We start from the raw sequence: 115,343 nt of genomic DNA, 5'->3' as shown, positions 1-115,343 counted from the left end.
CCACCACCACTAGGACCGATCGATTGATGTCGATTGGTTCTGCCTCAGGAGTTGCAAAACCTTGAAAACAAGCTTGATGAACGCCCGCTGCCTTGGTGTAGCGTGATGGACCGCGACACCAGGAACGCCGTTATCGCCGCGGTGTGGATCATGCTTCTGTTCGGCATCGCGGCCTTTTATCTGCCAACCATCATGTTGGCCCTTGGCAGTTTCTCGACCGTGCTGGCAGGTGCCTTTGGCATCGTTTTCGTGCTGGCATTTTTCTCGGTGTTCTGGCTGCGGGCCCGCAACCAACGCAAAAACCAGGGTAAGTAGAGGTCTTTGATATGCGCATTCTGATCACTGGCGCCGCAGGCATGGTCGGCCGCAAGCTCATCGCCCGGCTGGCCAAGGACGGCACGCTGCGCGGCGGCAAGATCACCGCGCTCGACCTGCACGACATCGTGCCGCCGCAGGCACCTAGCATGGACGGAGTCAGCGTCACCCTGCACACCGGCGACCTCGCCGAGGCGGGGGCCACTGAGCGCCTGGTCGCATCGCGTCCCGATGCCGTCTTCCATCTCGCGGGCATCGTATCCGGCGAGGCTGAAGCCAATTTCGATCTCGGCTACCGTGTCAATCTTGACGGCACACGCGCGCTGTTCGATGCCATCCGGCTGGCGGGCTTTGCGCCGCGCGTCGTCTTCACCTCGTCGATCGCGGTGTTCGGCGCGCCGTTCCCGGATGTCATACCGGACGAATTCCATCCGACGCCGCTGACCTCCTACGGCACGCAGAAGCAGATGAGCGAAGCACTGCTGGCCGACTATTCCAGGCGCGGCTTTTTCGACGGCATCGGCATCAGGCTGCCGACCATCTGCGTGCGGCCGGGCAAGCCCAACAAGGCGGCCTCGGGCTTCTTCTCCGGCATCATCCGCGAGCCCTTGAGCGGCCACGAGGCGATCCTGCCGGTCCCACGCTCGGTCGTGCATACGCATGCCAGCCCGCGCTCGGCGGTCAATTTCCTGATCCACGCAGCGGAAATCGACAGCGCCGCCGTCGGGCCGCGCCGCAACCTGACGATGCCCGGCGTCGCCGTTACCGTCGGCGAGCAGATCGAGGCGCTGGAACGCATCGCCGGGCCAAAGGTGGTGAAACTGATCCGCGAGGAGCCGGACGCGACGATCTGGGCGATCGTCAAGGGCTGGCCGACGCGGTTCGAGGCGCGGCGGTCAAGGGAACTCGGCTTCAGCGCCGAAAAGAGTTTCGACGAGATCATTCGCGCCCATATCGAGGATGAACTCGGCGGCAAGATCGCGGGTTAAACCCCGAGCCTCGCGGCGTCGGGCATCATCCGCCTGCCGCCAGGCTCGCCGACAGCAGCAGCAGTCCGAACAGGAACACGAAGGCCGCGCCGCCGATCTCGACGATCGAGTGGATGCGGTTGCCCATGGGGCCGTCGCCGGCAAAATACACCGCCCAGTTCTTGGCGGTCACCGCGAGTGTGGCCAGCGCCGAGACGGTGATCGCGGTTCCCAGCGACATCGCCAGCACCGACAGAAGACCGCCCAGCCAAAGTCCGTTGAGCAGGGCGAAGCTGAGCACGATCAGCGCGCCTGAACACGGCCGGATGCCGACGGCGGCCACCGCCGACCAGGCCGTGCGCCAGTCGAAGCGATCGCCCGACAGCAGTGCCGGGTCGGGTGCGTGCGAGTGGCCGCAGGTGTCGCAGACCTCGCCCGCCGCATGATCGTGATGAGCGTGTGCGCCATGACCATGATCGTGCGCATCGTGATCGTGCGAATGGCCATGCGCATGGTCGTGATCGTCATGCGCGTGCAGGGCGTGCGCATGGGCATGCGCCGAATGGCCATGGGCTGCGTGCGAATGGCCAGCATGAGAATGGCCGGCATGAGCCGCCGACAGGCTGTAGGCGGGTCCTTTGCCAAACAGGCGCAGGACGGCGGGGCCGAGCTTGCGCCACAGCAGCCATGCGCCGAACAGGGTGACGAAGACAAAGCTCATGATCTCCATGAACCAGGCTGCGTCCGTCATCGAGACGGAGGTGCCGCGCAGGACGAAGTAGGCGACCCCCATCACCGCGATCGCGGTCAGGCCCTGCAGCAGCGCCGAGACGAAGGACAGCAGGATGCCGCGCCGCAGCGCCACCTCATTGGCAACCATGTAGGATGAGATCACCGCCTTGCCGTGGCCGGGGCCGGCGGCATGGAAGATGCCGTAGGCGAAGGACAGGCCGATGAGTATCCAGATCTTGCTGCCGTCCTGGCGCATCGCCTTCATCGCCGTTGCCAGCGCACGATAGAATTCCTGCTGCCTGAGATTGATCCACATCAGGATGTGGGCAAATGGGCCGGTGGTGGGCGCCATGCCGTCATTGACGCCGATGCCGAGCGAACTCTGGGCATGGGCGGCGTTGGCAAAATGCATCATGACAACGGTGACGGCCAACAGGCCGAATGCCAAACGCAGGGACGGTTTCGTCACCGGGTTCATCCTTCTGGCTGACAGGTCAGTTCGAGCTTGGTGGCGAAGATCTTGCTCATGTCGGTGCCTGTCGGATCGTTGAAGAAGGCATCGGTGAGCGTCTTCTGGTTTTCCTTGATCGCTTCGTCCGGGTCCGGACGGACCACCTTGCTGGTACAATTCGACGGCAGGCCATCAACCGTGATGTTGGAGTCCTCGGTGAAGTCGATTGCCGTGTAGAATGTCGGATCGTAGACGCCGATGTCGATCTTGCCGTTGAGCTTGATCGGCACCTTCGGCTCGGATTCGAACAGGATGATCAACTGGTCGTTGTCGAAATTGGCCATAAGATGCGGCGGCGGCGTCATCGCCACGTCCTTGCCGTCGACGGTGACGAGCTGGAAGTAATTGAACTCGGCCAGCGAGGCATGGACGGTGTCGGCGACGTCCTTCAACTCCTTGTCGTCGAGCTTCAGGTCGGAGTTCTTGTCAAACTCCATCATCACCGTGCTGGAAAACAGATCGTCGAAGCGCCAGAGATGACGCAGTGCCTTCACACTTTGGTGATCCGGGGAGAGGATCACATCGAGGCGGGCCTCGGCGAAGACGTGTGGATGCACCTCAGCCGGTCCGGTGGCGGCAAAGGTCGCCGCCAAGGCCGAAGCCAGCATGATTGCGTGCCGTTTCAGGTGCATTCTCGGTCGCGATTCCATTGGCCTCGGAGAGATGTCGAGAGTTACCAGAAAGGGGGCGAAATTGGGACCGCGAGAGGGCTAAAACCGATCAGGCAGCTTCACGCGTCCTGAACCACTGCACCAGGAAGTCGACAAAGACGCGGACTTTCGCAGGCAGATAGCGGCGGTGCGGGTAGACGGCAAAAATGCCGCCGCCGGACAGGATGCGGTCATCCATCACCGCCACCAGGCGGCCGCTCGCGAGGTCAGGCGCGGCGATGAAATCCGGCAGTACGGAAAATCCGAGCCCCGCCACGGCCGCGGCTCTCGCCGTCATCGGGCTGTTGACCTCGATCGGACCCGACACCGAAACGCTCACCGGATCGCCATTGTCGCCCTTGAACGGCCAATTGTTCAGTCCGCGGCCATTGGTGTCGACGATGCAAGGCATGCGGCTGAGATCCTGCGGCCTTGTCGGCATGCCATGCTTGGCGATCAGTTCGGGGGAGGCGCAGAGCTTTATCGAAAACGGCGCCAGCCGCCTGGCGATCAGCGACGAGTTCTCCAGCCGCGAGATGCGCACCGCAAGATCGAAGCCCTCCTCGACCAGATCGACGAAGCGGTCGTCGAGCTGGATGTCGAGGACGATGTCGGGATGCTGCTTGGCGAAGTCGATCAGGGACTGGCCGATCGGCGCATCGGCGAAGGTGCGCGGCGCCGACAGCTTGATCCGGCCGCGCACGTCACCGGAGGATTCACGCACCGCGTCGGCCAGGCTGTCGACCTCGCGCACGATCTCCGAGGCGCGCCGGTAATAGGTGTGGCCGGCCTCTGTCATCGAGAACTGGCGCGTGGTGCGGTTGAGCAGCAAAGCGCCGAGTTCGTCCTCCAACTCGCGCACATATTTCGACAGCAAGGCCTTGGAACGGCCGATCTTGCGCGCCGCCGCCGAAAAGCCCTCGGCCTCGACCACGTCGATGAAGGCACGCATGCGCGTCAGTGTGTCCATGGTCAGGCCTTTCGTGCCGCGTCGAGAAGTTTCCGGCCGAGCCGTATCAGGGCAATGTCGCTGCCGGAAGGGCCAAGCAGCGACAGGCCGAACGGGGCGCCGGCGACCGAGCCGACGGGCAGTGTGATCTGTGGAAAACCGGACAGGCCGGCCAGGCACAGAAGTTGGAGCGCCCGTTCGCGATAGGCCTGGAACTGCTCCGGCGTGCTGTCCACGTAAGGTGCCGGACCAGGCACCGTCGGCAGGACAAGGAAGCCGTTCTTGCCGAGCAGGGCGCTCAGTTCGCCGCGAAAGGTCAGACGTCGCACCTTCTCGGCCTGGGCTGTCTTGTCGTCGACGGCGCGGCCAAAGCCGAAACGCTCCTCGACGCCGGGGCCAAGGCCGCGCTCGCCGCTGGTGATCCATTCGCCATGCACCGCCCAGGCCTCCCTGGCCTGCAGCCGGCGAAAGCACCAGTAGAGTTCATCGGGAGATGAGGAGAAGCGCACTCCCGGCGTCATCGGCGCGCCGAAGACCTTGCCCGCCAGCCCCTTCATTTCACCATATTCGGCAAGCGCCGGGCGGGCGACCAATCCATCCAGCCAATCCAGTGCCAGCGGCCGGTCCAACACATGCTGGTGCGGATCGCGGCCGAGCAGCAGCTTGCCGACGGTTTCGTAGGTCTCGATGTCATCGGCGAACCAGCCGAACGTGTCGAGGCTCGGCGCCAGCTTCATCGTGCCGTCGAGCGGAATGCGGCCATGCGTGGTGCGCAGCCCGATCAGTCCGCAAAAGCTCGCCGGGGCGCGGATCGAGCCGCCGGTGTCGGAGCCGGTGGCGATATCGGCCAGCCTGCCCGCCACCGCCGCCGCCGATCCCGATGAGGAGCCGCCTGTGACGCGGTCGGGTGCCGCCGGGTTCACCGGAAACGAGAAATGCGCATTCTGGCCGAACAGCGCGAAGGCAAGCTCGTCGGTCTGCGTCTTGCCGACGAAGCGTGCGCCGGCATCGAGGATCATCTGCACGGCGGGTGCGGTGCGCGAGGCTGCGTGGCTTTCGGCGAATTTTTGCAAATTGCCGCAACCGGTGCGGTAGCCGGCGACGTCGTAGATGTCCTTGACGGCCAGCCGCAGGCCGGCCAGCGGGCCTAGCTGGGCATGTGCCACTGGCATCTGGCGAAGATCGAGAAAGGCGTTGAGAGGGCCGTGCGTGCCTGTCATCGTTCGATATCCGGATACGGTTGCCGCAACATTGTTCGACGCCAGAAATTTTACAACCTGCGATACGATTTTTATTGATTGTGAAAGTCTTCGCCCTTATATCGCGCTTGCCCAAAGTCGCACGTGCCTGTGGGTGTCCGCCGATCCTCGAATGGTGAGGGAAATCGGTAAGGTAACTGGAGCTAACCCCTCCAGTCGGTCTAGCGGCCAACCGCCAGCCCGAGGACACCTTGAAGCAACGACGGTGCGGGCCTTTCTGGTGTTCTGCCGGTTGTCCAAAAACCGGGGTTACTGAAGAGGCACACCTTCATTGCCGGCAGTGCGGACGGGTCTCCCATCCAAGCCAAGGCAGACAAAGCGAACCGAGGCCGGGCAAGGCCAAGGTTCACCGCCGCGAGACGGCGCTTCATGGTTCCGGGGTCTCCACCGGCTGGTTCCATGAATTTCCGTCCCGCCTTTGTCCACCGCGAGTTCGCGAGGCCGACAGCCCGCGTCCCGCAGCCTTATTGCGCGCCGAAAGGCGCTGATGGAGAGACCCCGATGGCCACCCAGCGCATTCTTGACTTTCTCGCCACCCGACGTCCGACCGGCCCCTGCCTCGTCGTCGACCTCGATGTCGTGCGCGACAATTTCCGCGCCTTCGAGAAGGCGCTGCCTGATTCCAAGATCTACTATGCTGTGAAAGCAAACCCGGCGCCGGAAATCCTGCGCCTGCTTGCTGCGATGGGCTCGTCCTTCGACACCGCTTCCGTTGCCGAAGTCGAGATGGCGATGGACGCTGGTGCGCCGGCGGACCGCATCTCCTTCGGCAACACCATCAAGAAGGAGCGTGACATCGCACGCGCCTACCAGCTCGGCATCCGCCTGTTCGCGGTCGACTGCGTCGAAGAGGTCGAGAAGATCGCCCGCGTCGCTCCAGGCGCGCGCGTGTTCTGCCGCGTGCTGACCGATGGCGAGGGCGCCGAATGGCCGCTGTCGCGCAAGTTCGGCTGCGTGCCGGCGATGGCCGTCGACGTGCTGCGCCATGCCAAGGGGCTCGGCCTCGACGCCTATGGCGTATCGTTCCATGTCGGCTCGCAGCAGACCGACCTGACCGCCTGGGACCGTGCGCTGGCCGACGCCAAGGTGGTGTTCGCGACGCTCGCCGAAGAAGGCATCGTCTTGAAGATGGTCAATATGGGTGGTGGTTTCCCGACGCGCTATCTGCGTGACGTGCCGGCCGCCCAGGCCTATGGCCAGGCGATCTTCTCGGCGCTGCGCAAGCATTTCGGCAACGCGCTTCCCGAGACCATCATCGAGCCGGGCCGTGGCATGGTCGGCAATGCCGGCGTCATCAAGTCGGAAGTCGTGCTGATCTCGAAGAAAGCGGCCAACGACAATGTGCGCTGGGTGTTCCTCGACATCGGCAAGTTCGGCGGCCTGGCCGAGACGATGGACGAGGCGATCCGCTACCCGATCGTCACCGCGCATGACGGCACGGAGACGGCACCTTGCGTGCTCGCCGGCCCGACCTGCGATTCGGCCGACGTGATGTACGAGAAGACGCCCTATCCGCTGCCTTTGTCGCTGACGATCGGCGACGAGGTGCTGATCGAAGGCACCGGCGCCTACACGACCACCTACTCGGCGGTCGCCTTCAACGGCTTCGAGCCTCTCCGATCCTACGTGATCTGACGGCGCTTCCTCAGCGCATTTTCGGACGGCGAACCGGACACAACTTCGCCTGAAAATGCGCTGAGAGAGCCGATCAGATCATCCCAGGTGGGCGCCTGTCGTCCACCCGGGCTCGCCTGTGGAACAGATCTCCGCTCGCCAGGGATTGCGGAAATGGAAATGTCATTTGAAATGGAAATGCCAGTTGAAATTGGGGGCCACGCACCGGCCTTTGGGATGGTCGCCGAAACCGCCGCCGATGTTGCGGCGCGCGAGGCGTTGCTCGATCGGGCCATGGGGCCGAAGCGCAGGAAAAAGTCGTCGGAGAAGTTGCGGCGTGGCCGGCGGCCCTCGGAAGGGCTGGCCTTCGTCGCCCGCGATGCTTCGGGCGGCGTGGCCGGCACCGTGCGGCTGTGGGATGTCAGGCTGGGCGAGGGCGGTGCGGCCGCGCTGCTGCTTGGCCCGCTTGCCGTCGACCCGTCGCTCAAGAATGCCGGCATCGGCTCGGCGCTGATGCGCCATGCCATCGCCGAAGCGGCGCGTCTCGGCCATGCCGCTATCCTTTTGGTCGGCGATGCGCCCTATTACGCGCGCTTCGGCTTCTCGGCCGAGAAGACCGGTTCACTTGCCATGCCAGGACCCTATGAGCGGCACCGCCTGCTGGCGCTGGAACTGGTGGAAGGCGCGCTTGACGGCGTGCACGGCACGCTGAAGGCGGCCGGCCGCAAGCTGAAGGCGCAGGAACTGATATCGGCGGCCTGAGACACGAAGCCGGCAGCATTTCATGCAAAAACGCCGCCCGAAAAGGCGGCGTTTTTGCGCTTGGTGGGTGCCGCCTGGGCGGCTGGATGCCTTCAGCCGATCAGCTGGCTGAGCGCCATGGCGACGGTCATGTCGCCTTCGACCTTTATCTTGCCGGTCATGAACGCCATTGTCGGGTTCAGGTCGCCAGCGATCAGCGAATCCAGGTCGTCGAGCGAGAGCTTGATGGTGCAGTCGGTGGGTGCATCGGTGTTCGAGATGGTCGCGCCGTCGATGACGATGACGCCGTCGCTGCCGGTGTCGAATTTCACGGAACGATCGAACCCGCTGCTGGCCACCCGCGACTTGATCTTCTCGGCAATCTCCTGAACGCTCACGCTGTTCTCCTTGTCTGGTTGCATCTGTCTCGCAACGGCGCTTCGATCCAGCCGAAGCCCATGCCGCGGTTTCGCAATCACGGTCGCTGCCGCATATAGCTTTGGGTTGACGTTTACGTCAACGCGGATTCGGGTGGCTGGTTCCTGCCCTTGCGGCAGGCGAGGCTCGATGTGACCGGGCCTGTGAGCAGGGCAACTCAGTGTTCCTTGAACGCCTTGGTCATTTCGGTCGCCGTCTCGCTTTTCTTGCGGCGCAGCCAGTTGTCGCGGATTTCGTCCTTCGACAGGAAATTGACCTGGTCGATCAGAACCTCATGCACCAAAGGCGCGCCGACACGCGCGTTGACGGTATCGCGGATGGCGGCGCGGAAAGCATCGAGATCGATGGTCGCCTTGTTGGTGAAGTCGATCTGCGGATTGGAATAGAGGTAGGAATAGACCTGGTCGGTGATCAGCGCTTCGGCCGGAATGGACAGCTTCTTTATCTGCTCGGGTTCGACGGTGTAGACGAGCTTGGTCAGGAAATAGCCGCCGATCTCAGAATCGCGGATCAGCGGCACCGAAATGATGTCGGTCTTGACGTAGTCGAGACCGCCCAGCATCGGCTTCGGCGTTTCGCCGACACCGCGCTCGCCGGCCGCCTGAAACGAATAGAACACGGCGCCGAGGGTTGCGGCGCAAATCCAGACGGCGATGGCGATGACCTTGATCATCGGCTCTTGTCAGTCCCTTGATCGGTCCCTTGGGATGGCAACGCGGCACTGCGCCGTTGCTTCGGCAGTATCTCCGATGTGTCGCTCGTGTTCGGCATCATGCCTTCATCCAGCCGAACTCGCCGGCGGAGTAGGTGCCGTCGGTCTCGGCGCGCTGGATGGCGTGCCGCAGCAGGCTGGCGACTTCGTTGACCGCGCTCAGATGCGCCAGGATCGCCGCTTCGTTCTTCGCCAGCTTCTGGCGCAGCCGGGTCAGGCCCTCGCGGTGCTGTTCGAGGAATTCGGCTTCGCTGCCGCCCTTCATGGCGCGGGTCAACTCGTAGAGGTAGCGGCTCTTGCGGGCGTTCGATGCCTTGAGATCATAGTTGGTCGCGTTGCGGATGCCGGCGGTCTCTTCCTCGACCACTTCCTCGATGCGACCGATGATGGCGGCGAGGTTGCCGGGCCGCGCGAACGGGATCGGCGCTTCCGACGCCGTCGTGCGTGCTGGCAGGTTGGGGGTGGATTCCGAAAAGTCGGCCATGGCGTTTCCCAGTTTAGATCTTGATGTTTGTTTTTATGGTCGTCTCGTCACCGGTCATCGACCCCGCAGCCTTGCGCTGCAATTGGTGGACCAGCGAGGTCGACAGGCTGTTTTGCTGGTCGATCTCGGTCTTTTCCAACCCGCCCGAAACCGGACCGACCGGAACCACGCGCTTGCCTTCGAGATAGTGGTCGGCAAGCATCGACTTGGCGATGCCGATGCCACCGCGTTCGGCCATCACGTCCGCGACCCGCTCGGCAAGCTGCGATTTCCACATGTCGCCGGCCAGGCCCTTGCCGTAGACGCCCTCGGTATCCTTTGGCAGCATGTTCTGGATGAAGGTCTGCAGCACCATCGCCTCGAACTTCTTGAATTTGTTGGCCGGGTCGGTTGCAGCGGCGGCCTTGTCGGCGGTGGCGCGCGACAGGATCGAGCCGGCATCGACCGAAGCGGCGGTGTCGAGTGAAAACGTGCCCGCAGCGCCGCCGGCCCGCTTTGCCAGCGCGGCGCGGGCGGTCTCGATATCCGCCGGGTCGGCGGCTCGGGCCACATCCATAACGATGTCGCTGGGTGGAGAAATCGCCAAGAAAGTCCGCCTTTTACCGGTTTTCCTTAGCCAGACCATGCCTCAACAAGCTTGTGGCAGGCTTGCGGGAAGGAGAGGGAGCGGAAGTGCGGGGATCGATCGAAGCTGCCGGCTTCGCGCCATGCGTTGTCGGGCAGTTTTTTCCATCGTCGATTTCCGCCTCAGCTTCACTCCTTGACCGCGCCCGTCATCGAGGAGACGTAGTGCTCGACAAAGAATGAATAGAGCACCACCACCGGCAGGGAGCCGATCAGCGCGCCTGCCATCAGGGCTCCCCATTCATAGACGTCCGAACGTACGAGCTCGGTAAGCACGCCGACCGGCACGGTCTTGTTTTCGGACGACTGGATAAAAGTCAAAGCGTAGATGAATTCGTTCCATGACAGGGTGAAAGCGAAGATGCCGGCGGAGATCAGGCCGGGCACCGACAGCGGCAGAACTATCTTGGTCAGGATTTGCCAGCGGCTGGCGCCGTCGATCAGCGCGCATTCTTCCAGTTCGAAAGGGATCGAGCGGAAGTAGCCCATCAAGAGCCACGTGCAGAATGGAATGAGGAACGTCGGATAGGTGAGGATCAGCGCGAACGGCGTATCGTAAAGGCCGAGGTTGAAAACCATCACCGACAGGGGAATGAACAGAATCGAGGGCGGCACGAGATAGGCCAGGAAGATCGCCAAGCCGACCTGCCGCGCCCCGGAAAACCTCAAGCGTTCGATGGCATAGGCAGCGAACACCGCCGCCAGCAGCGACAGGAAAGTTGCGGCGGTCGAGATGATGATCGTGTTGAGAAGCCAACCCGGATAGGACGTGTCGAAGAGCAGATATCGAATATGCTCGAGCGTCGGATGGACGACCCAGAACGGGTTGAAATTGGCATAATCCGTCATCTCGAGATTGGGTTTCACCGCCGTGATCGTCATCCAGTAGAACGGGAACAGCAGCACGATGACGAATATCAGGAGCGGCAGATAAACGGTCACCACGCGCCGGGGCAGGCTTTGAAGATAGCCCATGCCGCCTTCATCCGTATTCGGACGGTTGTTCGTTTCGATCGCGGCCATGTCAGTCTCCACCGCCCTGCTGCCATTTACGACGTTGCAGCCCAAAATAGCTGAAAAGGATCGCCGCAAGCAGGAACGGGATCATCGCCACCGCGATCGCGGCTCCCTCGCCAAGCTGGCCGCCGGAAATGCCGCGCTGGAACGAGAGCGTCGCCATCAGATGGGTGGCATTCACCGGCCCGCCGCGAGTCAGCACATAGATCAGCTGGAAATCGGTGAAGGTGAACAGGACCGAAAAGGTCATGGTGATGGCGATGATCGGCGTCAGCAGCGGCAGCGTCACATAGCGGAACAACTGCCAACGGCTGGCGCCGTCGAGCGTCGCGGCCTCGTAAAGCGATTGGGGAATCGTCTGCAGGCCGGCCAGCAGCGTGATGGCCACGAAAGGAATGCCGCGCCAGACATTGGCAGCGATCACCGAGGCGCGTGCGTTCTCCGGATCGCCAAGGAAATTGATGCGGTGATCGATCAGTCCCATTTCCATAAGCGCCCACGACAGGATGGAGAACTGCGAATCGTAGATCCACCAGAAGGCGATGGCCGAGAGCACCGTCGGCACCACCCACGGCAGCAGGACAATCGCGCGGAAGAACGATTTGAAGGGAAGGTTCTGGTTGAGGAGGAGCGCTAGCCAGAGGCCGAGCGCGAATTTCAGGATCGAAGCGCTGATCGTATAGAGCAAGGTGTTGAAGACGGAGAGCCAGAAGACGGCGTCGCTCCACAGATATTCATAGTTTTCGATACCGATGAAGATACCGGGGCGGCCGATGCGGGCATCGGTGAAGCCGAGCCAGACGCCGAGCCCCAGCGGATAGGTCAGGAAGACGAGCAGCAGTGCAGCCGCCGGAAGCATGAAGCCGAAGCCAAGTGCGTTCCGACTTTCGCTCCAGCGCGACAGAATCCGTGAGAAGATCGAAGATCGCGGCTGGATGGCAGCTGACGGCACGGCCATGGGTTGGCTCCTGCTGAGGTCTCATTGATAGGCCGGATCGGCCGCGACGCAATCCGAAGCCAGCCGGGCAGCCGCGCTGCCCGGCTGAGCAGGCTCAAACGCGATAATAGCGATTTGCCCGCTTCTCGGCCTCTTCCATTGCCTCTTGCGGCGTGGCCTGGCCGGTCACCGCTTTGGCGAACATGTCGACCAGCACGTAGTCGGCCATGGTTGCCGCCGAAGCATAGCCGAGCGGCCCGGCATAGCCGTTGGGCCGCAGAGTAGCCGAAGCCTTGGCGTAGGCGGCGTTGTTGGGATCGGCGGTCCACACTGGGTTGTTGTCGAATGCCTTCAGTGTCTGGCAGCAATATCCGGCCGAGGAGGTGATCCAGTCCTTCATTTGCGGTTCCTCGAACATGAACTGCAAATACGCCTTGGCCGCGTTGGGGTAGGGCGTGTAATTGAAGATGACAGCCGTGGTCACCTGGAACAATTCGACGGATTTGCCGACAGGACCGATGGGCAGGTTGGTCGTGCGTATGTCCTTGGCGATTTCAGCCAGCTTTGGATCTTTGTCCTTGTTGATCTTGGCGGTGTTGTAGGCGGAAATTCCATTGGCGATCACCCCCAGTTCGCCGGCCAGGAAGGCGCGGTTGTTGTTGACGTCGAGCCAGCTTTCGGTGCCTGGAATGAAGGTCTTGTAGAGCTCCTGCGCGTATTCGATCGCCTTGAGGGTCTCGGGGCTGTTGATCGTTACCTTGCCGCCCTCGTCGACCATCTGGCCGCCATGGCTCCACAGCAGCCAATGAGCATAGTTGTTGCCGTCGCCGACGCCGTGGCCATGCGTGAATCCGGCCGGATGTCCCTTCGCTTGCAAGGCCTTGCAAAGTTCCAGGAAGCCTTTCGTGTCCTTTGGAAACTCCGAAAAGCCGGCCTCTTTCACCCAGCTTTCGCGATAGACGATGGCATTTCCGATCGTGGCCAGTGGCAGGCCGATGAATTTGCCTTCCCGGGTCGCATATTGCTTTGGTCCATCATGCCAGCCGCCATATTTCGAGCCGAGATACTCGCCCAGTTCACTCACGTCGTGCAGCTTGTCGGGATATTGGTGCGGGTCGTCGAACCAGACGAACATCAGGTCGGGGCCGGATCCGACATTTGCCGCGACTGCCGCCTTGGGGCGAATGTCCTCCCAACTTTCCTTGTCGACACGGACCGCGACACCGGTCGCTTCGGTGAAGCGCTTGGTGTTGGCCAGCCATTGGTCCTCGTCGCCCTGGACGAAGGGCGACCAGCGCAGCAGTCTAAGCTTGGCGCCATCCTCGGGTTTGTATTTCGGTCCGTCCTGGGCAAGGGCCGGAGAGCTGATGAACCGACTTCCCAAGGCACCCGCCGCCGCGCCGGCGGTGGTGCGGATCACGTCGCGTCTGGTGAACTTCATGCTCGTTTCCTCCTGTTTGTTGTCCTTGCCTTGTGGTCCTACTGATCGGTACGTGTTTGGAACCTCTGTCCGGTTTCTGCGTGAAAGAGATGGATAAGGCTGGGCTCGGCCGTAAGCCGAATGGTTTCGCCCGGCGTAAAGGAATGTCGTTCCCGGAAATTGGCGACGATCTCTTCGCCGCCGGCTGTCCTGCCGATGAGCTGCACTTCGGACCCGGTTGGTTCAACCACCGCGACGGTGACCGGAATGCCCTGCTCGTCGGACAGCCGCAAATGCTCGGGCCTTATTCCCAGCACCACAGGCTCGCCATTGCGGATGGAAAGTGCCGAGGCCAACGGGACTGAAATCCCCCCGGCGCCGCGGAACGAGGGTGAGCCGTCGGAAGCGATCTCGCCCCTCAGCAAATTCATGGCCGGCGAGCCGATAAAGCTGGCGACAAAAAGATTGTTCGGCCGGTCATAAAGTTCCAGCGGCGGCCCTATCTGCTCGACGATGCCGTCATGCATGACCACGATCTTGTCAGCCATAGTCATGGCTTCGATCTGATCGTGAGTGACGTAGACTGTCGTGGTCTTGAGGCGCTGGTGCAGTTCCTTGATCTCGGCGCGCATCTGCACTCTGAGTTTGGCGTCGAGATTGGACAGCGGTTCGTCGAAGAGAAACACCGCCGGATCACGCACGATCGCGCGGCCCATCGCGACGCGCTGGCGCTGGCCGCCGGAAAGCTGCCGAGGATAGCGCGCCAGCAAAGGCACCAGCCCAAGGATTTCGGCTGCGCGGCGCACGCCGGCATCGCTCTCCGGCTTGGAAACTCCTTTGAGCATCAGCGAGAACGCCATGTTCTCGGCAACGGTCATGTGTGGATAAAGCGCATAGTTCTGGAAGACCATGGCGACGTCGCGCTCCTTGGGCGCAACGTTGTTGACGACACGTTCGCCAATCGCGATCTGGCCGCGTGAAATCTTTTCCAGGCCGGCGATCATTCTGAGAAGGGTTGATTTTCCGCAGCCCGACGGTCCGACCAGAGTGACGAACTCGCCGTCCTCGATGTTCACGCTGACCCCGTGCAGGATCTCGACAGCGCCGAATGATTTATAGACTTCGCCAATTGCGACAGACGCCATCGATCCTCCCAACAATTCCCGCGACGTCGTCGAAGGAACAACGCTTCCGCTAGCGACAGCCCTGGCTCCTCCCAGGCTCACGCTAGCCGAAACGGTAGCGCTACCAAACCGGGCTGTAAAGCGTTTACGGGAAAGCCGAACCTTGGAGGGTCCGCTTCGCGCCACACAATCTCCCAGCTACTCCTGCGTCCGCTTCTGGGCGATGATATCGAGCCGCTCGCGGTCGGAGCGTTCGCGTTCGTCGCGGTTGCGTACGTCCTTGTAGGCGCGCTCGACCATGTTGGTGCGGGCGGTCGCCGCGGCGATGAGGTTGGCTTCCTGCCTGGCGCTCGCCAGGTTCGCCTCCTGGCGCACCACCGCCTGGGCAATGCGGCGATGGTAGAGATCGGGAAACAGGGCGGAGAGCGAATCGGCCTGGTCGAAATGGCCGACCAGTTCCTTGGCCTCGGCCTCGGCGGCACTGGCCGCCGCAAGGAAGGTGGCGTGGCGGGTTTCGTGCAGCGCCTTCAGCTGTTCCTGCACCTTGACCAGCTTCTTGAGGCGGTCCTTGCGCGTGCTCATTTCTACCTCGCCAATGTCAGGTCGACGAAGCCGTCGACGAACAGCGACAGCATGGTGCCGACGGCGAAATAGAAGATGATCATGCCGCCGGCGATGATGAAGGGCTGGGAGATGAAATAGATGGGGATCTGCGGGGTCAGCTTGTTGACGAAGCCGATCGTCAGATTGACGAGAATGGCATAGGCGACGAACGGGCTGCCGAGGCGGATGACCAGGAAGAAGGTGTCCGACACCGTGTCGGTGACATCGACAAGGGCTGCCTGCGGGTTGAAGAAGATGTTGACCGGCGCGACCGTGTAGGAGGAAACCAGCGCGCGTATTATTTCGTGGTCGAAATCGAAGACGAACAGCATCAAAAGCGCCGAGAACGAGATGATGGCGGCAAGGGCTGCCTGGGGTTCGGGCTCCTCGATCGCCGGTCCGCCGCTGCCGCCATAGCCCACCAGCATGGCGATGGCCGAGCCCATGAAGCGCAGGGCTTCCATGTAGAGCCTGGTCATGGCGCCGATCAGGCCGCCGACCAGAAGTTCCGAGATGATCATCGGCACCAGGATCTGGGGGCGCGGGTCGACGAAAGGGAAGATCTTGTCCCACAGGAAGGCGAGCAGGCCGCCGGTGGCGGCGACCGCCACGAACAGCCTGACCTGGACCGGGACGCGGGCGCTGGACAGGCCCGGCATCAGCATGAAGCAGGCGCCAATGCGGCAGAAGGCGAGGAACGCCGCGATGACGACGCCTTGCGAAAGCACGCTCACGATATGGTTCCGAGCACCTTGATCTCGACGCCCTTGGCGATTTCGACGTGGCTGAGCACAGGCAGCGTGGTGAACAGCCGTTCGATGATCATGCGCACATAGGGGCGGGCGTCGGGCGCGGTGACGAGGACGAAACGTTCGCCGGCTTCCAGATATTTCTTGATCGCCTTGGTGGCGTCCTGGCCGAACTCCTCGAGCTGGCGCGGGTCGATGTCGAATTCGCGCACCTCGCCCTTGGCGTCGCGTTTGAGGCTCTGGTGGAAGGCGAGGTCCCAGCGGTTGCCGAGGCGAAGCACCTTCAGCACGCCGCCCTCGGAGAGGTCGCCGCAGATCTGCTGGGCCATGCGGATGCGGACATGCTCGACGATCTGCTCGGTGCGGCGCACATGTGGCGCGATCTCGGCGATCGCCTCGATGATCAGGTGCAGGTTGCGGATCGAGACGCGCTCGGCCAGCAGCAGCTTCAGCACCGCCTGCAGGCCGGGATAGGAGATGTGCGTGGTGCAGATCTCGTCGGCGAGCTTGCGGTACTCCTGGTCCTGGCGTTCGAGCAAGGCCTTCATGTCCTTGTAGGACAGAAGCTGCGGCAGGTTGTTGCGGATGACTTCGGAGAGGTGGGTGAGCAGCACCGACATGTTGTCGGCGAAGGTGTAGTTCTCGCGCTTCAGATCCTCGGCAAAGGCTTCGACGACGGAATAGGCGCGCATGCCGAAGGCCGGCTCACGGATTTCCTCGCCCGGTATCTCGGGGACGTCGCGATTGCCGAGCAGCACCATGATCTCGCCGACGCGCATCTGATACTCGGCCACCACGGTGCCGTGCACCTTGATCTGGTAGCTCTTCGGCGGGATGGCGAAATCGTCGGCGACGCGCACCTCCGGCACCACGAAGCCATATTGGGTGGCGAATTTCTTGCGCATCTTGCCCATGCGGAAAACCAGTTCCTGATGCGACGTCAGCAGCCTTGTCGACAGCTGCTTGCCTATCAAAAGCTCGATCTCGGCGGTGGCGAGCGAGGCCTTGACCGAGTTCTTCTCCTCCTCGACCTTAGTCGCCTTTTCCTGGTCCTTGATCGCCTCGGCTTCGGCGACGGCGCGGTTGGCGCGCATCGGGATGACGTAGCCGAGGCCGGCCATGCCGGCGGCCAGCGCAAAGAACGGGAACAGCGGCAGGCCGGGCATCAGGCCGAGCAGCACCAGCAGCGATGCCGCGACATAGAGGGCGCGCGGGTGGGCGCCGAGCTGGCCGAACACCGCCTGGTTGGTCGAGCCGCGCGTGCCGCCCTTGGAGACGAGCAGGCCGGCGGCGAGCGACACGATCAGGGCCGGGATCTGGGTGACGAGGCCGTCGCCGACCGACAGCTTGATGAACACGTCGGCGGCTTCGCCCATGCCCATACCGTGCCTGATGTAGCCGATGGCGATGCCGCCGACGATGTTGATGGCGGTGATGATGAGGCCGGCGATGGCATCGCCGCGCACGAACTTCGAGGCGCCGTCCATCGAGCCGAAGAAAGAAGATTCTTCTTCCAGTTCACGGCGGCGCAGCTGCGCTGTCTTGTCGTCGATCATGCCGGCCGACAGGTCGGCGTCGATCGACATCTGCTTGCCTGGGATGGCGTCGAGGGTGAAGCGGGCGCCGACTTCGGCGATACGGGTGGCGCCCTTGGTGATGACGATGAAGTTCACCACGATCAGGATCATGAAGACGATCAGGCCGATGACGAAGTCGCTGGCCATCACCAGCTTGGAGAAGCCGGCGATGACATAGCCGGCGGCATGCGTGCCCTCATTGCCATGCGACAGGATCATGCGCGTGGTGGCGATGTTGAGCGACAGCCGCAGCATGGTGGCGATGAGCAGCACGGTCGGGAACGACGAGAAGTCGAGCGGCCGCTGGATCCACAGCGCCACCATCAGGATCAGCACCGAAAGTGCGATCGAGAAGGCGAGGCCGATGTCGATGAGAAAGGCCGGAATCGGCAGGAACAGCACGGCCAGGATGATGACGATGCCGATGGCGAAGAAGACGTCGCGGCCGTTCTTGGCCACCGCGCCGGGCTGAATGCTTTCGCTGATCGCCATATCGTCCTCAAACCCCATACACTGCCGAGCGCGCGACAGCCCTGTGAGGGTAGTCCGCCAAGCTTGCGCGAGGGTGGGAGACTGGCTAGTTCGAACGATCATGCGCAGGTCGCCGTGTCGGCCGGCCTTGTAAAGAAGGGAAAACCGCATGCTTCTGATCATCGGCACCATCCGCTTGCCGCCAAACAAATTGGAGGAAGCCAAGCCCGCAATGGAACGCATGGTTTCCGGCAGCCGCGCCGAGGTCGGCTGTCTCGAATATTCCTATGCGCAGGATGTTTTCGATGCCGGGCTCATCCGGGTCACGGAAGTCTGGAGCGACAGGGCGGCGCTCGACGCGCATTTCCGGTCGCCGCACATTGCGGACTGGCGTGCGAGCTGGCCGGCGCTTGGCATAGGCGAGCGCAACCTCGTGCTCTATGAATCCGGCGAGCCCATGCCGACCTGAACGGTCCATCGGCCGATCGATATCGCGCCCGCTGTCGCCAATGTGGTGTCTGTCGGCATTGTGGTTGCCATGCCGTGCCGCCGGGCGTATCAGGCTGGCTTTCCACTGCCTTTCGATATCGGCGAGCCGCCCCGGTGCTTTCCAGAAACCACAGCGAAGTCTACGCCCGCCGGCTGCGCGCGGTGCTGGTCAGGTCGTTGCCTCTGCTCGAGGCACGCGGCATCGTGGTGGTCATCCTCGCAGGTGTCGTAGGCGTGATGGCTGGCATATTGGTCACGGCGATGAGCCAGATCGTGCAGGACCTGCACGGGCTGCTGTTCGGCGTTCAGCCAGGCGGCCGGCTTTCCGGCATGTTCTCGCTCGCCAATCCGATGCAGGCGCTGATACCGGCGATCGGCGGCATGCTGCTGGGGCTGACGGTGGTCTGGCTCAGGATACGGAAATTCCGCACGCCGATCGACCCGATCGAAGCCAATGCGCTCTATGGCGGGCGCATGTCGCTGACCGACACCTTCATCATCGCCGGCCAGACGATGATCTCCAGCGGTTTTGGCGCCTCGGTCGGGCTGGAAGCCGGCTATACGCAGGTTGGCTCCGGGCTGGCATCGCGGCTGGCGGGCATCTTCAGGCTGCGCCGCAACGATGTCCGCATCCTGGTCGGCTGTGGTGCGGCCGGCGCCATCGCCGCCGCCTTCGATGCACCGCTGACCGGCGCCTTCTACGGCTTCGAATTGGTCATCGGCATCTACTCTGTCGCCAATGTCGCGCCGGTCTTGACAGCCGCGATCTGCGCCTCGCTGACCGCCGAAATGTTCGGCGGCGTGCCGTTTCCGCTCGAGCTTTCGGGCCTGCCGGCGCTCACCGCCAGCCAGTATGTGCCGTTCCTGCTGCTCGGCCTGCTCGGCGGTGCCGCCTCGATCGCCATCATGCATCTGGTGACGTTAATCGAACGTGGTTTTGCCAGACTGTCGATCGATGCGGCGCTGCGCCCCGTCATCGGTGGCGTCATCGTCGGGCTGCTGGGTCTTATCACCCCGCAAGTGCTGTCCAGCGGCCATGGCGCGCTGCATCGCGAATTCTCGATGAATTACGGGCTGGCCGTGGTGGCCAGCGTCTTCGTGCTCAAGCTGACGGCGTCGGCGGTGTCGCTGGGGTCGGGTTTTCGCGGCGGATTGTTCTTCGCCTCGCTATTCCTCGGCGCGCTGCTCGGCAAGGCATTCGCGGATGTGATGATCGTCGTCTCGCCGGCAACCGGCATCGACCCTGCTGTTGCCGCCGTCGTCGGCATGACGTCGCTCGCCGTCGGTGTCGTCGGCGGTCCGCTGACGATGACCTTCCTGGCGCTGGAATCGACCCGCGACCTGACGCTGACCGGCGTCGTGCTGGCCGCCTCGATCATGTCGGCGATCCTGGTGCGCGAGACCTTCGGCTATTCGTTCTCGACATGGCGCTTCCATTTGCGCGGCGAGACCATCCGCAGCGCCCACGATGTCGGCTGGATGCGCAGCCTCACAGTCGGCTCGATGATGCGTAAGGACATCAAGACCATCTATGCCTCGACGACCCTGGCAGCCTTCCGCAAGCAAGTGCCGCTCGGCTCTGCCCAGCGGGTCATCGCCGTCGACGTGGGCGACCACTATGTCGGCGTGCTGATCGTGGCCGAACTGCACAGCGATCCTTCCGATGGCGAGGTGCCGGTGCGCGATCTTGCCAAATACAAGGACGCGGTGCTGGTGCCGAGCATGAACGTGCAGGCCGCCGCGGAAACATTCCAGCGCGCCGGCGCCGAAGAACTCGCTGTCGTCGAGGATTTCACCGACCACATCGTGCTGGGCCTGTTGACCGAAGGCCATCTGATGCGGCGCTATGCCGAGGAACTCGACAAGGCGCGCCGGGACCTGTCGGGCGAGGGGTGACGGGAGGGCCAAGCGGGGTGCCTGCGACAGGGGGCGCGGTTGCGGAGCCCTAATGCTCGATAGGTCCCTTGGCCATCACAAGCGCTGTGCCCGCAGTGGTCGGGCGTTCGATCATGCGTCGCACGCGCGGCGGTTCGTCGCCGCTGTGCAGGGCCCGCACGCGTTCGCCGATGACAGCGTCGGCATGGGTGATGCGTCCATTGTGCCTGATATATTCGATCCAGGTCGGCGTGTGATAATGCTCGATCCATACGGTGGGATTCTCGAGATCGCGCGCCAGTGTCCAGTTGCGGGCGCCGTCACGACGGCGGATGCGGCCGCGTTCGGCCATGATGGCGAGGAACTCCGGTTCGTCCTCGTGCCGGATCACATACTCGATCATGATGGCGATGGGACCACTGCGCGGCTTCAGGTCAAGCGCAAGGTGCGGTTCCTTGAAGCGATTGAGCGGGTCGAGGTTGAGCACCTGCTGTTGCGGCAGCGGGAGCAAAAGACCGATGGCGCCGCCGGCCAGCATGGCGACGCTGGCTGCGATCAGCGCGGTTTCGGCGCCGTGCGCATCGGCGACGACACCCCAGATCCAGCTGCCGAGCGCGATGCCGCCGAAAGTCGCGGTCTGGTAGACCGACAGCACCCGGCCGACTACCCAGCGCGGCGTCGCCATCTGCACCGTGACGTTGAAATGCGAAAGCGCGATCACCCAGCAGGCGCCGCCGACAAGCAGGCCGAGCGACGTCTGCCAGGCATGCTGGCTGACGGCGGCATTGAAGGCGCAGACGGCGAAGCCGGCGAAGGCACAGCGCACCATCGTCTCGCTGGAGAGCAGCTGCCGCAGCCTGACGCTGATCAAGGCGCCGCCGACCGCGCCGATGCCGAAGGCGCCGAGCATGATGCCATAGGTCAGCGCATCGCCCTTGACGACATCGCGCGCCACCAGAGGCAGCAACGCAAGCACAGCGCCTGCACTGAAGCCGAACGCAGCTCCCCTGACCAGCACCTTGCCGATGTTGGGCGACATGGCGACATAGCGCAGGCCGGCGCCCATGGCGGCCCCCAGCGACTCGCGCGGCAAGGTCGACATGGGCACGTCCGGCTTCCAGCGCGCCAGCACGACGATCAGGCCGATATAGCTCACCGCGTTCGCCGCGAAGGCGGCCGCCGCACCGGCCGCGGCGACAATGATGCCGCCGATCGCCGGACCGACGCTGCGCGTCAGGTTAAAGCCCATCGAATTGAGGGCGACGGCCGCCGGCACCTTGTTGCGGGGTACGATATCGCCGACGGAGGCTTGCCATGACGGGCTGTTGAGCGCGGTGCCGCTGTCGATCAGGAAGGTGAAGGCAAGCAGCGTCCATGGCGTGATCAGGCCGGAATAAGTGAACACGGTCAGGAGCACCGACACCACCAGCATGAAGGTCTGGGCGACCAGCATCACCTTGCGCCGGTCGAAACTGTCGGCGATGGCGCCGGCTACGAGTGCAAACAGCATGATCGGCAAGGTGGTCGAAGCCTGGACCAGGGCCACCTGATAGGGCGAGGTGGCGATCGTGGTCATCATCCAGGCGGCGCCGACACCCTGGATCAGGCCACCGAAATTCGAGACGAGACTTGCGCCCCATACGGCGCGGAAAATGCCGTGACGGAAGGGCGCCAGCGCCGAGACGCTCTCGCTGTCCGGCTTTTCGTCAATCATTTGGGGTTCCTGCCATGTCGTGCCTGCTCGTCAGACAATCCGTTTGCGCAGACCGTTTGCCGAAAGTAGGGCATGGCGCCGCAAAGGGCAAAAAAGCTCATGGTCCAACAATGGGATAGAGGCGGTCCAGGCCTTGTCCGCCGTGGGTCCGGAGGTGCCGCGGGGCGGCTCTGTCTTCAGACAATTGCGAACGGCATGCCGCGGCACACCATCCTGGAACAGGTTCAGAATCCGTTCTGGATGCGCTCGAAGATGACGTTGGTGAAGGCCGATATCTGGCTGCCGATGAAGGGGCCGGTCAGCGCCACCACCAGCATGATGGCGACGATTTTCGGCACAAAGGTCAAGGTGATCTCCTGCACCTGCGTCAGCGCCTGGATGAGGGCGATGCCGATGCCGACCACCATGGCGACCAGCACCACCGGAGCCGACGCGACGAGCACCGTCCACACCGCATACTGGACGATGTCGAGAGCGTCGGCCTCATTCATGGGACTGGCTCTCTGCCGAAAGCGTCAGCTTGCTGCCTTGACCGAAACTCCCGGACCGACCGCGACTTCGGTGCCGTTCTGCAGCACGGCGATGAGACCGTTGCTGGCGAGGCGCACCGAAGCCACGGTGCCCGTCGTCAGGCCGTCGGCGGAGGTTATCGAGCGCCCGATCAGTGCGTCGGCCTGCGACAGCGCCGAGGACTGCATGATTTGATTAAGCTTGGTGTTGGTCTGCACCGATTGCTCGACCTGAGAGAAGGTGGCGAGCTGGGCGACATATTGCGTCGAATCCATCGGCTTGGTTGGATCCTGGTTCTTCATCTCGGCGATCAGAAGCTTCAGGAACGACTGGTAGTCGACCGCTGTCTTCGAGGTCGACGCCGTGGCCTGATTGGCGCCGGTCGGAATCGTCGTCGTCATGTCCACGTTCATCAGTATCGTGCTCCCACAGCCAACGGGCGCTCGGCACCCGAAACATCGTCATTACCACCCAGCGCGCGGCGTTCGAGCGGATAAAGCGCGCGGATCGCCTTCAGCGCCTCGTAGATATGATCCTCGCCGACCATGCGGTCGATCTGTTTCAGCGCGCTGCAGATCTGGGTGTCCTCGAAGCTTGCCAGAAGCAGCGGCAGCGAACGGCGGAACATGTCGCGTGCGGCGGCGGCGCCGGCCGGGTTCATCAGCATGACCTGCAGGATGAAATAAAGCTGCTTGAGCGGCGTCGAGGCATCGTCGGCCTGAATCACGTGGCTTTCGAGCAGGAACTGGACGTCGTTCATCAATTCGACGGTGACCTTGCGGTCGACCCGGATGACGGCGCCGTTGATGTAGATCTTTTCGTTCGGCTTCAGCGATATCTTCAGCGTGTTGGTCATTGAATGCCGTCCCTGATGATCTGGGACACCTCGATCAACCCTTCGAAATTGTTGGTGCGGCCCTGACGGATGTCCTCCGCCTCGCGCAGCAGCCACAGGCCGATGGAAATGAGGTTGGCGCGCAGTTCCTTGGGCAGGGCGTTGTCGCTGGAGCCAAGATCCTCGACGAAGGCGGTCCAGACGCGGTTGGTGAAGTGAAGCGCCTCGATCGCCTCCATCGAATCGTGGCCGGCCGCTGCTGCCGCCGCCAGCATGTCGATCGAGCGGGTCAGAAGCTCCCGCTCGCGGTCCTTCGCGTCGGCAACGGAGTTGCTCTGGATGTCGGCGTAGGAGAATTGGTACATCGTTGGGGCTCTACCGTTCCGTTAAGCGTTGTCAGGTCAGGTAATTCAACAGGCTGAGCTGCTGCAGGCGTGCGGTCAACGCGAAAGACGTTTCGATGTGCTGTGTCAGGTCCGCGACCCGTGTCGCGGCTGCCGCCGGATCGACGGCTTCCAGATCGAGAATGTGCCGTTCGAAAAGGTCGACCTGCGTTTTCATCCGATCGTTGGCATCGGAAACCCGCTTCTGGACGATGCCGGTCTCGGATTGAAGCTGGCCAATGCCGCTCAGCGCTTCGCCAACCAATGTGGTCGAGCGGCTGACAACCGTATTCTTCGCCGCCTGGCTGATGTTGCTGGACATCAGGCTGCTGACCATGGCTGCCGCCATGGCGAGTTTCTGAATGCCATCGCTGTTGGCGCTGGTCGAAGTCGGTGTGGTTTCGTTGAGTGCGATGCGGCTGACGATCTGCTGGTCGGTGGCGTTCGACCAGTTGCCTTGCCAACCCGCGCCCGTGAACTGCGGCACGACATCATTGGTGATGAAATCGTCCATCTGGGCAGCCGTGATGTTGGCCGCTGCCGGGTCGTCCTGGGTGAAACCGAAATTGGTGAGGAAAGCGGTATCGAATGCAGCCTTGGCAGGAGAGCCGGCAGCGGTGAAATCGTTGATCGGCTTGACGTCTGTGTTGGTGCCGGCAAACAGATATTCACCATTGACGCTGGTGTTGAGGATCGAGGTCAGCTGCTGGATGGTCGCCTTGCCGGAGTCCCGGGTGAGGCTGTTGGACGAGTCGCTCGAGGAAGCGGTGGTCAGGGCGGACAGGAAGGTCTGCGCGGCGGTGGAGAGCTGACCAAGCGAGGTCTGCGTCGAGGAAAGCCGGGCGCCGACCAGGCCGTTGGAATCGATGATGACGTTGAGCCGGTCAAGATCGCGCTGGAAGGTGACGGCCTGGGTGGTGCGCCCACCGAGAGCCAGGCCGACGTCAGCGACCCGGCCCGTCGAGGATTCTTTGGTGGCTTTGACGAGTTCGGCCTGCATGCGCATCTGCTGGGAGCGCATGGCATTGGAGATTGCGGCCGAGGAGACTGAAGTCATGGAATTATCCCACCGCGTTGAGCAAGGCCGTCAACATGTCGTCGACGGTTTTCATCATCCGGGCTGATGCCTGGTAGGTGTGTTCGAGGTCGAGCAGCAGCGACATTTCCTGGTCGACATTGACCCCGGTCGCGTTGGACAGCGCCTCGGCGCTGCGCGATGCCAGTGCTTCCTTGGCGTCGGAGGCGGTCGAAGCCTGCTGGCGCACGCTCTCGAACCAACCGATCGAACTGGCGGCGTAGTCGGATACGCTGGAGGTTGCCGAAACGCCGGCGGCGGGGTCGAAAGTCATCGGCTGGTCGAGCCGGTCGCCATAGGCAACCAGAAGGGTGGAATAGGACGCGCCGCCGCCCGTGTTGGCGACATAGGCAGCACCATTGGCGCCGCCGTCGCGCAGCAGCGTCGGGTTGCCGCCGGTGCTCGGGTCCATCGCTGCATTGACGCTGATGGACGCGGCAAGGCCGGTGACCAGCGTGCCGGCGGCCGGCACGGCCGGCGCCCCCGACCAGGTGAACAGGCCGGCGGCATTGGCCATCGAGGGTGCGGTCTCGGCAAAAGCGGTGATCAGGCCACGCGCGGTCTCATCGAGCTGGCTCTGCATGGTCGAGGCGACGCCGTCGCGCAATTGCAGCAGGCCGGCAAGCGTGCCGCTGGCGCTGGTGTTGCCGCCGGCTCCCGCCGAGATCGGCACGTTGTCGATGTAAACGGCATTGCCGGCGGCACCCGCGGTATAGCCTGCCGACGCCGCGAAGGTGACCGTGCGCGGTATCGTCTCGAACAAAGTCGTGCCGTCACCGGTGGTGATGACCATGTCATTGTCGCCTCGCGTGAAGGTCGACACCGGGACATAGTTCGAAATCTTCTTCAAAAGCGCGTCGCGCTGGTCGAGCGCATCGGAAACGTCGGTGCCGGAACGGGTTCCGGACATGACCGCCGTGTTGGCATCCTGGAACTGGCCGAGCAGCGAGTTCAGGTCATCGACGGCGGTGGCGATCTGGCCGTCGGTCTGGGTGCGGAAATCCTGGACTGCCTTGGAGCCCTCATTGAGCGAGCGCACGACCTGCTTGGCGGCGTCGATGACCGAGGCGCCGAGGTTCTGGTTCGACGGCGAGGTGGCGTAGAGCTGCAGCGCCTGCTGCAGGTTGGCGATCGCGGTCGAGGGCGAGGACGCATTGTCGACGCCATTGACCGCAACGCCCAGCTGATCCATGCCGCTGTAGAGCGCGTTCTGCCCGCTCCAGGCCGACAGCGCGCCGAGATTCTGGCGAAACAAAAGCTCGTTGGCTGCGCGCTGGATATCGACCGAACGCGCGCCCGGCGCCGTGCTGGTGACGACGGCCTGACGGCGTGAATAGTCCGGGTTGGAGGCGTCGGCCACGTTGCGCGAGACAACGCTGGTCTGTCGCGCGGTGTTCATAAGCGCCGACTGGGCGATACTCAATGCGGTAGACAGTGACATGCGGGTCTTTCGCGGGCGACGCCCGTCTTATCTCTTCAGGTTGACAAGGACGTCCATCAGATCGGAACCGGTCTGGAAGACTTTCGAATTGGCGGTGTAGCTGCGCTGTGCCGCGATCATGTTGGTCAGTTCTTCGGCGATGTCGACGTTGGAATTCTCGAGCGCGCCGGAGATGATGGAGCCGAGCTTGCCTTCATTGGCAAAGCCGACACGAACCGCGCCGGACTCGGTGCCCTGCGAATAGACGTTGCCAGGCAGCGCCTTGAGCTGATCCGGGCTCTGTACGTCAGCCAGCGGGATCTTGTAGAGCGGCTTGGTGGAGCCGTCCTTGTACTGCGCGTAGATGGTGCCGTCCTTGCTGATCTGGACCTTGTCGATAGTGCTCGGCGCGTTGCCGTTGACCTGGGCGTCGGAAACCGTGAAGCCGGCGCCAAGCTGGGTCAGCGCAGACAGATCGAGCGAAAAGGCGGCGCCGTTGGGCACGGTGAGGGAGACGCTGTCGACGGCGCCGGTGAGCTTGCCAGTGGTGGCGTCGAACGTCAGGTTGGCCGAGCCCAGCGCGCCACCGGTATAGGGGAATGCTGTCCCGGCCGTGGCCTGAGACTGATCGAAGACCGAGACCTGCCAGGTGCCGGCGCCGGTGTTGGTGAAATAGACGTCGAGCAGCTTCTTGTTGCCGAGATTGTCGTAGGCAACCATGGAGGATTTTGAGGTGTACTGCGCGCCGACAGCATTGGTGGTGGGCAGATTGCCGGCGGCGATCGGGGTCGCGCCGGCCGGCAGGTTGCCGGCATAGCTGCCCTCAGTGCTCGGTGTTGCAGTCATTCCCTGGTCTGAGATGACAACCGGGACCAACCCCTCGAAGCCATTGACCGTCGCTGCCGGTACGCCGTTGTCGTAGCTGTACGCCATCAACTGGAAGCCGGCCGAGTTGACCAGTCTGCCTTGACCGTCGGGAACGAAAGCGCCGGCCAGGGTCAGGTAAGGGGTGCCGCTCGGATCCTGAACGACAAAGAAGCCATCGCCGCTGACGGCAAGGTCGGAAACCGAGGTCGTGTATTGAAGCACACCCGGATCGCTGACCGCCTGGCGGATCGTCGTGGTGACGCCGCCGGAATTGTAGGCACCGCCGGTCGACGGCATGACCAGCGTCGAGAATTCGGCGGAGGAGCGCTTGTAGCCGGTGGTGTCGGAATTGGCGATGTTGTCGGCCACCGTCGATAGGCGGTTTGCCTGGGCGTTCATGCCGGAAACGCCGGTCCGCATCATTCCGTAGAGGCTCATCGAAACGTCTCCGCTGTGTCCATGCTGCTGGCTACGAGGCTACGCATGTTTTCTTGCGCGAGGCTGGCGCGGCGCTGCATCAGAAGACGAGCCGGTAGCCGAGGAAACGCTTGGAATCGATCGGGTCGGTGCCCAGCTTCTCGCGCAGCTTCTTGCGCAGTTTGCTGATGTGGCTTTCCACCACGTTCTCTTCGACCTCTTCGTCGAAGATGCCGTAGATGGCGTTGAAAACCTGGGTCTTGGTGACACGGCGCCCGCGATTGCTCGCCAGATATTCGAGGATGCGGCGTTCACGGCGCGGCAGGGGGAGGGGCTGACCGTCGATCTCGGGGTCGCGGCCGTCCATGAAGATGCGCATGGCGCCGATCTCAGTATAGGCGACGTCTTCCTGGGCGCGGCGGCGGATGGCGGTGATGCGGGCCAGGATCTCGCGGATATGGACGGGCTTGCGAATGACGTCGTCGACGCCGCTCTCGAACAACCGCAGCGTGTTCTCCAGGGAATGCTGTTCGCTGAGCGCAATGACCGGAGCGCCGGTGCGGTCGCGGATCTGGCGGGGAGAGATGGAACCTTCGCGGCAGTCGCCGATGAGGAAGGCCCGGACCGAGCGCAGATCGGTGTCCGCGGCCGAGTTCACCCACTCACCGAATTCGCCGGACGCAAAGCCTGCACAGGCGATGCCCTCACGATCGAAAAGTGAATTGTATCCCTCTGTTACGAGCTCGCGCTCGTCAACGATCACAATCATCGGCCCCGCCTTCCGAATCAAATCATTTGCCCCGTGAAGAGAGGCGTATCCGCTGGCGGGAATCCTGAACAACCGTCATTTCTTGTAGCTAGTTTCTTGGGAGTCTGGAATCGTACCGGTTGCATTAGCGGGCGGCCAGATGTGCTTTCGGCGGCAAGGTATGATCAAGTCAAACCAACAATTCGGGTTGTACGGTTGGTCTATTAGTAACGGGAAATGCGCTTACGGGTTGCAGAAGCCGCGGGCGTTCGCGGTCCATTTTCCAAAGCCGGTGGCGACCATGTTGGCAATGACGCGGCAGACATAGATCTTCTGCGCCGGGTCGTTGTCGGGACCGGCATGATAGCGGGCAACGGCCATCGACCAGGTCTCGTGACGGGCATGAAGGCTGGCCAGGAAGCGCGCCGCATAGTCGACGTTCTGGCGTGGGTCGAGCATGTCCTCGACGCTGCGAAAATGCGATGCGTGATAGTGGTGATTGATCTGCATGCAGCCCAGATCGATCAGGGTCTTGCCCTCGCGCCGGGCATTGGCGAAGGCGGCAAGGGCCTCGGTCCGGCTCCTCGGAAAGACTGCTTTTCCTTCTATATTCAAGGCATTGGGTTGAAGGCTGCCCTTGTTTCCGGTCTCCGTCAGGCCAACCGCATAGAGGATGCCGGCGGGCACGCCATAACGATCGGCAGCGCGCAGGATTTCCGGCTCGCAAGGGTTGGCCGTAGCTGCGGCAGCGCTTGCCGCGCTAGATAAAGATATCGCCGCCAGCGCGCTCGCGAGCAGGCGAAGTGCCGCGGCCGTAGTCCTGCGCGTCATCGTTGCGTTTCCCTGAGGATTGCTGGCCCGGTTGCTGGCCGCCGGCTCCACCGTTACCGCTGCCCGAATTCCCCGGTTGAAAGGATGCTGGATCGCGGCCTGTCGCCGCCGCCATAGGAGCGGTTGCATCCGTCCGGGTTGTAGCGGGAGCTGCTACCGAAGGTTGCAGTATCGTGACCTTGTCAACCTCGAAGCCGAGCCCCCGCAGTGACTTGACGATGGCCTCGCTGTCGGCCGACAGCCGACGATAAGCGTCATGCGTTTCAGGCTTCAGCTCAATCGAAAGTTGTTCCCCGGAGAGGCGAAGATTGGCCGTCACCATGCCGAGTTCGGCGGGGTGGAGTTCGATCTTCAACACATGTGTCGGAACGGCAACAGAGCTGGCCAGATGGGTGGTCGTGGGTGAGGCTGAAAGCGCCTTTTGCGGCCCGGCGTCGGCGGCTATGGCGTTGATCACATTGAGGGCTGCCTGGCTGATGGGACTTTGCGGCGGTGCGGGGAAACTCCGTTCCGACACCACGTCGATGCGCGCAGTGGACAGGGACTGTTTTCCCGCTTCTGGACGCATCGAGGACTGGACATCCTCGATGCTCTTCATCGCATTCGCGGTGTGCTTCGACCGCACGCCGGGCACATCGGCGGCCGGTGCGTCCGACAGCTTCTGGGCCGCCGCAGCGGCGTCGAGTTTTGGCGCGCTGGAGGCAGCGCTCGGCGACTGACCGTCAAGCGCCGTCAAAGGTCCGTCGACGATCGACGCCTGCTCCGGCTTTGACATGGTTTCGAGTGCTTCGCGTCCGCCCGCGGCTTTTGGCCGGTAGGTCTTTGGCAGTGAAGCCTGCCCATCGAGCGCCGGGTACGACGGATTCTCGCCGGTGGCCGTATTGCCCCCGGCTGCCTTGGCCGTTGTCGCGAAATGCCGCAGGTCATGAAACGCGATCAGCAGCGGCAGGTCGTCCTGAAGCGGCCCGGCATCCGGCGCCGTATCTTCAGCGTCGGCCTTCGCGTTTTCTTCCAAATCGTCCTTGCCGGTTTTCACGTTTGCCACTTTGGCCGAGATGGTCCTTCCGGGCTCGGCCGATGCCGGTTCGGCCTTGGCGTCATGCCCGGCAAGGCCGGCAGCGAGCTTGCTCCAGCGCTGGTCGCGCGATCCCGCCTCTGTCGACGGCTGCCGTTCCGGGCGGGCATCGTCGCGCAGCATCTTGCCGAAGCCGGCGTCATCGTTCCTGCCGTTCGCGGCAGGCTGCTCCGACGTCGCGCGCGTGGAGGCAAATCCTGGCAAGGCCGAGCCGAGGCTGGTGGTCATTTTGGGGCGGCTCCAAGCATCTGGTCGATCAGGTCGAGCTGTCGACGTGTTCTGGTCATGGCGGCGTCGGTCGGATCGGCGGGCTCTGGACCGGCTGCGGGCGACAGTGCCGACGCCGGCATGACAGTCGCAGGCTCGGCGGATGCCGCTGCTGCCATGTCCGGGGCATTGGCGGCTGGTCCGCCGGAGGCCGCGGTGACGGCGGGTTGCTCCGAGATGGCGCCTTCGACCGGTGGCAGGCCACTGTCATCGGCGCCTTGCGCCGTGGCGATCTCGGGCACCGGCTGTGCCGCGGCGGCAGGAACTGGGGCAGGCTTTTCCGCCGGAAGGGCGGTGGGCGGCGCGACGACCTCGCCGGCAATGGCCTGCGCGGCGTCGAGCAAAGCGCGGTCGCCCTCCGACAGCCGGCTGCGGTCGATCTTGCCGAGCTTGGCGCGAACGTCCTCGATTGTACCCGAGGTGACGGTGGAAAGGCTGGCATAGAGCAGGGCGCGTGGATCGTCCTGATTGGTGTTGCCGTCGCGGCCCTGTTCCGCCCGCGCCGAAGCGAAGGCCGACAAGTCGTTCAGGCCGTCTATCGCGGCACGGCGGGCGATGCGCAGATAGATCACCTTCTCGCGCTCGGGATCCATCATCGAGGTGATGTCGCCCAGCTTGTCCTGGCTGATCGACATGTGCAGCGCGATGACGCCGGAGACGAAGGAGTCGGCGAACTGGCTGGCATAGGGCGAATAGAGATAGCGCTCGACATATTGGGTGGAAGCAAGGGCGAAGCGTGCCGCGTCGCCTTGCGCGACTGCAAGGCCAACCGAACGGCGAAGTGCCGCTTCCTCGACCAGCGTGCCGGGGCTGAGCAATCTTGCCTCGTCGAGCAGACGGAGTGCGGTCGCCGGTTGATCGCCGGCAAGCAGTGAGCCTTTGACCAGGGCGAGGAAGGCGCCGAGATCCGGGGGCAGCGCCATGGGATCGATCGGCCTCAAGGCTTCGATAGCCTCGCCGGGCCGGCCGTTGAGGTAATCAATCACGCCTTTGGCGATGGCAAGGCTTTGCGGGTCCGTCGTAGCGCGCGACGTGGCCGCTTCGACGGTCACCGGGTTGCCGCCGCTCATGCCATAGACAAGCAGAGCTCGAAAGTTCTTGGGATCCTTGTAGTCCTCGGCATTCGCCGCCCGCAGGCGCGCATCTGCCATCTCCAGCAGCTTGGCTTGCATCGGCAGGGCGGCATGATCGCCGGCGGCTATGCGGTCCTGGATGAGTTGCAGCGAGCGCACCAACTGATACGGCTGCAGCGTATCCTGGGCGAAACCGGTCGACGGGTGTCCGCCGGCCAGCAGCAACAGGCCAATCAACCGGCGGGTGACGGCCGCTCTTTTCATCCGCCGGTCGCCATCAGGATCTCGATGCGGCGGTTCGCGGCCGCCAATGGATCGGCTGCTATTTTCGGCTGGCGGTCGGCGAAGCCGGCGACTTCGGTGATGCGGCGTTCGTCGACGCCGCCGCGCACGAGCATGTAGTAGGCGGAATGCGCGCGCGCCGTCGACAGGCGCCAATTGTCGTAGCTGTCGCCGCGGAACGGCCGGGCGTCGGTGTGGCCGTTGATGCTGATGGTGCCCTTCTGGCTGTTGACGATGCGGCCGATCTTCTCCATCGCCAGCACCAGTTCGCGTCTCGGCAATGCCGAGCCGACCTCGAACATGCCGAAGTCGAGCTGGTCGGTGATCGAGATGACGACCCCCTTGTCGGTGGCTTCGACCGAGACGCCGTCGTGCAGCTTGTCGCCGGGCTTGAAGGCATCGGCCAGTTGCCGCTTGACGTCGGCCGCTGCCTTGACGGCAGCCGCGGTTGGCGCCTTCTCGCCGACGTCGGGCTTGGCGGCCTTTTGCGCCTCAGGCTCTGCCTTGGCTGCGTCGGCGACCGTGGTGCCGTCCGGTTTGGTCTCGCCGGCCATTGCCGTGGCAGGGTTCGCGGCCTGCTTGCCGGTCACGTCCTTTGCCTGCGGCTCAAGCGGGGCGGCCGCGACAGGCGGCACGGCTTTGACTTTGAGCACTTGCGTTTCGGCGGTCTTGTCGCCGGGCTTGGCCGGATCGCCCTCGATTTTGGTGCGCTCGGCGCTGGCTTCGGCGCCGGGCGCCGCGACCTGCTGCGACCAGAAATCCGGCTCGAAGGGATCGCGGTAGGAGGCGCCACCGGAGGCGCCGGTAGCCGGTCCGGCAGCCTGCACGCCGCCGTCGCCTTTCTGGCTGACATTCTGCATGACGCCGGTATCCGCGGCGATTTCCGAAAGCACCGCGTAGGGGTCGGCGAAGAGATGATCGTCGGTGCGTTCCGCCTGCTGCGGCTCCTGCTTGTCCTGCTTGCGGTCCGACGCGCCCGCGCCGGCATTGCCGTTCTGTCCGGCTTTGCTGGTCGCCTCTTGCGGATCGTCGGCCGTCAGCCCCATGGCGCGCGGGCCGTCGCCGAGATCCTCCAGGCCCTTGCGGCTCGAATTGCGGTCGACCAGCTTGACCGGGTTGAAGTAGCTGGCGACGGCTGCCTTGGTCTGCTCGTTGGCGGCGTTGATCAGCCACATGACCAGGAAGAAGCACATCATGGCCGTCATGAAGTCGGCGAAGGCGATCTTCCAGACGCCGCCATGGTGGGCTTCGTCATGGTCGTCATGACTGCGCCGCACGATGATGATCTCGTGGCGGCCGTGATCGGCGTCGGCGACGCTCATGCCAGGACCTCCGAGAGGGTCGTCGACCATTCGGCCATGCGCGTCTCGAACACCGCCTCGTCGATGGCGACGGTCAGGTCGAAGCCTGGCGCCTCGACAAAATCGAGATTGGCGGCGCGGGGTCCGAGCGACGCCTTCAGTGTTTCGAACATCGAGAGCGGGCCGCGCACGACGATGCGCACCGCTTCGGCATCGCCAACCGCTTCGCGAACGGCGCCGGCCAACGCATCGATCGAACGTTTCTGCAGATCGTCGCTGACGATGCCGCCGATGATGCGGGCGACCGTGGCGGCGACAAGTCCGGTCACGCGCGCCTCCATCGCATCGATGCGCAACGAGACAGCCTTGCCGACATCGTCGCCGAGGCTTTCGAGAAATATCCTTGCTTCCTCGGCACTGGCCTGGCGTTCGGCTTCGAGCGCGGCGTCATGCGCAGCCGACAGGCGGACCTCCAGCGCTGCCTCCGCCTGGGCAACCGCCTCGGCGATCAGCGTGCCGATATCGGCTTGTGGCGCCGGCGTCTCGGGCTTGTGGTCGGGATCGACTGCTGCCCGGGGCTGGCCGGCGCGTTGCGCGCGCGTCCCGAAATCGGGCAGAAGGTCGAAGAGGGCTACGGAGGGCATGGTTTACACCGCCACTTCCTGGGCAGCCCATTTGCGCAGGATCTGCGCGGTGCGCTCCTCGTTGAGATCGACCATCCTGGCAAGCCTGTCCTGCGGCGCCGGCCGGATCTTCTGGCGAAGATCGTCGAGCGGCGTGGGGCCTGGGCGTGTGCCTGGCAAGGTCCCGATCGCGGCACTGTCGGTGGCCGCCATTGCCTCCGGCGTCGGCAGCGAGCGCTGGACGTCGTCGAAGCTGGGACCTGCCAGGGCCGGAGTAGCCTTTGCCGTCAGCGCCGCGGCCATCGGCCTCAGGCCGAAGAAGGCGACCAGGAACACCACGACGATGAAGGCACCGGCATTGATCATCGTGCCGGCATGCTGGCCGATAGAATCGAGCATTCCCGCCTGCGGGATCGCCTCGCCATCCAGGCCATCGATGAACTCGACCGCCGAGACGTCGATGATGTCGCCGCGCTTTTCGTCCAGGCCGGTGGCGGACGTGACCATCTTCTGGATCTCGGCGACGCGCTTGGCGATCTGCTCCGGCGTGGCGTCCTTGCCGAGGATGGCCGTCAGCCGCTGCTGATTGACGACCACGGCGATCGACATCTTGGTGACGGTGTAACCGTTGGAGACCGTGGCGATCTTCTTGGAATTGATCTCGTAGTTGGTGATCTCTTCCCTGCGGTCGTTTTGCGAGGAGGATTGCGGACCATCGGTGGCGGTTGCCTGGGTCTCGGGCAGGTTCTGCTCGACGCTGGCCGGAGTGGAAGCCTGCTTCTGGTTGTTGTTCTCGTTGGCCCGCACCGACTGCACCGAGCGTTCGACGCGGGAATTCGGATCGAAGATGGTCTCTTCCGTCTGGCGGGTGTCGGTGTTGACCTCGGCCTTGACGCTGGCGCGGAAATTGTCGGGGCCGAGATAGGCCGTCAGCGCACGGCGGATGTTGTCTCCGATCTGCGCCTCGACGGTCTGCTCGACGCCGAGCGTGCGGGCGGCGCTGGTGTTGGAAGGGTCGTCGCCCGCAGCCAGCAGATTGCCGCTGGAATCGAGAACAGTCACCTTGTCTGCCGACAGGCCGGGAACGGCGGCGGCGACGAGATGGCGGATCGACATGGCGCTCTTCTCGGCGTCGATGCCGGCGTAGCGGATGACCACGGAAGCGGAGGGCTGCTGCTCGTCGCGGCGAAAATTGGCGCGTTCGGACATGACGATGTGGACCCGCGCAGCCTTGATGCCCGATATCGACTGGATGGTGCGGGCGATCTCGCCTTCCAGCGCGCGCACGCGGGTGATCTGCTGCATGAAGGAGGTGAGGCCGAGCGAGCCGACATTGTCGAACAGTTCGTAGCCGGCATTGGCGCTGGTCGGCAGGCCCTTTTCGGCGAGCAGCATGCGGGCCTGAGCGGTGGTGCCGGCCGGCACCAGAACCGAGGTTCCATCGGCGCCGACATCGAAGCCGATACCGGCTTCGCCCAGCACCAGGCCGATCTGGTTCACGTCGGCACGGTCTAGTCCCACATAGAGCGTGTCGTAGGCGGGGCGGTTGAGATAGACCGAGGCGATGCCGATGACGCCCATCACCAGAACGGCGATGCCCGCCAGCATGGCGAGGCGCTTCACGCCAAACCCGCGGAGATTCGAGATGATGCTCTGGATCTGTTCCGGCACGGTTCAACGACTCCCAGCATGATTGTCCGCTGGAACTCTAGTCTTCGAAGCTTGTGCGAAAATGAAATCGGGCCGCGCTTGCGGCGCGGCCCGATTATCTGATGGGAAGGTGGGCGCCGGTGGCGCCCGTGATCAGCTCTTGAACAGAGACAGGATCGACTGCGAGGCGGCGTTGGCGATCGACAACGCCTGGATGCCGAGCTGCTGCTGCACCTGCAGGGCCTGGAGACGGGTCGATTCCTTGTTCATGTCGGCATCGACGAGCTGGCCGACGCCGCGGTCGATGGAGTCCATCAAGCTCTGGGTGAAGGTCTTCTGCAGGTCGATGCTGCTCTTGGCCGAGCCGAGGATGGTGGCGGAGTCGGTCAGCTGGGCCATGACCTTGTCCATCCTGGTTACCATCTGCGTGATGATGTCGTCGGTTACCCCTGGGGCCGTGATGTCGAGGTTGTAGGCGGAAATATTGTCGACCTTGGCGACCGCTCCCGCCGCCGTCTGGCCGGCTGTGTTCGCGGCGATATCCGTTCCTCCGCCCGCGATCACGCCCGCATAGGCGTTGTCGTACAGGGTCTGGGCGGCGCCCGTGGAATAGATGGAGGTTTTGCGATCGAGGGTTCCGGAATTCTTCACCTCGGCGGCGAGGCCGTAGTCGAAAAGCTTGGTGCCCTCAACATCGATGTTGATCGTTCCGATCGACACTGCGCCGGATGAGGAGCGATTGAATGAGGACACGATCTGCGAGTCGGGCTGGACGCCATCATTGGGGGCGGCAGTCTGCTTGGAGGTCACCGCCAGGAAATTCGAGCCGGAGAAGGTCGCCGCATCGGCGAACGACTTCATCTGCGTCTGAAGCGCCTTGATCTCGGTCTGGGTTTTTGCCTTGGCGGCATCCGTCTGGCCGACCATGGACAGCACCTTGGTCTTGATCTGCCCGATCGTTGTCAGCACATTGTTCATGCCGGTGTAAGCGGCGTCGACCTTCGAGGCGCCGAGGCCGAGTGCATCCTGCACGGTCGACAGGGCCGCGTTGTCGGAGCGCATCGTGGTGGCGATCGACCAGTAGGCGGCGTTGTCCGAGGCCTGCGAGACCCGGTAACCGGTCGATATGCGGGCCTGCGTCTGTTCGAGCGACTTGTTGGTGGCGCTGAGGCTTTGAAGTGCGGTTAACGCCGAAGCGTTGGTCATGATGCTCGCCAAGAAAGTCGCTCCTTCTCAAAAGCCGACATGCTCAGACATGCCGGATGGGCCAGTTCAACGGGTGGCATCGTGCCGGTCGGACCGATTCGCCAACTGTCGTAAGCTATTGGTTAACCATAACTAGCGCGGCATGGTTAACAGCCTGTTAAAAGCTGGCTTTTGAGAGTTAAGGATCGAGGGTTGCGTGGGGCTGGAGCAAAACGCAATTCGGGCCGCGCTGTTGGCGCGGCCCGAATTTTTAGTGCGAACTGTGGTTGGGCGAAGGCGATTAGCCGCGGAAGAGCGACAGGATCGACTGCGATGAACCGTTGGCGATCGACAGCGCCTGGATGCCGAGCTGCTGCTGGACCTGCAGGGCCTGCAGACGGGTCGATTCCTTGTTCATGTCCGCATCGACGAGCTGGCCGACACCGCGATCGATGGAGTCCATCAGGTTCGAGGTGAAGGTCTTCTGCAGGTCGATACTGCTCTTGGCGGCGCCGAGCGTGGTGGCGGCGTTGGTCATGGCCTTGAGCGCGGCGTCGACGACGTTCATCTGCTGCGCGATCTGGCTATCGCTGGCAGCCGTGCCACCCGAAAAGATAGTGAGCGAGGCAACCGAATAGGTGTCGGTTGCCGCTGCTGCAGCACCCAGGGTGGGGTTCGAGGCCGTGGCAACAGCAGCGCCCGTGGTGCCGAGGCGAGCCGTGTCGAGAATACCCTTGGCGGTTGGTGCCGCGCCGGCATCGTACAGCTTGATGCTTTCCACATTGACATCGATCGTCGAGATCGAAGCCGCGCCGGTCGCGTCGCGGTTGAAGGCCGAAACAATCTTCACGTCGGCCGCGGTGCCTGTCGCAGTGGACACCGAAAGCATGTTGGTGCCGGAGAAGGTGGCGCCATCGGCGTAGGCCTTCAACTGGTTCTGAAGGGCGGCGATTTCGACCTGGGTCTTTTCCTTGGAGGCGTCCGTCTGGCCGTAGGACGCGACCAGCTTGGTCTTGATCTGGTTGATGGTATCGATCGCGCTACTCATGCCGGTATAGGCTGTGTCGACCTTGGAGGCGCCGAGGCCGAGAGCGTCCGAAACGGTGGACATTGCCTGGTTGTCGGAGCGCATCGTGGTGGCGATCGACCAGTAGGCGGCGTTGTCCGAAGCCTGCGAGACCTTGTAGCCGGTCGAGATGCGGGCCTGGGTGTCGGTGAGGGATTTGCTGGTGGCGTTGAGGCTCTGCAGGGCCGTCAATGCGGCGCTGTTCGTCATGATGCTGGACATGGTACTCGTACCTTGATTTTACAGGTATTTTTTACATACCGGCTCTACCGGTATGACGGTGCGGCATCATGCCCATGATCTCTCAAAATCGATCACCCGCCATCTGCGAGCGAATATGCGGGCAAGTCCCTACCAAAGGGCTAAACCGGACGGTTAATCGAAAATATATTGCTGGGATTTCGAGCCGGCGCGGCAGGATCAGTTGAAGGAGCGCACCAGGCTGCCGACAAGCAGGTTCCAGCCGTCGATCAGGACGAAGAACAGGATCTTGAACGGCAGCGACACCACTGTCGGCGGCAGCATCATCATGCCCATCGCCATGGTGATCGTGGCGACGATCAGGTCGATGACCAGGAATGGCAGCACGATCAGGAAGCCGATCTCGAAACCGCGCCGGATCTCCGAGATCATGAAGGCCGGCACCAGGATGCGCAGGTCGACGGTGTCACGCGAAACGGTCTGGCCGCGCTCGCGGGCGAGGTCGGCGAAGAGGTCGAAATCTTTGTCACGCACATTGTGCAGCATGAAGGTGCGGAACGGGTCCGAAATCTTGTCGAAGGCTTCGGTCTGGGTGATCTGGTTGTCCATCAGCGGCTTGACGCCGGTGTTCCAGGCCTGATCGAAGGTCGGCGCCATGACATAGAAGGTCATGAACAGCGACAGCGAAATCAGGATGAGGTTTGCCGGTGTCGACTGCAGGCCGATGCCGGCGCGCAGGATCGAGAAGGCGATGACGAAACGGGTGAAGCTGGTCACCATGATCAGCAGGCCTGGCGCCACCGACAGAACGGTCAGCAGGCCGAACATCTGGATGATGTAGCCGACGGTGGTGCCGTCAGCCTTGCCGATGCCGCCGAGATCGAGTTGCTGGGCCGCCGCGATGGAGGTGGCGGCGGCGATCATGGCCGTGGCGAGAAGGAGTTTTCTCATTCGAGCAGCAATGTCCTGATGAGTACCTGTTTGGCGTGACCCTGGCTGCGGATCGCGGCGCGGTCTTCGAGGTCGGCCTTCAGGTGCTGGTAGCCGCTGGCGCCCTCGATCTGATGCATCTTCAACGTGCGCACCAGGGCCAGAAGGTCCTGGTGGATGTCATCCGACATTGCCTGTGGCTGCGGCGCGTCATAGACGATGGACACCTCCATCCTGATCCAGGTGCCGGCAGGCGAGGCGATGTTGGTGGTGATCGGCGCCAGCACGACAAGCATCGGGCCCAGGCCTGGCTGCTCGGCCGCGGCGGGCTGCATGATCTTGCCTTCGTTCTCAGGCGCGACCGGTACCGAAGCCGGTGCGCCAACGCCTTTGAGATAACCGCCGGACATCCAGCCCATGCCAATGGCGGCCGCCGTCACAAGCAGCAGCAGGCCGGCCTGGATGGCAGGGGAGGGACCCTTGCGTGGCTGAACCTGTTCGATATTTGCCACGGCGCCCTGCTCCGATCCTAGAACGGAAGAACCTGGTCGAGAATCTGCTGGCCGTAGGCAGGCTGCTGGACCTCGGTGATGCGACCGCGTCCGCCGTAGGAGATGCGGGCCTCGGCGATGCGTTCGTAGGGGATGGTGTTTTCGGCGCCGATATCGGCCGGCCGCACGATGCCGGCGAGCGTCAGCACCCTGAGCTCGGCGTTGACGCGCACTTCCTGCGATCCGGTGATCATCAGATTGCCGTTGGGCAGCACATCGGTGACGATCGCCGCGACATTGAGCTCAAGCGTCTCCGAGCGCTTGATCTCGCCGTCGGCGGTCGTGTCCGTGGTGGAGCTGAGAGCCCCAGCGCCCTTGCCGGCGGTGCTCCACTTGTCCCACTGCGCGCTGAGGTCGTAACCGAGCTTGCGATTGGCGGTGCGGCTCCTGTCGTTCTGGTTCTTGAAGTTGGCTCGATCGTTGATCTTGATCTTGACCGTCAGGATGTCGCCCTGGGACAGCGCCCGCGGGTCGGTGAACAGCCGGCTCTGGCGGTCGTCCCACAACGAGAATTTCTTGACCGGCGCGGGCGGCGTTTGCGGATAGCGATAGAGGGAGCCAGTGCTGCCGCCATCGATGCCGGAGCCGACCGGGGACAGGGCCGGCTCCCTGCCGACCTCCTTGAGGTTGGTTCCGCAACCCGACAGCACGGTGACCGCGCACAGGACAAGCATTTTCCGGATCATGACGGATCTACCCTTCGGGCTGCGCTGGCCATAATGCCGGTGAGCGTCGCCGCCGCCTTCTGGTCCATTTCGTTGAGGATGACGCTCGCCTTGCGTGAATCGAGCTTCATCAATATGGCCGCAGCCAGATCGGCGTTGACGATGGCCAGCCGCTCGGCGGCGGCGTCGGGTTTCATGCCGGCGTAGATCTGGACGACGCCGTCCTCGGCCCGGGCCAGGAAAACCTCGCGCCGCTTCAGCCAGGTCTCGTATTCAGCTTTCTTTGCATCGAGAGCTTTCATGCGCTCGTCAATGCCGGCCTGGAGCTGCTTCAGCTCCTCCGCCTGCAGGACATAGCGGCGGTCGCGGGCGGCGTCGGCGATGTTTGAGCAGAAGCGCTCGATCTCGCTTTGGTCCGGCGCCTTTTCCCGTGTCAATTGCTGCGGCGCCGCTGCCACCGGTGCTCCCGGCAGAACCTGGCGGACCGTCTCCTCGCCGCGTGCGGTGTCGCCGGCAAAGGGCAGCGCCGCGAGAATAGCGGTCGCAAGCAGGATCGCGGCTTTGCGGTGTCTGCCGTCATGGCGTGGGAAGGAGCGCGTCATCGGCATCGCCTATTGCAGAACCAGGTCGGCCTGCAGGGCCCCGGCCGACTTGATTCCCTGCAAAATGGCGATGATGCCGTCCGGCTTGACCCCGAGGCGGTTGAGGCCGGAAACGAGGGTTTGGAGATCGGGTCCGTCAAGCACGGCAACGCGGGCGTCGGGCCGGCTGGCGTCGATGGCGGTGAACGGTTCGATGGCGGTCTCGCCCTTGGAGAAGGGCTCGGGCTGGACCACGCGCGGCGCTTCGGTGATGCGCACGGTGAGCGTGCCGTGGCTGATGGCGACCCGCGAGATCTTGACGTCATTGCCGATGACGATGGTGCCGGTGCGCTCGTCGATGACGACACGGGCCGGCGTGTCGGATTCGACCACCAAATTCTCGATTTCGGCATAGAAGCGCGCCGCCGAGACACCTTTCGGCCTTCTGATCTGCACGGTGCGCGAATCGCGCTCCGCCGCCACCCGCATGCCGAAGCGCTGGCCGGTGTAATCGTTGATGGCGTCCGCGATGCGGATAGCGGTCGAGAAATCGGGATTGCGCAGTTGCAGCGTCAGGATCGCCTGATCGTCGAACTCGGCCTGGACAGCGCGCTCCACGATGGCGCCGTTCGGCACGCGGCCGGAGGTCGGCACGCCTTGCGTCAGTTGCTCGGCCTGTCCCTGGGCGGTAAAGCCGGACACGATGACCGAGCCCTGGCCGACGGCATAGATCTCGCCGTCCGCTGCCTTCAGCGGCGTCATGATCAGCGTGCCGCCGGAAAGCGAGGTCGCGTCGCCCATCGAGGAGACGTCGATGTCGATGCGGGCGCCCGACTGCACGTAGGGCGGCATGTTGGCGGTGACGATGACGGCGGCGACATTCTTGGCGCGTGCACTGCCGCCTTCGGTGGCGATGCCGAGGTTTTCGAGCATCGCGCGGATAGACTGTTCGGTGAATGGCGAGTTGCGCAGGCTGTCGCCCGATCCGGCAAGGCCGATCACCAGGCCGTAGCCGACGAGCTGATTGTCGCGCGAGCTCTGCAGCTGGGCGATGTCCTTGATGCGCGAGGCGACCTGGCCCGGCGGCAGCGAACTCGGCCCGGTCGACACCCGGAACATGCGGCTGGTGGTGGCCGGATCATATTCGGGATCGTTGTAGACGCCGCCATTCTTGGCGGCGAGCTCGCGCTTGGCCTTCGGCGTCAGGCCGTCGGCCAGCGCCGGCTGCAGGCCAAGCACGGCTGCCAGTATCAGGGTAAGCCCGCGCATCATGAAGCGCTGACCTGGATGGTTCCATCCGCCATCACCGTGCCGGACAGGACTTTGCCGCTGTCGATGTTGCGAACCTTGACGAGGTCGCCCGCGGCTCCCGGCTGCAGCGTCACGGCGGTGGCCGAGATCGTCAGCCCGCCGGCGATGAAGAAGATCTGCACGGAAGCACCCTGTTCGACCAGCCAGGCCTCGCGGATGGCGGTGGAGGGAATGTAGCGGCCGGGCAGCAACGTGCGCTTGGCGACCTTGCCATCCAGTTCCTCGACCCGTGTGGCGACCGCCTCTGGCTTGTGCTTGCCGACGATAAGGGTGACCTGTTTCAGGGCAGCCAGGTTGATGGTCTCGCCGGGATAGATAACCCGGCTCGGAATAAGCACCACCTCGCCGACAGCTTGATTGCTGGCGATCCGGGTGGCCGACTGGTTGGCCGATTCCTGGGCAAAAGCCGGCATCGTGCCGGTCACCAGCGCAAGGACGAGCGCGCTGCGGCGGAATGCGGACAGGAGGCCGGGCGTCGACATCATGCGTTACCTGATGTTCTTGGAGACCACGGAGGCCATGTCGTCGGCGGCCTGGATGACCTTGGAGTTCATCTCATAGGCGCGCTGCGCAGAGATCAGCTCGGTGATTTCCTTGACCGGGTCGACGTTGGAGGCTTCGAGATAGCCCTGCTGGATGGTGGCGAAGCCTGGATCGCCAGGCACGCCGACATTGGCTGGCCCCGAAGCCGTGGTTTCCTGGAACAGATTGTCGCCGAGCGGCGCCAGGCCGGCCTCGTTGGCGAAATTGGCGATCTGAAGCTGACCGAGGTTCTGCAGGTCGGTCTGGCCGTCGATGCGGGCGAAGACCTGGCCGGTCTTGTTGACGATGACCTCGACGGCATCCACGGGGACGTTGATTGCCGGAATGACGGCAGCGCCGTCGACCGTCACCAGCTGGCCGGTGGCGTTGGTGTTGAGAGCGCCGGCGCGGCTGTAGAGCGTGCCGCCGTCGGCACCCTCGATCTGAAACCAGCCCCTGCCGGTCAGCGCCAGGTCGAAACTGTTGCCGGTGCTGGTCAGTTCGCCCTGTGTGTGCACGTTGCGCACGGCCGTCGTCTTGACGCCGAGGCCGATCGAGACGCCCTCCGGCACCAGCGAGGCGTTGGAGCGGTTGGGCACGCCTTGCGTGCGGTCGACCTGATAGAGCAGGTCGGAGAATTCGGCACGGGCGCGCTTGTAGCCGGTGGTGTTGATGTTGGCGATGTTGTTGGCGATGACTTCCAGATTTGTCTGCTGGGCATTCATGCCGGTGGCGGCGATGGCAAGTGCTTTCATGGCGGAATTCCTCAGATGCCCATTCGACTGACTTCGAGATACGCGGAAACCACCTTGTCGCGGATGGCGACGGCGGTCTGAAGCGCCTGCTGCGCGCTCATCACGGCGTCGACCACCTGACGGGTGTCGGCGTCGCCCTTGAGCGCCTGCATCGATACCTGCTCGGCATTCTGCATCGTGTCGACGGTCTTGGAGGCTGCCTGGCTCAGCGCCTCGGCAAAGGAGGTGCCGACATTGCCGCCGGCCGAGGGTGTTGCGCCGCCCTGGAGCAGGCTTGTCGCCGTGTCATCGCCGCCGATCGACGGCTTGAACTGAAGGGCTCCGATACCGCTGATCATTACTGGTTCCTCATCAGGTCGATGGTCATGGAAATCAGGTCACGGGCCTGCTTGACGACCTGAAGGTTGGCCTCGTAGGAGCGGTTGGCCTCGGTCATGTCGGCCATTTCGATCAGCACGTTGACGTTGGGCATCTTGACGTAGCCCTTCTCGTCGGCTGCCTCGTTGCCGGGCTGGAACTCGACTGGAAAGTCACTGGGATCTCGATCGATCGAGTTCACTGCAACCGTTGAACTGCCGGAGGCCCGGTCAAGCTCGGAGACGAAGCTGATGGTCTTGCGGCGATAAGGATCGGAGCCGGGCGCGGTGCCGGTCGACTGGGCGTTGGCGAGGTTTTCGGAAACCACGCGCAGGCGCTCCGACTGGGCGCCGAGGCCGGATGCTGCGACTTTGAGGGCTGCGGTCAGTGCGTCCATGGTCAGCTCTTCACCGCCATCATCATCATCGTATGAAACGCCTTGACGATCGCCGTGTTGAGTTCGAAGGAGCGGCGCACCTCGCCGGCTTTCAGCAACTGGTCTTCCAGAACGACGGAGTTCTTGGACGGCATGACGACGCCGTCATCCTCCTGCGGCTTGATGGTGAAGCCGGCATTGCTCGCTGCATTGCCGAGATGGCCGGCCTGGGTGGCCTGCAGCGATACGGCGGCGCGGTCGAGCACCTTTTCGAATGGCTCGACGTCGTTTGCCGTATAACCCGGCGTGTTGGCATTGGCGATGTTGCCGGCGACTGCCGACTGGCGCACGGCCAGCCATTGCGCTTGCTTGGCGGCGAGATCGAAAAGGGAAACGGGCTCCATGGGAATCTCCGAGCAGGTACCCAGAGACTAGGCCGCCAGTCTTGCGCGGGCCTTGCGGATGGCCGGAAGCCGGAGATCGTTTATCTGGAGAGTTCGATTACCCGGTCGGCACTGGTGACCATGACCCATTTGCCGTTGCGCTGCTCGATGGAGGACACCTGACTGGAGTCAGGCAGTATCGAGCCGCGCTGGACGATCCAGAGGCCAGCGTCGTCCTGGATCATGGCACGGCCGTTGGCGACATGAACCATGCGGAATTTCGCCGCGTCGGCCGGAAACGGTTGCTCGTCGGGTGCGGCTGCGGGATTGGCATCATCCCGCACCGTTCCGGTGGCAAGAAGATCGAGATTGGCCGCGGGAATATCCTTTGCCGTCAGCGGCGCGCTGCGTTCGGCGACCACGCCGCCGCCCGCTCGCCCGGAATTGGAGCCGGTGCCGCCGAACTTCATCGCCTGGACGCCAAACTGGTCCTGGTTAAAGAAGATGTACCAGGGAAACAGGGCGCAGATCAGGCCGAGCGTGATGCCGAGCGCGGCTATGACGAAATCGCTGCGTCGGTCGGACTTCTTCCTCAGTCGGGGAAACGGTGCCTTTGGCGGCTGCGGCCATTCGGTGCGCGGGAACAGCCCGTTGATCAGCGAGTCGCGGCTCGCCTGCGTCATCTCGGCAGCCACCGCCTGGACAGCCCGGGGCAGAGCGGGTTCGACGGGCCTGGCCAGAAGATCAGGATCGGCTCTGCCAGCCCGTGGCAGGATTGGCTTGACGGCTCTGGCCAGAACGGCCTCGGCTTTGGCTGCGATGATACGGGCAGCCTTTGCCTTGGCGGTTCTCGCTTCGTCAGCCTCGGCTTGCTCCACGGCATTGGCCTCGGCGATCATGTCGCGCAGGATGCGCTCGGTATATTCGCGTTCAGTCTCCGGCATCGGCGTTCAGCTTGCTCTTGAGGTGGCGGGCGAGATCGGAGAAAGGGTCGGCCGACGGGCGATCCTTCGGCGCTTGCGTCAGCGCCTCATAGATCAGCGGCACCTGGCGCACGGCGATGTCGAGTTCGGCATCGACGCCCCCCTGATAGGCCCCAAGCAACCGGATATCGCGCGTGTCCTCGAAGCGCGAGATCATCGACTTCAGCCTTGTCACCAGCGCGCGCTGTTCGACGCTCCAGGCCTTTCCGGCCAACCGCGATATGGACGACAGCGGGTTGACGGGGGGATAGCGACCCTGTTCGGCGATCGTGCGATCGAGCACGACATGGCCGTCGAGGATGCCGCGCACGGAATCGGCTACCGGGTCGTTGTGGTCGTCACCGTCGACCAGCACGGAAATGATGGCGGTGATGGATCCTTTGCCTTCCCCGCCCGGCCCGGCGCGTTCGAGCAGCTTGGGCAGTTCGGTGAACACCGAGGCCGGGTAGCCGCGCGCGACCGGCGGCTCGCCGGTCCCCGTCGCCACCTCACGCAGGGCGTGAGCGAAGCGGGTGATCGAATCCAGCACCAGCAAAACGCGATGCCCCTGGTCGCGAAAATGCTCGGCGACGCGCATGGCGGTGTCCGGCGCACGCCGGCGCATCATGGCGCTTTCGTCGCTGGTGGCGACGACGGCGACGGTCTTGGCCATGCTGTCGCCGATCGTGTCCTCGAGGAATTCACGGACTTCGCGGCCGCGTTCGCCGATGAGCGCCACCACGACGGTATCGAATGCGTCGGCGCCGGCGAGCATGGCGAGCAGCGTCGACTTGCCGACGCCGGAGCCGGCAAAGATGCCGAGGCGCTGGCCGAAGCAGAGCGGCGTGAAGATGTCGATGACCTTGACGCCGGTCATGAAGGCAGTGCCGACGCGTTGCCGCGCCATGGCCCCCGGCGTCGTCTGGGCGCCGCGCGTCGTGTCGTCTCCCCGGGCGAGTGGCGGGCCGCCATCGATCGCCCTGGTGAGTGCGTCGATGGTGCGGCCGCGCCACGAGGCATGCGGCGCCACCACGAGCGGACCGCGGCGGAACACGGCATCACCGATGCCGGAATCGGCGCTGCGTTCGAAGGGCGCCACGACGGCCTCGTCGCGGCCGATCTTGACGATCTCGCCGCGGCGCGCACCGGCATGGCCGCGCTGCTCGACGATGTCGCCCAGTCTGGCGAAGCCGGAAAGGCCGTGCACCTTGTAGTGCGTGGGCGTGACTTCGATGACGCGGCCGCCGCGCTTGAGCAGCGCCTCGGCGTCGGCGAAACGCCGCCAGACCCTTTCCAGCGCGGCAAGCCGGTCTTCCGGCGCCGGCTGGAGTTGTCTTTCGGGTGCGCGCAGGGATGGCTGGTCGAGCGACATGGATTATTTCGAGCCGAGCGTCTTGATCGCCTCGTCGGTGGACGAGTCGGTCTGCCGCATCAGGGCGGCGGTGTTCTCGAAGGCGCGCTGGACCATGATCAGCCTGGTGATCTCCAGGACCGGATTGACATTGGACTCTTCGAGAAAGCCCTGGGCAACGCCGATATCCGAGCGATCGGTGACAGGCTCCGGGGTGCGTGCCGGAACGATGCCGGAATTGCCGTAGCGGACGAAGTTCGCGCCTGGATCGAAATTGTAGAGACCGATCGAGCCGACAAGCTGATCGTTCTGGCGCAACGAACCATCGGCCCCGGCCTTGGGCGGGCCGTTGCGGGGGTCAAGCTGGATCGGCGAGCCGCCGGCATCGAGCACCGGGTGGCCCTCGATCGACATCAGCTCGCCGTTCTCGTTCATTGAAAAGCGGCCGTCGCGGGTCATGACGGTGCCGACCGGCGTCTCTATGGCGAACCAGGCATCGCCCTGGATGGCGAAATCGAAGGGATTTCCGGTCTCGCTCAAGGCACCGTGGGCGCCGGAAAGGTAGGTCTTGCCCGGGGAGGCGAAGGATACCGATTTCTGCCCGGTGCCGGAGACGACGTCCTCGAACTTCACGCCGGTGGCGCGAAAGCCGATCGTCGAGGCGTTGGCGACGTTGTCGGCGATGGTGTCGAGGCGCCGCTCGAGCGCGATCTGCGACGAAAGGGCGACGTACAGGCTGTCCCGCATGATGGTCTCAGAACCTCAGTTTCTGCATGGCCATCATCAGGTCGGTGGAGATGCCGACGGTGAGTGGCTGGGCAAACAGCACGCTGACCGAGGCGACGGCCGATGAAGTCGGGTGGTTGATCTCGTACATGCTGGTGAAGCGCGTCAGGAACTTGCCGAGTTTTTCGGGGTCGGAGAAATCCGAGATGTCGAGTTTTTGCTCGAACAGCTGCGCCTGCTTGTCGACGTCGGCGGTGGCGAAGGAATCGGGCAGGCCGAGCACGGTGCGCACGACACTGGCAAGCGCGGTGTCGGCCAGCACGTCATACCAGCTGGTGATGGTCGGGGCCTTGCGATCGAAGTAAAGCGCCAGCCGCACGCCCTGGTTCGTCTGACCGGCATCCTCCTCGAGGGTCTGGCGCATGTATTTGTCGACGGTCGGCTGCTGCGCCGGATTGATGGTGGTGGTGTTTTCGCCATAGGCTTCGAAGTTGAAGGCGGAGGCAAGCGCGGCATAGGTCTTGTCCGTCATCTTGTTGGCGACACTGTCGGGGTCGCGGACGCCGCCCTGCAGAACCCGCTTGATGAGATCCTTGTCCTCCGTCGCCGAATCGAGACCGAATGACGCCAGCGCGTATGTGTAGAGCCGGTTGTTCGACATCAGATCGTCGATCGACTTCACCTTGGTGATGTTGGCAAGATAGTATGTCGTCTCGCCCTTCACATAGGCCGAATTGGGATCGAGGCCGGCGATCTGCGCCTGGGTGGCATAGTTCTTGGTCACCAACTGCTGTGTCTTGTTGTAGATGGTCGCATCGGCGCCGTTGGCGGCGAAGTTGAAGGCGCTGACGAATTCGGCGTAGCGCTTGTCGGTCAGCTTGTTGGCGAAGCTGTCGGGATCGGAGACGCCTTCCTTGAGTGCCTTGACCATGAAGGCCTTGGCGTAGTCCATGTCCTCCAGCCCGTAGGCCTTCATGGCATACTTGAACAAACGGTCGTTTTTGACGAAATCGTCGATCGATTTCACCTTGGTGATATTCGCGAGATAATATTTGGTGTCGCGATCAACCACGGGCTGCTGCTCGATCCTGTCGATCGATTTTGAAATGTCCTTGGTGATGAGCTGGTAGCTGGTAAAGGTATTGAGCAAAGACGTGCCTCCGGCCGAAGCTATGCCGGCACAATACCCCTACTTCCTTGCGCGAAACTGAATCGCTTCCAAGCCCTCGATTCAAGCCTCACACAAGGCACGGGGACTATCCCTAGCTCCTGATGTGAAATGCGGAAGGACCTATCGTGGGCATTCTGATTGGACTGGTGGTAACGCTCGGCTGCGTCCTTGGCGGCTTCATGGCCATGGGCGGCCATCTTCATGTGCTGATTCAGCCATGGGAAGCCGTGATCATCTGTGGTGCGGCTTTTGGCACCTTCCTCGTCGCCAATCCGATGAAGACGGTCAAGGACACCGGCAAGGGCATCCTCGAAGCCTTCAAGCAGGCGGTGCCGAAGGAACAGGACTATCTCGAGACGCTCGGCGTGCTGCACTCGCTGATGCGCGAGCTGCGCTCGAAATCCCGCAGCGAAGTCGAGGCGCATATCGACAATCCGGAAGAGTCGGCGATTTTCCAGGCGTTCCCAACCGTGCTGCATAACCACGACCTGACGCATTTCATCTGCGACTACTGCCGTATCATCATCATCGGCAATGCCCGCTCGCACGAGATCGAGGCGCTGATGGACGAAGAAATCCAGACCATTAAGTCCGACAAGATGAAGGCCTATCACGCGCTGGTGGCGGTGGGCGACGGCTTGCCGGCGCTCGGCATCGTCGCCGCCGTGCTCGGCGTGGTCAAGGCGATGGGCGCGCTCGACCAGTCGCCTGAAATCCTCGGCGGTTTGATTGGTGCCGCACTTGTCGGAACGTTCCTCGGCATCTTCCTGTCCTATTCGGTGGTCGGGCCGGTCGCCACCAAGATCAAGACAGTGCGCGAGAAGAAGAACCGCCTCTATATCATCGTCAAGCAGACGCTGCTGGCCTACATGAACGGTGCGCTGCCGCAGGTGGCGATCGAGTTCGGCCGCAAGACCATCTCGTCCTATGAACGGCCGACGATCGACGCCGTCGAGCAGAGCACGATGAATACCGGCACCGTCGAAAAGAAGGCCGCCTGAACGATGCGCGACAGATCGGTCCCGGCACTGTCATGACCAGCCTGGGCAGTCCAGCGGAAGCGCGCTCGCTGATCATCGAGCGTCTGGTCGGCGACAGCGGCGAGGCCACGCAGGTCATCGACGCAGGCCGCGCCATGGCCGAACGCGCCGTACCGCTGTTGCAGAAAAGCCTGACCAGCGAGCTTGGCGTTCCGGTCGTCGTCGAACTCAAAGCGATCGAGGTCAGCCGCGTTCCCGAGGCGCGTTCGCGTGCCGGCGACACGTTTGCCATGACCGTGATCGGCTCGTCGGCGTCCTCCGATGCGATGACCTTGGTGATCGATGCTCCGGCGATCGCGATCATGGTCTGCACGCTGTTCGGCGGCGATCCGGATCTGCCGGCATCGCCGATCGAACGCGATCTGTCGCAGATCGAAATCGATGTTTCGACCATGGTGTTCCAGCAGGTCGCGCAGGCCCTCAACGGATCGGGAAAGCGCTCGCTCGACCTGCGCCTGCCCGCGCCGCGAGCAATGTCCGGCACCGAGGCGAAGCGGTATGTGCTGCGCGATGGCGCGGCAATCCGTATCGTGCTTGGCATCTCGACGCCGGCCGATAGTGGCACCGTCACGGTGACGATGCCGCAGCGCGTCGTGCTGGCCAGCCGCGACGGAGCCGTGCCTGTCAGCGACGACGATCACGGCCCCAGCTGGCGCGCCCGCTTTTCGGAAGAGGTGATGCGCTCCACCGTGGCGCTCGAGGCCACGATGCCGCTGGCGCGGCTGACGCTCGGCGAGCTCGCCGGTTTCCAAATCGGCGACGTCATCGAATTCGAGGAAACGGCCCAGTCCCAGGCGCGTCTCAGCGCACGGGGCAAGACGCTGTTCGTATGCGAGTTCGGCAAACTGGGACAGAACTACACCGTCCGGATCAGGCATCCTTACGACGCCGGACAGGACTTTATCGACGGGCTGATGCCGGCAGCCGCCGGACGCGCCTGAGAATTTGGAGACGATCATGGCCAAAACCAAGGCGGAAGCCGACCTCGACCAGCCGGACGAGCAACTCGACCGTGCCATCGAAGAGTTGCGCGGTGTCCTGCATGAAGAGGAGCAGCGCCCCGATGCGGCGTTCAGGGCGGCCTCATCAGCCAATTCGAGCGTGATCATGAACATCCCCGTCGATGTCCAGATCATCCTCGGCAGCACGGAGATGCCGGTCTCCGATCTGATGGCGCTGCAAAAAGGGTCGACCGTGGCGCTCAATCGCCGCATCGGGGAACCTGTCGACGTCGTGGTCAACGGCCGCAAGATCGCGCGCGGCGAGATCACCGTGCTGGAAAGCGATCCGTCGCGTTTCGGCATCAGGCTAACCGAAATCATCGCCGGCACGAAGGGCGCCTAGACATGGTTTGCGGGGCTTGCCGGTGGCAGCGGAGGCGAGTGGCATGACGACGCCGGTGACCTTGACCCGCGCGCAGAAGGCGGCCGCCATACTTGTGGCGATGGGCAAGCCGTCGGCCAGCCGCCTGCTGAAATTCTTCAAGCAGGAAGAACTGAAGGCCCTGATCGAGGGCGCCCGCCTGCTGCGGACGATTCCGCAAAGCGATCTCGAACGTATCGTCGCCGAGTTCGAGGCCGAGTTCACGGAAGGGGCGGGATTGCTTGATTCCGCCGACAGGATGGACACCATCCTCAACGAATCGCTCTCGCCCGAAGAGATGAGCGCGATCATGGGCGACAAGAAATTCGAGGTCGCACCGGAAGGCCCGCCGCCGATCTGGCCCGAGCTTGAAAAGCTCGAGCCGGCGCGGCTTGGTGCCTTCCTGGCCGGTGAGCATCCGCAGACGGCGGCCATGGTGTTGTCGAAGCTGGCACCGCAGGTGGCGGCCAACGTGCTGCTGACACTGACCAAGCCGATGCGTGGAGAAATCATCAAGCGCATGGTGACGATGGCCAATGTTCCCGACGCTGCCGCCAGGATCGTCGAAAACCGGCTGCGTACCAGCGTGCTGGCGGAAACCTCGACCAAGGACACCTCGGCCGGGCAGGCGCGTGTCGCCAGCGTTCTCAACGAACTCGACAAGCCGCTGCTCGAGGAGGTCATGCAGGATCTGGAAGCCGCCGGCACGCCTGATCTCGACGGTGTGAGGGCCCGCCTGTTTGCTTTCGACGATTTGCCGCTGCTCACTCAGAAAGCGCGGGTGCTGCTGTTCGACGGGCTGTCGACGGAGTTGGTCACGCTGGCCCTGCGCGGCACTTCGGCCGCACTCGCGGAATCGGTGCTGTCGGCCATCGGCGCCCGCTCGCGGCGCATGATCGAAGCCGAACTCGGACAGGGCTCGGACGGGGTCCCTCTCGCCGACATCACGGCGGCCCGCAAGACGATCGTTACGACGACGATCCGGCTGTCGCGCGAAGGCGCCTTCGAACTACCCTCGACCCAAGACGCCGCCTAAGACCGCGCCATGGCTGACGCGGTCGACAAGGATTCGAAAACCGAAGAGGCGACGGAAAAGAAGATCCGCGACACCGTCGAACAGGGCAAACTGCCCCATTCGCGGGAGACAGCGCTCTTTGCCTCGTTCGTTGCCATACTGGTGTTCACCGTCTTCTACGCCAAGGATGCGATCATTGATCTCGGCATGTTCCTGTCGATGTTCCTGGAGAAGCCGGAAGCCTGGCCGATGGACACGGAGACCGACGTCATCGCGCTCTACAAAATCGTCCTCCTCGAGGTTGGCCGCGCCGTCCTGAGCCTGATGGTGCTGCTGACCGTCGCCGGCGTCGGCGCCTCGGTGTTCCAGAACATGCCGCAATTCGTAGGCGAGCGGGTCCGGCCGCAACTCTCGCGCATTTCGATCGCCAAGGGGTGGAACAGGCTGTTCGGCATCCAGGGTTGGGTCGAGTTCCTGAAGTCACTCGGCAAGGTCGGGTTTGCCATCGTCGTGCTGAGCTTCACGCTGTCGGAAGACCACCGAAAGCTGCTCGCCGGGATGATCACCAATCCGGTCGCCTTCGGTCTCGTCATCCGCGGCATCGCCGTCGACATCCTGGTGGCGATCGTCTTCGTCATGGGGCTGATCGCGGCAATCGACATCGTCTGGTCGCGCTTCCACTGGAAGCAGGATCTGCGCATGAGCAAGCAGGAGGTCAAGGACGAGTTCAAACAGTCCGAGGGCGACCCGATCGTCAAGTCGCGGCTGCGCTCGCTGGCGCGCGACCGGGCGCGCAAGCGGATGATGACGGCGGTGCCGCGCGCGACGCTGATCATCGCCAACCCAACGCACTTCTCGATCGCGCTGAAATATGTGCGCGACGAGGACTCGGCACCCATGGTGCTGGCCAAGGGCCAGGATCTGGTGGCGCTGAAAATCCGAGAGATCGCGCGGGAACACAACATCCCGGTCTTCGAGGACGTGGCGCTCGCCCGCTCCATGTACAAGCAAGTTTCGGTCGATAGTGTGATCCCATCACAATTCTACCAGGCCGTCGCCGAACTGGTGCGGATCGTCTACTCGAAAAAGGCTGAGCGCAGACAGATTTCATGAACCGGCAACCGCACGCAAAATCCCGCGAGATCATCGTCGCCAGCGCCATCGAGCAGGTGGTGGGGGAACTCAGGCTGATCGATGTCGCCGACTACATCGCCTTTATCCGGCTGGAGCATTTCGCGTGCCTGTCGGACCTGGTCGATTCAGCGGTTGAGTTGTTCTTCATGCCGGGCACTCTACGGCTCGGCCATGGTGGTGAGGCGCATGTCGACTGGAGCGGCAGCCCGCGCATCGTGCTCGATCTGGAACTGAGGCCGCCCGGCGTCACCGTCTATTTCCAGCTGACGCTGAGCGAGCTCGGCGCATCGGTGGCGGTCAACTACGTGTCGTTCGAGAAGCCGGGCGAAGACCCGGAGCACAATACGGCGCTGCTCGAGGCGGTGATCGAACAGGCGCGTATCCGCAAGGTCGAGCCGCTCGCCTATCGCTGACCGTCGGTCGCCTTTCGAAGCGCTGTCGAATTCCCCTATTCGATCAAGCCCAGCCGCAGCGCCTTGGCAACGGCCTGGTTGCGATTGACGGCGTTGAGCTTCTGGGTCGACTGGGTCAGATACTGGTTGGCGGTGTGCACCGACAGTTTCAGGAGCCGCGCGATCTCCTCGCTGGTGTTGCCGTTGGCGGTCAGCTTCAGGCATTCGAGTTCGCGCTTGGAGATTGCGCGCATGCGGCCGGTATCGCCCGGACGGATGCGGGCGACGGCGGCGAACAGCGAAAAGCAGCGGGCGTGTATTTCGTAGAGCGCATCCTGCTGCATGGTCATCTCCGAGCCGAGGAACACGACAAGGCCGCATTGGCCGCGGTCGGCGTGAACGGGAAAAGCGATGCCGCTGGTTCCGGGCACCAGCGCCGCCATCTGCTCGGTCCAGGTGAGATCGCCAAACAGCTCCGCCATGGCAGGGACGCCGTCATCCGTCCACCAGCGCGGTTCGGTCGAGATGCGGGTGTGGCGCACGATCTCCTCGCCGTTGGCGCCTGAGATGAACTTGGTCGCCACGGCAATGCCGGGATAGTCGGAATCAAAGCATGGGACTAGCCGCGCCCGCTCGGGCGAGGGGCTTACGAAGAAGAGGCCGAAAGCCGAGGCGTTCATGTCAACGGCGATCCAGCGGCAGCGGCGCACGGCATCGGGAATGGTGACCGCGTGATGGGTTTCGGAGCCAAGGGTGAAGGCTCCGAACGGGTTGCGCTGCTCGTTGAAAAGGGCTTCGGCCGTTTCCTTGATATCGGCGTGTTTCAAATGATGCCGCTCCTGATCGCCGTGGCGATGGCCATCGCGCGGTTGCTGGCCGCGAATTTCTGGATGGCGTGGGTGATGTAGCTGTTGACGGTGTTGGAGGAGACGCCAAGGATGACGGCGACCTCGTCGGTGGTCTTGCCTTCGGAAACCCAGAACAGGCATTCGCGCTCGCGATCCGACAACGGATCCTGCATGGCGGCAGCGGCAATGAGTTGCGGGATGTGCGAGAGCGCGTAGCAGCATTTCAGCTGCGCCCGCATCAGCGCCGGCTGGTCGATGCTGCCGGCGGTCGCCGCAGAGAACAGGGCGAACAGGCGCTGGCGACCGACATTGAGGCGCAGCGAATAGATTTCGGCATGGCCGAGCACGTCGAGAAGGCGGGCTTCCTCGCCGGTGATCAATCCGTCTGTTTCTGGTGCTCGGGATGCCACCAGCGGCTGTGGGCGGATGCCCGGCGCGACGGTGAGCGCGCCTTGCGCAAGCCCGGCGATCAGCCGCTTGCCGATCAGTTCGATGGCATCGAAAATCCAGTTGGAGGAGACGATGCGCGCATCGTTGCGGTCCTGGTCGTGGACAATGGCGACCAGCATGTAGCTGTCGGCGCCGATCTCGGCGGTCAGTTGCATGAAAAAGCTGGTGAGATCGCCGCGCGACGTCAGGCGCGAGCCCAATGTGTCGGATTGAAGAAGTGCGGCGGGACTGCTCATTCTTGTTGCTTTTGGCCGGAATCGTTTCTGCTGTCCGGATGCTGGAAGCCAGCCGCCGAACCCGAATACGCATTACTTTGACGAAGACACACGCGTGGCGCAGGGCTGCGCCGAACCAAATCCCGAATCCATTCAGGGAACGCGAAGCCGTCCGCGTCTGGTGCCGGAAAAGCTCCGGAACAAGAGACTTTGGGTGGTCGCCGCGCCCCCCGAGGACCGGCTGATTCGGGTCTAATCTACCCGCAGTTGAATCTGACATCAAACGCGATTTGACAAAATCGAATCCGATGGACTCAGGTGCGACTCAGAGGTCGGTTTTCGCGCCTTGGACAGAAGACCGGGACGCGAAAGTCTTCGCCGGCCCTCTCGGCGGCTGGTCGATTTCGCCAGGCTCGGGAGCATTGAACAGATGGGCGCGCCGGTTGCTGTGCCGAAGGCTGGTGCCTTGGCCCGATAGTGGGAACCGGGCGATGTTGCCGCCCGGTCCCGGTGGTCCTTTGCTATGCCTGTCGTTGTCCCAAAATCGCTAGATGCTCCTGAACGACAGGCATTTACCGATCCTCGAACCCGGTCAGCACGCCGACCGCGTTGATGCCGATCTCCTCGACGGCATAGCCGCCTTCCATGACGAACAGCGTCGGCAGGCCGAGCCTGGCGATGCGGCGGCCGATCTTGGGATAATCAGATGTCTTCAGCTTGAACTGGCTGATCGGGTCCTTCTCGAACGTATCGACACCCAGCGAGACGATGACGACATCCGGTGCATAAGCGGTGAGCCTGGCGCAGGCATCCTCGAGCGAGGCGTTCCATGCATCCCAGTCGGTGCCGAAGGGCATCGGATAGTTGATGTTGAAGCCTTCGCCTTCGCCGGCGCCGCGTTCGTCGGCATGGCCGAGGAAGAACGGGTACTCGACCATCGGATCGCCATGCAGATTGAGCACCTGCACGTCGGCACGGTCGTAGAATATCTCCTGCGTGCCGTTGCCGTGGTGATAGTCGACATCGAGGATCGAGATGCGTTTGGCGCCCTGGTCGCGGAACCATTGCGCGGCGACGGCGGCGTTGTTGATGTAGCAATAGCCGCCCATGAAGCCAGCCCCGGCATGGTGGCCGGGCGGACGGCAGAGCGCGAAGGCGGAAGCCTCGCCATCCTTGACCAGGCCGGCGGCGGTCAGCGCCACGTCGTAGGAAGACTTGATCGCCGCCCATGTGCCTTCGACGAAGGTGGCGCCGGCATCGAAGGAATAATAGCCCAGTAGCGCGTCGATGCGTTTTGGCGGCACATCGCCGCGCAGGCCGCGCGTCGGCCAGGTGAAGGGCATCGCCGTGCCCGTGAGGCCTGCTTCCAGCCATTTCGGCCAGACCGTCGGGAGAAAGTCAATATAGTCTGATTTGTGGATGCGCTTGGCGGCGGCGAGGTCATGTTCGTGCGGCGCGATGATGGGACCCAGTTTCTCGCTTTCGACCCGTGCCTTGATGAATTCGGCCCTCGATGGCTTTTCGAAACCCGGCACGATGGCCGATGTGACCAGTTCCATTTGGCCGGCATGGCCGGCGTGCAGGGGGGAGAAAACAGTCTTCATAAATTCCTCTCGAAGTGTGAAATCAGTCAAGATTCAAGATTGAGATAAGGGCTCACCAGGGCGAGCCACATTCTTTCCACATCGTCCTCGATGAGGTCGTATGTCTTGCGGTCCCTTTTCAGCCCCACAAGCCGGCAGGCGTGCCCGACGTCCATCATCAGCACGCCGAGCCGGCTGGCGATCTTGTCTTCAAGCGCCGGGTTCACATGCTGCAGCCATGCGGCGTAGAGGGCGATGATCTGCTCGTCATATTCGTCCTGGATCGGCCTGAGGTCGGCATTGCCTGAAATAGCCTCGATCACCGGCATCAGGGTGGCGTTTTCGAGATAAATCCTGGAGGTATCGGTGAAGAGCCTGCGCACTTCGCGCCGAAACTCTTCACGGTTGGTGGGCGGGGCGACCTTGATACGCTTGGCGATCACCTCGGGAAAGGATGACAGCCAGCGCCGGGCGAGGTCCAGAAGAATGGCTTCCTTGTTGGGAAAGTATTGGTAGATCGAACCAACCGACAAGCCTGCGCGCTGCGCAATGGCGAGCGTCGTCGGCGTCTTGGTTCCTTGCTCGCGCGTCAAGACCAGCGCTGCGTCGAGAATCCGGTCGACCACCTTGCTGGAGCGTTGTTGCCGCGGCTGTTTGCGCGGTTCGAGCGCTATCCTGGTTTTGCGGTCGAGACTGCGCTTCACCGTCCGATGTCCTCGTTCCCCGCCTGGTCTCAACATGGTGGGAGCTTGCTGTCCACAATACATTCCAGATTCGGTATGTTGACAAACGCGAATAATCAGTCGCATTCTTTATCCACGCTGCCTCTTGGGATGACAAGGGGAATTTCCAAGACAGCGCGCTGGCATTCTTTTTCGTCCCATGGCGCCGCTCCGGTGGAGTGGCAGGTCGTTGGACATGAGGGGTTGTCGGTCCCAGTCAGTCGTCAAAAGCGCGGAGTCGCGATGTCTGTCACAGGTGCGGGTCACAATGCGGATCTGATCGTCATCAACGGTCGTGTACGGACCATGGACGACGACAATCCCGCCGCCGAAGCCGTCGCCGTCAAGGACGGCGCCATCATCGCCATCGGCAGCCGCGCCTCCATCGAAGAGTTCAAGGGACCGACCACCAAGGTGATCGACGCCAAGGGCGGTTCGGTGGTCCCGGGGTTCATCGAAGCCCATATGCATCTGTTTTCGGGCGGGGCTGAACTTGCCCACCTTCAACTCACCGGTATTCATGGCCTCGAGGCGCTGCAGAAGGCGATCCGCGACTATGCGCCGACCCGGCCCGACGCGAAGATGCTGGTCGGCCAAGGCGTCGACTACACCGTGCTCGGCAGCGAGCGCGTGACGCGCCATCACCTCGACGCCATTTTGCCCGATCGCCCGTTCTGCATGGCGGCGCCCGACCATCACACCATGTGGGCCAACACCAAGGCGCTGGAAATGGCCGGCATCCTGCAGGGGTGCACGCTCGGCCCTGGCAATGAGATCGTCATGGGTGACGATGGACTGGCCGCCGGCGAATTGCGCGAAGGCGAGGCCTTTGGTCCGGTGCTCGATCTTGCCGGCGAAGGCCGGGTTCGGCTGGGGCTGTCGACCGGCGGCGAGCCGGACCCGATGCCGACGGCGGCGGAGCGGGACGCCGACCGCGACATCATGCGGCGCGGGCTCGCCTGGTGCGCCCGCCACGGCATCACCTCGATCCAGAACATGGACGGCAATCTCTATCAGCTTGAGCTGCTGGCCGAGATCGACGCCGAGGAAGGCTTGCCCTGCCGCGTCAAGATCCCGTTCCACTACAAGAATTTCATGACGCTCGACATGCTCGACAAGGCGTCCGATATGGCCGAACGCTACAACAGCGAATGGCTGTCGTCGGGCATGGTCAAGGTGTTCTACGACGGCGTTCTCGATTCCTGGACAGCTGTCATGGTCGAGCCATACGCCGATCGGCTCGACTGGGTGGGCGAGCCGCTGTTCACGCCGCAACAATTCATCGATCTGGCCGTCGCGGTCGACAGACGCGGGTTGCAGATCGCCGTGCACTCGATCGGCGACGGCGCGGTGCGCGCGGTGCTCGACGGTTATGAGGCGGCGCAGAAGGCGAACGGCAAGCGCGACAGCCGTCACCGTGTCGAGCACATCGAGGTCACCACCACGGCTGATGTGCCGCGTTTCGCCGAACTCGGCGTCATTGCCTCCATGCAACCGCCGCATCCGCCCGGCGCCATGGATTTTCCGTTGGAGCCGACAGTGTCTCGCATCGGGCCGGCGCGCTGGCCGCTGAGCTATGCCTGGCGGACCTTGAAGGATGCCGGCGCGCATGTCGTCTTCGCATCCGATTGGCCGGTGTCGCCGATCGATCCGATCCTGGGCATTCAGGCGGCAGTGTTGCGCAAACCGTGGGCAGAAAGCGACCCGGACCAGAGTTTCTCACTGCATGAAGCGATCGCCGGTTACACGATCGAGGGCGCCTACGCCGAATTCGCCGAGCACCGCAAGGGCACGCTGAAATCAGGCTACATGGCCGATCTGGTGGTTTTGTCGATGGATATCGAGAACACCGCCCCGGCCGACCTGCACAAGGTGCGGCCGGTGACGACGATTTGCGGCGGCAAGGTCACCTATCAGGCCTGACTATGGCATGGGGCTTGCAGGCCTCAATGACTGATTGAACTGTGACCCAATGCCGGGCTTGCCAACCCACCGGCCATGTGGTCACATCGAACAGGGGAAGAGCTCCGCCAGCAAGAGCGGGGTCAACAGTGAGGCGTAATCGTGCCGGACAAACCGGATCGGAATGCGATTGAAGTAGTAAACGTCAGCAAAATTTTCGGATCAGGTGAGGGGCAGGTAGCTGCCCTCGACACGGTCTCGGTATCTATCCGGGAGAACGAATTCTTCACGTTGCTGGGGCCATCCGGCTGCGGCAAGACGACATTGCTCAGGCTGATCGCCGGCTTCGACTTTCCAACCGCCGGTGAAATCCTGCTCTACGGCCAGGACATCGCGCCGCTGCCGCCCTTCAAGCGGCCGGTTAACACCGTTTTCCAGTCCTATGCGCTGTTCCCGCACATGACGGTCGCCGACAATATCGGCTTTGGCCTGGAAATGCTGGGCAAGCCGAAGGCGGAGATCAAGGCGCGCGTCGCCGAGATGCTGAAGCTGGTCAAGATGGAGGCACTCGCTGGTCGTCGCACCAGCCAGATCTCCGGCGGCCAGCAGCAGCGCGTGGCTTTGGCCCGCGCTTTGGCGCCGCAGCCGAAGGTGCTTTTGCTCGATGAGCCGCTGTCGGCGCTTGACTACAAGCTGCGCAAGGAGATGCAGATCGAGTTGAAACGGCTGCAGCACGAGACCGGTATCACCTTCATCTTCGTCACCCACGACCAGGAAGAAGCGCTGACCATGTCAGACCGCATCGCGGTGATGTCATCGGGCAAGATCCTGCAGGTCGGTTCGCCCTGGGATATCTACGACAAGCCGGCGGAGCGCTTCGTCGCCGACTTCATCGGTGAAACCAACTTCCTCACCGCCGCCATCAGCGAGATGGCCAACGGCAAGGCGCGCGCCACGCTCAAATCCGGTGCGACCATCGAGGCGACCGTGGCCCAGGGTTTCCAGCCCAAATCCAACGCCACGGTGGTGGTTCGGCCCGAACACGCCAAGCTGACCAAGGCCAAGGGCGAACTGTCGGGGACGGTCGAAAACATCGTCTATTTCGGCACCGACACCCACATCCATGTTCATCTCGACAGTGGCGAACTCTTCACCGTACGCCAGCAGAACACGCGCAGCGCGGGCTGCGGTTTCGAGAAGGGCGACGCAGTCGGCATCCTCATCGGCAGCGATGCCGCTCAGGTCCTGAAGGACTGACGATGGCGACCGCGGAAGAAGTCGCCAAGGCAGCGGAGCGGCGCGATGTCCGTGACCGCTGGCTTTTGTCAGCGCCAGCGCTGCTGGTCATTTTCCTCGCCGCGACCGGCCCCTTGCTGATCGTGCTCGTCTACTCGTTCCTGACGCCAGGCTCCTATGGCGACGTGAAGTGGCAGTTCTCGCCGGAAGCCTGGACATCGGTGTTTCTGGAACGCGATATCTTCGACGACACGCTTTCGATCGCCGCCGCCCACGTCACCATCTTCCTGCGCTCGATCAAGCTCTCGGTGGTGACGACGATCGCCACTTTGGTGCTTGGTTTCCCGACCGCCTATTTCATGGCGACGCGCAGCGAAAAGACCCGCGATCTCTGGCTGTTCCTGATCACCATTCCGTTCTGGACCAACCTCCTGATCCGCACCTTCGCGGTGCTGCAGATCATCCGCAACGAAGGCATCATCAACACGATCCTGCTCAAGCTCGGCATCATCTCGGCGCCCATCCAGATACTCTACACCGACACGGCGATCCTGATAGGCATGGCCTATGTCTACCTGCCGCTGATGGTGCTGCCGATCTATGCCAGCATGGAAAAGCTCGATTTCCGGTTGGTCGAGGCGGGGTACGACCTTTACGCGTCGCGCTTCCAGGTGCTGCGGCGGATCATCTTTCCGCTGGTCAAGCCGGGTGTCATCGCCGGCTCCATACTGGTCTTCATTCCAGCACTTGGCGCCTATGTGACACCGAGCGTTCTTGGCGGCGGCAAGAACATGATGCTGTCCAACCTGATCGAATTGCAGTTCGGGCAGGGTCGCAACTGGCCACTCGGCTCGGCGCTGTCGATCGCCGTCATGATCATCGTCATGGTGGCGCTGCTTGCCTATGTGCGCAATGCCGGAAGATCGGGGGTGCGTCATGGCTAAGAACTTTTCCATCAAGCACCAGCCAGGATTCACCGCGATCGCCGCGACCTGCTTTATCGTGCTGTATCTGCCGATCATCGTGCTGGTCATCTATGCCTTCAACGCGGCGAGCTCGACCTCCGAATGGGGCGGCTTTTCGCTGAAATGGTTTCAGTCGGCATGGCAGAACACGCAGGTCGTCGATGCCACGCTGCGTTCCTTCCAGATTGGCTCCATCGCGGCGGTGCTCTCCACGATCTTTGCCACCATGGCGGCGCTCGCCACCACCCGCACCGCGCCCTATCCCGGCCTCACCTTCAAATATGCGGCGATCAACCAGCCGCTGATGGTGCCCGAGATCGTCACCGGCGTGGCGCTGCTGATCTTCTTCTCGCGCATCAAGATCTTCACCGGCTATTCCGGCATCGGCTATCTGGTCGCCGCGCACACGGCGTTCTGCATTCCCTTTGCCTATTTGCCGATCCGGGCGCGGCTTGAGAATATGGACCTGACGCTGGAGCGTGCCGCAGCCGACCTCTACGCGACGCCCTGGAAGGCTTTCCGGCGCATCACGCTGCCGCTTCTGTGGCCTGGCATCCTGGCCGGGCTGATGCTGGCCTTCGTCATCTCGCTCGACGACGTCGTCATCACCGAGTTCGTCAAATCAGGCGGCCAGGACACGCTGCCCACCTACATGCTCGGCCAGATCCGCCGCGGCATCACACCCGAGATCAACGCGATATCGACCGCCTTCCTGCTGCTTTCGGTCGCGATCGTCACGTTGTTTTTCTTCGTCAGCAGGAAACGAGACTGAACCGAAAAATGGGAGTTAAAACCATGAACTGGAAGACAACAGCAACCGCCATGGGGTTGGCGTTGCTCGCCTCGACGGGCCTGGCCCGCGCCGACGGCGTGCTCAACATCTACAATTGGGGCAACTACACCAGCCCCGACGTGATCAAGAAGTTCGAGGCCAAATACAACGTCAAAGTGACCATCACCGACTACGATTCCAACGACACCGCGCTGGCCAAGGTTCGCCAGGGAGGCACCGGCTTCGACATTGCGGTGCCGTCGCAGACCTACGTGCCGATCTGGATCAAGGAAGGCCTCATCCAGGAGACCGATCCTGGCAAGATGGAAAACTTCAAGAACGTGGCGCCGGAATGGGCCAATCCCGATTTCGATCCGGGTCGCAAATACAGTGTTCCATGGGCGTGGGGCACGATCGGCGTGGTCGTCAACACCGATGCCTACAAGGGGCCGGCCGATAGCTGGGGTATCATCTTCAACACGCCTGACGAGCTCAAGGGCAAGGTCAATGTCGTTCCGGAGATGGGCGATGTGATGTTCGCCGCGATCAAGTATGTCGGCGGCCAGCAATGCACCGACGACAAGGCGGTGCTGAAGAAGGTGCGCGACCTGTTGGTGGCGGCCAAGCCGAACTGGATCGCGATGGAATACAACACCATCGAGAAGATGGGCGCCGGCGACTTCAAGGCGACCAGCGATTGGAACGGCTCGGCGCTGCGCCAGCGACTGGCCAACCCGGCCATCCACTACAACTATCCGAAAGAAGGCTTCGGCCTGTGGAGCGACAACGTCGTCGTTCTTAAGGAAGCCAAGAACGTCGAGAACGCCAAGCTTTTCCAGAACTTCATCATGGACCCGGAAAACGCGGCAGGTCTCTCGGCCTTCCATCGCTACGCCAATGCCATCACCGGCTCGGACAAGTACATGCCGGCCGACATGAAGGACGCGCCCGAAGTCATCATTCCGGCCGCGGACAAGCCACGTGGCGAGCTGCAGCAGATGTGCTCGCCGGAGACCCAGGAAATTTACACCAAGATCTGGACCGAGTTGCAGAAATAAACTGGGTTCGACGGACCCGGCGGCACACGCCGCCGGGTCCGTTTCATGTTCAAGGGACTCGGCCGTCATGGACTCCTATCGCAATTCCGATCCGCGGCCGCCGATCATGCAGGGCTCGCCGCCCGCCATGGTACCGCCGAAGCTCGACTGGGACCGGCCGCCGTGGAACCGCTGGGCGTTCCAGCACATCCGTGAAATTCTGCCGACCGCCGAAGTCTGGCGCGGCAATGGCCATCGCCACCGCTTCGAACGCGCCGAGGCCGATCTCGACGGGCTGGCGGTCGAGGACAGCGAGGGCATAACGACGACGCTCGCCGGGCTGCTCGACGAGACCTATACGGACGGCTTTCTGGTGCTCAAGGACGGCAAGGTCGCCTATGAGCGCTATTTCAACGGCATGGATGAGCGCACGCTGCACCTGTCGCAGTCGATGGCGAAGTCCGTTACCGGTTCGGTGTTCGGCATACTGGTTGGGCGCGGCCTGATCGATCCCGCCAGACTGGTAACAGACTACCTGCCGGAACTCGGCGTTACCGGCTGGACCGGCGCCAGCGTCCAGCATGTGCTGGACATGACCAGCGGCGTCCGTTTCTCAGAGGAATATACCGACCGCTATTCCGACATCGGCCAGGTCGATGTCGCCACCGGCTGGAAGCCGGTGCCGCCGGACAGCGATCCGGCCTTTCGTTGGCCCTCGCACATGTTCGAGCTGATCCTCGGCTTGAAGGACACGATCCGCCCGCACGGGGCTCAATTCGAATACCGCTCGATCGAGACCGACGTGCTTGCCTTCATCATGGAACGGGTGACGGGCAAACGGCTTCCGCAGCTGGTTTCGGAAGAACTCTGGCAAAAGCTCGGCGCTGATGAAAGCGCCTGCTTCACGGTCGATAGCGCCGGCTATGCGGTGGCGGATGGCGGCTTCAACGCGACGCTGCGCGACTATGGCCGCTTCGGCCAGCTGATCCTCGACAATGGTGGCGGCGTCGTGCCGGCCGGCTGGGTCGAGGCGACGCGCAACGGCAGGCATGGGCCGGACTTCAGCCCCAGCCTGCCGGAGGGCAGCTATCGCAACCAGTTCTGGATCGAGGACCCGCGCTCGCGCGCACTGATGTGCCGCGGCGTGTTCGGTCAGATGATCCATATCGACTGGAACACCGGAATGGTCGTGGTGAAGCTTTCGACCTGGCCGGATTTCGCCAATGGTGCCTATTCCATAGCGACGCTGAAGGCCGTGCACGCTATCGCCACGGCACTTCGCTGAGCCCCCACAAAGAAGAAACGACCCGGAAGGAAACGCCATGACCGGCAAGACCGTGTTCGAGACCCGCTATGGCTTCCGGCGCCACCAGGTGGTGCTCGCCAACTGGCGCGAGAACCCGTTCAACCGGTGGTCGTTCCAGAATCTCGGCGAACTGGTGCCGACCGCCCGCGTGGCGGCGGCGTCGGGGGTTGTCGAAACCCCCGTGCGCGATATGGGCGGCCTGCTCGGCGAAAAGGTCGCGATCGCCGGCGCACCGGAGACGGTGGCTGAATTTCTCGCACGTTCGAGCACCGACGCGCTGACGGTGATGAAAGGCGGCAAGATCGTCGGCGACTGGTTCGCCCCGCATATGGATTTCGGCGCTCGCCACATCATCTTCTCGATCAGCAAGTCGGTGACAGCCATCATCGCTGGCATATTGCAAGGCGAGGGGGTGTTCGACCCGGAAGCGCCGGTGACGGCCTACATCCCTGAAGCCGCCGGCTCTGCCTATGGCGATGCGAGCGTGCGGCATGTGCTCGACATGAGCGTCAGCCTCGATTTCGAGGAGGCCTATCTCGATCCGGAGAGCGCTTTCGCCCGCTATCGTCGCGCCACGCTGTGGAATCCGGGCGGCGGCACGGAGAGCCTGCGCGAATTCATTTTGACCTTGCAACGCCTTGCAGAGCCGCACGGCCAGACCTTCCGCTACCGCTCGCCGAATTCCGACCTGCTCGGCCTGCTGCTCGAGCGCGCGTCGGGCCAGCGGTTCACCGACCTGATGCGCGAGAAGCTGTGGCTGCCGCTCGGCGCTGTCAGCGAAGCCTCGATCGGCGTCGACATGGAAGGCACGGCGCGCACTGCCGGCGGCATTTCGGTGACGCCGCGCGACCTGGCGCGTGTTGGCGAGATGATGCGGCAAGGCGGGGTGGCCAATGGCCGCCGCATCGTGCCCGAGGTGTGGGTACGCGACACGACCAGCACTGGCGGCAGTGCAGACGCCTGGCAGCGCGGTGCGATGCTACCACTGTTTCCCGAAGGTCGTTACCGGAACAAATGGTACCAGACCGGTTTGCCGAGCGGCGCCTATTGCGGCATCGGCATCCATGGTCAGTGGCTGTATGTCGATCCCAGGACCGAAGTGGTGATCGCCAAGATGTCGTCGCAGCCCGAGCCGGTCGACGATCCGCTCGATGTCGAGATCGTCGCCTTCTTCGAGGCGCTGAGCCGCATGGTCTAGACTGGGCCCGAGCCGCCACATTAGCGCACGCTTTCCTGTGGACCCGCCGGGCTGATCAAAGCGCGGCGGTTGGCGGGCCGGACGTCTGCGCCTATGGTCGCCGCTCTTTGGGTGAGAGCAGGTACGACATGGCATCCGACATCAAGCGCATTGCAGCCATCATCGCGGCCGAGATCAGCGCGCGGCCCGAACAGGCGGCCGCGGCGATCGAACTGCTGGACGAGGGCGCGACAGTGCCGTTCGTGGCGCGCTACCGCAAGGAAGTCACCGGCGGGCTCGACGACACGCAATTGCGTGACCTTGCCGAACGGCTTGCCTATCTGCGCGAGCTCGACGCGCGCCGCGACACCATCCTTGGCTCGATCCGCGAACAGGGCAAGCTGACCGAGGAGCTTGAAGGCAAGATCGCCGCCGCCAGCACCAAGGCGGAATTGGAAGATATCTATCTGCCCTACAAGCCCAAGCGCCGCACGAAGGCTGAAATCGCCAGGGAGCGCGGGCTGGGCCCGCTGGCTGAAGCTATCCTGGCGAATCGCGCGCTGGTGCCGGCCGAACTGGCGCTGGCCTATCTGACCGAAGAGGTGGTCGACGCCAAGGCGGCGCTCGACGGCGCGCGCGACATCCTGTCGGAACAGTTCGCCGAGAATGCCGATCTGGTCGGCAAATTGCGGACCTACATGAAGGAACGCGCCTTCATGCGGGCCAGGGTGGTCGACGGCAAACAGGAGGCCGGCGCGAAGTTCTCCGATTATTTCGACCATGTCGAGCGCTGGACAAATGTGCCGAGCCATCGCGCGCTGGCGATGCTGCGCGGCCGCAACGAGGAAGTGCTGTCGCTCGACATCGAGGTCGATGCCGATGATACGTCGCCGGTGAAGCCGGTCGAGCGGATGATCGCCAACGCCTATGCTATAGGCGGCAATTTGCCGGGTGACAGATGGCTGATGGAGGTGGCGGGCTGGACCTGGCGCATAAAACTGTCGCTGCACCTGACGCTCGATTTGATGCGCGATCTGCGCGAGCGAGCCGAGGAAGAGGCGATCCATGTCTTTGCCCGCAATCTGAAGGATTTGCTGCTGGCGGCTCCTGCCGGTTCGCGCGCGACGATGGGGCTCGACCCCGGCATCCGCACAGGCGTCAAGGTGGCGGTGGTCGACGGCACCGGCAAGGTGCTGACAACGACGACGGTCTATCCGTTTCCGCCGAGGAACGATGTGCGCGGCACCCAGGCCGAACTCGCCAAGCTCATCCGCCTGCACAAGGTCGAGCTGATCTCGATCGGCAACGGCACTGGCAGCCGCGAGACGGAAAAGCTGGTGGCGGACATGCTGTCCGACATGCCGGCGGATGGTGGGCCGAAGCCCTTGAAAGTGATCGTCAGCGAGGCCGGCGCCTCGGTCTATTCGGCATCGGCGACGGCGGCGGCGGAATTCCCTGGTCTCGACGTGTCGTTGCGCGGCGCTGTGTCGATTGCCCGGCGGCTGCAGGATCCGCTGGCCGAACTGGTCAAGATCGAGCCCAAATCGATCGGCGTCGGCCAGTACCAGCATGATGTCGACCAGTACCGTCTCGGCCGCTCGCTGGAAGCGGTGGTGGAAGACGCGGTCAACGCCGTCGGCGTCGATCTCAACACCGCCTCGGCGCCGCTGCTGGCGCGCGTTTCAGGTCTCGGCGCGTCTCTGGCCGACGCGATCGTCGCGCATCGCGATGCGACCGGCCCCTTCGCCAGCCGCAAAGACCTGCTCAAGGTGCCGCGGCTCGGACCTCGCGCATTCGAACAATCCGCCGGCTTCCTGCGCATTGCCAATGGCAGCGAGCCGCTCGATGCCTCGTCGGTGCATCCGGAGGCCTATGGCGTGGCCAAGAAGATCGTCGCCGCCTGCGGGCGCGATGTGCGGTCGTTGATGGGCGATAGTGCCGCGCTGAAGGCACTCGACCCGCGCGTTTTCGTCGACGAGCGTTTCGGCTTGCCGACGGTACGCGATATCCTGGCAGAGCTGGAAAAGCCGGGCCGCGACCCACGTCCGGGCTTCAAGACGGCGACGTTTGCCGACGGCATCGACGATATCAAGGATCTGAAGCCCGGCATGCTGCTGGAAGGCACCGTCACCAATGTCGCCGCCTTCGGCGCCTTCGTCGACATCGGTGTCCATCAGGACGGGCTGGTGCATGTCTCGCAACTGGCCGACCGGTTCATCAAGGACGCGCATGAGGTCGTGAAGGCCGGCGATGTGGTCAAGGTGCGGGTCGTCGACGTCGACATCAAGCGCAAGCGCATCGCGCTTTCCATGCGCAAGGATGGTGGCGAAGGCGGCGCGTCGAAAGGTGGGCCGCGCGATACCGGAGGCGGCAGGCCGGCACCGCGTTCGCCGACGCCGCAGCGCCAGCCGGAAAGGCCGACGCAGCAAGGTGCGTTCGGCGCGGCGCTGGCCGATGCGCTGAAGCGAAAGTAGTTACCACGCCAGAACGGCCGGCTCCTTCTCGACATGTCTCAGCAGCCAGTCGCGAAAACTGGCGACCGGCGGATGGCCGCGCTTGTCGTGTGGGACGACGAGATAGTAGGCGCTGCGGCTTTGCATGGGCTGGCCTGGCGCCGGCACCAATTGGCCGCGCTGCAATTCGCCTGCAATGAGGATCAGCGGTAGCAGCGCCACACCGAGCCCCGCCATGCAGGCCTGGGCGGCGGTGCCGAACTGCTCGAACTGCATGCCGGGCCCCGTCGGTGCGCTCAGGCCCTGATGCTCGAACCATTCCGTCCACGCGCCAGGGCGCGTCGCCATATGCAGCAGCGGCAACTGGCCGATATCGGCCGGTGTGGCGATGGCGCGGCCGGCGAGGAATTCGGGCGATACCACCGGCGCCACCGTTTCGCGCACCAGCAGTGTCGAGTCGGCCTCCGGCCAGTCCGGCAGGCCATAGTGGATGGCGGCATCCAGCCTCTCCCTGGCGAAGTCGAAGCGGCCGACGCGGGTGACGAAGTTGATGGTGATGTCAGGGTTGTTTTCGACGAAATCGGGGATCATCGGCATCAGCCAGCGCGTGCCGAAGGTCGGCAATATGGCAAGGTTCAGGATGCCGCTATGCCGATTGCTCATCAATCCAAGGGCTGCGTCACGCAACTGGCCAAGTGCTGAACGCACCGCCTCGGCGTAGATTTCGCCCGATGTCGACAGCCTGACATTGCGGCTGTCGCGCTCGAATAGCCGGCGGCCGAACTGATCTTCCAGCAACCTGATCTGCCGGCTGACCGCGCCCTGGGTCAGATCGAGCTCCTGGGCGGCAGCGGTGAAACTGCCTAGCCGGGCCACAGCCTCGAAGGCGGCAAGGGCGCTTATGTTGGGCAAAAGGCGGCGCTGGACACTCATGATCCATTCCTAACGCTCATTGATCGGTGAATCAATTTCGTTTGATTTTTTCGAGGCGCAAGCCGATAGAACGGGCCAAGATTTTGCTTCATGCATGCCGTTATTTTGAGCGACATGCATTGTTTGGGAGAAACGCGATGGCCGCCGACAAGAACGCATTCGTCTGGGAAGATCCGTTCCTGATCGAGGGCCAGCTTTCGGAAGACGAGCGCATGGTGCGCGACGGTGCGGCCGCCTTCGCCGCCGACAGACTGGCGCCGCGAATCGAGGACGCCTACCTCAACGAGACATTCGACACCGCGATCTTCCGCGAAATGGGCGAGGCCGGCCTGCTCGGCATCAACATCCCCGAGGAATTCGGCGGGCTTGGCGCGAACTACGTCACCTATGGGCTGGTCGCGCGGGAAGTCGAACGTGTTGACTCGGGTTATCGCTCGATGATGTCAGTGCAGTCGTCTCTGGTGATGTATCCGATCTACGCCTATGGCTCGGACGAGCAGCGCAAGAAGTACCTGCCCAAGCTTGCCAGCGGCGAGTGGATCGGCTGTTTCGGCCTGACCGAGCCGGATGCCGGCTCCGATCCGGGCGGCATGAAGACACGCGCCGAGAGGACAGCCAACGGCTACAAGCTGTCCGGTTCGAAGATGTGGATTTCCAACGCGCCGGTCGCCGACGTGTTCGTCGTCTGGGCGAAGCTGAAGGGCGAGAACGGCAAGGACGAGATCCGTGGCTTCGTGCTGGAAAAGGGCATGGAGGGGCTTTCGGCGCCGAAGATCGGCGGCAAGCTGTCGCTGCGGGCGTCGATCACCGGCGAAGTGGTGATGGAAGGCGTGGAGGTCGGCGAGGACGCGCTGCTGCCCAACGCAAAGGGCCTTGGCGGACCGTTCGGATGCCTCAACCGGGCTCGCTTCGGCATTTCCTGGGGCTCGATGGGCGCCGCCGAGGATTGCTGGCACCGCGCCCGCCAATACGGGCTCGACCGCAAGCAGTTCGGCAAGCCGCTGGCCGGAACGCAGCTCTACCAGAAGAAGCTGGCGGATATGCAGACCGAGATCGCGCTTGGGCTGCAGGCATCATTGCGCGTCGGGCGGTTGCTCGATGAAGGCAAGATGGCGCCGGAAATGATCTCGATCGTCAAGCGCAACAATTGCGGCAAGGCGCTCGACATCGCCCGCCAGGCCCGCGACATGCATGGCGGTAACGGCATCCAGATCGGCTACCACGTCATGCGCCACGCGCAGAACCTGGAGACGGTCAACACCTATGAAGGCACGCATGACGTGCATGCGCTGATCCTGGGAAGGGCGCAGACGGGGATACAGGCGTTTTTCTGAGCCGGCAACCGTTGCTTAAATTAGGTGCACCGCAACATCTCTGCTTGGAGAATGGCGGCCTGATGTGTCAGGGTTCGGCGAAATCGTTGAAACGCTGAATTCCGGGGCTTCATGGCAATTCTGGCAGCCGTCTATCACCTGACCCATTACAAATACGACCGGCCGGTGGTTCTCGGGCCCCAGATCATCAGGCTGCAGCCGGCGCCGCATTCCCGCACCAAGGTGCTCAGTCATTCGCTCAAGGTCGAGCCGGCGAACCATTTCGTCAATCTGCAGCAGGATCCCTACGGCAACTTTCTTGCCCGCTTCGTCTTTCCCGAGCCGGTCACCGAACTGAAGATCGAGGTCGATCTCGTCGCCGACATGACGGTCTACAATCCGTTCGATTTCTTCGTCGAGCCGTCGGCCGAGGCGTTTCCGTTCGAGTATCCGGAAGAAATCCGCGACGATCTCGCCATCTATCGCACCCCGGAACCGGCGGGACCGCTGCTGTCGGCGCTGCTGAAGACCATCGATCGCAGCGCAGCCAACACCGTCAATTTCCTGGTCGACCTCAATGCGCGGCTGCAGCGCGAGATTGCCTATATCGTGCGCATGGAAACCGGGGTGTTCTCGCCGGAAGAGACCTTGGCCGCGAAAAAGGGGTCTTGCCGGGATTCGAGCTGGCTGCTGGTGCAGATCCTACGCAATCTCGGTATCGCGGCACGCTTCGTTTCCGGCTATCTGGTCCAGTTGAAGCCCGATCTGGTGGCGCTGGACGGTCCGCCGGGAACGGCGACAGACTTCACCGATCTGCATGCGTGGTGCGAGGTCTATCTTCCCGGCGCCGGCTGGATAGGCTTCGATCCGACCTCGGGCCTGCTCACCGGCGAGAGCCATGTGCCGCTGGCCGCCACGCCGCATTTCCGCAACGCGGCCCCGATTTCCGGCATGGCGAGCTTCGCCAATGTCGAATTCGGCTTCGAGATGCGGGTCGACCGCATCGCCGAGCATCCGCGCATCACCAAGCCGTTTTCGGACGAAAGCTGGCAGGCGCTCGACGCGTTGGGCAACAAGGTCGATGCAGCGCTTGCTGCCGGCGACGTGCGGCTGACGATGGGCGGCGAGCCGACTTTCGTGTCGATCGACGATTTCGAGTCGGCCGAGTGGAACACCGCCGCCGTCGGTCCCACCAAGCGTGAAAAGGCGGACGAACTGATCCGTAAACTGCGCGAGCGCTTCGCGCCCGGCGGCTTTCTCCATTACGGCCAGGGCAAATGGTATCCGGGCGAAAGCCTGCCGCGCTGGACCTTTTCGCTCTACTGGCGTGCCGACGGTCAGCCGGTGTGGAGCGATCCGTCGCTGATCGCACGCGAAAAGAGCGAGGCCGATATCGGCCCGAAGCAGGCCGAAAGCCTGCTCACCGCGATTGCCGGCGAACTCGGCATCGACAAGGCCATGGTCAGCGAAGCCTATGAGGATCCGGCCGAATGGCTGCTCAAGGAAGGCAAGCTGCCCGACAATGTCGATCCGTCCAACTCCAGGCTGGAGGATCCGGAAGAACGCAGCCGCATGGCGAAAGTGTTCGAACGCGGGCTGACCAAACCGTCCGGCTATGTGCTGCCCGTCCAGCGCTGGAACAGCCAGGCATCGGATCCGCGCTGGCGCTCGGAAAAATGGAAGACGCGGCGCGGCCGGCTGTTCCTGGTGCCAGGCGATTCACCGGTCGGCTACCGGCTGCCGCTCGGCACGTTGCCCTATGTGCCGCCCGAGCAATTCCCCTATATCGTACCGGTCGATCCGTCACTGCCGCGCGGCCCGCTGCCCGCGCGTGAAGCCATACTGGCCGGACCGGCTCCAGCCGAACTGGAAGGCGCCGACGAGATGGCGCGCCGCCAGCAAGCGGCATCGTTCACCGCTGCGAGCGGCCAGCAGGAACGGGTCGAGCAGGAGATCACCGAGATCGGCGGCGCTGTGCGCACCGCGCTTTCGGTCGAACCGCGCGACGGGCGGCTGTGCGTGTTCATGCCGCCTGTCGAGGCGCTGGAAGACTATCTCGAACTGGTCGCGGCGGCCGAGAACGCGGCAAAGGCGATCGGCCTTCCCGTGCATATCGAGGGCTACGGCCCGCCTCACGATCCGCGCCTCAACGTCATCCGCGTTGCGCCTGATCCCGGCGTCATCGAGGTCAACATCCATCCTGCTTCCAACTGGCAGGATTGCGTGGCGACGACGACGGCGATCTATGAGGAAGCGCGGCAGACACGGCTTGGCGCCGACAAGTTCATGATCGATGGGCGCCACACCGGCACCGGCGGCGGCAACCATGTCGTGGTCGGCGGTGCGACACCCAATGACAGCCCGTTCCTGCGAAGGCCGGACCTGTTGAAGAGCCTGGTGCTGCAATGGCAGCGCCATCCGTCGCTGTCCTATCTGTTCTCCGGCCTGTTCATCGGGCCGACCAGCCAGGCGCCACGCTTCGACGAAGCCCGTCACGACTCGCTCTACGAGCTTGAGATCGCGATGGCGCAGGTGCCGCATCCGGACCAGGGCAACGCACCCTTGCCATGGCTGGTCGACCGGCTGTTCCGCAATTTGTTGACCGACGTCACCGGCAATACGCATCGTTCGGAAATCTGCATCGACAAGCTGTTTTCGCCGGACGGACCGACCGGTCGGCTGGGGCTGGTCGAATTCCGCGGCTTCGAGATGCCGCCCAATGCACGCATGAGCCTCGCGCAGCAACTGCTTGTCAGGGCGATCATTGCCCGCGCGTGGAAAAGCCCGCTCGACGGCCGTTTCGTGCGCTGGGGCACATCGCTGCACGACCGCTTCATGCTGCCGCATCATGTCTGGGCCGATTTCCTCGACGTGCTCGACGACCTCAAGCTCAACGGCTTCGAATTCAGGCCCGAATGGTTCGACGCCCAGCTCGAATTCCGCTTCCCGTTCTGCGGCGAGGTTCAGCATGCCGGCATCAAGCTGGAGCTGCGCCAGGCGCTGGAGCCGTGGCATGTGATGGGCGAGCAAGGCGCGATCGGCGGCACCGTGCGCTTCGTCGATTCCTCGGTCGAACGGCTGCAGGTCAAGACCGAAGGGCTGAACCCGGAGCGCCACGCAGTCGTCTGCAACGGCCGCATCGTGCCGATGAAGGTCACTGACAATCGCGAAGTGGCGGTGGCGGGTGTCCGCTTCAAGGCCTGGCAGCCGGCATCGGGCCTGCATCCGGCGCTGCCGGTCAACACGCCACTGGTCTTCGACATCTATGACCGCTGGTCGGGACGTGCGGTCGGCGGCTGCGTCTATCATGTCGCCCATCCCGGCGGGCGCAATTACGACACCTTTCCGGTCAATGGCAACGAGGCGGAAGCTCGGCGGCTCGCCCGCTTCGAACCGCGCGGCCATACGCCATCCGCCTATGTGATCCGTGAAGAACAACCGGCGGAAGATTTCCCGATGACCCTTGACCTTCGGCGGCCGGCAAGACTCTGATCAGCGATGGCAAAGGGGAATCACAAGAGAGGACACGGCAAGCCGCGGACCCACAGCCTGCTGGAGCACTACCAGCCGATCGACGGCGTCGTCGACGAGATGGTCGATGCGTCAGGCAATCCTCGCCCGGCCTGGAAGCATTTTGTCGAGGCGCTCGAGGAACTTGGCGCTGAAAAGCTCGGCCAGCGCTTTGCCCGCGCCGACCAGTATCTGCGCGATGCCGGCGTTTATTACCGCGTCTATGACAAGGCCGGTGCCAATGAGCGCGAATGGCCGCTGGCGCATGTCCCGGTTCTCATCGAGGAGAGCGAGTGGGCGGCGATCAGCGCCGGCCTCGTGCAGCGCGCCGAACTGTTCGAGGAAACCATCGCCGATATCTACGGGCCGAACCGGCTGGTCGAGAAAGGTATCCTGCCGGCGGGATTGATCGCCGCCAGCCCCGAATATTTGCGGCCTGTCGTCGGCACCAGGCCGGCCGGCGGCCACTTCCTGCATTTCTGCGCCTTCGAGCTCGGCCGTGGACCTGACGGCCAGTGGTGGGTGCTGGGCGATCGCACGCAGGCGCCGTCCGGCGCCGGTTTCGCACTGGAAAACCGCGTCGCCACCACACGCGCGCTGTCCGACATCTATGGCGAGATGCATGTGCACCGCCTTGCCGGCTTTTTCCGCCGTTTTCGCGATGCGTTGATCGGCATGGCCAAGGAGACCGACGGCCGCGTCGCCATCCTGACGCCGGGGCCGCTCAACGAAACCTATTACGAACACGCCTACATCGCCCGCTACCTCGGCATCATGCTGCTCGAAGGCGAGGATTTGACCGTCTCCGGCAGCCGGCTGATGGTGCGCACGGTTTCCGGCCTGATGCCGATCAGCGTGTTGTGGCGGCGGCTCGACGCCGCTTTCGCCGACCCGCTCGAACTGCGCCCGGATTCGCAGATCGGAACGCCGGGCCTGGTCGAGGCGATCCGCCAGGGCGCGGTTGCTACCGTCAATGCGCTGGGCTCCGGCCTGATGGAGACGCGCGCGCTGCTTGCCTTCCTGCCCAAGATTTCACGGGCCTTGCGTGGCGAGGAATTGCTGCTGCCAAGTGTCGCGACATGGTGGTGCGGGCAAGCTACCGAGCGCGCGCATGTGCTGGCCAATATCGATCGCATGGTGATCGGGCCGGCGCTGTCGACGAGGCTTGCCTTCGAGGACGACGATTCAACGAAGCTAGGCTCGGCTCTGTCGGCCGGGGAGCGGGCGGAACTGGTGGCGCGCATTGAACGTGATGGCGGCGATTTCGTCGGCCAGGAAGCGGTGACGCTTTCGACGACGCCCGTCTATGTCGGCGGCTGGCTGGAGCCGCGGCCAGCGAGCCTGCGCGTCTACCTGGCGCGAACGCCGGAGGGCTGGACGGTGATGCCGGGCGGTTTTGCCCGTATCGGCCTGTCGCTCGACCCGACGGCGATCGCCATGCAGCGTGGCGGCCAGGCGGCGGATGTCTGGGTTGTCAGCGACAAACCGGTGGAGCGCGAGACGCTGCTGCCGCAAGAAGGCGACAGTTTCAGCCGCACCAGGCCCGGCAGCCTGCCCAGTCGCGCGGCGGAGAACCTGACCTGGCTCGGCCGCTATATCGAGCGCTCGGAAGACACGGTGCGCATCCTGCGCGCCTACCATGTGCGGCTGGCCGAAACCTCCGACCCGGATATGCCGCTGCTCGCCGACATCAGGGATTATCTCGAACCTTTCGGCATCGATGTGGAGACAGCGATCCCGTCAGGGCTGATCGGCACGCTGGATAGCGCGGTCTACAGTGCCGGGCAGATCCGCGACCGCTTCTCGCCCGATGGCTGGCTGGCGCTGAAGGACCTGTCGAAAACCATCCATCAGTTCGCAACGACGGTCGCGCCCGGCGACGACGCGACCCGGGCGATGACAGTCATCCTGCGTAAGCTCGCCGGCTTTTCCGGCCTGCTGCACGAGAACATGTACCGCTTCGCCGGTTGGCGCTTCCTCGAGATTGGCCGCCGGCTGGAGCGCGGTATCCAGATCTCCCGCACGCTGTCGCGGCTGACCAGCGCCAAGGCGCCGGACGGCGCGCTCGACATGATGCTGGAAATCGGCGACAGCGTGATGACCCATCGCCGCCAATATCCGGTGCAGGCCGGTCGGCGCACGGTGATCGACCTGCTGGCGCTCGATCCGCTTAACCCGCGCTCCATCCTGTTCCAACTTGAAAGGCTGAAGGCCGAAATCGGCCTGTTGCCGTCGCTCGGCGGGGAGGGGCAAATGTCGCCGGCGGCGAAGGAAATCCTGCAGCTCAACACCCAGATTGCCATCAAGGAGCCTTCGGACATGACGGCAAAGGCGCTGGACGACCTCGCCTATGAAATCGGCGGCCTCTACAACAGCCTCGCCAAAGCCTATTTCGGATAAAGCATGCTCTACGACATCAGGCTTCATCTGCATTACGATTACGCTGCGGCGGCCGGCGGCGGTCGTCATCAGGTGCGCGTACTGCCGTCGACGATACCGGGCGTGCAGCGTGTCATCGCCGCATCCCTGTCCTTTGCGCCGGCACCCAACGAGCGTTCCGACTTTTCCGATTTCTTCGGCAATAACGTCACCTCGATCGCCTTTCGCGACGCGCATGACGCGCTCGACATCAGGATGAGCGCCCGCGTGTCGGTGTCTCGGCCCGAGCCTGGGCTCGACGTGTCGCCCGATATCGCCCGGCTGAGGCAGGAGCTCGCCGCGGTGCGGTCTCTGGCACCTGATGCACCGCACCATTTCCTGACGGCCAGCACCCATGCCGGCATCGACGATGCGATCACCGCTTACGCACGCGACAGCATCGCCGGCTCTGCCGCCGGCACGGTCATGAGCCTGTGCAATCGCATCCATCGCGATTTCACCTATGACGGCGAAGCGACAACGGTGCGGACCCGGGCCAGTGATGCCTTCAAGTTGAAGCGCGGCGTTTGCCAGGACTTTTCGCACATCATGATCGCCGGCCTGCGCGGGCTCGGTATTCCGGCCGGCTATGTCAGCGGATTCTTGCGCACCATCCCGCCGAAGGGCAAGCCCCGGCTGGAAGGCGCCGATGCCATGCATGCCTGGGTCAAGGTCTGGTGCGGGCGCGATGCAGGCTGGCAGGAATTCGACCCGACCAACGGCATGCGGGCCAGCAACGACCATATCACCGTCGGCCACGGCCGCGACTATTCGGACGTGGCGCCGATCGTCGGCGTGCTCAAGACCACGGGGGGACAGGTTAGCGAGCAAGCTGTCGACGTCATTCCCGTCGTGCTCGAAAGAGCCTGAAGCAGGTCGTACACGCAGCGGTATTTGCGCCGCAATTCGGGATGGACAAGACTGCTTCTCAAATACCGATGCGGCCGCTAGTCTGTATTCGTTTCGGGGTGACGGTAGTTGTATCCTCAAGCGCATGGCGCGAGGGTTTGTAATTGAGAGCAATCAGCGTCGTCATTCCTGCCTGTAACGCGGCGGCGACCATCGCTGCAACGCTGGCGTCGCTACGCAGCGAGGCCGAGATCATCGGCGAGATCTTGCTGGTCGACGACGCGTCGACCGATGGGACGGCAACCATCGCGCGGGAGGCCGCGGCACAACTGTCGTTGCCGCTGCGCGTGCTGTCGGCCAAATGCCGCGATGCAGGCGGTGCCCGCAATTTGGCGCTGGCCGAAGCGGTCTATTCCTGGGTCTACCTGATCGATGCCGACGACCTGCATCTGCGGGGCGGGTTGCGCGCACTGCTCCGCAAGGCCCGGGAGCAGCCGGAGGCCGACATGATCGTCGGTGCCTACCGGCGACGGGTGAACGGCCAGGACCGGCAGATCAAGATGCCGAACGGCTACCAGGCTGCGTGCCTGGCAAATGCTTCGGCCTATGTCAAAGGCGACATACGTTCGGTCGCCGTGGGCAGCGTTCTGGCATCGCGGACCCTGATCGGCGAGACGCGGTTCCCGATCGGAATGGCCTATGACGAGGACACGCTGTTCTGGGCACGGCTGATGAGCAAGGCATCGCTCGCCATGGTTTCGCAACCTGTCATGGTCTACGAGGTTTCGCCGGTACGTTCCGATGACCGCTTTGCCATCAACCCGGTGCGGCGCTTCCTGGACTGGCGCCGGGAACTGCGCACACTCACCGACTGCAACATCCCGTTGTCGGCCCTCAAGGCCAGGGAAGGCCTTGTCGCCCTCAAGATCGCCCGGGTCCACTATGCGCGCGGCGATCTGGGCACCGCGGCGCGCTTCCTGGCGGTAGCCGCGGCCGCGCCAAAGCGGCGCTCAGAAGCTTGGCGCTGCCTGCGCTACAGGTTCAAGCTCGCGGCGCGGCGGCGTTTGTCCGCGCCGCCGATCAAGCTGGAAGGCGCTCTGTAGGCGCCAGCCAACACGATATCGGCGCGAGACGCTTTTCGGACGGCGCGTGGAACCAGCGGTCGGCCAGTGGCTTATCTACGGAATTCGCGTGGAGCCGACATGTTGCAAAAATCCGGATTGTCTCCCAGCCGACCGGCTGGCCAGGATGCTGTGTCGCCAGATGGCGCGCCCAAAAACGGGGCACAAAGCTCGGCCGACCATGCGTCGCTTAGCTATGTCAGTGATGCTGAGCCCGGTATCCGGCGGCTGAAAACAGGCAAGGGGTTTTCCTACCAGGGACCGGACGGAGGGACAGTTTCGGACACTACCAGGGCCCGCATCGAGGCGATCGTCATTCCGCCGGCCTGGAGGGATGTGTGGATTTCGCCGGACGCGGACGGCCATATCCAGGCAACCGGCAGGGACCAGCGCGGACGCAAGCAATACCGCTATCATCCGCAATGGGCCGAAGAGCGCGATGGTGCCAAATATTCGAGCCTGGTTGCTTTCGCCGAGAGCCTGCCGGACCTGCGGCACAGGATCGACAGCGATCTGCGCCGTCGTGGCCTGCCGTTCGAGCGTGTCGTCGCCGCGGTCGTCTGGCTGCTCGACAACACGATGATCCGCGTCGGCAATGCCGCCTACGCCCGTGACAACAAGAGTTTCGGGTTGACCACGTTGCGCGACCGGCATGTGGATATTGTCGGTTCAAGCCTGCGCTTTGCCTTCAAGGGCAAGTCGGGCAAGGAGTGGAAGCTGAAGCTGGTCGACCGCCGCATCGCCAGGATTGTGCGCGGCGCACAGGACCTGCCAGGCCAGAAGCTGTTCCAGTATCTCGATGAGGACGGCAACAGGCGGCCGGTCCGCTCCGAGGACGTCAACCGCTATATCCGTGAGGCGGTCGGTGACGCCTTCAGTTCGAAGCATTTCCGCACCTGGGGCGGCACCATTCACGCCGCGTCGCTGTTTGCCCAAACGGAACTGCCGCAAAGCCGGGCGCAGCGAAACAGGGCGATGAACAGCGTTATCGACAAGGTTGCCGAGCGGCTGGGCAATACGCGTGCCGTCTGCCGCAAATGCTATATCCACCCGCGGGTCTTCGAAGCGTGGTCCGAGGGGCGGTTGCTGAATGAAATGGCGCAAGCCAACAAACGCAAACGCTCAATCGATGGTCTCGATGACGAGGAAGCTCTCGTGCTGCGATGGCTGAAACCGCGAGAAAGCTGACCAGCGCGGCCGGCCGTGGCCAAATCCGCCACATCTGGATTTTTTTATCGACGTGGTGTCGGGATCGGTCTTACTGTTTCGTCCTTTGACAGAGAAAAGGACCAGCCATGCTCTACGCAATCCTCTGCTATGCTTCCGAAGATGTCGTCTGCTCCTGGAGCAAGGCACAGGACGACGAGGTCATGGCCAATATCCTCGGCGTTCAGGAAAAATATGCCAAGGCCGGCCGGCTTGGCCCGGTGGCACGGCTTCTGCCGACGACCGCCGCGACGACCCTGAGAAAGGTCAAGGGTGAATCGGTCGTCATCGATGGGCCGTTCGCCGAGACCAAGGAACAGTTTCTCGGCTTCTACACGCTCGAATGCGCTGATCTCGACGAGGCGGTGGAGTTCGCCCGCGAGCTTTCCGAGGTCAACCCGAGCGGTGGGTCGTATGAAATCCGGCCGGTTTCGGTCTTTAACCCAACAAGGGTTTCCGCATGACCGAAATGGCCTGGATAAGCTCCGCGATCAGCGCCGCCCGCCCGCAGGCCATGGGTGCGCTGCTGCGTTATTTCCGCGATCTCGATACGGCGGAGGAAGCTTTCCAGGACGCGTGCCTCAGGGCGCTGAAGAACTGGCCGCAGAACGGGCCGCCGCGCGACCCGGCGGCCTGGTTGATCTTCGTCGGTCGCAACAGCGGCATCGATGCGGTGCGCAAGCGCGCCAAGCAGGCGCCGATGCCGGAGGAAGACCAGGTTTCCGATCTGGAAGACGCCGAGAGCGATATCGCCGAGCGGCTGGACGGGGCGCACTACCGCGACGACATATTGCGGCTGCTGTTCATCTGCTGCCATCCTGATCTGCCGGCAACGCAGCAGATCGCGGTGGCGCTGCGCATCGTCTCCGGTCTTACGGTCAAGCAGATCGCGCGCGCCTTCCTGGTTGGCGAAAGTGCCATGGAGCAGCGCATCACTCGCGCCAAGGCGCGCATTGCGGACGCCGGCGTGCCGTTCGAGACGCCGGGCGCGGTCGAGCGGTCGGAACGGCTCGCCGCCGTCGCCGCCATGGTCTACTTGGTCTTCAACGAGGGCTATTCGACCAACAGCGGCGAGGCGCCGGCCCGCGCACCGCTGTGCGAGGAGGCAATCCGGCTGGCACGGCTGTTGCTGCGGCTGTTCCAGACCGAGCCGGAGATCATGGGGCTGACGGCGCTGTTGCTTCTGCAGCATGCGCGCGCACCGGCCCGTTTCGACGAGAGCGGCGAGATCGTGCTGCTCGAAGACCAGGATCGCAGCCTGTGGAGCCGCAAGATGATCGATGAGGGGCTGGCGCTGGTCGACAAGGCGCTGCGCCATCGCAAGCCCGGCCCCTACCAGGTGCAAGCGGCGATTGCCGCGCTGCATGCGCGGGCCGAAAAGGCCGAGGACACCGACTGGAACGAGATCGATCTGCTCTATCGCTTGCTCGAGCAGATGCAGCCGTCGCCGGTGGTCACGCTCAACCGGGCCGTCGCGGTCTCGAAGGTGCGTGGACCGGCAGAGGCGCTCGCCATGATCGAGCCGCTGGAAGAACGGCTTTCCGGCTATTTCCATTTTTTCGGTCTCAAGGGCGGCCTTTTGATGCAGCTCGACCGGGGCGACGAGGCGCGCGTCGCCTTCGACCGCGCCATAGCGCTTGCGAACACGGCGGCGGAAGCTGCCCATATCCGCATGCATATCGACCGGCTGATCAAGGACGGTGCGGTACGCCCAGCGGCCAAGAAGGCAAACTGAGCGCCATCTGGCTCAATCGTGCAGTTTGGGCTTAGACCATGCCGGGGTGGTGATTTTCCCTTGAACCGAGTAATGCCACGCGATGATCGTGCCTGAGGTGCCTTTGTGCACGCGGGCAGCATGGCGCCAGGCTTTGACCGGCGTGCCTTTTGTGCATGTCGTTGTCCCAAAACCGCTGGGCACTTTTGGGCGACATGCATTATGAGCGACTGGATCTGAAAGGGACAAGAATGACGATAGGCAAGGAAACGACCGAACTGCTGGCGAAACTGGGTGTGGCCAAGGAGACGCTGGTCGGCGGCGACCTGATCGTGCGCAGCCCGGTGACGGGCGAGCAGATCGCGGCGCTGAAGACGATCTCACCGGCTGACGCGGCCAAGGTGATCGATGCCGCGCACAAGGCCTTCCAGGCCTGGCGCATGGTGCCAGGCCCGCGGCGTGGCGAACTGGTGCGGCTGCTCGGCGAGGAGCTGCGTACGCACAAGGCCGAGCTTGGCCGGCTGGTCTCGATCGAGGTCGGCAAGATCCCGTCCGAGGGGCTCGGCGAAGTGCAGGAGATGATCGACATCTGTGATTTCGCCGTAGGCCTCTCCCGGCAATTGTACGGCCTGACCATCGCCACCGAGCGCCCAGGCCATCGAATGATGGAAACCTGGCATCCGCTCGGCGTCGTCGGCGTCATTTCCGCCTTCAATTTCCCGGTGGCTGTGTGGTCGTGGAATGCCGCCCTGGCGCTGGTCTGCGGCGACGCTGTGGTGTGGAAGCCGTCGGAAAAGACGCCGCTGACCGCACTTGCTTGCGAAGCCATCTTCAAACGTGCGGTCAAGCGCTTCGGCGCGGACGCACCTGATGGCCTGGCGCCGGTGCTGATCGGCGATCGCGCCGTCGGCGAGATACTGGTCGATCACCCTAAAGTGCCGCTGGTTTCGGCGACCGGCTCGACCCGCATGGGCCGCGACGTCGGTCCGCGGCTGGCCAAGCGCTTTGCGCGCGCGGTGCTGGAACTCGGCGGCAACAATGCAGGCATCGTCTGCCCGACCGCCGATCTCGACATGGCGCTGCGCGCGATTGCCTTTGGAGCGATGGGCACGGCCGGCCAGCGCTGCACGACGCTGCGGCGCCTGTTCGTGCATGACAGCGTCTACGACGCCTTGGTTCCGCGCCTCAAAAAGGCCTACGAGAGTGTGTCTGTCGGCAATCCGCTGGAGACCTCCTCGCTGGTCGGGCCGCTGATCGACAAGGCGGCCTTCGATGCCATGCAGAAGGCGCTGAAGGAAGCCGCCGCCCATGACGGCAAGGTGACCGGCGGCACGCGGGTCGAGAACGGCCACCCCGATGCCTACTACGTGCACCCGGCGCTGGTCGAAATGCCAAGCCAGGTATCCCCGGTGACGGAAGAGACCTTCGCGCCGATCCTCTATGTGATGAAATATTCGGATTTCGACGCCGTGCTCCACGAGCACAATGCGGTGGGCGCCGGCCTGTCGTCGTCCATCTTCACCCGAGACCTGCAGGAATCCGAGCGTTTCCTGGGTGTCGACGGATCGGATTGCGGCATTGCCAATGTCAACATCGGCACCTCGGGCGCCGAGATCGGCGGTGCCTTTGGCGGCGAAAAGGAAACCGGGGGCGGCCGCGAGAGCGGCTCCGACGCATGGAAGGCCTATATGCGGCGCGCCACCAACACGGTGAACTATTCCAAGGCGCTGCCGCTCGCCCAGGGCGTGTCGTTCGACATCGACTGAAGGGCTCGCCGGCTTGGGCATCCCGCACGGGGGATGCCCACCGGTCAGCTGCCTGCTGGCGAGTCAAAGGCCTTGACGAACGCGGCATCGATGATAGCCAGCTTGACGGCCTGGGCGGTCATGTACTCCCGGTAGAAATCGCCCGACACCCACATCACCGAATTGCCGCGCTGGCCAAGCCAGCCAACGCTGCCGAGGTCTTCGGCATCCCGCAGTTTGCGTGCCAGGTGGGTTCGCGACAGCTTGAGCCATTTGGCGAAATCGCCGATCGAGACGACGCCAGTCGGTATTGCAGCGAGGCCGGCATGGTCGGGATCGACGCCCGATATCAGCCAGTCCATGACGACGCCGCCATTGTTAAGCCAGGTGAACAGCGAAAAGGTCTGCTTGGGCTCGCGCACGGGACTGGAGGAGATCAGGCCGTCAGCCACCAGCGGTTGCACCCTGGCGAGCGCATAGGGCCGCTCCAGAAACGTTGCCAGACGGTTCGCGCCGTCGAGACTGTCCAGTGTGTGCAGATGAGCCATCATCCAGCCGGCGAGCGTGTCCAGCGTGTTCACTGTAGGCTGTATGGGGCGGATGCGGCCATCCTGAGCTGCCGAGAGGTGCTCGATGAAATTGTAGTGCAGCATCTCCTTGAGGAAGGCGTCGGCGGTGTTGCGGCTGGCGACGGAATTCTCCCGGATGACGTCGATGAAACGCGCCGCCGTCAACTGCTTGCGGTAGTCATCGGGCTCCCGTCTGAAATGCAGGGCAAGGCCGATATGCGCCATCAGCCAACGCTGCTGGGTGGCAAATATCGAGGCAAGCCTCGGGTTCGTCTCGTAGGTCTGGATAAGCGCCTGCGCCTGGGCACGGACACAGCGATGCAATGCCGGGTGACCGGCAATATGGTCCAAGGTCAGCGCCATTCTCCCCCCGTGCGTCAAGCCCCCCAACGCGAAGACGCAGATCACATTTTCAGCCTTCAAGGCCCGTGTCCAGACGCGCCCGCTCTATAACAGGTTATGATCGCCAGTAGACAATGTTCACGGCCCGGGCAGATATCGATCGCGCCGATCCTTCAGCGGTCTTCCGGAGCTGGAAAACAGGCGTCGAAGGCCGCATCGACAATGGCCAGCTTGGCGGCCTGGACGGTCATGTACTCCTGGTAGAAAGTGTTCGATAACCACATCACCGAATGGCCGCGCTGGCCGAGCCAGCCGATGCTGCCGAGTTCCTCGGCAGCGCGCAGCTTGCGGGCGAGGTGGGTCCGCGACAGCTTGAGCCATCTGGCGAAATCTCCGATCGAAACCACGCTGGTCGGAATCCGGTCCAGGCCGGCATGATCGGGGTCGATGCCCGACATCAGCCAGTCCATGACGATGCCGCCATTGTTGAGCCAGATGAACAGGGAAAAAGTCTGGTTGGGCTCGCGCACCGGCTTGGAGGCAAGCAGGCCGTCCGCCACCAGAGGCTGCAGCCTGACAACCATGTCGGGCCGCTCCAGGAACCTGGCCAGCCGGTTGCCACCGTCGAGATGATCCAGCGTCTGCAGATGGGCAAGAACCCAGCCGGTGAAAGTCTGCACGGTTGCCGCCGTTGGCTGCAAAGGGTGCGTGCGCCCGTCGCCACCCGAAACATACTCGGCGACATGATAGTGCAGCATCTCCTTGATGAAAGCGTCCGCCGTGTTGCGGCTGGCCACCGCGTGCTGGTGTACGAACTCGATGAAACGCGATACCGTCAGCTCCTTGCGGCGGTCGTGCGGATCGCGCCTGAAATGCATGGCAAGGCCGACATGACCCATCAGCCAACGCTGCTGCGTGGCGAAAATGGAAGCCAGTCGCGGGCTCGTTTCATAGATGTTGATCAGCGCCAACGACTGTGCCTGGACACAGCGATGCAGGGCCGGATGGCCGGCAATGTCTTCCAGATTCAGCGCCATCCTCCTCATGTTCCGAGTTAACTCCAACAGCGGAGTCGCGTCTACATTTTCCAGCCTTCGATAGCTGTGTCCAGAGGCACCAAATGCGAAGAGCAAGCCCAACCCGAACATGGGGCCGGCCACGATCGGTTCATGGGATCCGCTAACCGATTGCTATGGCTTGGAAAACCCCTCCCAATAATAGTCAGCCGGAGGGCCGCCCGTTGAATTGACGTTCACCAGAGCCCGGCATAGTTTCCGCGACATCCGAGCGGCGGGGGCACGCCTTCCCGGAAGTGATTTCGAAAGCAGAAGCTAATTAACGAGCGATGAAATCTCGCGCGGTGGCGAAGCTTTTCCGAGTTCTACCTCGAAGGGCGAGTGATTGAGTGAAGTATACAAGCAAGATCGCGATTGGCAGGGATAAGGACTGTCACCCAGTTTTCGGCGGGCTGGCAGCCCGTAAGGGATGGTTGATCCTGTTTGCCGTCTCGGCGTGCCTGTGGCTTCAAGCCGGCGCGTTTGCGCAGACAGCCAGCCAGATCACGCCGCCCAGCTTTCGGCCGCCGCCGGCAGTCAACACGGCAGGTGTTTCCATTCCCGAAGGTGAGGGCCTCGAGGCGCCGGCGGGCGCCGGGAAGCTCAGGGTCAAGCTCGGGGATGTCAGGGTCGAAGGCGGCTTGCCCGACATGGCTGACGCAACACGCAAGATCGTTGCCGGCCTTGCGCACCGCACGGTGACGGCGGCGGAAATCTTTGCCGCGGCGCGAAAACTCGAAACCGAATATGGACGGGCCGGCTATGCGCTGGTGCGGGTGGTGCTGCCGGCGCAGAAGCTCAACTACGGCGCAGGGCTCCGGCTGGTCGTCGTCGACGGCTTTCTCGAACGGATCGACACCAGCAATCTGCCCGAGCGCATACGCGGGCGGGTCGAGGCAACGCTGGCGCCGCTCGTTGGACAAAAGAGCATCAAGCTGTCGGCGATCGAACGCAAGCTGCTGCTGGCTGGTGATACGCCCGGCGCCCGGCTGCGCTCGACCTTGCAGGCCGGGACAGCCAAAGGCGCCAGCGTGCTTGTCATCGACGGCAAATATCGCCCGATCGGCGGCCAGGCGACCGTGGACAACTCGTTATCGCCGTCGTTGCAGCGCTGGTCTACGGGCATCGGCGTCGATTTCAACTCATTGCTCGGCCTCGGCGAACTCGTCTATGTCAGGGCAGGCGGCTACCCCGATGGCGGCGAGAGCGGCCTGTTCACGGATGGCCCACGCAATCGCAATTATGCCGCCGGCATCGTCGTGCCGATCGGCTATGACGGGCTGACGCTCAACCTGGAAGCCAGCCGCACGCAGGCCAATCCGACAGCCGAGCCCGGCACGCTCGGCTTCGGCAGCGCCTTCGAGCGTTATTCGGCGCGGCTTCGATATCCCTGGATCCGCAGCCGTGCGCTTACGATCAGCACCGAACTGTCCTTCGACGTGCAGAACGACACGCTCGACGCGGTGACGCCGATTTCGCTGCCGATCGCCGAGGACCGGCTGCGCATTGCCCGGCTCGGTCTCGACGGCACCTGGTTCACACCGCTTGGCGGTGTCTTCATCGGCAATGTCGTTGCGTCGTTCGGCATCGACGGGCTCGGCGCGCGCTCGGCCGCCGATGCCACGCCGCTTTTGCCGCTGTCGCGCCAGGGGGCCGACGCGGCGTTCCAGAAGCTGGAGGTCTCCGCCAGTTACAGCCAGCCGCTGGCTACCCATCTCGGCCTCGACCTCTACGCCCGCGCGCAGACCTCGTTCGGCAAGCCGCTGCTGCAGTCGGAACAGATCGGGCTGGTCGGGGCGAGCGGCCTGTCGAGCTTCGACGCCGGCGCGCTGCAGGGCGATTCCGGCTATGTGCTGCGCGGCGAGCTGTCCTCACCCTGGTACGTGCCGTTCACTGGCGGCATCGTTTCGGTGTCGCCCTACGTGTTCGGCGCTGTCGGCCAGGTGCATCTCGAAATGCCGACCGCGCTCGAGACGGCCAACATCGTCGGCGCGTCATACGGGCTTGGCCTGAAGGTCGGCACCGCGCTGGCGGGCGACGCGACCAACGCCAGCCTGACGCTGGAATGGGGCCGCCAGCATCGTGACGACCAGTTGCCGACAAGCGATCGCTTTTCGCTCAGCGGCGCCGTCCAATTCTAGAGAGATGACCATGCAGCGCAAAGCCCACCTCCCACGGCGGCACCTGAACCGCACCGGCGCGCCGTTGATGGCGCTGCTTTTGACGTCGACGGCGCTTGTCGGCTTCACGTCGGCGCGGGCACAGGAACTGCCGACCGGCGGCAGCGTAGCATCCGGCGGCGTCACCATCGCCAACCCATCGTCGTCGCAACTGAACATCAGGCAGTCGACCAGTTCGGCGATCGTCAACTGGCAGAGTTTTTCGATCGGTGCCGGCGCGACAGTCACTATCGACCAGCCATCATCCTCGGCAACGATGCTGAACCGCGTCACCGGCGGTACCAAATCGACCATTGCAGGCCAGCTCAATGCCAATGGCCAGGTGTTCCTGGTCAATCCCAACGGCATTGCCATCTCCAAGACCGGCAAGGTTAGTGCCGCCGGCTTCGTCGCGTCCTCGCTGGGCATCAGCGACGAGGATTTTGGGGCCGGAAAGCTGGAATTCGAGGGCAAGGGAGCTTCAGCCGCCGTCTCCAACCAGGGTGCGGTCAGCATCGGGCGTGGCGGCTATGCCGCATTGATCGGCGGCAGCGTCGACAATGCCGGCTCGATCACCGTGCCGCTTGGCAAGGTCGGGCTCGGATCGGGTGAGAAGGCAACACTTGATTTGTCCGGCGACGGCTTCCTGCAGGTTTCCGTGCCGAGCAAGGCTGACGGCAGCAATGCGCTGGTCAGCAATTCCGGCTTGATCAGTGCCGATGGCGGGCTGGTCGAACTCAAGGCGGCTGCGGTGCGCGATGCCGCACGCCAAGCCGTCAACATGTCCGGTGTCATCGAGGCACGCACGGTGTCTGGCCAATCCGGTGCCATCGTGCTCGGCGGCGATGAAGGCTCGGTCGAAATCACCGGCATGCTCGACGCTTCGGCCCAGACCGGCGGCAAGGGCGGCAAGGTCACGGTCACCGGCCGCAAACTGAAGCTCAGGGCGGCCAAGGTCGATGCCTCGGGCAAGGATGGCGGCGGCACGGTCAGGATCGGCGGTGACAAGCAGGGCAAGGGCACCTTGCAACGCGCGGTCGCAACCGAGATCGATGCGAAGACGACAATCAGTGCCGATGCGACCGGCAACGGCACTGGCGGCACGGTCATCGTCTGGTCCGACGCGCAAACAAAATTCGCCGGCAAGATTTCCGCACGCGGCGGCGATGACGGCGGCAATGGTGGCTTCGCGGAAGTGTCCGGCAAACAGCGCCTCGACTTCACCGGTGAGGTCGACCTGCGGGCACGGTTCGGCGACACCGGCGACCTTTTGCTCGATCCCTACAACGTCACTATATCGAACGCTGCCGGCAACACCGGCGGCAGCATGTCCGCCAACACCAATGACAGCGTCATCAACGTCACCACGCTGCAGAACCTTCTTGCAACGGCAAACGTCACCATCTCGACCGGCAGCGGCGGTTCCCAGGCCGGCGACATCACCATTGCCGCGCCGATCGCCTGGAACACCAACACGCTGACGCTCAGCGCCTCTCATTCGATCGTCTTCAATGCGAACGCCACGATCGGCGGCGTCGGCGGACTGGCGCTCATCACCAACAATGGCGGCACCGGCGGCACGATCTCCTATGCCTTGGGCGCATCGGCGACCTTCACCGGCACGCCCGGTGCGCAGGCGCTGTCGGTCAACGGCCAGAGCTACACGCTGATCTATGATGTCAACGGCCTGCAGGCGATCAACAGCGGGCTCACCGGCAGCTACGCGCTGGCCAAGAATATCGATGCCAGCTCCACGTCCAGCTGGAATAGCGGTCTCGGCTTCATATCGCTGGGCACCGACGGCAACAGCAACATCCAGAACGGCGGCAACGGCTTCACCGGCTCGTTCGACGGGCTCGGCCACACCGTCGACAGCCTGTCGGTGACGCAGTCCGCTGCCCAGTATGTCGGCCTATTCGGCTATATCGGCGCGGGCGGCCTGGTCCAGAATGTCGGCGTCACCAATGTGACGGTCCGGGGGTTTAGGACCCTTGGCGGGATCGCCGGGTTCAATGCCGGCACGGTGGCCCAGAGTTATTCGACTGGTCAGCTGTTCACCACGCAATACGGGTCCACCTCAGGCGGTCTGATCGGCGAGAACGATGGCGCACTCTCCGACAGCTTCTCGACAGTGGTCATCAACGCACGCGACACAAATGCCGCGGGCGGCGCGGTGGGCTTCAACAATTTCGGCACCATCGATCGCGTCTATGCCATGGGCGCTGTCGATATCGGCAGCGGCGGCGCGGCCGTCGGCGGCCTCGTCGGATCGAATTATGGCTATTCGTTTGTCGGCGAGGGCGGCAGGATAACCGACAGCTATTCGACCGGCGCGGTCAGCGGCGGATGGAATGTCGGCGCGTTCATCGGCAACAACCTTTACGATGGCGTGGTCACGGGCGCGTACGACACGTCGACATCCGGCCCCTACAACACCACATCCAGCGCCAAGCCTGCGATCGGCGGTGGCACCACCGGCCCCAATGTCAATGTCGTCGGCCTGTCGACCTCCAGCTTCCAGAATGGCGGCGCCAATGGACTGAGTGCCGCCTTTGGCGGCGGGACTGGCGGCCTCTATCCCTATCTGAAGAGCTTCTACCCCAATGGCGTTCAGGCGATCTCCGGAATTGCTTACAAGGATGCCGGCAACACGCCGCTGATTTCCGGTACCGGCCAACCCTATTACACAAAGAATCCCGGGCTGGTGTCCGTCGTCTCCGGCGGCGTGAACCTCGGCACAGTCTCGACCGGCGTCAACGGCTACTATTATCTCGCTCTGCCGGCCGGCGCGGTCTCGAACTCGGTGCTCGCTTACACCGTTGCCGAAGCGGACTCGGGCGCCAAGAATGGCGTGACCTTCCGGACCGGCCTGTCCGGCAGCAATGTCTCGAACCTCAACGTCTATGGCGACTGGCGGCTCGACGAGGCGGATGGCTCGATCGCCTCGCTGTCGGCGCTGAGCAGCGCCTATAGCGCGGCGATTGGGTCAGCCTCTGTCGGCAGCCTGTCCTTCGCCAATCGCCAGATTGAAACCGCAGCAGCCACCTTCGCCCTCAACCAGGCGCTGTCGGTCGGCACCGGCACGCTGGCGCTGTCGTCGAACGGCGTGGTGACGCAGACTAGTGGCCTGACGGCGGCGTCGCTGGTTCTCGGTGGCACGGGTAGCTTCACCCTGACCAACGCCGGCAACCAGGTCGGCAACGTCGCCGGCAGCGCCGGTTCCGTCGATCTGCGCGATGGCGCAAGCCTGACGATCGCCAGTGCTTCCAGCGCCCGCGGGGTTACGGCGACCGGGGTGAACACCACCGGTTCGGTGAAGCTTCAGACGACGGGCGATTTGACCATTGCGGCAAATGCGACAATCAGCGGAACGGATCCAGTGCTCTCGGCCGCTGGCCTGTTCGTCAACAACCGGGGCAGTGACGCCGTCGCCGCCACTAGCGGACGCTGGCTGATCTATGCGGCAAATCCCACCGGCAATACATTCGGCAATCTGGACAGTGGCAACACGGCCGTCTGGAACACGTCGGCGGGTGGTCCGGTGAGTGCGACAGGCAACCGCTATGTCTTTGCCTATCAGCCGACACTGACCTTCAAATCCAGCAATGCGACCAAAACCTATGGCGATACCGCCCTGCCGGCACTGACCTATTCAGTGGCGGGCTACCAGGCAGGCGTGATCGGCGCCTATCTCGGCGACACCGCCGCCACGACCTTCAGCGGTGGCCCAAGCGTCACGTCCGTCAACCCGCCGGGCAATACACAGGTCGGAGCAGGATCCTATGCAATCACCGTCGGCGCCGGCAATCTCGCGGCGTTGAGCGGCTATGGCTTCGCCTACAACAGCGCGGGCCTGCTTACCATCGGCAAGCGCGCGGTGACGGTGACGGTGACGCCGGGCCAGGGCAAGATCTATGGCGATGCCAATCCATCATCCTATGCATACACCGTTTCGGATCTCGGCGCCGGCACGGCTCTGGTCGGTAGCCTTAGCCGCACGGCAGGGAACAGCGCCGGGACTTATGCCATCAACCAGGGCAGCATCACCAACACCAGCAATTCGAACTACGACATCACCTATGTCGACGCCAATTTCACCATCGCCAAGCGCGCGATCACGGTAACGGCCGATGCCAAGAGCCGTACCTATGGCAACTCTAATCCGACGCTGACCTATCAACTCACAACAGGCAACCTCGTCAGTGGCGACAGCTTGGGCGGTTCTCTGACGACATCGGCGACGACGGCATCCGGTGTCGGCAGCTACGGCATCGCGCAGGGCACACTCAACAACAACAACTATGCGATCAGCTATGTCGGCGCCAATCTGTCGGTTACGCCGCGCGCGATCACGGTGACGGCGAATGCCAAGAGCCGTGCCTATGGCGACGCCAATCCGGCGCTGACCTATCAGCTGACATCAGGCAATTTCGTCAATGGCGACAGCCTGAGCGGCGCACTGGCAACAACGGCGACGACGGCATCCGGTGTCGGCAGCTACGGCATCACGCAGGGCACACTCGCCAACGGCAACTATACGATCAGCTATGTCGGCGCCAATCTGTCGGTGGCGAAGCGCGCCATCACGGTGACAGCCGATGCCAAGAGCCGCATCTATGGCGATGCCATTCCAACGCTGACCTATCAGCTGACCACGGGCAATTTCGTCAATGGCGACAGCCTGAGCGGCGCGCTGGCGACGTCGGCCACGACAGCATCCGGTGTCGGCAGTTACGGCATCACGCAAGGCACACTCGCCAACAGCAACTATGCGATCAGCTATGCCGGCGCCAATCTGTCGGTGACGAAACGGGCGATCACGGTGACGGCCGATGCCAAGAGCCGCATCTATGGCGACGCCAATCCGGCGCTGACCTATCAGCTGACCTCGGGCAATTTCGTCAATGGCGACAGTCTCGCCGGTGCGCTCGCTACAACGGCCACGACAGCATCCGGTGTCGGCAGCTACGGCATCACGCAAGGCACACTCGCCAACAGCAATTATGCGATCAGCTATGTCGGCGGCAATCTCGCGTTGACCCCGCGCGCGATCACGGTGACGGCCGATGCCAAGAGCCGCATTTATGGCGATGCCAACCCGGCGCTGACCTATCAGCTGACATCAGGCAATTTCGTCAATGGCGACAGCCTGAACGGTGCGCTGGCGACGTCGGCAACGACAGCATCCGATGTCGGCAGCTACGGCATCACGCAGGGCACGCTCGCCAACAGCAACTACGCGATCAGCTATGTCGGCGGTAATCTGGCGGTGACGCAGCGCGCCATTACGCTAACGGCCGATGCCAAGAGCCGTGTCTATGGCGATGACAATCCAACGCTGACCTATCAGCTGACCTCGGGCGATTTCGCCAATGGCGACAGTCTGAGCGGTGCGCTGGCAACGACCGCCACGGCATCATCCGATGTCGGCGGCTACAGCATCACGCAAGGCACGCTTGCCAACGGCAATTACGCCATCAGCTATATCGGCGCGGACCTTTCGGTGACACAGCGCGCGATCACGGTCACGGCCGATGCGGGCCAGAGCAAGATCTATGGGGACAGTGATCCGCTGTCCTACGGCTATGCGGTTTCCGGTCTTGGCGGCGGGACGGCGCTGGTCGGCACGCTTGATCGCGCCGAGGGCGAGAATGTCGGGACCTATGACATTGGCCGCGGCACCCTCAGCGATGCTGCCAACGGCAATTACGACATCACCTATGTCGGTGCCGGTTTCAGCATCGGCAAGCGATCCGTGACCGTCACTGCCAGCTCGGGTCAGGGCAAGACCTACGGCAATGCCGATCCGTCGTCCTATGGCTACACCTTCACCGATCTCGGCAATGGTGCGGCGCTGGTTGGCGCTCTCGACCGCACGACCGGCGAAGATGTCGGCGCCTATCAGATCGGGCAGGGCACACTCGCCAACGCGGCCAACTCGAACTACGACATCAGCTATGTCGGCGCCGATTTCAGCATCGGCAGGCGTGCCGTGACAGTCACGGCCAATTCGGGCCAGGGCAAGATTTACGGCGATGCCGACCCGTCCTCCTATGGCTACACCAGCACCGATCTCGGCAGTGGTGTGGCGTTGGTCGGCGCTCTCGATCGCGCCTTGGGAGAGAACGCCGGAGCCTACGCGATCGGCCAGGGCACGCTCACCGACAACGCCAATGCGAACTACGAGATCAGCTATGCCGGTGCCGACTTCAGCATCGGCAAGCGGGCGATCACTGTGGTGGCGGATGCGCAGAGCCGGCCCCAAGGCATGCCCAATCCGCCACTCACCTATTCGATCGGCGGTCTGGGGTTGGTCAACGGGGATACATTCCTTGGCGCGCTCTCGACTGAGGCGACACCCGCTAGCCCTGCTGGCAACTATGCCATCGAACAGGGGAGCCTGACCCTCTCGGCCAACTATGAGCTGACCTATGTCGGTGCCGATCTGGTGGTCTCGCCGCCCAACACCGTGCCGGCACCGGATGCGGCCAGCACGGTCGCGTACAACGCCGATGCCCATACTGCCGGCGGGCCGGCTCGGGTTTTCTTCACCGGGCAGCCGGTGGATGGCGATACCGGGCAGCCGGTGGATGGCGATGCGCAAACGCTGGTCGAAGACCCGCGGCTTGACGGTCCCGCCTTCTGCCAGGGCGTGGCGGACGCAGCTTCCGTCTGCAGCGTTGCCTCGGTCCGGTAGAAAATGGGGACGCCTTGACCGCGTTGCCGGCGAGACTGTCGGGCAGCTATCCCATCGCCAGGGCGGCATCACCAACGCCGCCAATCCGAACGGCGATATCACCTATGACCTAATGCCATGGCCGCCTGGGACCCGGCCGTCCTTGCCGCGTTTGCCACGGTCCGGTGAGCGTGCGGGCGACCACGATTTGACGCGGTCAATTATCACCTCTCACATCGGCGCTATTTCGTCAGCCGATCATGCACGATGAACCGGCCGGCTTTCGCCGGCCGGTTGCTCCGATCGGGATCAGCCGCAGACGCGGACCTCTTCGATCACCCTGTGGTGGTGGCGCCAATGCTTGACCAGTTCGATATGGCAGCGATGATGCCGGTGATGGCGGCGATATTCGCCGTACCGGTATTCGCCATTGTCATACTGAACATTCTGGTCGCCATCATACTGATCGTCATAATAGCGATCGCGGTGATGACGGCGAATAACGATCCCACTATCGGAATCGTCATCCGGCAAATATCGGTCGCCGTCGTCGGACTGGATGGTCACGCTTGCCGCTTGCGTCGGCGCAGTGATCGCCGCGGTCGCGGCCAATGCCAACAGGGAAGCCAGAATCAGCTTTTTCATCTCGTCCTCCTGCGTATTCAAGACATGTTAACTCGCGGAAGAACCGGGCGTTCCGCCTAATTTTACACGCTTTGCGACGCGGAAGACATCAAGGCGTTATCGTCCACCCGCTCCAGGCGCACGAAGGCCGTCAGCGGCAGGTGGTCGGAGGCAACGCGCGAAAGCGGCGTGTCATGCGCGTTGATGGCGGCAATCATGCCGTGCCTGTTGGCCATGATCCGGTCGAGCGCCAGCAGCGGCAGGTTCGACGGGAAGGTGGGGACCGCCGGCGGCTGCGGGCCGAACGTCGCATGCAGCGTGTTGAGAGCGGAGCGGTTGCCGAGCCGCCATTCGTTGAGGTCGCCGAGCAGCAAGGTCGGTCTTTCGTCCGGGCTGTTCATCAGGTCGAGCACGACGCGCGCCTGCTGGGAGCGCGAGCGGCGCAGCAGGCCAAGATGGGCGGCGATGATGCGCAGCGTCCGGCTTCCATCGAGGTCGATTTCCGCCACCACCGCGCCGCGCGGCTCCAGTCCCGGAAGCTTGATCTGGTGCACGTCGCGAACGACGCCCTTCTTGAACAGCAGGACGTTGCCATGCCAGCCATGGCCCTTGCCGGTGGCCGAAATCGGCACCGGAATCAGGCCGGTTTCCCGCTCGAGCCGGGGCAGGTCGAGAAGCCCGACACGGTCGCCGAAGCGATTGTCGGCTTCCTGCAGCGCAATGACATCCGGATCGATTTCGCGGATGACGCGGATGATCCGCTCCGGGTCGAATTTCCTGTCGACGCCGATGCATTTGTGGACATTGTAGGAGGCAACCAGCGTGCCGGTGGTGGCTGTCGTCTTGAGTGCTGCGGCGTTAGCCTTCTGCATCCGGCGGTCACGAAGGGACAGAAGCATGCTTGCCGGGAGGCTGCGTCCAATTCTGTGCATCTCTGTGCTGCTCGTCCTCGCTGGTTTCAATTCAGAAGCGGGATAAAGTGAAAATAGGCAATTTCGGCGTATGTTCCATGACAGACGAGTTCCTCAAGCACACCTCCGCCTTAGAGATAGGGTGAACCGAGCCATAGTACCCGGTCGAACAGCCTGATAAGAAACGGCCGGGCTCGCAAGGCTTCCAGCGTCACCGGCACGGCGGAGGCAATCGCCGACCCGATCCGCGTCTCGATCTCGCTGGCAAAGCCGGCATCGAGCACCTCCAGGTCGATCTCGAAATTCAGCCGCAGCGATCGGGCATCAAGATTGGAAGATCCGACATAGGCCCACACGCCGTCGATCGAAAGCAGCTTCGAATGGTCGAACGGTCCCTCGGTTCGCCAGACACGGCAATAGTGTTTGAGCACCTGATCGAACTGCGCCATCATCGCGCGGTCGACGAGGAAAAGATTGTTCACCGCCGGCACCACGATGTCGATTTCGACCCCGCGCCTGCCGGCGGTGATCAGCGCGCTGATCAGTTCCCGATCCGGCAGGAAATAGGGCGACATCACGCGTATAGACTTGCGGGCGACCGAGAATGCACCGATCAGCAGCTTGTGGTTGGTCTCGTTGCTGGCATCCGGGCCGGACGCGACTGCCCGCACCATCATCGGTGCGCCTGGCGGTGGCGACAGCGGGGCGATGCGCCAGGCGTCGCCCTTCAGCGCCTCGTTGGTGGCGAAGCGCCAGTCCTCGGCGGCGACCGAAAAGAGGTCGGCGACGATCGGACCGGTCACCCGGAAATGTGTGTCCCTGGCGCTGTTGGAGCCGGCGAATTCGGCTGAGAAGCCTTTTCGGATGTTCATGCCCCCGGTGAAGGCGGCGATGCCGTCGACCACCAGGATCTTCCGGTGGGTCCTCAGATTGGCGTAGGGCAGGCGCAGGCCCATGACGATGTTGCCGTTGAAGACATCGGCGGGGATGTTGACCTCGCGCAAATGCCCCAGGATGCTCGGCACCGAGTAGCGGGCGCCGACGGCATCGATCAGCACGCGGACGGTGACGCCGCGCCGGACGGCGCCGGCCAGCGCCTCGACGAAGAGCAGGCCGACGGCGTCATTGTCGAAAATATAGGTCTCGAGCAGGACGCTGCGCTCGGCGCCATCGATCGCCGCGCACATGGCGGCATAGGCCTCGTCGCCGGTCTCCAGCACATCGATTGCATTTCCAGGATTGAGCGTGCGCCGCGCCACCCTGTCGCCCAGTGTCCGCAAGCCCGTGAACCGTTGCCCGTAGCGCTCGACGATCAGGGCCTCTTCGACAGCGACGTTGCGCTCGTGCTTGGCGGACACCGCGCCGTCGGCAAACGGGCGCTGGGCGGTGATCGTGGCGCGGCGGATGCGGTTGATGCCGGCGATGGCATAGATCAGCACGCCAAGGATGGGGGACAGCACCATCACGCCGACCCAGCCGGTGGCGGCGCGGACATCTTCCTTGGTCATGACGGCATGGACGATGCCGACCGTCGCCATCACCACGGAGATGATGGCTAGAATTTGAGGCCAGTGAGTCGCCAGGGTCTCCAACATGCCGAGACTATCCAGCGAGCGGTTGCAGAAGGCAATGCAGCCGCTCGTGCCGCGCATTCGGTGGATGGTGGCATGCGGCCCTGGCTGAAGAGTTCGACCAGCCGCAGAGATCGATGGGTTGAAGCACCCCGATAGATCCTGTTCAGAAGGACAAACCTGACCAGAGGAAGCATAGAGCCTGGCATCGTCCTGTTCTGCCCGGGGCCTCCGAAGCCTCTTATGCTTTGGTACCACCTCTATTGTATATCAGGAGGAATGATTTTAGTGATATAAACACTTTGATTGATGGCGAGGGGGGCGCCGAATGATGAAATTCAACTTCGATGGACCTCCCGGCGATGACGCAGCTGCCGACACGTCGGCAGAATGCCAACGCCAATTGCTGCCTCTCGTCCGTGAGATCGTTCAGGCAGCCGTCGCTGCCGGGTGGAGCGAGGAAGACGTTCTTCTGGGTTTTGTGGAACTTACATGGGATTTGTATGAGAATCGTCGCGACGATCTGCAATGACCGGCGGCAAATCCGGTAGCTCTACATTGTTGAATGGCCGCCGAAATGGCCAAACTGTCCCCTGAAGCAGGGCCCCGAATTCAGGTCAACCAGAGGCCTCGCGGCAGTTGGCAACTTTTGCGCACGCAGCTTTTCACGATAGGAATTTTTTCTTGACTCGATGACCTCAGCTATAGTACATATTCGCCCATGGTGCTGATTTGCGCCAGTGACCCGCCGCGCAGGCGGGTTTTTAGTTGATGCTCCGTCAGCCAATGCGCCGGCGAAGGTGTCGAAAAATGTTCCAGTCCCTCCCTTGTGACTGGTTCCTCTTATCCCGAACAAAATTTTTTCTTTGCGTACGGATGTTATTCACTATCCGCGGCATGTGCGTTACGCTGGGTCCGGGTCGGGCTAAGGGGGATTTCAGGCAGCGGACAAAGCGGCAGAGGCCAGGCATGAAAAATACGGACGATGCTCGGGACAGCGGCGATTCCCGGGGCGTCAATCGAGAACGGACAGCTCGATATGTCCTGGACATAATTCCTGAAAGCGCAGGTCCCAGGAGGGCCACCACGCGGAGGAGTGTCATATACTCCGTCCGCGATCCCGTCCCGCAGAAATTCCTGGCCAAGAAGCATTCCACCGGAATTGTGCTGAGGCCCGCACGCGGAATGAGAGCCTCGCCCGGCAGCGACAAGATCACGGAATACGTGGCGCGGCGCGTGCGGGAATATCTCGACGAAAACGTCGTGCGAAAAGTCATCGCCGAATTGGCATCCTTCGCAGGGGTTTCATCCAACCATATCATAGCAACGTTCGGCGTGCCGCCGCATTGCGGTGAGTTGCCGATTGCCGAAGTCGCCTGTCTCGCCGGTTCTTCGGATCGGAGCCATCTGCCTGTGAGAACGCCGACCGGGGCCGGGCATGCTTCCCTCAAGAACTGAGGGCCCGGCCATGGCAAAATGGCAACGCCTGCTCGCCCGCGACGCAAGACCGGAATTTTCTACAAGGCTTGCTGAGTTTTTCAAAATACGTCCCGCTGCAAATCTGCCCCAAGCTCCGCAGGAGTCCTCTGGAATGTCATGCAGTCCGCGCATTGTTCGCCGTCCGGCCGGAACGATCCGATGAGTGGCGATGCCGGTCAGCTTCGATCAATCACGAATTGTTTTTCAGGGGAACATGGAAGGAAGCCTTGGGTTGAACCTCATCTGGGACGTATCGGGAGGCCGAAAAATGCCGGGCGATGATGGTTTCCCCGGACCGGTTTCCGGAACCAACTCGCGACAGCCGACGCTCAACGCGAAAGGCGGGCTTTCCGTCCGCGCCGCGCGCCGCGTGCAGCAATTCCTGGACGAGAACTTTACGCGCAAGCTGGCGCTGGCTGATATGGCCGCGGTTTGCGGGCTTTCCCCCTATCATTTTGTGCGGGCTTTCTCGATGACGTTCGGAATGCCGCCGCACCAGTACGTCCTCGACCTGCGGCTGGATTTCGCTGAAAGACTGCTTGCGGACAGCCGCATGACGATCGCGGATATCGCCCACTCGAGCGGGTTTTCAAGTCAGAGTCATTTTACCACCGTGATGAAGAAATACCGGCAGAGGACGCCGTTGCAGGCACGGGTGGGAAAGCTTAACGCCAAGGTTAGGTGAGGCGACGCTTATTTCATTGCTTGGTTTCTTGGTTTTAAAGCATTGGCTAAGGTAACAAGCCGTTAACCTCTGTAGGTTTGCTACGCTCTTTTCTCACAAGGCAGCAATTTCGTGAAATACCGTGGGCAGGAATCATGTCTTCCTGCGGTGGAGCGGAATTGTCAGACATTTCGTGCCGGCCAGCGGAGAGGGAACCATGACCGACAATCACATTTCGAACGGCTCGCTTCTTGTTCAGCGTCGCGCGGCGCATTTCGCCGGGCACTGGATCGCGGGGGCCGATCATGGCTCACGCTCGACGCGCCGCCGCTTGATGGCGGTGCTGCGCATGGCGCATCGGGTGCTGGGCCTCGGCCGCAAGAACATGGGACTGGGAACATTGGGCGTCGGCGGCAGTGTGCGTTCGGCGCTGGCCTCATCCGTCAGCCCGGCCAGCATCATCGGTGGCCTGGCGGCGATCGCCGCGCTCGGCCTCGCCACGCCCGCGCAGGCACAATATCAGGCCGGCGGCGGGTCGGCGACCGCTCCCGAGGCCGTGGCGATCGGAAACGGCTCAACCGCCAGCCTTAACTGGGCCATAGCGCTCGGCTTCCAGGCCAATTCGTCGGCGCAATACGGGATCGCTATCGGTCGCACAGCATCGGCTACCGGTACCGGCGGCGCGATAGCACTGGGCTCCGCCACGGTCTCGAACAACATCAATACGGTAGCGATCGGCGTCAACGCCAATGCCACCGGTGCCGGCGCCAGCGCGCTCGGCACCTTCTCCGTTGCTTCGGGTGGCAACTCCACCGCAGTCGGCGTCAGCTCCCTGGCCAGCGGCAACATATCGTTCGCGGGAGGCTGGGGGTCCCAGGCCACCGGGACGCGCGCCATCGCGATCGGGAGCCAGGCGGTCTCGTCGGGACTGGACACCGTTGCCCAAGGTACCAACACCATTGCAAACAGCCAGAATGCCATCGCTGTCGGCTTCCAGTCGACCGCAACCGCGATAAATGCCGTCTATCTCGGCTCGCGTACTGGCGCCGGAACCGGAGCGCTGGCCCAGAGTGCCATCGCCATCGGTACGGATGTGACGGCGTCTCAGGTTGACTCCACTGCGATCGGGCGCGCGAGCAAGGCAACGGGAACGTCCGCCATAGCGATGGGCGCGACCTCGATTGCGAGCGGCTCTGCCAGCACCGCGGTCGGCAACGCGTCCGCTGCCAGCGGCATAAACGCCTCCTCATTCGGGACGGGTGCAAATGCGATAGGAGACAATTCTCTCGCAGCCGGCGTCAGTGCCAACGCCGGCGGCGTCGGCAGCACCGCGCTCGGCATAGGTACGTCGGCTGGCGGCGCCAGTTCGGCAGCCGTGGGCTTCCAGGCCCAGGCCGCCGGCACCAATGCCGCAGCCGTTGGTCCCCAGGCAAATGCATCGGCGATAAACTCGGCAGCGTTCGGCAACGTCGCCACGGCTTCGGGCCAATTCGCGCTGGCCCTGGGCAATTCGGCCGTATCGAGCGGAGTAGGCTCGGTCGCGGCGGGCTCTGGAGCCCAGGCCACGGACGTCTCCACCACGGCTTTGGGTAACAACGCCGCGGCGACCGCCGCAAATGCCAGTGCGCTGGGATTGGGCGCCACGGCCAGCGGAGTGTACGCCACTTCGCTCGGTTCCACATCCAAGGCCACCGGTGCCCGTGCGTTCGCCGGTGGCCGTTCGTCCACTGCGGGAGGCGACGACTCCATTGCCATAGGCACGACATCCATCGCGACAGCGGCGAGCTCGACAGCAGTTGGAGCGGGCGCTGTGGCACAAGACGTCAATGCGATTGCCATCGGTACCGCCGCCGGCGCTATCTCCGCCGACTCCGTCGCCATCGGCACGGGCGCGACCGCCGATGGCGGCAAGGCGGTCGCGATCGGCTACGGCAACGTTGCCTATGGCGACGGCGCGGTCGCCATAGGCGATCCGAGCTATGCCAGCGGCACCGGCGCCTTCACCGGTGGCGCCAACAACATCGCCAACAGTGACGGCACGGCGAGCGCCACCGCGGCCAATACGGCCAACGGCGCCGTCGCCATCGGCAACAACAACAAGGCCATCGGGCAGGGCTCGGTGGCACTGGGCAACGGCTCGACCGCGGGTGCGGCCGGCCTCGCCGGCAATGTCGCGCTGGGTAATGGCGCGACAGCGGCGGCGAGCTCCGGCGACGTGGCGCTCGGCTCCGGCTCGGTGACCACCACGGCCGTCGGCACGGCGAGCGGCGTGGTCAACGGCACGACCTACGCCTTCCAGGGCACCAACCCGCTCTCGACCGTCAGCATCGGCGCGGTCGGTGCGGAACGCACGCTCACCAACCTGGCGGCGGGGCGCGTCAGCGCGCTCTCGACCGATGCGATCAACGGCTCTCAGCTCTTCGCCACCAACCAGGCCGTCGACGCCATTGGCGTCACGCTCAGCAACATCAATGTCGGCGGCGGCATCAAGTATTTCCACGCCAACTCGACCCTGGCGGATTCACAGGCTCTCGGAACGGATTCCGTCGCGGTCGGCCCGAACGCCGTGGCCAACAATGACGGCGACGTGGCGATCGGCCTGAATTCGACATCGGGCGCAACGACCGCCGTCGGTGGCACAACGATCGGCGGCGTCAACTACACCTTTGCCGGCGCCACACCGGCCGGTGCCTTCTCGGTCGGCTCGGCGGGCGCCGAACGCCAGATCCAGAATGTCGCGGCCGGGCAGTTGAACGGCGGTTCGACCGATGCGGTCAATGGTTCGCAGCTCTTCGCCACCAACCAGCAGGTCACGCAGAATACGACCGATATCGCCAATATCGGCAGTGGCGTGACCGATCTCGGCAACACGATCAACAACATCGCCGGCGACACGTCGACCGCCTATACCGACGCCAATGGTGTGGGCATCCGCTACGCCCGCACCAACGAGGCAGGCTTGGCGCAAACCGATTCCTTCGCACAAGGCGTCGGCTCCACCGCCGTCGGCTACCAGGCGACCGCCACCGGCGTCAGCGCACTGGCGCTCGGCCGCGACAGCAATGTCAGCATCGACGGCGGCGTGGCGCTTGGCTCGGGTTCGGTCTCCGATCGCGCGATCGCTCCGCTTACCGGGCAACTGCCCGCCGGCCCAGCCAACTTCATCCAGTACAACACGACCGACAAGACGCTGCTCGGCGCCGTTTCGGTCGGCGACGCTACCTCGTATCGGCAGATCACCAATGTGGCCGACGGCACGCAATCTCAGGATGCGGTAACGCTTCGGCAGCTGCAGGGCGCCATCGCCTCCGTCTCGGTGACGTCGACGAAATACTTCCATGCCAATTCGGCGGCGGGCGACTCGCTGGCGGTCGGCGCGGAATCGGTCGCGGTCGGCCCGACGACGGTCGTCAACGGCGACAACGGCATCGGCATCGGCAATGGCGCCACTGTCGAGCAGGATGCACCCGGCGGCACAGCGATCGGCCAAGGCGCCCACGTGATGCTGGCCGACGGCCTGGCGCTCGGCACCAATTCGCTGGCGTCCGGCATCCAGTCGGTGGCGCTCGGCGCCGGCGCCCAGAGCACCTTCATCAACAGCGTTGCGCTCGGCGCGCAGTCCATCACCAGCGTCGGCGCGCAGGCCGGCTACACGGCCTTTGCGCTCGCCGGTTCGCAGACCTCGGTCGGCGAGGTGTCGATCGGCGCCGCCGGGGCCGAACGCAAGCTCACCAACGTCGCGGCGGGCTCGGCCGATACCGACGGCGTCAACGTCTCGCAATTGCGCGGCGTGACGCAAAACGTCAGCAACCTGTTCGGCGGCGGCACGACCGTCAATCCCGACGGCTCCATCACCGGCCCGACCTACACCATCCAGGGCAACAATTATTCCACCGTCTATGACGGCTTCACGGCCGTCGACAATGCGCTGACCAGCATCAGCAATGGCGGCGGCATCAAATATTTCCACGCCAACTCGACGCTGGCCGACAGCATCGCCGGCGGCACCAACGCCGTGGCGATCGGGCCGGAGAGTGTGGCGAGCGGCACCGACAGCCTGGCTGCGGGACATGGCTCGACGGCCACCGGGCAGGGCGCCGTCGCGCTCGGCCAAGGCGCCAAGGCCAACAACGCCAACGATGTGGCGCTCGGTTCCGGTTCGGTGACACAGACCGCCGTCGGGACCTCCAGCACCGTCATCAACGGCAAGACCTACACTTATGCCGGGACGACGCCGACCGGAACCGTCAGCGTCGGCGACGCCGGCGCCGAGCGGACGATCACCAATGTCGCCGCCGGCCGCGTCGATGCCGGCAGCACCGATGCGATCAACGGCTCGCAGCTCTACGCCACCAACACGGCGATCGAGGATCTGAAAGCCGGCGTCGGAAACCTTACCCAGAACGCGGTGACCTATGACACCCAGGGCGGCAACAAGACGAACACCATCACGCTGCAAGGTGGCGACGTCAACGCGCCGGTCGTCATCTCCAATGTCGGCCCCGGCGTCAAAGGGACCGATGCGGTCAACGTCGACCAGATGAACCAGGGCCTGACCGCGGGCAAGAGCTATACGGACAACCGCGTGGCCTACGCTATCGATACGTCCAACGACTACACCGACAAGGTGGCGGTCACGACCTTGCAGCAGGCCAACGACTATACCGACCAGAAGCTCAGCCAGCTCAATTCGGACATCAGCGGCATCCGCGACGAGGCGCGGCAGGCGGCCGCGATAGGCCTTGCGGCCGCCTCGCTGCGCTATGACGACCGGCCCGGAAAGCTGAGCGTCGCGGCGGGTGGCGGCTTGTGGCGGGACGCAGGCGCGTTCGCCTTCGGCGCTGGTTACACCAGTGAAGACGGCCGCATCCGGGGCAATCTGTCGGGCACGGCCGCGGGTGGGCATGTCGGTGTCGGCGCCGGCATCAGCTTCACCTTGAACTGAGGCAGGAATGAAAGGACTTGTTGCCCTGACCTGCCTGGCGCTCTGCGGCGGCCTCGTGCCGTCCGCCGGGCAGGTCGCGTCGACCTACAGGATCAAGCCATCGGACGTAGTGGTGCCGCCCGAGGTCAAGCTCGGAGACTATCAGCGCACCATCCGCCCATTCGATAACTGGACGCTGATCTGCGACGAGAACCTCAAGGCTCGCAAGAAGGTCTGCAACGTCTCGCAGATCATCGAGGACGCATCAGGCAAGATGGCTTTCAGCTGGTCGCTCGCCGCCACCCAGGACGGCAAGCCGTATATGATCCTGCGCACCGCTCCGAACGCCAGGAGCGATGGCCTGGTGTCACTGAAGTTCGATGGACAGAAGCAGCCGATCGACGTGCACCTGAACGGCTGCAACGAAATGGTCTGCGTCGGCATGTTGCCGGTAGGCCCCGTCATGCGCCGACAGATCTCGCAGAATGCGACACCGGCGATCTCCTATTCGACGGTCGACGGTCAGACGATCACCGTGACCGCAACGCTCAAGGGGCTGTCAGAGGCCCTTTCACCACTCAAATAACCGGGGCATCACCATGAGCCAGCAGGACCAGTTCACGTCCGCGAAACGCACTGCGACCGTCGAGGCGGATCGGCAGAGGCGGGCCGAGTCCCCAAGGCGGCGCTGGCCACGCGTGGCCGGATATTCACTTCTGGGATTGGTCGTGGCGGGCCTTGGCTTCGCCGCAGGGAACTATGCCGCCATCGCCAATCTGGTCGGCGGCGCGACGGCCGCACCCGCAGAAACTGCGGCGGCCCCCGTGCTTCCGGACACGCCCTTCCTCGAGCATGTCAAGCAGGCCGGAGTGCAGGCCTGCTCGACCGTCTATCCGGCGCTCGGACAGATTCTGACGAACGGCACGAAATACAGCGTCAAATCCCTGTGGAACGACCAGGCCGCCGACAAGCACGCCATCCAGGCCTTTGTCGGCATGGATTATGCGTCGGAACGCTATAGCGGACCGGCCGCCGGCATCGTCTTCGCATCGCCCACCGCCACGGGTTGCGAAGGGGCGATGGTGCGGGTGGCGCCATTCGCCAGCCCGTGCGCCGACATCGCATCCATCCTGCCGCAGGGCAGCAAGATTACCGACCATCTCGGGCAGGTCGAGGTCTACGAGCTCGGCGGCAATGCCGGTGAAGCGCTTCTCCTGCCGACGGGCAAAAGCTGTGTGGTGATCTCCCTCGCTTCGGCGGCGAAGTAGGACGCGAAGCGATTGAGGTTAAGGAAAGGATGCCGACCATGAGATTGCAGGCTTTGGCAGTTTTGGGCTTGACCCTGTTGTGGAGCGGACAAGTCGTCTCGGCCGACCTTGTGGCCCCATCGGAACCGCAACAGGAGGAAAAAGGCATCTGGGCGGCCATTGCCTATTCGCAGGCCGATAGCAAATACGGCTTCTTCTGGGGCGCCGACAAGCGGCAGGAAGCGAAGGACATCGCACAGAAATATTGCGAGAACGCGGGCGGAAAGGCCTGCAACGTCGTCACCGTCTTCCGCAACCACCGCCATTGGAATGATGACGACGAGACCGGCTTTCCCTACAAGCACTGCGGTGCACTCGCCGTGGCAGACAAGGTGGAGAACCGTTTCACGCCCTGGGGCGTGAACTCGGCCGAGACCCGTCGCGAAGCGGAGGATCTCGCTTTGCAGGCCTGCGAGGCGGCGGGAGAGAAATGCAAGATCCGCGAGTGGGTCTGCACATGAAGCCTGGCCCGAAGGCCGTCTCCGCATGTGGGGCAATTCTATTCTCGTTGATGTCGCCGGTGTCTGCCCAGCAACAGGTGGCGGCTGTCCCGGATGGACCCTCATCGCTGCGTGAAGTCTATCAGGATTGGAGTGTGACCTGCTCGGTTCGAGAGAAGGCGAGAGTGTGCTCGCTCGCGCAAGATCAGGTCCAGCAGAACGGGCAGAGGCTTCTTGCCGTGGAGATCGCGGCACGCCCGGACGGCTCGACGACGGCTACCCTGCTTCTGCCCTTCGGCATCCTGCTCGACCCGGGCGTGACGCTGCAGATCGACGATCAGCCGCCACTGTCCCCGCAGCGCTTCAGGACCTGCCTGCCGACGGGTTGCGTCTCGGTCTTTACCGTCGATCGGCCGACGCTCGGAAAGCTGAGGGGAGGCTCGGTGCTGAAGCTCAATGTGACGACGGACGCCGAGACCCCGCTGAGCTTCCCGGTCTCGCTTCGCGGCCTGACCGCGGCGCTCGACCGCATGGTGGCGTTGAGCGCAAATTAGGGTGCGCGCTGACCCAGCTTTTGGCCGCAATCAGCGACATGACGCGCACGCCGGCCGCCGCGACGGAGTATTTTGGGGCGGCTGCCGAGAGGGCGTACCTGAAAATGGCTCAACTTCAGGTTGGGTCATCAACAGCCGCCATACCCACATGGCATGATTCTGGCCATATCGGCCCACTGACCTGCCGTTTTTCGGGCTATCCCGCAGAGTGCGGCGTCCGGATACAACCGGAGCGAGCCGACGTTATGTGCTATTTTTGCTACATCTCGCAGCCTTGTTGCCCAAAAAGGCTATTTAGCGACCTCTAAATCAATAATCGCTCACATATTTCGTGAATTTGTGAATAATCCACCGACGGGCAGGCCTTGGCTTGGTTAGCGCTCTGAAAAGGACGCTGGGGAAACGTTAGGGTGGGATTGATGAATACGACAAACATGTCGACCATAGGCAGGCGCCTTGGTCTTTTGATGGCGGCCACCATGCTGACCTGCGGGAGTGCTCATGCGCTTACGCTCAAGGAGGCGATGGCTGTCGCGGTGGAATCCAATCCCGAGATTGGACAGGCGATCGAAAATCGCGAAGCAATCGAGTTCGAGTTGCGGCAGGCCAAGGGCCTTTATCTTCCCAGTGTCGATGTCGAGGCATCGGCCGGCGTTCGCCGGCTCGACAATTCATCCCGGCGCTCCCTTTCCATCGAAGACGACGCGCTCTATCCGGCTGAAACGGATCTTACCGTTTCGCAGACGCTTTATGACAGCGGCGCAAGGCGGGCCGAATTGAACCGTCAGGCATCGCGCGTCGATGGCGCTTCGTTCCGGGTGCTGGAACGGTCCGAATTCATCGGGCTGTCCGTTGTCCAGGACTATCTGGAATACATGCTGCAGGCTTCGATCGTTGTCGAAGCGAAGAAAAATCTCGGCTTCCACCAGGGAATTCTCGGCGACATCCGGCAAGGCATTTCGGGCGGCGCGCTGAACGAGGCCGACCGGCAGCAGGCCGAGGAACGGCTGTTTGCCGCCAAGGCGCGCATGCAGGAGGCGACCGAGGAACTGGAAGCGGCCAAGATCCGCTTCTTCAAGACCGTCGGAAAGCCACTGACCAGCCCATCGAGGCCGGGCGATGTCTCGGCTGCGCTCCCGCGATCGCTTGACGAGGCAATAGGGTTGGCGCGCGAAAGCAATCCGCGCGTGCACATGGCCAACAGCGACATCGACGCGGCGGCTTCCCTCGTGGATGCCGCACGGGCTAAATTCGGCCCCTCCATCATCGCTGAAGGTCGCGCCCGGGCGGGAACTGACATTGACGGCGACGATGGCGACACCAGCGACCTGCAGGCACGCGTGGTCCTGCGGTGGAATCTCTACCGCGGTGGTATCGACAAGGCCAACGAGCAGGAGCAGATCCGCCGCACCAGCGAACAGCGTCTGGCGCTGCATCAGGTGCAGCGCGAAATCGAGGAAGCCGTTCGCACGTCGTGGGATCGTCGTTTCCGACAAGCCGATCTGGCGAAGACCCTGAGGCAGCAAGCCGCCGCCAATGAGAAGCTGGTCGCTTCCTATCGCGAGCAGTTCAAGGTTGGACAGCGCTCGCTGCTCGACGTGCTCGACGCGCAGAATACGCGGTTCAACACGGCAACGCTGGCGGATACCGCGTCCTACGCATCGCTGTTTGCCCAGTACCGGCTTCTGGCCGCGACCGGACAGTTGCTGAAAACGATGAACCTTCAGCCGGCAAAGCAGGCGACAGCCTATGCACGCACCGAGTTCGCAGCACCGGAAACCGCGGACACCGAGACCTATGCGCGGACGCCGTCGGAGCAGAAGAGCGACCTGCCTTTCGACATCCTCGCTCCGGTGAGGAAGAAATAAGACGACGCAAGGTCCAGCGAGCGTCCTGACGGGCAGATCGTGAACCAGCAACCCAACATCCTCTCCCCCAAGGAGGCGTTCAAGGCCTGTTTCTCAGCCGTTGCCGGATATCTCGGCAGGCCGAGCGCGGAGACCGTGCTGTTTGCCGGCGTGCCGCTCTCGGACACGCGAATTGCGGTCGACGACATCAGGCACCTTGCCGAACGCATCGGCCTGGAAGTCACCGAGTTCAACCACCGGGATTTTCTCAGGGGGCGTATCGATCTGCCCGCAATCGTCTTTCGCGTCAGCCAATTGCCCGTTGCCCTGCTCGCTCTAGGCGAAGACGATGCGTATATCACCGCGCCCCAGGAAGACGGCCGCACCGCGATCGGCCGATCGGAACTGGCCGCCAGCTACATCAGCGGCGGCGCTTCCTTCTCGATCACCTACGCCAATGCCGCCGAGACCATGTCGGTCGGCTCGGCGGCCAGGATCGAGCGGAGACATTGGCTCACGGGGACGATGGGCGCTTTCTGGCGCACCTATTCGAAAGTCGTCCTGGCGGCGGTGTTCATCAATCTGCTGGCCATAGCCTCGCCGATCTTCACCATGAACGTCTACGACAGGATCCTGCCGAACAAGGCAATATCGACACTGTGGGTGCTGGCTCTCGGCATCGGTGCGGTCATCCTGTTCGACCTGCTTTTGAAGACGGCCAGGGCTTCCCTCATCGACTATGCCGGGCGCAAGGCGGATCTCCGAATATCCTATCTGCTGTTCGAGAAAGTGCTGAACTCGTCGCTGTCGGCGCGCCCCGGTTCGACCGGTGAATACGCAAACAGGGTCACGCAATATGAATTCGTCAGGGAGTTCTTCACCTCCAACACCATAAGCGTGTTCATCGACACGGCATTCGTCTTCGTCTTTCTCCTTGTGATCTATGCAATTGGCGGCTGGCTGGTGATCATACCGGCGCTGGCCTTCGTGATGTCCGTCATCGTCGGCCTGGTCACCCAGCGCCGCATCGGCAAGCGCGTCGCCGCCTCGATGAACGAAGCATCGCAGCGCCAGGCACTGCTGGTCGAATCCATCTCGACGCTGGAGACGATCAAGTCGCTGCGCGCCGAGGCGTATCTGCTGCGAAAATGGGGGGAGCACTCCAAGAACGCCGCCAACACGTCCGAGAAGATCAAGCAGCTTTCGGCGGCGGCGGGCAACATCACCCAGTCCATACAACAGCTGGTGACCGTCGCCCTGGTCGTGGCCGGCGCCTATGCCTTCTCGGAAGGGCATGTTTCGACAGGAGCAATCATAGGAACGGTGATGCTGGCGAGCAGGGCCGTGGCGCCGCTCGGCCAGATCGCCATAACGTTGTCCCGGTTTCGCCAGGCCATGCTCTCGCTGAGAATGGTGAATTCGATCATGGCTCAACCGGAAGACCGACCTGACACGGTGGGTTTCGTCAACCGCCCCATTCGCAAGGGGGCGATGGTGTTCAGGAACGTCGGGTTCGTCTATCCCGGCTCGGAGAACGAGGTTCTGACCGGCCTGAATTTCTCGGTGAAGCCAGGGGAGCGGATCGGCATCATCGGCCGCATAGGATCGGGAAAGACGACGATGGGGCGGCTGATCGGCCGGCTCTTCCTGCCGACTTCCGGTGAGTTGCTGCTGGATGGGATCGACATTCGCCAGTATCACCCGTCCGAGGTTCGCGCCGCGGTCGGCATCGTTGCGCAGGCCGGCGACCTGTTCTCGGGCACCATCAAGGAAAACCTCCTGATGGCATGCCCCGAGGCTACAGACGAACAGATCATCGAAGCTGCAAAGGCGGCCGGCGTCGACGATTTCGTTTCACGCCACCCGCGCGGCTACGACATGAATGTCGGCGAGCGCGGCACCAATCTTTCCGGCGGCCAGAGGCAGACCGTGGCGATCGCACGCCTGCTTTTGACCAAACCGAAAATCGTCTTTCTGGATGAGCCGTCGGGCTCGATGGATCTTGCCTCGGAACGCCAGTTGATCAAGCAGCTCAAAGTCGCTTTCGACCGCGACACGACGCTGATCGTCTCCACACATCGGTTCAGCATGCTTGAGCTGGCCGACCGCCTGATCGTTATCGAACGGGGCAAGATCGTTGCCGACGGACCGAAGGACCAAGTCATACAGGCGTTGCAGAAAACAAGCGCCTGACAAAACAATTATTGCTGCATCCAATGCGTTGGGGCGTGGGAAATGCTTGCCAGGGAAGATCGACCGCCGCTGTTTGCGTCGGCGTCCATATTCATCATCGGAGCGCTCTTCGTCGTTTTTGTCGCTTGGGCGTCCTTTGCCGAGGTCGATGAGATCGCACGCGGCGATGGCAAGGTCATACCCGCTTCCAAGACCCAGATCATTCAGGCGAGCGAGGCCGGCGTCGTTCAGGAAATCGCAGTCACGATTGGCCAGATCGTCAAGAAGAACGATCTCATCATCCGCCTGGACAACACGCTCAACACATCCAGCCTTGGCGAGCAGCAGGCCAAGGCGCGCGCGCTGGAAGTGCGCATAGCAAGGCTGAAATACGAACAGGCCGGCAATCTCTCAGGCCCATTTCCGTGCCCGCCGGACATTCAGTCGGTCGCTCCGCAGATTTGCGACAATGAACAGAAGCTGCTCATTGCCCGGCGCGGGAACTTCGACAACAAGCTGTCCGTGCTCAAGTCACGCCTCGATCAGCGCGAGAGGGAACTGGCCGAGGCGGTGGCCAATTCCGACCGTCTGACCAAGAACCTGGTCGTCAGCGACCAGGAGGCAAAACTGGTCGACGCGATGGTCAAGAAAGGCCTGATGGCAAGGACCGAGCAGCTCCGGGTAGAGCGCGAACAGACCGAGCTCAACGGCCAGCTGAACCTGGCCGGCGAAACAATAAAGAAGATCAAATCGTCGATCACGGAAGCCCAGCTGCAGGTCGAGGAACTCGGCTTGCAACTGCAGCAGGAGGCGTTGGACGACCTTACCCAGGCGCTGGCGGAACTTTCGGTAGTGGATGAAACCATAAGGGGGGCCACCGACAAGGTCGCGCGCACCGACATCCGGTCTCCCGTGGATGGCATCGTCAACACGCTGGAGCTCAACACGGTCGGCGCTTTCGTCCAGCCTGGCGCCGTCGTCGCCGGCATCGTGCCGACCTCCGAGACGTTGCTGGTGGAGGCACGGGTCTCGCCACGGGATGTCGCGTTCATCCGTCCCGACCAGGAGGCCCTTATCAAGGTCACCGCCTATGATTTCTCGATCTTCGGCGGCATCGAGGGCAAGGTCTCCAACATCACAGCCGACAGCCTGGTCGATCAGAAAACGGGGGAACCCTACTATCAGGTGCGCGTGGCGACGGACAAATCGACCCTTCAAAGAGACGGCAAGGCCTATTCGATCATTCCCGGCATGATCTGCTCGGTCGACATCAAGACCGGGCGCAAGACGATCCTGCACTACCTCCTGAAGCCGATCAACAAGGCGCGCGAGGAGGCGATGAGTGAGCGGTAGCGCCAGCCCTCATCCTGATGGCGAGCGACTGCTTCCGCCAGTCGCGGCCGAGGATTTCGGGCTTGAATTTCGGGTCGTGGCGCGTGGCGGCATAAGACGCGGCATCCGCTTGGAGCGGGCATTCTGGTTGTCGCTGAAGCAGATGGCCGAACGCAGGAAATGCACGATCGGCATGCTCATCGACGAGATCGCCGAAAGCCAGGCACAGACAGGCAATTTGACATCCGCGATCCGGGTGGCCTGCATGCGTGGATTGGCGGATGAAAACCTGACCTTGCGAAGGCTTGCATCGATCAACACCATCAACGCCATACTCGTCGCTTGCCCGTCCCCGGCCTTTGCCCTGGCATCGTCGAAGAAGATCCTGTCGTTCAACGCGCCGTTCCAGCAACTGGTCAAACGTCAATTGCCGATAGCCCCAAGCGATGACGCACGGCACGATCTCAAGCTGGCATTGGACCTCAACGTAGCCGACATCTTCGCGCGGCTCGATGCCAATGGCGAATCGCCGGTGGCCACCGGCTTTGTCATCGGTGCGGGTGACCGTCGTTACCGGGGGCAATTGAATGCGGTGCGGGCTCCGGTGCTCGAGCCAGAGCTGCTGATGGCGTTCGTCTTCGGCGGTTGAATCACCACCAATCCAACGAGAACTTATGGCTGAAAACCTTCGCCAGGTGCGACGGTTGCGAAACCGCCTTTGATGTCAGCCATCTGGGCTCCGCCCGGTCTTGAACCGTGGATCCAGGCCCGGTCCGTGCTGAACGAATAAAGCGGAACATAATCCGGGAGATCGCTGTCACGCACCACAGTGTTGCTGAGGCTGTCGAGAATGAAGGTGCCGCTGCCTGTGCTCACCGACAGCACTGCGTGAAAGAAGCCTCGCTTGCGATCCTGGAGGACGACAAGCGCCATGCTCTGCGTCGGGATGCCGGCCCTCAGCAGGGCCGTCATCTTGAGAATGGCGAAATCCTCGCAATCGCCGGCTCGCCGCTCGAGAATCTCCGAAGGCTTCGCCCAATAGTCGAGCTTGCCGTAGACGACGCTATCTTTCCTGTAGGCGATCAGGCGATTTACGCTGCTGTTGACGAAGGACAGCTTCTCGCTGAATCCCTTGCCTTGAGCGGCGGCGACCATGCCGGCAAAAGCTGTGCTCTTGCGCTCGCAGGGGCTGCCCGCCGAACAAGCGGTGATTGCCCGGTACACGGGCGCCCAGCGCGCCGCGACGGGAAAATTGCGCATGGACAAGGCAACCGATCCGAAGACCCCCGGAATGATCGACGCGGTCTGCACCGGATCTATCCCGGCGTCATCTCGCGCCGTTGACGAGCCATCCCCGCGGTCAGCATCTGCCGGGCCATAGCTGCTGATGACCTGACCGATCCGGTAAGCGCCCGCAGGCTGCCTGGGCTGGGGCCTCGCCAGCGAAACACCGCCGAGACAGGGCGGCGTCTGGACCTTCTCCTGAGGCCAGCCGGATGCGGCGATATCGCTCGCGAATGACGGCCCCGCCAGGCCGACAAGCCCGATTGCCAGCAGGAGCATCTGGAGCCGGGTTTTTCCCGGAACTGTTTTTTGCTTTTTCATAACGCCCACCTTTGACTGTGGACGCTACCAATCTTGTCTCAAATTATTGGAAAGGAAGGTGGATAAATATCCAGCAACTGTCTTTATCCAGTTTGTCTAAAATTTCATTCAAATTTATACTTTGGTTCACCAAAAAGATGCCGACTAGTCATCCGTCAACCAGACCTCCAGAAACCAACATATATCAGGTTATATTGTTGCGGTTTACCACGTGTAAAAAATGCCGGGCAATGCATATCATAATATATGAAATAGATTAGGGGGCAGTTGCAAAGTAGAAGTGGCCGCTGTCTCTATCCGGTAAATATCGGAGGGGTTTCAGCCATGACGAACAATATCGAGTTGGACAGCTTTTCGGCTTCCTTGAACGAGCATTCCGCGTCCAATGAACACGCCGATCAGGCGTCGCCGGCGGAGATCCGGGTCGCACAGGCAAATTCGACGCAGCCCGCGCCGGCAGCGTCCGAACCGGTGCCGGTCGATGTCGGCGGCGGAGCGCCTGTCAAGCCAGAAGCCCCCGCGGAAGCAAAGGCACCGCCGGCAGCTGCGCCGCACGAATACGTAGCCGACGCCAGCCATGTGGTGAGGCTTCCCGCCAACGCCTCCATCGACAACATCAAGGTCGATGGCCAAAACCTTCTGCTCGAACAGGCCGACGGCTCGGTAATCGTGGTCAAGGATGGCGCCCTGAACGTGCCGACCTTCATCATCGGCGACGTCGAGGTGCCGCGCGTTGCTTTGCTGGCGGCACTCGAAGCCAGCCATGTCGATGTCGCCTTCGGCGCCGACGGCTCCATGTCGGCCGGCCCGGGCGGTTCGAATTCAAGCGCAGGCGGAGATTTCTCGGTTCCCCCCGGCGGCATCGGCGACGGGTTCGACCTGTCGGCCCTGTTGCCCCCGACGGCTCTGCAGTTCGGGCTTCTGGAGCGGCGCGAGCTGTTTCCCTCGATCGTCGACAGGCAGGTTTCAGTGACGGCCACGTCACTGCTTGCCCCGACCGAAGCGGCTAGTGAAACTGGCCTCGATGGCGGTGGGGCGCAAACTCCGGGTAGCGAAGCGCCGACCGACAAAGAAACGTCCAGCACTGGAACGATCAGCATCGACGCGCCGGATGGAATTGGCTCGATCGTCATCAACGGTGTCACCGTCACCGGCGTCGATCAGCACATCCCAGGGCAGTACGGTTACCTGACGATCGTCTCCTTCAATCCGAGCACCGGTGCCATCGAATACAATTATACGGTGACCGAATCGGTTTCCCATACGGATCAGACACCCGGCTATGATCCTAGCACCGACACGGTTCCTGAGAATTTCACCATCACTGTCACGGATGTCGACGGCGATACTGCCAGCACCACCTTCGCCGTCGCCATCGTCGACGATGTGCCAACGGCGCACGCCGACACCGACAGCATCGCGGCCGGCCAGTTCGGCCCGGCGACAGGCAATGTACTGGCTGGCGGAACCGATGCCGGCGACGCCAACGCGACGGACGGCGTTGCCGACACCAAGGGCGCCGATGGCGCGACTGTGGTTGGCGTGCAGGCCGGCAACACCAATACCGATGTCGACAATGCGGCCACGCTGAACGCGCCGATCCAGGGCAGCTACGGCACGCTGACACTGCTGGCGGACGGCTCCTACAGCTATGTGCGCGCTGCCGGCACGCCCGGCGGCGTCAACGACGTGTTCACCTACACGATCAAGGATGGCGACGGCGACACCTCGCATACCACGCTGACGATTTCGATCGGCAACTCGACGCCTGTGATCACCGACCTGACGCCGGAGGCCACCGGCGGCGACGTCGTCGTCAACGAGGCGGCGTTGAATATCGGCACGCCGGGCGGGCCTGGGTCCGATCCGGCAAGCACGGCCGAGGCCGGCGCCGGCACCTTCACCGTCTCCTCGCCCGACGGCATCCACTCGCTGGCGATCGACGGCAACGCCTTCATCACCGATGGCGTGTTCACGGGCGGCTCGTTCACGACGACGCTCGGCAACACGCTGACGGTGACAGGCTACAATGCCGCCACCGGTGAGGTGAGCTACACCTACACACTGCTCGACAACGAGGGGCATGACCCCATCCAGGGCACCAACAACCTCTTCGAGAACTTCACCGTCACGCTGACCGACCAGGATCTGCAGAGCGCCAACGCCACGCTCTCCGTGAAAATTATCGACGACATTCCGACGGCACATGCCGACACCAACAGCGTTGTCGAGGGCGGCATCGTGAGCGGCAACGTGCTGACGGACGGCACG

The 115,343-nt window shown here is 63.3% G+C and carries 102 protein-coding genes (1 of these 102 running past the window's edge); 45 read left to right on the top strand and 57 right to left on the bottom strand.

Annotated elements, in window-relative coordinates; all coding sequences use genetic code 11:
• The 3 genes from NKI21_RS18160 to denD all read left to right on the top strand — a co-directional run.
• Positions 1–13 carry the end of a cation diffusion facilitator family transporter gene (locus NKI21_RS18160; protein ID WP_352441882.1) on the top strand. 971 nt of this gene lie to the left of the window's left edge, so the window shows 13 of its 984 coding nt (coding positions 972–984); its start codon lies beyond the left edge, outside the window; its stop codon occupies positions 11–13.
• Between the two features lie 89 nt (positions 14–102).
• Positions 103–315 (top strand): hypothetical protein, encoded by a 213-nt coding sequence (locus tag NKI21_RS18155; RefSeq protein WP_352441936.1) that lies wholly within the window; start codon positions 103–105, stop codon positions 313–315.
• 11 nt (positions 316–326) lie between these two features.
• Complete coding sequence (gene denD / locus NKI21_RS18150) at positions 327–1,304, top strand: D-erythronate dehydrogenase (protein WP_352441883.1); 978 nt, start codon at positions 327–329, stop codon at positions 1,302–1,304.
• 25 nt (positions 1,305–1,329) lie between these two features.
• Here denD and NKI21_RS18145 read toward each other — a convergent pair whose 3' ends face one another.
• From NKI21_RS18145 to NKI21_RS18130, 4 genes are all read right to left on the bottom strand, one after another.
• Positions 1,330–2,493 carry a nickel/cobalt transporter gene (locus NKI21_RS18145; RefSeq protein WP_352441884.1) on the bottom strand — a complete coding sequence of 388 codons (1,164 nt, stop codon included), beginning with the start codon at positions 2,491–2,493 and terminating at the stop codon, positions 1,330–1,332.
• On the bottom strand, positions 2,490–3,158 hold the full coding sequence (locus NKI21_RS18140) for a DUF1007 family protein (RefSeq protein WP_352441885.1): 669 nt from the start codon (positions 3,156–3,158) through the stop codon (positions 2,490–2,492). The genes NKI21_RS18145 and NKI21_RS18140 overlap by 4 nt, the downstream gene beginning before the upstream one ends.
• Before the next feature lie 88 nt (positions 3,159–3,246).
• The gene (locus tag NKI21_RS18135) at positions 3,247–4,146 is read right to left on the bottom strand and encodes a LysR family transcriptional regulator (protein WP_352441886.1); all 900 of its coding nucleotides are present in this window, start codon (positions 4,144–4,146) and stop codon (positions 3,247–3,249) included.
• 2 nt (positions 4,147–4,148) lie between these two features.
• The gene (locus NKI21_RS18130) at positions 4,149–5,345 is read right to left on the bottom strand and encodes an amidase (RefSeq protein WP_023810037.1); all 1,197 of its coding nucleotides are present in this window, start codon (positions 5,343–5,345) and stop codon (positions 4,149–4,151) included.
• A gap of 540 nt (positions 5,346–5,885) precedes the next feature.
• Between NKI21_RS18130 and odc2 the strand changes: the two genes are divergently transcribed.
• The gene (gene odc2 / locus NKI21_RS18125; protein ID WP_023810036.1) at positions 5,886–7,019 is read left to right on the top strand and encodes an ornithine/lysine decarboxylase; all 1,134 of its coding nucleotides are present in this window, start codon (positions 5,886–5,888) and stop codon (positions 7,017–7,019) included.
• A gap of 171 nt (positions 7,020–7,190) precedes the next feature.
• Positions 7,191–7,760 carry a GNAT family N-acetyltransferase gene (locus NKI21_RS18120; protein WP_352554065.1) on the top strand — a complete coding sequence of 190 codons (570 nt, stop codon included), beginning with the start codon at positions 7,191–7,193 and terminating at the stop codon, positions 7,758–7,760.
• Between the two features lie 92 nt (positions 7,761–7,852).
• Here NKI21_RS18120 and NKI21_RS18115 read toward each other — a convergent pair whose 3' ends face one another.
• The 11 genes from NKI21_RS18115 to flhA form a co-directional block, all read right to left on the bottom strand.
• A complete protein-coding gene (locus NKI21_RS18115; protein WP_352610366.1) occupies positions 7,853–8,137 on the bottom strand; it encodes an SCP2 sterol-binding domain-containing protein in 285 nt (94 codons plus the stop codon).
• A 197-nt stretch (positions 8,138–8,334) separates the two neighbouring features.
• Positions 8,335–8,850 (bottom strand): hypothetical protein, encoded by a 516-nt coding sequence (locus NKI21_RS18110; protein WP_023810033.1) that lies wholly within the window; start codon positions 8,848–8,850, stop codon positions 8,335–8,337.
• A gap of 97 nt (positions 8,851–8,947) precedes the next feature.
• The gene (locus NKI21_RS18105) at positions 8,948–9,373 is read right to left on the bottom strand and encodes a hypothetical protein (RefSeq protein ID WP_127270030.1); all 426 of its coding nucleotides are present in this window, start codon (positions 9,371–9,373) and stop codon (positions 8,948–8,950) included.
• Positions 9,374–9,386: 13 nt separating this feature from the next.
• Complete coding sequence (locus tag NKI21_RS18100; protein ID WP_164748967.1) at positions 9,387–9,998, bottom strand: rod-binding protein; 612 nt, start codon at positions 9,996–9,998, stop codon at positions 9,387–9,389.
• Positions 9,999–10,126: 128 nt separating this feature from the next.
• Complete coding sequence (locus tag NKI21_RS18095; RefSeq protein WP_023810030.1) at positions 10,127–11,020, bottom strand: carbohydrate ABC transporter permease; 894 nt, start codon at positions 11,018–11,020, stop codon at positions 10,127–10,129.
• A gap of 1 nt (position 11,021) precedes the next feature.
• Positions 11,022–11,873: a carbohydrate ABC transporter permease gene (locus NKI21_RS18090; RefSeq protein ID WP_372337954.1), complete on the bottom strand. Its 852-nt coding sequence runs from the start codon at positions 11,871–11,873 to the stop codon at positions 11,022–11,024.
• A gap of 193 nt (positions 11,874–12,066) precedes the next feature.
• On the bottom strand, positions 12,067–13,392 hold the full coding sequence (locus NKI21_RS18085; RefSeq protein ID WP_352610372.1) for an ABC transporter substrate-binding protein: 1,326 nt from the start codon (positions 13,390–13,392) through the stop codon (positions 12,067–12,069).
• Positions 13,393–13,430: 38 nt separating this feature from the next.
• A complete protein-coding gene (locus NKI21_RS18080) occupies positions 13,431–14,516 on the bottom strand; it encodes an ABC transporter ATP-binding protein (protein WP_352722611.1) in 1,086 nt (361 codons plus the stop codon).
• 177 nt (positions 14,517–14,693) lie between these two features.
• Positions 14,694–15,077: a hypothetical protein gene (locus NKI21_RS18075; protein WP_352866610.1), complete on the bottom strand. Its 384-nt coding sequence runs from the start codon at positions 15,075–15,077 to the stop codon at positions 14,694–14,696.
• Between the two features lie 2 nt (positions 15,078–15,079).
• On the bottom strand, positions 15,080–15,832 hold the full coding sequence (gene fliR, locus NKI21_RS18070; RefSeq protein ID WP_127290444.1) for a flagellar biosynthetic protein FliR: 753 nt from the start codon (positions 15,830–15,832) through the stop codon (positions 15,080–15,082).
• Positions 15,829–17,916, bottom strand: coding sequence for a flagellar biosynthesis protein FlhA (gene flhA / locus NKI21_RS18065; protein ID WP_352441891.1), 2,088 nt, complete (start codon positions 17,914–17,916; stop codon positions 15,829–15,831). The genes fliR and flhA overlap by 4 nt, the downstream gene beginning before the upstream one ends.
• 148 nt (positions 17,917–18,064) lie before the next feature.
• Between flhA and NKI21_RS18060 the strand changes: the two genes are divergently transcribed.
• On the top strand, positions 18,065–18,364 hold the full coding sequence (locus NKI21_RS18060; protein WP_352866606.1) for a putative quinol monooxygenase: 300 nt from the start codon (positions 18,065–18,067) through the stop codon (positions 18,362–18,364).
• Positions 18,365–18,498: 134 nt separating this feature from the next.
• Positions 18,499–20,280 carry a chloride channel protein gene (locus NKI21_RS18055; RefSeq protein WP_352866603.1) on the top strand — a complete coding sequence of 594 codons (1,782 nt, stop codon included), beginning with the start codon at positions 18,499–18,501 and terminating at the stop codon, positions 20,278–20,280.
• Between the two features lie 49 nt (positions 20,281–20,329).
• Here NKI21_RS18055 and NKI21_RS18050 read toward each other — a convergent pair whose 3' ends face one another.
• The 31 genes from NKI21_RS18050 to NKI21_RS17900 form a co-directional block, all read right to left on the bottom strand.
• Positions 20,330–21,973 carry an MFS transporter gene (locus NKI21_RS18050; protein ID WP_128303092.1) on the bottom strand — a complete coding sequence of 548 codons (1,644 nt, stop codon included), beginning with the start codon at positions 21,971–21,973 and terminating at the stop codon, positions 20,330–20,332.
• Positions 21,974–22,197: 224 nt separating this feature from the next.
• Positions 22,198–22,464: a flagellar biosynthesis protein FliQ gene (gene fliQ / locus NKI21_RS18045; protein ID WP_013529773.1), complete on the bottom strand. Its 267-nt coding sequence runs from the start codon at positions 22,462–22,464 to the stop codon at positions 22,198–22,200.
• A 24-nt stretch (positions 22,465–22,488) separates the two neighbouring features.
• A complete protein-coding gene (gene flgD, locus NKI21_RS18040; RefSeq protein WP_013529774.1) occupies positions 22,489–22,896 on the bottom strand; it encodes a flagellar hook assembly protein FlgD in 408 nt (135 codons plus the stop codon).
• Positions 22,896–23,339 (bottom strand): flagellar biosynthesis repressor FlbT, encoded by a 444-nt coding sequence (flbT, locus tag NKI21_RS18035; protein ID WP_023810019.1) that lies wholly within the window; start codon positions 23,337–23,339, stop codon positions 22,896–22,898. The genes flgD and flbT overlap by 1 nt, the downstream gene beginning before the upstream one ends.
• Positions 23,336–23,683: a flagellar biosynthesis regulator FlaF gene (gene flaF / locus NKI21_RS18030; protein WP_023810018.1), complete on the bottom strand. Its 348-nt coding sequence runs from the start codon at positions 23,681–23,683 to the stop codon at positions 23,336–23,338. The genes flbT and flaF overlap by 4 nt, the downstream gene beginning before the upstream one ends.
• 31 nt (positions 23,684–23,714) lie before the next feature.
• Positions 23,715–24,758, bottom strand: a complete 1,044-nt coding sequence (locus NKI21_RS18025; RefSeq protein WP_023810017.1) for a flagellar hook-associated family protein — start codon at positions 24,756–24,758, stop codon at positions 23,715–23,717.
• Positions 24,759–24,762: 4 nt separating this feature from the next.
• On the bottom strand, positions 24,763–26,217 hold the full coding sequence (gene flgK, locus NKI21_RS18020) for a flagellar hook-associated protein FlgK (protein ID WP_352441894.1): 1,455 nt from the start codon (positions 26,215–26,217) through the stop codon (positions 24,763–24,765).
• A gap of 27 nt (positions 26,218–26,244) precedes the next feature.
• Entirely contained in the window at positions 26,245–27,501 is a 1,257-nt protein-coding gene (locus NKI21_RS18015; protein ID WP_352866599.1) for a flagellar hook protein FlgE, read from the bottom strand.
• A 79-nt stretch (positions 27,502–27,580) separates the two neighbouring features.
• Complete coding sequence (locus NKI21_RS18010; protein WP_013529780.1) at positions 27,581–28,249, bottom strand: response regulator transcription factor; 669 nt, start codon at positions 28,247–28,249, stop codon at positions 27,581–27,583.
• 222 nt (positions 28,250–28,471) lie between these two features.
• The gene (locus NKI21_RS18005; protein WP_352441895.1) at positions 28,472–29,059 is read right to left on the bottom strand and encodes a transglycosylase SLT domain-containing protein; all 588 of its coding nucleotides are present in this window, start codon (positions 29,057–29,059) and stop codon (positions 28,472–28,474) included.
• Positions 28,989–30,362 (bottom strand): flagellar hook-length control protein FliK, encoded by a 1,374-nt coding sequence (gene fliK, locus NKI21_RS18000; protein ID WP_352866595.1) that lies wholly within the window; start codon positions 30,360–30,362, stop codon positions 28,989–28,991. The genes NKI21_RS18005 and fliK overlap by 71 nt, the downstream gene beginning before the upstream one ends.
• Positions 30,359–31,738 carry a MotC family chemotaxis protein gene (locus NKI21_RS17995; RefSeq protein ID WP_352441897.1) on the bottom strand — a complete coding sequence of 460 codons (1,380 nt, stop codon included), beginning with the start codon at positions 31,736–31,738 and terminating at the stop codon, positions 30,359–30,361. Before NKI21_RS17995 ends, fliK begins: the two co-directional genes overlap by 4 nt.
• Positions 31,735–33,078 (bottom strand): MotB family protein, encoded by a 1,344-nt coding sequence (locus NKI21_RS17990; protein ID WP_352441898.1) that lies wholly within the window; start codon positions 33,076–33,078, stop codon positions 31,735–31,737. The genes NKI21_RS17995 and NKI21_RS17990 overlap by 4 nt, the downstream gene beginning before the upstream one ends.
• Positions 33,075–33,701: a hypothetical protein gene (locus NKI21_RS17985; RefSeq protein ID WP_023810011.1), complete on the bottom strand. Its 627-nt coding sequence runs from the start codon at positions 33,699–33,701 to the stop codon at positions 33,075–33,077. The genes NKI21_RS17990 and NKI21_RS17985 overlap by 4 nt, the downstream gene beginning before the upstream one ends.
• Positions 33,702–33,704: 3 nt before the next feature.
• Positions 33,705–35,351: a flagellar basal-body MS-ring/collar protein FliF gene (gene fliF, locus NKI21_RS17980; RefSeq protein WP_023810010.1), complete on the bottom strand. Its 1,647-nt coding sequence runs from the start codon at positions 35,349–35,351 to the stop codon at positions 33,705–33,707.
• A 132-nt stretch (positions 35,352–35,483) separates the two neighbouring features.
• Positions 35,484–36,548, bottom strand: coding sequence for a flagellin N-terminal helical domain-containing protein (locus NKI21_RS17975; protein ID WP_127290416.1), 1,065 nt, complete (start codon positions 36,546–36,548; stop codon positions 35,484–35,486).
• A 268-nt stretch (positions 36,549–36,816) separates the two neighbouring features.
• Positions 36,817–37,803 carry a flagellin N-terminal helical domain-containing protein gene (locus NKI21_RS17970; protein ID WP_023810008.1) on the bottom strand — a complete coding sequence of 329 codons (987 nt, stop codon included), beginning with the start codon at positions 37,801–37,803 and terminating at the stop codon, positions 36,817–36,819.
• A 198-nt stretch (positions 37,804–38,001) separates the two neighbouring features.
• Entirely contained in the window at positions 38,002–38,733 is a 732-nt protein-coding gene (fliP, locus tag NKI21_RS17965; protein ID WP_128304917.1) for a flagellar type III secretion system pore protein FliP, read from the bottom strand.
• Positions 38,730–39,224, bottom strand: coding sequence for a flagellar basal body-associated FliL family protein (locus NKI21_RS17960; RefSeq protein WP_352733656.1), 495 nt, complete (start codon positions 39,222–39,224; stop codon positions 38,730–38,732). The genes fliP and NKI21_RS17960 overlap by 4 nt, the downstream gene beginning before the upstream one ends.
• Before the next feature lie 17 nt (positions 39,225–39,241).
• On the bottom strand, positions 39,242–39,949 hold the full coding sequence (gene flgH / locus NKI21_RS17955) for a flagellar basal body L-ring protein FlgH (protein ID WP_127290408.1): 708 nt from the start codon (positions 39,947–39,949) through the stop codon (positions 39,242–39,244).
• A complete protein-coding gene (locus NKI21_RS17950) occupies positions 39,946–40,530 on the bottom strand; it encodes a MotE family protein (protein WP_027038251.1) in 585 nt (194 codons plus the stop codon). Before NKI21_RS17950 ends, flgH begins: the two co-directional genes overlap by 4 nt.
• Before the next feature lie 9 nt (positions 40,531–40,539).
• Positions 40,540–41,781 carry a flagellar basal body P-ring protein FlgI gene (locus tag NKI21_RS17945; protein ID WP_023810004.1) on the bottom strand — a complete coding sequence of 414 codons (1,242 nt, stop codon included), beginning with the start codon at positions 41,779–41,781 and terminating at the stop codon, positions 40,540–40,542.
• Positions 41,778–42,305 (bottom strand): flagellar basal body P-ring formation chaperone FlgA, encoded by a 528-nt coding sequence (gene flgA, locus NKI21_RS17940; protein WP_031212802.1) that lies wholly within the window; start codon positions 42,303–42,305, stop codon positions 41,778–41,780. Before flgA ends, NKI21_RS17945 begins: the two co-directional genes overlap by 4 nt.
• A 3-nt stretch (positions 42,306–42,308) precedes the next feature.
• Positions 42,309–43,097, bottom strand: a complete 789-nt coding sequence (flgG, locus tag NKI21_RS17935; RefSeq protein WP_013529795.1) for a flagellar basal-body rod protein FlgG — start codon at positions 43,095–43,097, stop codon at positions 42,309–42,311.
• Positions 43,098–43,108: 11 nt separating this feature from the next.
• The gene (gene fliE, locus NKI21_RS17930) at positions 43,109–43,435 is read right to left on the bottom strand and encodes a flagellar hook-basal body complex protein FliE (protein WP_023810002.1); all 327 of its coding nucleotides are present in this window, start codon (positions 43,433–43,435) and stop codon (positions 43,109–43,111) included.
• Entirely contained in the window at positions 43,435–43,851 is a 417-nt protein-coding gene (gene flgC, locus NKI21_RS17925; RefSeq protein ID WP_013529797.1) for a flagellar basal body rod protein FlgC, read from the bottom strand. Before flgC ends, fliE begins: the two co-directional genes overlap by 1 nt.
• 2 nt (positions 43,852–43,853) lie before the next feature.
• Positions 43,854–44,234: a flagellar basal body rod protein FlgB gene (gene flgB / locus NKI21_RS17920; RefSeq protein WP_352775081.1), complete on the bottom strand. Its 381-nt coding sequence runs from the start codon at positions 44,232–44,234 to the stop codon at positions 43,854–43,856.
• A gap of 80 nt (positions 44,235–44,314) precedes the next feature.
• Positions 44,315–45,157 (bottom strand): hypothetical protein, encoded by an 843-nt coding sequence (locus NKI21_RS17915; RefSeq protein ID WP_023810000.1) that lies wholly within the window; start codon positions 45,155–45,157, stop codon positions 44,315–44,317.
• Positions 45,144–46,547, bottom strand: coding sequence for a flagellar protein export ATPase FliI (gene fliI / locus NKI21_RS17910; protein WP_352775084.1), 1,404 nt, complete (start codon positions 46,545–46,547; stop codon positions 45,144–45,146). The genes NKI21_RS17915 and fliI overlap by 14 nt, the downstream gene beginning before the upstream one ends.
• A 3-nt stretch (positions 46,548–46,550) precedes the next feature.
• A complete protein-coding gene (flgF, locus tag NKI21_RS17905) occupies positions 46,551–47,273 on the bottom strand; it encodes a flagellar basal-body rod protein FlgF (RefSeq protein WP_013529801.1) in 723 nt (240 codons plus the stop codon).
• Positions 47,274–47,280: 7 nt separating this feature from the next.
• Positions 47,281–48,402: a DUF1217 domain-containing protein gene (locus NKI21_RS17900; protein ID WP_023809997.1), complete on the bottom strand. Its 1,122-nt coding sequence runs from the start codon at positions 48,400–48,402 to the stop codon at positions 47,281–47,283.
• Between the two features lie 146 nt (positions 48,403–48,548).
• On the opposite strand from NKI21_RS17900, the gene motA reads away from it, so the two are divergent.
• Genes motA through NKI21_RS17870 form a run of 6 tightly spaced genes read left to right on the top strand, consistent with a single transcriptional unit; the run spans position 48,549 to position 53,387 of the window.
• Positions 48,549–49,424 (top strand): flagellar motor stator protein MotA, encoded by an 876-nt coding sequence (gene motA / locus NKI21_RS17895; protein WP_023809996.1) that lies wholly within the window; start codon positions 48,549–48,551, stop codon positions 49,422–49,424.
• Between the two features lie 32 nt (positions 49,425–49,456).
• Entirely contained in the window at positions 49,457–50,404 is a 948-nt protein-coding gene (locus NKI21_RS17890; protein ID WP_352866589.1) for a FliM/FliN family flagellar motor switch protein, read from the top strand.
• Positions 50,405–50,420: 16 nt separating this feature from the next.
• Entirely contained in the window at positions 50,421–50,807 is a 387-nt protein-coding gene (gene fliN, locus NKI21_RS17885; RefSeq protein WP_023809994.1) for a flagellar motor switch protein FliN, read from the top strand.
• Positions 50,808–50,850: 43 nt separating this feature from the next.
• Positions 50,851–51,861, top strand: a complete 1,011-nt coding sequence (locus NKI21_RS17880; RefSeq protein ID WP_027038262.1) for a flagellar motor switch protein FliG — start codon at positions 50,851–50,853, stop codon at positions 51,859–51,861.
• 9 nt (positions 51,862–51,870) lie between these two features.
• Positions 51,871–52,953: a flagellar biosynthesis protein FlhB gene (flhB, locus tag NKI21_RS17875; RefSeq protein ID WP_023809992.1), complete on the top strand. Its 1,083-nt coding sequence runs from the start codon at positions 51,871–51,873 to the stop codon at positions 52,951–52,953.
• Positions 52,950–53,387, top strand: a complete 438-nt coding sequence (locus NKI21_RS17870; protein ID WP_127268991.1) for a BspJ family T4SS effector nucleomodulin — start codon at positions 52,950–52,952, stop codon at positions 53,385–53,387. The genes flhB and NKI21_RS17870 overlap by 4 nt, the downstream gene beginning before the upstream one ends.
• Before the next feature lie 35 nt (positions 53,388–53,422).
• On the opposite strand, the gene NKI21_RS17865 is transcribed toward NKI21_RS17870, so the two are convergent.
• From NKI21_RS17865 to NKI21_RS17850, 4 genes are all read right to left on the bottom strand, one after another.
• The gene (locus NKI21_RS17865; RefSeq protein ID WP_128304927.1) at positions 53,423–54,193 is read right to left on the bottom strand and encodes a helix-turn-helix transcriptional regulator; all 771 of its coding nucleotides are present in this window, start codon (positions 54,191–54,193) and stop codon (positions 53,423–53,425) included.
• Positions 54,190–54,900 carry a helix-turn-helix transcriptional regulator gene (locus NKI21_RS17860; RefSeq protein ID WP_128304928.1) on the bottom strand — a complete coding sequence of 237 codons (711 nt, stop codon included), beginning with the start codon at positions 54,898–54,900 and terminating at the stop codon, positions 54,190–54,192. The genes NKI21_RS17865 and NKI21_RS17860 overlap by 4 nt, the downstream gene beginning before the upstream one ends.
• A gap of 551 nt (positions 54,901–55,451) precedes the next feature.
• Positions 55,452–56,483 (bottom strand): histone deacetylase family protein, encoded by a 1,032-nt coding sequence (locus NKI21_RS17855; RefSeq protein ID WP_352866584.1) that lies wholly within the window; start codon positions 56,481–56,483, stop codon positions 55,452–55,454.
• A 26-nt stretch (positions 56,484–56,509) separates the two neighbouring features.
• A complete protein-coding gene (locus tag NKI21_RS17850; RefSeq protein WP_352866581.1) occupies positions 56,510–57,271 on the bottom strand; it encodes a TetR/AcrR family transcriptional regulator in 762 nt (253 codons plus the stop codon).
• Positions 57,272–57,427: 156 nt separating this feature from the next.
• On the opposite strand from NKI21_RS17850, the gene NKI21_RS17845 reads away from it, so the two are divergent.
• The 8 genes from NKI21_RS17845 (at position 57,428) to NKI21_RS17810 (ending at position 68,053) form a co-directional block, all read left to right on the top strand.
• Positions 57,428–59,107, top strand: coding sequence for an amidohydrolase (locus tag NKI21_RS17845; RefSeq protein WP_352866578.1), 1,680 nt, complete (start codon positions 57,428–57,430; stop codon positions 59,105–59,107).
• 141 nt (positions 59,108–59,248) lie between these two features.
• Positions 59,249–60,343, top strand: a complete 1,095-nt coding sequence (locus NKI21_RS17840) for an ABC transporter ATP-binding protein (protein WP_352441909.1) — start codon at positions 59,249–59,251, stop codon at positions 60,341–60,343.
• A 2-nt stretch (positions 60,344–60,345) separates the two neighbouring features.
• Positions 60,346–61,266 carry an ABC transporter permease gene (locus NKI21_RS17835; protein WP_352866573.1) on the top strand — a complete coding sequence of 307 codons (921 nt, stop codon included), beginning with the start codon at positions 60,346–60,348 and terminating at the stop codon, positions 61,264–61,266.
• Positions 61,259–62,059, top strand: a complete 801-nt coding sequence (locus NKI21_RS17830; protein ID WP_023809983.1) for an ABC transporter permease — start codon at positions 61,259–61,261, stop codon at positions 62,057–62,059. Before NKI21_RS17835 ends, NKI21_RS17830 begins: the two co-directional genes overlap by 8 nt.
• A gap of 23 nt (positions 62,060–62,082) precedes the next feature.
• Positions 62,083–63,117, top strand: a complete 1,035-nt coding sequence (locus NKI21_RS17825; protein WP_023809982.1) for an ABC transporter substrate-binding protein — start codon at positions 62,083–62,085, stop codon at positions 63,115–63,117.
• Between the two features lie 67 nt (positions 63,118–63,184).
• Positions 63,185–64,381: a serine hydrolase domain-containing protein gene (locus NKI21_RS17820; protein ID WP_352866569.1), complete on the top strand. Its 1,197-nt coding sequence runs from the start codon at positions 63,185–63,187 to the stop codon at positions 64,379–64,381.
• A 37-nt stretch (positions 64,382–64,418) separates the two neighbouring features.
• Positions 64,419–65,600: a serine hydrolase domain-containing protein gene (locus NKI21_RS17815; RefSeq protein ID WP_352441913.1), complete on the top strand. Its 1,182-nt coding sequence runs from the start codon at positions 64,419–64,421 to the stop codon at positions 65,598–65,600.
• A gap of 128 nt (positions 65,601–65,728) precedes the next feature.
• On the top strand, positions 65,729–68,053 hold the full coding sequence (locus NKI21_RS17810; RefSeq protein ID WP_352866565.1) for a Tex family protein: 2,325 nt from the start codon (positions 65,729–65,731) through the stop codon (positions 68,051–68,053).
• On the opposite strand, the gene NKI21_RS17805 is transcribed toward NKI21_RS17810, so the two are convergent.
• Entirely contained in the window at positions 68,054–68,965 is a 912-nt protein-coding gene (locus NKI21_RS17805; protein WP_352866562.1) for a LysR family transcriptional regulator, read from the bottom strand.
• Between the two features lie 137 nt (positions 68,966–69,102).
• Between NKI21_RS17805 and NKI21_RS17800 the strand changes: the two genes are divergently transcribed.
• From NKI21_RS17800 to amaB, 9 genes are all read left to right on the top strand, one after another.
• Positions 69,103–70,299: an acyl-CoA dehydrogenase gene (locus NKI21_RS17800; protein WP_023809977.1), complete on the top strand. Its 1,197-nt coding sequence runs from the start codon at positions 69,103–69,105 to the stop codon at positions 70,297–70,299.
• 111 nt (positions 70,300–70,410) lie between these two features.
• Positions 70,411–73,770 (top strand): transglutaminase family protein, encoded by a 3,360-nt coding sequence (locus NKI21_RS17795; protein WP_352866559.1) that lies wholly within the window; start codon positions 70,411–70,413, stop codon positions 73,768–73,770.
• A 6-nt stretch (positions 73,771–73,776) separates the two neighbouring features.
• Positions 73,777–76,188: a circularly permuted type 2 ATP-grasp protein gene (locus tag NKI21_RS17790; protein WP_352736226.1), complete on the top strand. Its 2,412-nt coding sequence runs from the start codon at positions 73,777–73,779 to the stop codon at positions 76,186–76,188.
• 3 nt (positions 76,189–76,191) lie between these two features.
• Positions 76,192–77,076, top strand: coding sequence for a transglutaminase family protein (locus NKI21_RS17785; protein WP_352866556.1), 885 nt, complete (start codon positions 76,192–76,194; stop codon positions 77,074–77,076).
• Positions 77,077–77,219: 143 nt separating this feature from the next.
• Positions 77,220–78,158: a glycosyltransferase family 2 protein gene (locus tag NKI21_RS17780; protein ID WP_023809973.1), complete on the top strand. Its 939-nt coding sequence runs from the start codon at positions 77,220–77,222 to the stop codon at positions 78,156–78,158.
• Positions 78,159–78,257: 99 nt separating this feature from the next.
• On the top strand, positions 78,258–79,364 hold the full coding sequence (locus tag NKI21_RS17775) for a DNA topoisomerase IB (RefSeq protein WP_023809972.1): 1,107 nt from the start codon (positions 78,258–78,260) through the stop codon (positions 79,362–79,364).
• Positions 79,365–79,471: 107 nt separating this feature from the next.
• A complete protein-coding gene (locus tag NKI21_RS17770) occupies positions 79,472–79,846 on the top strand; it encodes a YciI family protein (RefSeq protein WP_023809971.1) in 375 nt (124 codons plus the stop codon).
• Positions 79,843–81,117 carry an RNA polymerase sigma factor gene (locus tag NKI21_RS17765; protein WP_023809970.1) on the top strand — a complete coding sequence of 425 codons (1,275 nt, stop codon included), beginning with the start codon at positions 79,843–79,845 and terminating at the stop codon, positions 81,115–81,117. Before NKI21_RS17770 ends, NKI21_RS17765 begins: the two co-directional genes overlap by 4 nt.
• 230 nt (positions 81,118–81,347) lie before the next feature.
• Positions 81,348–82,862, top strand: coding sequence for an L-piperidine-6-carboxylate dehydrogenase (gene amaB / locus NKI21_RS17760; protein ID WP_502895292.1), 1,515 nt, complete (start codon positions 81,348–81,350; stop codon positions 82,860–82,862).
• A 44-nt stretch (positions 82,863–82,906) separates the two neighbouring features.
• On the opposite strand, the gene NKI21_RS17755 is transcribed toward amaB, so the two are convergent.
• Together NKI21_RS17755 and NKI21_RS17750 are read right to left on the bottom strand one after the other, a co-directional pair.
• Positions 82,907–83,773, bottom strand: a complete 867-nt coding sequence (locus NKI21_RS17755) for a hypothetical protein (protein ID WP_352441921.1) — start codon at positions 83,771–83,773, stop codon at positions 82,907–82,909.
• 152 nt (positions 83,774–83,925) lie between these two features.
• A complete protein-coding gene (locus NKI21_RS17750) occupies positions 83,926–84,789 on the bottom strand; it encodes a hypothetical protein (protein ID WP_352441922.1) in 864 nt (287 codons plus the stop codon).
• Positions 84,790–85,157: 368 nt separating this feature from the next.
• Here NKI21_RS17750 and NKI21_RS17745 point away from each other — a divergent pair, with 368 nt between their 5' ends.
• Both NKI21_RS17745 and NKI21_RS17740 read left to right on the top strand, forming a co-directional pair.
• Positions 85,158–86,948: a ShlB/FhaC/HecB family hemolysin secretion/activation protein gene (locus tag NKI21_RS17745; RefSeq protein WP_352441923.1), complete on the top strand. Its 1,791-nt coding sequence runs from the start codon at positions 85,158–85,160 to the stop codon at positions 86,946–86,948.
• 10 nt (positions 86,949–86,958) lie between these two features.
• Positions 86,959–93,663, top strand: a complete 6,705-nt coding sequence (locus NKI21_RS17740; RefSeq protein ID WP_352866551.1) for an MBG domain-containing protein — start codon at positions 86,959–86,961, stop codon at positions 93,661–93,663.
• Between the two features lie 288 nt (positions 93,664–93,951).
• On the opposite strand, the gene NKI21_RS17735 is transcribed toward NKI21_RS17740, so the two are convergent.
• From NKI21_RS17735 to NKI21_RS17725, 3 genes are all read right to left on the bottom strand, one after another.
• A complete protein-coding gene (locus NKI21_RS17735) occupies positions 93,952–94,287 on the bottom strand; it encodes a hypothetical protein (RefSeq protein ID WP_128304944.1) in 336 nt (111 codons plus the stop codon).
• Positions 94,288–94,349: 62 nt separating this feature from the next.
• Positions 94,350–95,198, bottom strand: a complete 849-nt coding sequence (locus tag NKI21_RS17730; RefSeq protein ID WP_352722599.1) for an endonuclease/exonuclease/phosphatase family protein — start codon at positions 95,196–95,198, stop codon at positions 94,350–94,352.
• A gap of 110 nt (positions 95,199–95,308) precedes the next feature.
• On the bottom strand, positions 95,309–96,772 hold the full coding sequence (locus NKI21_RS17725; RefSeq protein ID WP_352866548.1) for a phospholipase D-like domain-containing protein: 1,464 nt from the start codon (positions 96,770–96,772) through the stop codon (positions 95,309–95,311).
• A 304-nt stretch (positions 96,773–97,076) separates the two neighbouring features.
• Between NKI21_RS17725 and NKI21_RS17720 the strand changes: the two genes are divergently transcribed.
• The 12 genes from NKI21_RS17720 to NKI21_RS17665 all read left to right on the top strand — a co-directional run bounded on the left by NKI21_RS17720 (position 97,077) and on the right by NKI21_RS17665 (position 112,116).
• Entirely contained in the window at positions 97,077–97,280 is a 204-nt protein-coding gene (locus NKI21_RS17720) for a hypothetical protein (RefSeq protein ID WP_164779989.1), read from the top strand.
• 437 nt (positions 97,281–97,717) lie between these two features.
• On the top strand, positions 97,718–98,206 hold the full coding sequence (locus tag NKI21_RS17715) for a hypothetical protein (protein WP_352722597.1): 489 nt from the start codon (positions 97,718–97,720) through the stop codon (positions 98,204–98,206).
• 190 nt (positions 98,207–98,396) lie between these two features.
• The gene (locus tag NKI21_RS17710; protein ID WP_352866544.1) at positions 98,397–98,912 is read left to right on the top strand and encodes a helix-turn-helix domain-containing protein; all 516 of its coding nucleotides are present in this window, start codon (positions 98,397–98,399) and stop codon (positions 98,910–98,912) included.
• 313 nt (positions 98,913–99,225) lie between these two features.
• Complete coding sequence (locus NKI21_RS17705) at positions 99,226–103,836, top strand: YadA-like family protein (RefSeq protein ID WP_502896764.1); 4,611 nt, start codon at positions 99,226–99,228, stop codon at positions 103,834–103,836.
• 7 nt (positions 103,837–103,843) lie between these two features.
• Positions 103,844–104,401 carry an invasion associated locus B family protein gene (locus tag NKI21_RS17700; protein WP_023809958.1) on the top strand — a complete coding sequence of 186 codons (558 nt, stop codon included), beginning with the start codon at positions 103,844–103,846 and terminating at the stop codon, positions 104,399–104,401.
• Positions 104,402–104,414: 13 nt separating this feature from the next.
• The gene (locus tag NKI21_RS17695; protein WP_023809957.1) at positions 104,415–105,083 is read left to right on the top strand and encodes a hypothetical protein; all 669 of its coding nucleotides are present in this window, start codon (positions 104,415–104,417) and stop codon (positions 105,081–105,083) included.
• Between the two features lie 38 nt (positions 105,084–105,121).
• The gene (locus tag NKI21_RS17690; RefSeq protein ID WP_023809956.1) at positions 105,122–105,583 is read left to right on the top strand and encodes a DUF4189 domain-containing protein; all 462 of its coding nucleotides are present in this window, start codon (positions 105,122–105,124) and stop codon (positions 105,581–105,583) included.
• Positions 105,553–106,116 (top strand): invasion associated locus B family protein, encoded by a 564-nt coding sequence (locus tag NKI21_RS17685; RefSeq protein ID WP_196815310.1) that lies wholly within the window; start codon positions 105,553–105,555, stop codon positions 106,114–106,116. The genes NKI21_RS17690 and NKI21_RS17685 overlap by 31 nt, the downstream gene beginning before the upstream one ends.
• Before the next feature lie 419 nt (positions 106,117–106,535).
• Positions 106,536–107,984: a TolC family protein gene (locus NKI21_RS17680; protein ID WP_128304949.1), complete on the top strand. Its 1,449-nt coding sequence runs from the start codon at positions 106,536–106,538 to the stop codon at positions 107,982–107,984.
• A 39-nt stretch (positions 107,985–108,023) separates the two neighbouring features.
• The gene (locus tag NKI21_RS17675) at positions 108,024–110,156 is read left to right on the top strand and encodes a type I secretion system permease/ATPase (protein WP_023809953.1); all 2,133 of its coding nucleotides are present in this window, start codon (positions 108,024–108,026) and stop codon (positions 110,154–110,156) included.
• 42 nt (positions 110,157–110,198) lie between these two features.
• Entirely contained in the window at positions 110,199–111,488 is a 1,290-nt protein-coding gene (locus tag NKI21_RS17670) for an HlyD family type I secretion periplasmic adaptor subunit (protein ID WP_352441934.1), read from the top strand.
• The gene (locus NKI21_RS17665; protein ID WP_128304952.1) at positions 111,478–112,116 is read left to right on the top strand and encodes a ribbon-helix-helix domain-containing protein; all 639 of its coding nucleotides are present in this window, start codon (positions 111,478–111,480) and stop codon (positions 112,114–112,116) included. The genes NKI21_RS17670 and NKI21_RS17665 overlap by 11 nt, the downstream gene beginning before the upstream one ends.
• A 23-nt stretch (positions 112,117–112,139) precedes the next feature.
• Here the strand turns inward: NKI21_RS17665 and NKI21_RS17660 are convergent, their stop codons facing one another.
• Positions 112,140–113,072 (bottom strand): transglutaminase-like cysteine peptidase, encoded by a 933-nt coding sequence (locus NKI21_RS17660; protein WP_352441935.1) that lies wholly within the window; start codon positions 113,070–113,072, stop codon positions 112,140–112,142.
• Between the two features lie 324 nt (positions 113,073–113,396).
• Between NKI21_RS17660 and NKI21_RS17655 the strand changes: the two genes are divergently transcribed.
• Positions 113,397–115,343, top strand: a 1,947-nt coding sequence (locus NKI21_RS17655; protein ID WP_352722591.1) for an Ig-like domain-containing protein, incomplete at its 3' end; no start/stop codon positions are given.

Source organism: Mesorhizobium sp. M0715 (assembly GCF_040320355.1).
Lineage (GTDB): Bacteria > Pseudomonadota > Alphaproteobacteria > Rhizobiales > Rhizobiaceae > Mesorhizobium.
This window is presented reverse-complemented; position numbering and strand designations above follow the sequence as displayed.

What these genes read in the sequence shown, in the direction of transcription:
- denD (WP_352441883.1), top strand. Translation starts at nt 327, where the DNA reads ATGCGCATTCTGATCACTGGCGCCGCAGGCATGGTCGGCCGCAAGCTC.
- NKI21_RS18145 (WP_352441884.1), bottom strand. Translation starts at nt 2,493, where the DNA reads ATGAACCCGGTGACGAAACCGTCCCTGCGTTTGGCATTCGGCCTGTTG.
- NKI21_RS18140 (WP_352441885.1), bottom strand. Translation starts at nt 3,158, where the DNA reads ATGCACCTGAAACGGCACGCAATCATGCTGGCTTCGGCCTTGGCGGCG.
- NKI21_RS18135 (WP_352441886.1), bottom strand. Translation starts at nt 4,146, where the DNA reads ATGGACACACTGACGCGCATGCGTGCCTTCATCGACGTGGTCGAGGCC.
- NKI21_RS18130 (WP_023810037.1), bottom strand. Translation starts at nt 5,345, where the DNA reads ATGACAGGCACGCACGGCCCTCTCAACGCCTTTCTCGATCTTCGCCAG.
- odc2 (WP_023810036.1), top strand. Translation starts at nt 5,886, where the DNA reads ATGGCCACCCAGCGCATTCTTGACTTTCTCGCCACCCGACGTCCGACC.
- NKI21_RS18120 (WP_352554065.1), top strand. Translation starts at nt 7,191, where the DNA reads ATGGAAATGCCAGTTGAAATTGGGGGCCACGCACCGGCCTTTGGGATG.
- NKI21_RS18110 (WP_023810033.1), bottom strand. Translation starts at nt 8,850, where the DNA reads ATGATCAAGGTCATCGCCATCGCCGTCTGGATTTGCGCCGCAACCCTC.
- NKI21_RS18105 (WP_127270030.1), bottom strand. Translation starts at nt 9,373, where the DNA reads ATGGCCGACTTTTCGGAATCCACCCCCAACCTGCCAGCACGCACGACG.
- NKI21_RS18100 (WP_164748967.1), bottom strand. Translation starts at nt 9,998, where the DNA reads ATGGTCTGGCTAAGGAAAACCGGTAAAAGGCGGACTTTCTTGGCGATT.
- NKI21_RS18095 (WP_023810030.1), bottom strand. Translation starts at nt 11,020, where the DNA reads ATGGCCGCGATCGAAACGAACAACCGTCCGAATACGGATGAAGGCGGC.
- NKI21_RS18090 (WP_372337954.1), bottom strand. Translation starts at nt 11,873, where the DNA reads ATGCTTCCGGCGGCTGCACTGCTGCTCGTCTTCCTGACCTATCCGCTG.
- NKI21_RS18085 (WP_352610372.1), bottom strand. Translation starts at nt 13,392, where the DNA reads ATGAAGTTCACCAGACGCGACGTGATCCGCACCACCGCCGGCGCGGCG.
- NKI21_RS18080 (WP_352722611.1), bottom strand. Translation starts at nt 14,516, where the DNA reads ATGGCGTCTGTCGCAATTGGCGAAGTCTATAAATCATTCGGCGCTGTC.
- NKI21_RS18075 (WP_352866610.1), bottom strand. Translation starts at nt 15,077, where the DNA reads ATGAGCACGCGCAAGGACCGCCTCAAGAAGCTGGTCAAGGTGCAGGAA.
- flhA (WP_352441891.1), bottom strand. Translation starts at nt 17,916, where the DNA reads ATGGCGATCAGCGAAAGCATTCAGCCCGGCGCGGTGGCCAAGAACGGC.
- NKI21_RS18060 (WP_352866606.1), top strand. Translation starts at nt 18,065, where the DNA reads ATGCTTCTGATCATCGGCACCATCCGCTTGCCGCCAAACAAATTGGAG.
- NKI21_RS18050 (WP_128303092.1), bottom strand. Translation starts at nt 21,973, where the DNA reads ATGATTGACGAAAAGCCGGACAGCGAGAGCGTCTCGGCGCTGGCGCCC.
- fliQ (WP_013529773.1), bottom strand. Translation starts at nt 22,464, where the DNA reads ATGAATGAGGCCGACGCTCTCGACATCGTCCAGTATGCGGTGTGGACG.
- flgD (WP_013529774.1), bottom strand. Translation starts at nt 22,896, where the DNA reads ATGAACGTGGACATGACGACGACGATTCCGACCGGCGCCAATCAGGCC.
- flbT (WP_023810019.1), bottom strand. Translation starts at nt 23,339, where the DNA reads ATGACCAACACGCTGAAGATATCGCTGAAGCCGAACGAAAAGATCTAC.
- flaF (WP_023810018.1), bottom strand. Translation starts at nt 23,683, where the DNA reads ATGTACCAATTCTCCTACGCCGACATCCAGAGCAACTCCGTTGCCGAC.
- NKI21_RS18025 (WP_023810017.1), bottom strand. Translation starts at nt 24,758, where the DNA reads ATGACTTCAGTCTCCTCGGCCGCAATCTCCAATGCCATGCGCTCCCAG.
- flgK (WP_352441894.1), bottom strand. Translation starts at nt 26,217, where the DNA reads ATGTCACTGTCTACCGCATTGAGTATCGCCCAGTCGGCGCTTATGAAC.
- NKI21_RS18015 (WP_352866599.1), bottom strand. Translation starts at nt 27,501, where the DNA reads ATGAGCCTCTACGGAATGATGCGGACCGGCGTTTCCGGCATGAACGCC.
- NKI21_RS18010 (WP_013529780.1), bottom strand. Translation starts at nt 28,249, where the DNA reads ATGATTGTGATCGTTGACGAGCGCGAGCTCGTAACAGAGGGATACAAT.
- NKI21_RS18005 (WP_352441895.1), bottom strand. Translation starts at nt 29,059, where the DNA reads ATGACGCGCAGGACTACGGCCGCGGCACTTCGCCTGCTCGCGAGCGCG.
- fliK (WP_352866595.1), bottom strand. Translation starts at nt 30,362, where the DNA reads ATGACCACCAGCCTCGGCTCGGCCTTGCCAGGATTTGCCTCCACGCGC.
- NKI21_RS17995 (WP_352441897.1), bottom strand. Translation starts at nt 31,738, where the DNA reads ATGAAAAGAGCGGCCGTCACCCGCCGGTTGATTGGCCTGTTGCTGCTG.
- NKI21_RS17990 (WP_352441898.1), bottom strand. Translation starts at nt 33,078, where the DNA reads ATGAGCGTCGCCGACGCCGATCACGGCCGCCACGAGATCATCATCGTG.
- NKI21_RS17985 (WP_023810011.1), bottom strand. Translation starts at nt 33,701, where the DNA reads ATGCCCTCCGTAGCCCTCTTCGACCTTCTGCCCGATTTCGGGACGCGC.
- NKI21_RS17970 (WP_023810008.1), bottom strand. Translation starts at nt 37,803, where the DNA reads ATGTCCAGCATCATGACGAACAGCGCCGCATTGACGGCCCTGCAGAGC.
- fliP (WP_128304917.1), bottom strand. Translation starts at nt 38,733, where the DNA reads ATGAGAAAACTCCTTCTCGCCACGGCCATGATCGCCGCCGCCACCTCC.
- flgH (WP_127290408.1), bottom strand. Translation starts at nt 39,949, where the DNA reads ATGATCCGGAAAATGCTTGTCCTGTGCGCGGTCACCGTGCTGTCGGGT.
- NKI21_RS17950 (WP_027038251.1), bottom strand. Translation starts at nt 40,530, where the DNA reads ATGACGCGCTCCTTCCCACGCCATGACGGCAGACACCGCAAAGCCGCG.
- NKI21_RS17945 (WP_023810004.1), bottom strand. Translation starts at nt 41,781, where the DNA reads ATGATGCGCGGGCTTACCCTGATACTGGCAGCCGTGCTTGGCCTGCAG.
- flgA (WP_031212802.1), bottom strand. Translation starts at nt 42,305, where the DNA reads ATGATGTCGACGCCCGGCCTCCTGTCCGCATTCCGCCGCAGCGCGCTC.
- flgG (WP_013529795.1), bottom strand. Translation starts at nt 43,097, where the DNA reads ATGAAAGCACTTGCCATCGCCGCCACCGGCATGAATGCCCAGCAGACA.
- fliE (WP_023810002.1), bottom strand. Translation starts at nt 43,435, where the DNA reads ATGATCAGCGGTATCGGAGCCCTTCAGTTCAAGCCGTCGATCGGCGGC.
- flgC (WP_013529797.1), bottom strand. Translation starts at nt 43,851, where the DNA reads ATGGACGCACTGACCGCAGCCCTCAAAGTCGCAGCATCCGGCCTCGGC.
- flgB (WP_352775081.1), bottom strand. Translation starts at nt 44,234, where the DNA reads ATGGAGCCCGTTTCCCTTTTCGATCTCGCCGCCAAGCAAGCGCAATGG.
- NKI21_RS17915 (WP_023810000.1), bottom strand. Translation starts at nt 45,157, where the DNA reads ATGCCGGAGACTGAACGCGAATATACCGAGCGCATCCTGCGCGACATG.
- fliI (WP_352775084.1), bottom strand. Translation starts at nt 46,547, where the DNA reads ATGTCGCTCGACCAGCCATCCCTGCGCGCACCCGAAAGACAACTCCAG.
- flgF (WP_013529801.1), bottom strand. Translation starts at nt 47,273, where the DNA reads ATGCGGGACAGCCTGTACGTCGCCCTTTCGTCGCAGATCGCGCTCGAG.
- NKI21_RS17890 (WP_352866589.1), top strand. Translation starts at nt 49,457, where the DNA reads ATGACCAGCCTGGGCAGTCCAGCGGAAGCGCGCTCGCTGATCATCGAG.
- fliN (WP_023809994.1), top strand. Translation starts at nt 50,421, where the DNA reads ATGGCCAAAACCAAGGCGGAAGCCGACCTCGACCAGCCGGACGAGCAA.
- NKI21_RS17880 (WP_027038262.1), top strand. Translation starts at nt 50,851, where the DNA reads ATGACGACGCCGGTGACCTTGACCCGCGCGCAGAAGGCGGCCGCCATA.
- flhB (WP_023809992.1), top strand. Translation starts at nt 51,871, where the DNA reads ATGGCTGACGCGGTCGACAAGGATTCGAAAACCGAAGAGGCGACGGAA.
- NKI21_RS17870 (WP_127268991.1), top strand. Translation starts at nt 52,950, where the DNA reads ATGAACCGGCAACCGCACGCAAAATCCCGCGAGATCATCGTCGCCAGC.
- NKI21_RS17860 (WP_128304928.1), bottom strand. Translation starts at nt 54,900, where the DNA reads ATGAGCAGTCCCGCCGCACTTCTTCAATCCGACACATTGGGCTCGCGC.
- NKI21_RS17855 (WP_352866584.1), bottom strand. Translation starts at nt 56,483, where the DNA reads ATGAAGACTGTTTTCTCCCCCCTGCACGCCGGCCATGCCGGCCAAATG.
- NKI21_RS17850 (WP_352866581.1), bottom strand. Translation starts at nt 57,271, where the DNA reads ATGCGACTGATTATTCGCGTTTGTCAACATACCGAATCTGGAATGTAT.
- NKI21_RS17845 (WP_352866578.1), top strand. Translation starts at nt 57,428, where the DNA reads ATGTCTGTCACAGGTGCGGGTCACAATGCGGATCTGATCGTCATCAAC.
- NKI21_RS17835 (WP_352866573.1), top strand. Translation starts at nt 60,346, where the DNA reads ATGGCGACCGCGGAAGAAGTCGCCAAGGCAGCGGAGCGGCGCGATGTC.
- NKI21_RS17830 (WP_023809983.1), top strand. Translation starts at nt 61,259, where the DNA reads ATGGCTAAGAACTTTTCCATCAAGCACCAGCCAGGATTCACCGCGATC.
- NKI21_RS17825 (WP_023809982.1), top strand. Translation starts at nt 62,083, where the DNA reads ATGAACTGGAAGACAACAGCAACCGCCATGGGGTTGGCGTTGCTCGCC.
- NKI21_RS17820 (WP_352866569.1), top strand. Translation starts at nt 63,185, where the DNA reads ATGGACTCCTATCGCAATTCCGATCCGCGGCCGCCGATCATGCAGGGC.
- NKI21_RS17815 (WP_352441913.1), top strand. Translation starts at nt 64,419, where the DNA reads ATGACCGGCAAGACCGTGTTCGAGACCCGCTATGGCTTCCGGCGCCAC.
- NKI21_RS17810 (WP_352866565.1), top strand. Translation starts at nt 65,729, where the DNA reads ATGGCATCCGACATCAAGCGCATTGCAGCCATCATCGCGGCCGAGATC.
- NKI21_RS17805 (WP_352866562.1), bottom strand. Translation starts at nt 68,965, where the DNA reads ATGAGTGTCCAGCGCCGCCTTTTGCCCAACATAAGCGCCCTTGCCGCC.
- NKI21_RS17800 (WP_023809977.1), top strand. Translation starts at nt 69,103, where the DNA reads ATGGCCGCCGACAAGAACGCATTCGTCTGGGAAGATCCGTTCCTGATC.
- NKI21_RS17795 (WP_352866559.1), top strand. Translation starts at nt 70,411, where the DNA reads ATGGCAATTCTGGCAGCCGTCTATCACCTGACCCATTACAAATACGAC.
- NKI21_RS17790 (WP_352736226.1), top strand. Translation starts at nt 73,777, where the DNA reads ATGGCAAAGGGGAATCACAAGAGAGGACACGGCAAGCCGCGGACCCAC.
- NKI21_RS17785 (WP_352866556.1), top strand. Translation starts at nt 76,192, where the DNA reads ATGCTCTACGACATCAGGCTTCATCTGCATTACGATTACGCTGCGGCG.
- NKI21_RS17775 (WP_023809972.1), top strand. Translation starts at nt 78,258, where the DNA reads ATGTTGCAAAAATCCGGATTGTCTCCCAGCCGACCGGCTGGCCAGGAT.
- NKI21_RS17770 (WP_023809971.1), top strand. Translation starts at nt 79,472, where the DNA reads ATGCTCTACGCAATCCTCTGCTATGCTTCCGAAGATGTCGTCTGCTCC.
- NKI21_RS17765 (WP_023809970.1), top strand. Translation starts at nt 79,843, where the DNA reads ATGACCGAAATGGCCTGGATAAGCTCCGCGATCAGCGCCGCCCGCCCG.
- amaB (WP_502895292.1), top strand. Translation starts at nt 81,348, where the DNA reads ATGACGATAGGCAAGGAAACGACCGAACTGCTGGCGAAACTGGGTGTG.
- NKI21_RS17755 (WP_352441921.1), bottom strand. Translation starts at nt 83,773, where the DNA reads ATGGCGCTGACCTTGGACCATATTGCCGGTCACCCGGCATTGCATCGC.
- NKI21_RS17750 (WP_352441922.1), bottom strand. Translation starts at nt 84,789, where the DNA reads ATGGCGCTGAATCTGGAAGACATTGCCGGCCATCCGGCCCTGCATCGC.
- NKI21_RS17740 (WP_352866551.1), top strand. Translation starts at nt 86,959, where the DNA reads ATGCAGCGCAAAGCCCACCTCCCACGGCGGCACCTGAACCGCACCGGC.
- NKI21_RS17735 (WP_128304944.1), bottom strand. Translation starts at nt 94,287, where the DNA reads ATGAAAAAGCTGATTCTGGCTTCCCTGTTGGCATTGGCCGCGACCGCG.
- NKI21_RS17730 (WP_352722599.1), bottom strand. Translation starts at nt 95,198, where the DNA reads ATGCACAGAATTGGACGCAGCCTCCCGGCAAGCATGCTTCTGTCCCTT.
- NKI21_RS17725 (WP_352866548.1), bottom strand. Translation starts at nt 96,772, where the DNA reads ATGTTGGAGACCCTGGCGACTCACTGGCCTCAAATTCTAGCCATCATC.
- NKI21_RS17720 (WP_164779989.1), top strand. Translation starts at nt 97,077, where the DNA reads ATGATGAAATTCAACTTCGATGGACCTCCCGGCGATGACGCAGCTGCC.
- NKI21_RS17715 (WP_352722597.1), top strand. Translation starts at nt 97,718, where the DNA reads ATGAAAAATACGGACGATGCTCGGGACAGCGGCGATTCCCGGGGCGTC.
- NKI21_RS17710 (WP_352866544.1), top strand. Translation starts at nt 98,397, where the DNA reads ATGCCGGTCAGCTTCGATCAATCACGAATTGTTTTTCAGGGGAACATG.
- NKI21_RS17705 (WP_502896764.1), top strand. Translation starts at nt 99,226, where the DNA reads ATGGCGGTGCTGCGCATGGCGCATCGGGTGCTGGGCCTCGGCCGCAAG.
- NKI21_RS17700 (WP_023809958.1), top strand. Translation starts at nt 103,844, where the DNA reads ATGAAAGGACTTGTTGCCCTGACCTGCCTGGCGCTCTGCGGCGGCCTC.
- NKI21_RS17695 (WP_023809957.1), top strand. Translation starts at nt 104,415, where the DNA reads ATGAGCCAGCAGGACCAGTTCACGTCCGCGAAACGCACTGCGACCGTC.
- NKI21_RS17690 (WP_023809956.1), top strand. Translation starts at nt 105,122, where the DNA reads ATGAGATTGCAGGCTTTGGCAGTTTTGGGCTTGACCCTGTTGTGGAGC.
- NKI21_RS17685 (WP_196815310.1), top strand. Translation starts at nt 105,553, where the DNA reads ATGCAAGATCCGCGAGTGGGTCTGCACATGAAGCCTGGCCCGAAGGCC.
- NKI21_RS17680 (WP_128304949.1), top strand. Translation starts at nt 106,536, where the DNA reads ATGAATACGACAAACATGTCGACCATAGGCAGGCGCCTTGGTCTTTTG.
- NKI21_RS17670 (WP_352441934.1), top strand. Translation starts at nt 110,199, where the DNA reads ATGCTTGCCAGGGAAGATCGACCGCCGCTGTTTGCGTCGGCGTCCATA.
- NKI21_RS17660 (WP_352441935.1), bottom strand. Translation starts at nt 113,072, where the DNA reads ATGAAAAAGCAAAAAACAGTTCCGGGAAAAACCCGGCTCCAGATGCTC.